This window comes from Dokdonia sp. R86516 (assembly GCF_044596715.1).
Classification (GTDB): domain Bacteria; phylum Bacteroidota; class Bacteroidia; order Flavobacteriales; family Flavobacteriaceae; genus Dokdonia.
Genome location: NZ_CP138998.1, coordinates 1,068,349 through 1,183,691, shown reverse-complemented (window position 1 = coordinate 1,183,691; position 115,343 = coordinate 1,068,349). Strand labels below are relative to the sequence as shown.

100 protein-coding genes and 2 tRNA genes (2 of these 102 only partly in view) are annotated in these 115,343 nt (G+C 37.4%); 60 read left to right on the top strand and 42 right to left on the bottom strand.

Annotated elements, in window-relative coordinates:
* Positions 1-370: the beginning of a DEAD/DEAH box helicase family protein gene (locus tag SJY23_RS05470; protein ID WP_396597751.1), read on the bottom strand. It extends 2,294 nt beyond the left edge of the window; only the first 370 of its 2,664 coding nucleotides appear in the window; its start codon is at positions 368-370; its stop codon lies off the left edge, out of view.
* 128 nt (positions 371-498) lie between these two features.
* On the opposite strand from SJY23_RS05470, the gene hemB reads away from it, so the two are divergent.
* Positions 499-1,482 carry a porphobilinogen synthase gene (gene hemB, locus SJY23_RS05465; RefSeq protein WP_396597750.1) on the top strand — a complete coding sequence of 328 codons (984 nt, stop codon included), beginning with the start codon at positions 499-501 and terminating at the stop codon, positions 1,480-1,482.
* Between the two features lie 23 nt (positions 1,483-1,505).
* On the top strand, positions 1,506-1,955 hold the full coding sequence (locus SJY23_RS05460) for a DUF3291 domain-containing protein (protein ID WP_396597749.1): 450 nt from the start codon (positions 1,506-1,508) through the stop codon (positions 1,953-1,955).
* A 29-nt stretch (positions 1,956-1,984) separates the two neighbouring features.
* On the opposite strand, the gene SJY23_RS05455 is transcribed toward SJY23_RS05460, so the two are convergent.
* A complete protein-coding gene (locus SJY23_RS05455; protein ID WP_396597748.1) occupies positions 1,985-2,656 on the bottom strand; it encodes an HAD family hydrolase in 672 nt (223 codons plus the stop codon).
* Positions 2,657-2,840: 184 nt separating this feature from the next.
* On the opposite strand from SJY23_RS05455, the gene SJY23_RS05450 reads away from it, so the two are divergent.
* Positions 2,841-3,956: a CNNM domain-containing protein gene (locus SJY23_RS05450; RefSeq protein ID WP_396597747.1), complete on the top strand. Its 1,116-nt coding sequence runs from the start codon at positions 2,841-2,843 to the stop codon at positions 3,954-3,956.
* Position 3,957: 1 nt separating this feature from the next.
* Here the strand turns inward: SJY23_RS05450 and SJY23_RS05445 are convergent, their stop codons facing one another.
* Positions 3,958-6,147: a response regulator gene (locus tag SJY23_RS05445; RefSeq protein WP_396597746.1), complete on the bottom strand. Its 2,190-nt coding sequence runs from the start codon at positions 6,145-6,147 to the stop codon at positions 3,958-3,960.
* Positions 6,148-6,279: 132 nt separating this feature from the next.
* On the opposite strand from SJY23_RS05445, the gene SJY23_RS05440 reads away from it, so the two are divergent.
* The 4 genes from SJY23_RS05440 (at position 6,280) to SJY23_RS05425 (ending at position 9,592) form a co-directional block, all read left to right on the top strand.
* Entirely contained in the window at positions 6,280-6,753 is a 474-nt protein-coding gene (locus SJY23_RS05440) for a methylated-DNA--[protein]-cysteine S-methyltransferase (protein WP_396597745.1), read from the top strand.
* A gap of 160 nt (positions 6,754-6,913) precedes the next feature.
* Positions 6,914-8,668: a DUF4153 domain-containing protein gene (locus tag SJY23_RS05435; protein ID WP_396597744.1), complete on the top strand. Its 1,755-nt coding sequence runs from the start codon at positions 6,914-6,916 to the stop codon at positions 8,666-8,668.
* Positions 8,665-9,381, top strand: coding sequence for a 3'-5' exonuclease (locus SJY23_RS05430; RefSeq protein ID WP_396597743.1), 717 nt, complete (start codon positions 8,665-8,667; stop codon positions 9,379-9,381). Before SJY23_RS05435 ends, SJY23_RS05430 begins: the two co-directional genes overlap by 4 nt.
* Positions 9,382-9,394: 13 nt before the next feature.
* Positions 9,395-9,592 carry a gliding motility protein GldL gene (locus tag SJY23_RS05425; protein ID WP_396597742.1) on the top strand — a complete coding sequence of 66 codons (198 nt, stop codon included), beginning with the start codon at positions 9,395-9,397 and terminating at the stop codon, positions 9,590-9,592.
* Positions 9,593-9,689: 97 nt separating this feature from the next.
* Here the strand turns inward: SJY23_RS05425 and SJY23_RS05420 are convergent, their stop codons facing one another.
* Positions 9,690-13,655, bottom strand: a complete 3,966-nt coding sequence (locus SJY23_RS05420; protein ID WP_396597741.1) for a M36 family metallopeptidase — start codon at positions 13,653-13,655, stop codon at positions 9,690-9,692.
* A 360-nt stretch (positions 13,656-14,015) separates the two neighbouring features.
* Here SJY23_RS05420 and SJY23_RS05415 point away from each other — a divergent pair, with 360 nt between their 5' ends.
* Positions 14,016-15,704, top strand: coding sequence for an ABC transporter ATP-binding protein (locus SJY23_RS05415; RefSeq protein WP_396597740.1), 1,689 nt, complete (start codon positions 14,016-14,018; stop codon positions 15,702-15,704).
* Between the two features lie 819 nt (positions 15,705-16,523).
* On the opposite strand, the gene SJY23_RS05410 is transcribed toward SJY23_RS05415, so the two are convergent.
* The 6 genes from SJY23_RS05410 to SJY23_RS05385 all read right to left on the bottom strand — a co-directional run bounded on the left by SJY23_RS05410 (position 16,524) and on the right by SJY23_RS05385 (position 23,493).
* On the bottom strand, positions 16,524-17,180 hold the full coding sequence (locus SJY23_RS05410; protein ID WP_035334990.1) for a CoA transferase subunit B: 657 nt from the start codon (positions 17,178-17,180) through the stop codon (positions 16,524-16,526).
* 2 nt (positions 17,181-17,182) lie between these two features.
* On the bottom strand, positions 17,183-17,884 hold the full coding sequence (locus SJY23_RS05405) for a CoA transferase subunit A (RefSeq protein WP_035334991.1): 702 nt from the start codon (positions 17,882-17,884) through the stop codon (positions 17,183-17,185).
* Between the two features lie 141 nt (positions 17,885-18,025).
* A complete protein-coding gene (locus SJY23_RS05400) occupies positions 18,026-20,356 on the bottom strand; it encodes a transglycosylase domain-containing protein (protein ID WP_396597739.1) in 2,331 nt (776 codons plus the stop codon).
* A gap of 10 nt (positions 20,357-20,366) precedes the next feature.
* Positions 20,367-20,843, bottom strand: coding sequence for a gliding motility lipoprotein GldH (locus SJY23_RS05395; RefSeq protein ID WP_396597738.1), 477 nt, complete (start codon positions 20,841-20,843; stop codon positions 20,367-20,369).
* Positions 20,836-22,302, bottom strand: a complete 1,467-nt coding sequence (gene ricT / locus SJY23_RS05390) for a regulatory iron-sulfur-containing complex subunit RicT (protein ID WP_396597737.1) — start codon at positions 22,300-22,302, stop codon at positions 20,836-20,838. The genes SJY23_RS05395 and ricT overlap by 8 nt, the downstream gene beginning before the upstream one ends.
* Positions 22,303-22,461: 159 nt before the next feature.
* Complete coding sequence (locus SJY23_RS05385) at positions 22,462-23,493, bottom strand: rhodanese-related sulfurtransferase (protein ID WP_396597736.1); 1,032 nt, start codon at positions 23,491-23,493, stop codon at positions 22,462-22,464.
* A 405-nt stretch (positions 23,494-23,898) separates the two neighbouring features.
* Between SJY23_RS05385 and recA the strand changes: the two genes are divergently transcribed.
* The 3 genes from recA to SJY23_RS05370 all read left to right on the top strand — a co-directional run bounded on the left by recA (position 23,899) and on the right by SJY23_RS05370 (position 27,136).
* Entirely contained in the window at positions 23,899-24,906 is a 1,008-nt protein-coding gene (gene recA, locus SJY23_RS05380) for a recombinase RecA (protein ID WP_396597735.1), read from the top strand.
* A 224-nt stretch (positions 24,907-25,130) separates the two neighbouring features.
* The gene (locus SJY23_RS05375) at positions 25,131-25,679 is read left to right on the top strand and encodes an RNA polymerase sigma factor (protein ID WP_035335000.1); all 549 of its coding nucleotides are present in this window, start codon (positions 25,131-25,133) and stop codon (positions 25,677-25,679) included.
* Positions 25,679-27,136 (top strand): hypothetical protein, encoded by a 1,458-nt coding sequence (locus SJY23_RS05370; protein WP_396597734.1) that lies wholly within the window; start codon positions 25,679-25,681, stop codon positions 27,134-27,136. The genes SJY23_RS05375 and SJY23_RS05370 overlap by 1 nt, the downstream gene beginning before the upstream one ends.
* A gap of 155 nt (positions 27,137-27,291) precedes the next feature.
* On the opposite strand, the gene SJY23_RS05365 is transcribed toward SJY23_RS05370, so the two are convergent.
* Positions 27,292-28,026, bottom strand: a complete 735-nt coding sequence (locus SJY23_RS05365) for a lysophospholipid acyltransferase family protein (protein WP_396597733.1) — start codon at positions 28,024-28,026, stop codon at positions 27,292-27,294.
* Positions 28,027-28,097: 71 nt separating this feature from the next.
* Here SJY23_RS05365 and trpS point away from each other — a divergent pair, with 71 nt between their 5' ends.
* The 5 genes from trpS to SJY23_RS05340 all read left to right on the top strand — a co-directional run bounded on the left by trpS (position 28,098) and on the right by SJY23_RS05340 (position 31,908).
* Positions 28,098-29,069, top strand: coding sequence for a tryptophan--tRNA ligase (gene trpS / locus SJY23_RS05360; RefSeq protein ID WP_396597732.1), 972 nt, complete (start codon positions 28,098-28,100; stop codon positions 29,067-29,069).
* A gap of 141 nt (positions 29,070-29,210) precedes the next feature.
* Positions 29,211-29,528 (top strand): hypothetical protein, encoded by a 318-nt coding sequence (locus SJY23_RS05355; RefSeq protein ID WP_396597731.1) that lies wholly within the window; start codon positions 29,211-29,213, stop codon positions 29,526-29,528.
* A gap of 173 nt (positions 29,529-29,701) precedes the next feature.
* Positions 29,702-30,154, top strand: coding sequence for a 6-carboxytetrahydropterin synthase (locus SJY23_RS05350; RefSeq protein WP_035326104.1), 453 nt, complete (start codon positions 29,702-29,704; stop codon positions 30,152-30,154).
* A 6-nt stretch (positions 30,155-30,160) separates the two neighbouring features.
* On the top strand, positions 30,161-30,922 hold the full coding sequence (locus tag SJY23_RS05345; RefSeq protein ID WP_035328878.1) for a UDP-2,3-diacylglucosamine diphosphatase: 762 nt from the start codon (positions 30,161-30,163) through the stop codon (positions 30,920-30,922).
* A 53-nt stretch (positions 30,923-30,975) separates the two neighbouring features.
* Complete coding sequence (locus SJY23_RS05340) at positions 30,976-31,908, top strand: alpha/beta fold hydrolase (protein ID WP_396597730.1); 933 nt, start codon at positions 30,976-30,978, stop codon at positions 31,906-31,908.
* A gap of 64 nt (positions 31,909-31,972) precedes the next feature.
* On the opposite strand, the gene SJY23_RS05335 is transcribed toward SJY23_RS05340, so the two are convergent.
* The 4 genes from SJY23_RS05335 to SJY23_RS05320 all read right to left on the bottom strand — a co-directional run bounded on the left by SJY23_RS05335 (position 31,973) and on the right by SJY23_RS05320 (position 36,057).
* Positions 31,973-32,167: a hypothetical protein gene (locus tag SJY23_RS05335; RefSeq protein WP_396597729.1), complete on the bottom strand. Its 195-nt coding sequence runs from the start codon at positions 32,165-32,167 to the stop codon at positions 31,973-31,975.
* Between the two features lie 197 nt (positions 32,168-32,364).
* Positions 32,365-34,059: a single-stranded-DNA-specific exonuclease RecJ gene (gene recJ / locus SJY23_RS05330; protein WP_396597728.1), complete on the bottom strand. Its 1,695-nt coding sequence runs from the start codon at positions 34,057-34,059 to the stop codon at positions 32,365-32,367.
* Positions 34,059-35,600 (bottom strand): SPOR domain-containing protein, encoded by a 1,542-nt coding sequence (locus SJY23_RS05325; protein WP_396597727.1) that lies wholly within the window; start codon positions 35,598-35,600, stop codon positions 34,059-34,061. Before SJY23_RS05325 ends, recJ begins: the two co-directional genes overlap by 1 nt.
* Before the next feature lie 4 nt (positions 35,601-35,604).
* A complete protein-coding gene (locus SJY23_RS05320) occupies positions 35,605-36,057 on the bottom strand; it encodes an OsmC family protein (protein ID WP_396598105.1) in 453 nt (150 codons plus the stop codon).
* Positions 36,058-36,165: 108 nt separating this feature from the next.
* On the opposite strand from SJY23_RS05320, the gene SJY23_RS05315 reads away from it, so the two are divergent.
* From SJY23_RS05315 to SJY23_RS05290, 6 genes are all read left to right on the top strand, one after another.
* Positions 36,166-36,756: a carboxymuconolactone decarboxylase family protein gene (locus SJY23_RS05315; RefSeq protein WP_396597726.1), complete on the top strand. Its 591-nt coding sequence runs from the start codon at positions 36,166-36,168 to the stop codon at positions 36,754-36,756.
* A 31-nt stretch (positions 36,757-36,787) separates the two neighbouring features.
* On the top strand, positions 36,788-37,426 hold the full coding sequence (locus SJY23_RS05310) for an outer membrane beta-barrel protein (RefSeq protein WP_339845977.1): 639 nt from the start codon (positions 36,788-36,790) through the stop codon (positions 37,424-37,426).
* 106 nt (positions 37,427-37,532) lie between these two features.
* A complete protein-coding gene (gene ileS, locus SJY23_RS05305; protein WP_396597725.1) occupies positions 37,533-40,940 on the top strand; it encodes an isoleucine--tRNA ligase in 3,408 nt (1,135 codons plus the stop codon).
* Between the two features lie 2 nt (positions 40,941-40,942).
* A complete protein-coding gene (locus SJY23_RS05300; protein WP_396597724.1) occupies positions 40,943-41,326 on the top strand; it encodes a TraR/DksA family transcriptional regulator in 384 nt (127 codons plus the stop codon).
* A 96-nt stretch (positions 41,327-41,422) separates the two neighbouring features.
* Positions 41,423-42,022, top strand: a complete 600-nt coding sequence (locus SJY23_RS05295) for a hypothetical protein (RefSeq protein ID WP_396597723.1) — start codon at positions 41,423-41,425, stop codon at positions 42,020-42,022.
* Between the two features lie 34 nt (positions 42,023-42,056).
* Positions 42,057-42,692 (top strand): lipoprotein signal peptidase, encoded by a 636-nt coding sequence (locus tag SJY23_RS05290; RefSeq protein WP_396597722.1) that lies wholly within the window; start codon positions 42,057-42,059, stop codon positions 42,690-42,692.
* Here the strand turns inward: SJY23_RS05290 and SJY23_RS05285 are convergent.
* The 6 genes from SJY23_RS05285 to SJY23_RS05260 are packed head-to-tail and all read right to left on the bottom strand — an operon-like array spanning position 42,689 to position 47,165.
* On the bottom strand, positions 42,689-43,105 hold the full coding sequence (locus SJY23_RS05285; RefSeq protein WP_396597721.1) for a response regulator: 417 nt from the start codon (positions 43,103-43,105) through the stop codon (positions 42,689-42,691). The two genes, SJY23_RS05290 and SJY23_RS05285, sit on opposite strands and share 4 nt — an antisense overlap.
* An 18-nt stretch (positions 43,106-43,123) precedes the next feature.
* Positions 43,124-44,275, bottom strand: a complete 1,152-nt coding sequence (locus SJY23_RS05280; protein WP_396597720.1) for an ATP-binding protein — start codon at positions 44,273-44,275, stop codon at positions 43,124-43,126.
* A 47-nt stretch (positions 44,276-44,322) separates the two neighbouring features.
* The gene (locus SJY23_RS05275) at positions 44,323-44,886 is read right to left on the bottom strand and encodes a 5-formyltetrahydrofolate cyclo-ligase (protein WP_396597719.1); all 564 of its coding nucleotides are present in this window, start codon (positions 44,884-44,886) and stop codon (positions 44,323-44,325) included.
* On the bottom strand, positions 44,867-45,865 hold the full coding sequence (locus SJY23_RS05270) for a succinylglutamate desuccinylase/aspartoacylase family protein (RefSeq protein WP_396597718.1): 999 nt from the start codon (positions 45,863-45,865) through the stop codon (positions 44,867-44,869). Before SJY23_RS05270 ends, SJY23_RS05275 begins: the two co-directional genes overlap by 20 nt.
* 6 nt (positions 45,866-45,871) lie before the next feature.
* Positions 45,872-46,744, bottom strand: coding sequence for a 30S ribosomal protein S6--L-glutamate ligase (gene rimK, locus SJY23_RS05265; RefSeq protein WP_035335038.1), 873 nt, complete (start codon positions 46,742-46,744; stop codon positions 45,872-45,874).
* Positions 46,719-47,165: a RimK/LysX family protein gene (locus tag SJY23_RS05260; protein ID WP_035335039.1), complete on the bottom strand. Its 447-nt coding sequence runs from the start codon at positions 47,163-47,165 to the stop codon at positions 46,719-46,721. The genes rimK and SJY23_RS05260 overlap by 26 nt, the downstream gene beginning before the upstream one ends.
* A 102-nt stretch (positions 47,166-47,267) precedes the next feature.
* Here SJY23_RS05260 and uvrC point away from each other — a divergent pair, with 102 nt between their 5' ends.
* From uvrC to SJY23_RS05245, 3 genes are all read left to right on the top strand, one after another.
* Entirely contained in the window at positions 47,268-49,064 is a 1,797-nt protein-coding gene (gene uvrC, locus SJY23_RS05255) for an excinuclease ABC subunit UvrC (protein WP_396597717.1), read from the top strand.
* Positions 49,061-51,292, top strand: a complete 2,232-nt coding sequence (locus SJY23_RS05250) for a patatin-like phospholipase family protein (RefSeq protein ID WP_396597716.1) — start codon at positions 49,061-49,063, stop codon at positions 51,290-51,292. Before uvrC ends, SJY23_RS05250 begins: the two co-directional genes overlap by 4 nt.
* A gap of 130 nt (positions 51,293-51,422) precedes the next feature.
* On the top strand, positions 51,423-52,193 hold the full coding sequence (locus SJY23_RS05245; protein ID WP_396597715.1) for a hypothetical protein: 771 nt from the start codon (positions 51,423-51,425) through the stop codon (positions 52,191-52,193).
* 63 nt (positions 52,194-52,256) lie between these two features.
* On the opposite strand, the gene pyk is transcribed toward SJY23_RS05245, so the two are convergent.
* The 6 genes from pyk to SJY23_RS05215 form a co-directional block, all read right to left on the bottom strand.
* A complete protein-coding gene (gene pyk, locus SJY23_RS05240; protein ID WP_035335043.1) occupies positions 52,257-53,684 on the bottom strand; it encodes a pyruvate kinase in 1,428 nt (475 codons plus the stop codon).
* A complete protein-coding gene (locus SJY23_RS05235; protein WP_035335044.1) occupies positions 53,684-54,166 on the bottom strand; it encodes an IPExxxVDY family protein in 483 nt (160 codons plus the stop codon). Before SJY23_RS05235 ends, pyk begins: the two co-directional genes overlap by 1 nt.
* 99 nt (positions 54,167-54,265) lie before the next feature.
* Positions 54,266-55,900, bottom strand: coding sequence for a sensor histidine kinase (locus SJY23_RS05230; protein WP_396597714.1), 1,635 nt, complete (start codon positions 55,898-55,900; stop codon positions 54,266-54,268).
* Between the two features lie 91 nt (positions 55,901-55,991).
* The gene (gene rnc / locus SJY23_RS05225) at positions 55,992-56,729 is read right to left on the bottom strand and encodes a ribonuclease III (protein WP_396597713.1); all 738 of its coding nucleotides are present in this window, start codon (positions 56,727-56,729) and stop codon (positions 55,992-55,994) included.
* Positions 56,730-56,737: 8 nt separating this feature from the next.
* Positions 56,738-57,991 carry a beta-ketoacyl-ACP synthase II gene (fabF, locus tag SJY23_RS05220; protein WP_035335047.1) on the bottom strand — a complete coding sequence of 418 codons (1,254 nt, stop codon included), beginning with the start codon at positions 57,989-57,991 and terminating at the stop codon, positions 56,738-56,740.
* 10 nt (positions 57,992-58,001) lie between these two features.
* Positions 58,002-58,235, bottom strand: coding sequence for an acyl carrier protein (locus SJY23_RS05215; protein WP_013750595.1), 234 nt, complete (start codon positions 58,233-58,235; stop codon positions 58,002-58,004).
* A 177-nt stretch (positions 58,236-58,412) separates the two neighbouring features.
* Here SJY23_RS05215 and SJY23_RS05210 point away from each other — a divergent pair, with 177 nt between their 5' ends.
* From SJY23_RS05210 to SJY23_RS05195, 4 genes are all read left to right on the top strand, one after another.
* Entirely contained in the window at positions 58,413-59,006 is a 594-nt protein-coding gene (locus tag SJY23_RS05210) for a phosphoribosylglycinamide formyltransferase (RefSeq protein ID WP_396597712.1), read from the top strand.
* A gap of 4 nt (positions 59,007-59,010) precedes the next feature.
* The gene (locus SJY23_RS05205; RefSeq protein WP_396597711.1) at positions 59,011-59,646 is read left to right on the top strand and encodes a viroplasmin family protein; all 636 of its coding nucleotides are present in this window, start codon (positions 59,011-59,013) and stop codon (positions 59,644-59,646) included.
* Positions 59,647-59,854: 208 nt separating this feature from the next.
* The gene (locus SJY23_RS05200) at positions 59,855-60,787 is read left to right on the top strand and encodes a PfkB family carbohydrate kinase (RefSeq protein WP_035335049.1); all 933 of its coding nucleotides are present in this window, start codon (positions 59,855-59,857) and stop codon (positions 60,785-60,787) included.
* Positions 60,788-60,829: 42 nt separating this feature from the next.
* Positions 60,830-62,728: an amidophosphoribosyltransferase gene (locus SJY23_RS05195; RefSeq protein WP_396597710.1), complete on the top strand. Its 1,899-nt coding sequence runs from the start codon at positions 60,830-60,832 to the stop codon at positions 62,726-62,728.
* A gap of 525 nt (positions 62,729-63,253) precedes the next feature.
* On the opposite strand, the gene SJY23_RS05190 is transcribed toward SJY23_RS05195, so the two are convergent.
* On the bottom strand, positions 63,254-63,862 hold the full coding sequence (locus tag SJY23_RS05190) for a superoxide dismutase (protein WP_035335051.1): 609 nt from the start codon (positions 63,860-63,862) through the stop codon (positions 63,254-63,256).
* Positions 63,863-64,061: 199 nt separating this feature from the next.
* Between SJY23_RS05190 and SJY23_RS05185 the strand changes: the two genes are divergently transcribed.
* From SJY23_RS05185 to SJY23_RS05160, 6 genes are all read left to right on the top strand, one after another.
* A complete protein-coding gene (locus SJY23_RS05185) occupies positions 64,062-65,579 on the top strand; it encodes a hypothetical protein (RefSeq protein WP_396597709.1) in 1,518 nt (505 codons plus the stop codon).
* Positions 65,580-65,652: 73 nt separating this feature from the next.
* On the top strand, positions 65,653-68,313 hold the full coding sequence (locus tag SJY23_RS05180) for a UvrD-helicase domain-containing protein (RefSeq protein ID WP_396597708.1): 2,661 nt from the start codon (positions 65,653-65,655) through the stop codon (positions 68,311-68,313).
* The gene (locus SJY23_RS05175; protein ID WP_396598104.1) at positions 68,286-68,792 is read left to right on the top strand and encodes a PD-(D/E)XK nuclease family protein; all 507 of its coding nucleotides are present in this window, start codon (positions 68,286-68,288) and stop codon (positions 68,790-68,792) included. Before SJY23_RS05180 ends, SJY23_RS05175 begins: the two co-directional genes overlap by 28 nt.
* A gap of 23 nt (positions 68,793-68,815) precedes the next feature.
* Positions 68,816-70,009 (top strand): glycine C-acetyltransferase, encoded by a 1,194-nt coding sequence (kbl, locus tag SJY23_RS05170; protein WP_396597707.1) that lies wholly within the window; start codon positions 68,816-68,818, stop codon positions 70,007-70,009.
* A gap of 119 nt (positions 70,010-70,128) precedes the next feature.
* Positions 70,129-71,541: an OmpA family protein gene (locus SJY23_RS05165; protein ID WP_396597706.1), complete on the top strand. Its 1,413-nt coding sequence runs from the start codon at positions 70,129-70,131 to the stop codon at positions 71,539-71,541.
* A 63-nt stretch (positions 71,542-71,604) separates the two neighbouring features.
* Positions 71,605-74,301 (top strand): PD-(D/E)XK nuclease family protein, encoded by a 2,697-nt coding sequence (locus tag SJY23_RS05160; protein ID WP_396597705.1) that lies wholly within the window; start codon positions 71,605-71,607, stop codon positions 74,299-74,301.
* A gap of 90 nt (positions 74,302-74,391) precedes the next feature.
* Here SJY23_RS05160 and SJY23_RS05155 read toward each other — a convergent pair.
* Positions 74,392-74,468 (bottom strand) — tRNA-Ala (locus SJY23_RS05155).
* Positions 74,469-74,481: 13 nt separating this feature from the next.
* Positions 74,482-75,273 carry a universal stress protein gene (locus SJY23_RS05150; RefSeq protein ID WP_035335057.1) on the bottom strand — a complete coding sequence of 264 codons (792 nt, stop codon included), beginning with the start codon at positions 75,271-75,273 and terminating at the stop codon, positions 74,482-74,484.
* Between the two features lie 48 nt (positions 75,274-75,321).
* Here SJY23_RS05150 and SJY23_RS05145 point away from each other — a divergent pair, with 48 nt between their 5' ends.
* Both SJY23_RS05145 and SJY23_RS05140 read left to right on the top strand, forming a co-directional pair.
* Entirely contained in the window at positions 75,322-75,822 is a 501-nt protein-coding gene (locus SJY23_RS05145; protein ID WP_396597704.1) for a GNAT family N-acetyltransferase, read from the top strand.
* Between the two features lie 69 nt (positions 75,823-75,891).
* Positions 75,892-77,235 carry an MATE family efflux transporter gene (locus tag SJY23_RS05140; RefSeq protein ID WP_396598103.1) on the top strand — a complete coding sequence of 448 codons (1,344 nt, stop codon included), beginning with the start codon at positions 75,892-75,894 and terminating at the stop codon, positions 77,233-77,235.
* An 8-nt stretch (positions 77,236-77,243) separates the two neighbouring features.
* On the opposite strand, the gene SJY23_RS05135 is transcribed toward SJY23_RS05140, so the two are convergent.
* Entirely contained in the window at positions 77,244-79,148 is a 1,905-nt protein-coding gene (locus SJY23_RS05135; protein ID WP_035335061.1) for a sodium:proton antiporter, read from the bottom strand.
* 218 nt (positions 79,149-79,366) lie between these two features.
* Here SJY23_RS05135 and SJY23_RS05130 point away from each other — a divergent pair, with 218 nt between their 5' ends.
* The 4 genes from SJY23_RS05130 (at position 79,367) to SJY23_RS05115 (ending at position 84,675) form a co-directional block, all read left to right on the top strand.
* On the top strand, positions 79,367-80,227 hold the full coding sequence (locus tag SJY23_RS05130; protein WP_396597703.1) for an MBL fold metallo-hydrolase: 861 nt from the start codon (positions 79,367-79,369) through the stop codon (positions 80,225-80,227).
* Between the two features lie 4 nt (positions 80,228-80,231).
* On the top strand, positions 80,232-81,905 hold the full coding sequence (locus SJY23_RS05125) for a S8 family peptidase (protein WP_396598102.1): 1,674 nt from the start codon (positions 80,232-80,234) through the stop codon (positions 81,903-81,905).
* 72 nt (positions 81,906-81,977) lie between these two features.
* On the top strand, positions 81,978-83,825 hold the full coding sequence (locus SJY23_RS05120) for a M1 family metallopeptidase (RefSeq protein ID WP_396597702.1): 1,848 nt from the start codon (positions 81,978-81,980) through the stop codon (positions 83,823-83,825).
* A gap of 337 nt (positions 83,826-84,162) precedes the next feature.
* Positions 84,163-84,675: a hypothetical protein gene (locus tag SJY23_RS05115; protein ID WP_339846086.1), complete on the top strand. Its 513-nt coding sequence runs from the start codon at positions 84,163-84,165 to the stop codon at positions 84,673-84,675.
* Positions 84,676-84,685: 10 nt separating this feature from the next.
* Here the strand turns inward: SJY23_RS05115 and SJY23_RS05110 are convergent, their stop codons facing one another.
* Both SJY23_RS05110 and SJY23_RS05105 read right to left on the bottom strand, forming a co-directional pair.
* Positions 84,686-85,996, bottom strand: a complete 1,311-nt coding sequence (locus SJY23_RS05110) for a Y-family DNA polymerase (RefSeq protein WP_396597701.1) — start codon at positions 85,994-85,996, stop codon at positions 84,686-84,688.
* Positions 85,993-86,352: a S24 family peptidase gene (locus tag SJY23_RS05105; protein ID WP_396597700.1), complete on the bottom strand. Its 360-nt coding sequence runs from the start codon at positions 86,350-86,352 to the stop codon at positions 85,993-85,995. Before SJY23_RS05105 ends, SJY23_RS05110 begins: the two co-directional genes overlap by 4 nt.
* Positions 86,353-86,476: 124 nt before the next feature.
* Between SJY23_RS05105 and rnpA the strand changes: the two genes are divergently transcribed.
* From rnpA to SJY23_RS05080, 5 genes are all read left to right on the top strand, one after another.
* Positions 86,477-86,860, top strand: coding sequence for a ribonuclease P protein component (gene rnpA / locus SJY23_RS05100; RefSeq protein WP_396597699.1), 384 nt, complete (start codon positions 86,477-86,479; stop codon positions 86,858-86,860).
* A complete protein-coding gene (locus SJY23_RS05095) occupies positions 86,832-87,656 on the top strand; it encodes a DUF4349 domain-containing protein (RefSeq protein WP_396597698.1) in 825 nt (274 codons plus the stop codon). Before rnpA ends, SJY23_RS05095 begins: the two co-directional genes overlap by 29 nt.
* A gap of 64 nt (positions 87,657-87,720) precedes the next feature.
* Positions 87,721-89,346, top strand: coding sequence for a S41 family peptidase (locus SJY23_RS05090; protein WP_396597697.1), 1,626 nt, complete (start codon positions 87,721-87,723; stop codon positions 89,344-89,346).
* On the top strand, positions 89,339-90,217 hold the full coding sequence (locus SJY23_RS05085; protein ID WP_396598101.1) for an OmpA family protein: 879 nt from the start codon (positions 89,339-89,341) through the stop codon (positions 90,215-90,217). The genes SJY23_RS05090 and SJY23_RS05085 overlap by 8 nt, the downstream gene beginning before the upstream one ends.
* Positions 90,218-90,227: 10 nt before the next feature.
* The gene (locus SJY23_RS05080; protein ID WP_396597696.1) at positions 90,228-90,659 is read left to right on the top strand and encodes a hypothetical protein; all 432 of its coding nucleotides are present in this window, start codon (positions 90,228-90,230) and stop codon (positions 90,657-90,659) included.
* 65 nt (positions 90,660-90,724) lie between these two features.
* On the opposite strand, the gene SJY23_RS05075 is transcribed toward SJY23_RS05080, so the two are convergent.
* The 3 genes from SJY23_RS05075 to SJY23_RS05065 form a co-directional block, all read right to left on the bottom strand.
* On the bottom strand, positions 90,725-91,180 hold the full coding sequence (locus SJY23_RS05075; RefSeq protein ID WP_396597695.1) for a GNAT family N-acetyltransferase: 456 nt from the start codon (positions 91,178-91,180) through the stop codon (positions 90,725-90,727).
* Positions 91,181-91,211: 31 nt separating this feature from the next.
* A complete protein-coding gene (gene rpiB / locus SJY23_RS05070; RefSeq protein WP_035335071.1) occupies positions 91,212-91,643 on the bottom strand; it encodes a ribose 5-phosphate isomerase B in 432 nt (143 codons plus the stop codon).
* Between the two features lie 905 nt (positions 91,644-92,548).
* The gene (locus tag SJY23_RS05065; RefSeq protein WP_396597694.1) at positions 92,549-92,716 is read right to left on the bottom strand and encodes a hypothetical protein; all 168 of its coding nucleotides are present in this window, start codon (positions 92,714-92,716) and stop codon (positions 92,549-92,551) included.
* Between the two features lie 305 nt (positions 92,717-93,021).
* On the opposite strand from SJY23_RS05065, the gene rnr reads away from it, so the two are divergent.
* From rnr to SJY23_RS05045, 4 genes are all read left to right on the top strand, one after another.
* Entirely contained in the window at positions 93,022-95,226 is a 2,205-nt protein-coding gene (gene rnr / locus SJY23_RS05060; RefSeq protein WP_396597693.1) for a ribonuclease R, read from the top strand.
* A 167-nt stretch (positions 95,227-95,393) separates the two neighbouring features.
* A complete protein-coding gene (locus SJY23_RS05055; protein ID WP_035335074.1) occupies positions 95,394-96,917 on the top strand; it encodes a carbon-nitrogen hydrolase family protein in 1,524 nt (507 codons plus the stop codon).
* A gap of 295 nt (positions 96,918-97,212) precedes the next feature.
* On the top strand, positions 97,213-97,884 hold the full coding sequence (locus SJY23_RS05050) for a head GIN domain-containing protein (protein WP_396597692.1): 672 nt from the start codon (positions 97,213-97,215) through the stop codon (positions 97,882-97,884).
* A 152-nt stretch (positions 97,885-98,036) separates the two neighbouring features.
* The gene (locus tag SJY23_RS05045) at positions 98,037-98,738 is read left to right on the top strand and encodes a LysE family translocator (protein WP_396597691.1); all 702 of its coding nucleotides are present in this window, start codon (positions 98,037-98,039) and stop codon (positions 98,736-98,738) included.
* Positions 98,739-98,790: 52 nt separating this feature from the next.
* On the opposite strand, the gene SJY23_RS05040 is transcribed toward SJY23_RS05045, so the two are convergent.
* The 3 genes from SJY23_RS05040 to SJY23_RS05030 all read right to left on the bottom strand — a co-directional run bounded on the left by SJY23_RS05040 (position 98,791) and on the right by SJY23_RS05030 (position 99,638).
* Positions 98,791-98,861, bottom strand: a tRNA-Cys gene (locus SJY23_RS05040).
* Between the two features lie 127 nt (positions 98,862-98,988).
* On the bottom strand, positions 98,989-99,345 hold the full coding sequence (folB, locus tag SJY23_RS05035) for a dihydroneopterin aldolase (RefSeq protein ID WP_396597690.1): 357 nt from the start codon (positions 99,343-99,345) through the stop codon (positions 98,989-98,991).
* 83 nt (positions 99,346-99,428) lie between these two features.
* Complete coding sequence (locus tag SJY23_RS05030) at positions 99,429-99,638, bottom strand: zinc ribbon domain-containing protein (RefSeq protein WP_035335079.1); 210 nt, start codon at positions 99,636-99,638, stop codon at positions 99,429-99,431.
* A gap of 253 nt (positions 99,639-99,891) precedes the next feature.
* Here SJY23_RS05030 and SJY23_RS05025 point away from each other — a divergent pair, with 253 nt between their 5' ends.
* The 4 genes from SJY23_RS05025 (at position 99,892) to SJY23_RS05010 (ending at position 103,171) form a co-directional block, all read left to right on the top strand.
* On the top strand, positions 99,892-101,928 hold the full coding sequence (locus SJY23_RS05025; protein WP_396597689.1) for a glutamine--tRNA ligase/YqeY domain fusion protein: 2,037 nt from the start codon (positions 99,892-99,894) through the stop codon (positions 101,926-101,928).
* A gap of 180 nt (positions 101,929-102,108) precedes the next feature.
* The gene (locus SJY23_RS05020) at positions 102,109-102,483 is read left to right on the top strand and encodes a YtxH domain-containing protein (protein ID WP_035335083.1); all 375 of its coding nucleotides are present in this window, start codon (positions 102,109-102,111) and stop codon (positions 102,481-102,483) included.
* A 21-nt stretch (positions 102,484-102,504) separates the two neighbouring features.
* The gene (locus SJY23_RS05015) at positions 102,505-102,924 is read left to right on the top strand and encodes a hypothetical protein (RefSeq protein ID WP_051583811.1); all 420 of its coding nucleotides are present in this window, start codon (positions 102,505-102,507) and stop codon (positions 102,922-102,924) included.
* Positions 102,911-103,171, top strand: coding sequence for a DUF6327 family protein (locus SJY23_RS05010; protein ID WP_396597688.1), 261 nt, complete (start codon positions 102,911-102,913; stop codon positions 103,169-103,171). The genes SJY23_RS05015 and SJY23_RS05010 overlap by 14 nt, the downstream gene beginning before the upstream one ends.
* Before the next feature lie 77 nt (positions 103,172-103,248).
* Here the strand turns inward: SJY23_RS05010 and SJY23_RS05005 are convergent, their stop codons facing one another.
* Entirely contained in the window at positions 103,249-104,208 is a 960-nt protein-coding gene (locus SJY23_RS05005) for an SPFH domain-containing protein (protein ID WP_035335086.1), read from the bottom strand.
* A 161-nt stretch (positions 104,209-104,369) separates the two neighbouring features.
* On the opposite strand from SJY23_RS05005, the gene SJY23_RS05000 reads away from it, so the two are divergent.
* Positions 104,370-105,041, top strand: coding sequence for a hypothetical protein (locus SJY23_RS05000; protein ID WP_396597687.1), 672 nt, complete (start codon positions 104,370-104,372; stop codon positions 105,039-105,041).
* 70 nt (positions 105,042-105,111) lie between these two features.
* On the opposite strand, the gene gltX is transcribed toward SJY23_RS05000, so the two are convergent.
* Positions 105,112-106,629: a glutamate--tRNA ligase gene (gltX, locus tag SJY23_RS04995; RefSeq protein ID WP_396597686.1), complete on the bottom strand. Its 1,518-nt coding sequence runs from the start codon at positions 106,627-106,629 to the stop codon at positions 105,112-105,114.
* A gap of 166 nt (positions 106,630-106,795) precedes the next feature.
* On the opposite strand from gltX, the gene SJY23_RS04990 reads away from it, so the two are divergent.
* The 5 genes from SJY23_RS04990 to SJY23_RS04970 all read left to right on the top strand — a co-directional run bounded on the left by SJY23_RS04990 (position 106,796) and on the right by SJY23_RS04970 (position 114,754).
* The gene (locus SJY23_RS04990; protein WP_396597685.1) at positions 106,796-110,317 is read left to right on the top strand and encodes a hypothetical protein; all 3,522 of its coding nucleotides are present in this window, start codon (positions 106,796-106,798) and stop codon (positions 110,315-110,317) included.
* On the top strand, positions 110,310-110,717 hold the full coding sequence (gene ybeY, locus SJY23_RS04985; protein WP_396597684.1) for an rRNA maturation RNase YbeY: 408 nt from the start codon (positions 110,310-110,312) through the stop codon (positions 110,715-110,717). Before SJY23_RS04990 ends, ybeY begins: the two co-directional genes overlap by 8 nt.
* 177 nt (positions 110,718-110,894) lie before the next feature.
* Positions 110,895-112,772 carry a tRNA uridine-5-carboxymethylaminomethyl(34) synthesis enzyme MnmG gene (gene mnmG, locus SJY23_RS04980; RefSeq protein ID WP_396597683.1) on the top strand — a complete coding sequence of 626 codons (1,878 nt, stop codon included), beginning with the start codon at positions 110,895-110,897 and terminating at the stop codon, positions 112,770-112,772.
* 38 nt (positions 112,773-112,810) lie between these two features.
* Entirely contained in the window at positions 112,811-113,644 is an 834-nt protein-coding gene (locus SJY23_RS04975; RefSeq protein ID WP_396597682.1) for a class I SAM-dependent methyltransferase, read from the top strand.
* A gap of 591 nt (positions 113,645-114,235) precedes the next feature.
* Positions 114,236-114,754 carry an OmpH family outer membrane protein gene (locus tag SJY23_RS04970; protein ID WP_396597681.1) on the top strand — a complete coding sequence of 173 codons (519 nt, stop codon included), beginning with the start codon at positions 114,236-114,238 and terminating at the stop codon, positions 114,752-114,754.
* Between the two features lie 336 nt (positions 114,755-115,090).
* Here the strand turns inward: SJY23_RS04970 and SJY23_RS04965 are convergent, their stop codons facing one another.
* On the bottom strand, positions 115,091-115,343 hold the 3' portion of the coding sequence (locus SJY23_RS04965; RefSeq protein WP_396598100.1) for an ATP-binding protein. The gene runs 896 nt beyond the window's last position; only the last 253 of its 1,149 coding nucleotides appear in the window; its start codon lies off the right edge, out of view; its stop codon occupies positions 115,091-115,093.

Sequence of the window (115,343 nt, the reverse complement as noted above, 5' to 3'; positions counted from 1 at the left end):
AAGCTACCAGCCGATCCATGTCGCCCTCCATTTCATTTTTTGAAAAAGCATGTAGTGATTGGTAAGTAGCAAAAGTGATGTGTGCAGGCTCTTTTATATTTCGCGAAAGCGGAATAGTACAATCTTCCTCGCTCACAAAACACTCAAACATACGTTGCTCCCACTGGTTTCTTATTGTAATTGTAGGTGCAAGTACAAGCGTCTTCTGGTTAACACGGCGCATCATCTCAAGGCCAAGCACCGTCTTTCCAGAGCCTGGAGGTGCGACTACGTGTAAATGATCATCTGAAGCATGGCTTTTAAAATCCTTTAAAAATCGCTCCTGATAGGTGCGCCACGGGTATATAAAATGAAAGGCTTCTTTAAGCAAAGGGAGTGGAAAATTAATTGGTAAATTTGTTTAAATATAAGGCACACAATTCGAAGTACGAACGACTATTTGTAAAAGAGTTGTGGTCACCTAACGAGACGATTATAAATCTATATACCTCTTTTTTTATGCTACGCAGAAATCGCAGACTACGCACCTCAGAAGCTATACGTTCTATCGTGCGTGAGACATACATCACTCCTAATGATTTTATTGTTCCACTCTTTGTGGTGGAAGGCAAGGGTGTGAAAGAAGAAATCAACTCTATGCCTGGATATTATAGATTCAGCTTAGAGCTCATAGCCAAAGAAGTAAAAGAGCTGTGGTCAATGGGATTAAAATCTGTACTGCTTTTTGTAAAAGTGCCAGATAACCTTAAAGACAACTCTGGAACAGAGGCTCTTAATAGTGACGGACTTATGCAGCGTGCAATTAAGACGGTTAAGGATGCATGTCCAGAAATGGTTGTGATGACAGATGTGGCATTAGATCCGTATTCTTCTTTTGGCCACGATGGGATTGTAGGAAGCGGAGAGATTGTAAATGATGATACCGCCGCTGTTCTTGCCGAAATGGGACTAAGCCACGCTCGTGCAGGTGCAGATATTCTTGCGCCAAGTGATATGATGGATGGTCGTATTTTTGAGATGCGCACATTGCTAGAAGATGAAGGTTTTTATAACACTGGTATTATGAGCTATAGCGCAAAGTATGCGAGCTCTTTTTATGGGCCTTTCCGCGATGCGCTAGACAGTGCTCCTGTAGATTTAAAAGACGTCCCAAGAGATAAGAAAACGTATCAGATGGATTTCGCAAATCGTGATGAGGCGATTAAAGAAACGCTCATGGATATAGAGGAAGGAGCAGATATAGTGATGGTAAAACCAGGCCTTTGCTACCTAGATATCGTGCGTGACCTACGAGAAGCAGTAAATGTACCTATTGCCGTATATCAAGTGAGTGGCGAGTATGCAATGCTCAAAGCCGCTGCCGAAAAAGGGTGGTTAGATCATGATAGCGTGATGATGGAGCAAGTAATTGCCATTAAACGTGCAGGAGCAACCATGATGGCGAGTTACTTTGCAAAGGATGTTGTGAAGCTTATTAGTTAATTTACCCAACTAGACGCAATTATATGAACTACCACCTCGCTCAAGTAAACGTCGCCCGCATGAAAGGGGTCTCTATAAACGATCCCGAGATGAAGGATTTTAGAGATCATACAGATGAGGTAAACGCGCTTGCAGAACAATCTAAAGGTTTTGTGTGGCGGGATGTTTTTGATGAGAATGCCGATCCTAAACCCAATGCGCTAGCAGATGAGCAGGTACTTATAAATTTCTCCGTGTGGGAAAATGTTGAGTCGCTTAGAGCGTATACTTATACGACGTTCCACACTGCCATCATGAAACGCCAGAAGGAATGGTTTCAAAAATATGGTGAGGCACATTATGCATTATGGTGGATAAAAGCTGGAACTACTCCCACAGAAAAAGAGGCGATTGAAAGACTCGGTTATCTCCAAGAAAATGGCGCTAGTGAACACGCATTTACTTTTAAAGAAGTTTTTGAAAAGCCTGAGTAAAGTTTCCACTTTCGCGAAAAAATGAGTTTCTAGAAAGAAAAACGAGCTTCAATATGTGCTCGTGCTTCTCTTAAATCTGTGTAGAGTGCATCTGCTCTTTTCAACCTCTTATGTTGTGTAATGTCATGTTGCACTATTAAACACTGTAATCCTGCATCTTTTGCAGAAGTCATACCGCTGTGTGTGTCTTCTATAGCGATACAATTTTCTGGCTGGAGACCTAGATCACTAAGCGCTTTGAGGTAAGATTCTGGATTAGGTTTTGTGTCCTTTACATCTGAGGAAGTCACTGTAATCTCAAAAAAGTGTGCGAGATCTTCCTTACCAAAAATAATGTCTACCATCTCACGATCACTCCCTGTGACAAGTGCTAGGGTAATCCCTTTGTCTTTATAATAATTGAGCGTCTCTATTGCATGAGGCATAAATGTAACTGGTGAGTTACGAAGATTTTTATAAGACAACGCTTCTTTTTTCTTAAGCGTTTCTTGAAAGGGAACATCAAGGTTATGTTCTTTGATAATTTGTTCTAATGCATAATACGCTGGTTTCCCAGCCATAGTAGCCGCATATTCTTCCCAAGTATATTTGATATTAAACGGCTCAAGAAGCTCATTAAATGCATCAAAATGAAGCGACTCTGAGTTTACTAAGGTTCCGTCAAAATCAAAAAGTACTGCCTTTAATTCTTGCTTTTTCATATCTAATTGTAAGAGATGCGAACCTACCCAAAAATCAAGGGTTTGGTCTTAAATTATTGTTATGATTTAGGACTGGTATGATTAATTACGCTTTCGCGAAAGCGTAACTACCTATAAAGTACGTCTCACACCACTAAAGTATCGTCGCTTTTTCCATACATTTACATAAAACAATTACATTATTATGGGTCAATTACTGTTGTGGGCAACTATCTCAATCTTTTTTTCATTCTTGTGTTCTATACTTGAAGCTGTTCTTCTAAGTGTGACACCTACATTTATAAACATCAAGAAAAACGAAGGAAAAGCCTATGCCGAAACTCTTGAAGAACTTAAAAAAGATGTAGATAAACCGCTTATCGCAATCCTTACCTTAAACACACTTGCGCACACAGTAGGTGCAATGATGGTAGGTACTGTAGCTGCAGATTTATACCCAGAGTTTGTTATCAACTTAGGCTTTACAGAGATTAATTTTCTTGGTTTTGTCTCTGCTATAATGACGTTACTTATCTTAATTGCTAGTGAGATTATACCTAAAACTATAGGTGCAAAATTTTGGAAGTCTCTTGCAAATTTCTCTGCAAAGACGCTTAAAATAATGGTCTTACTCTTGAAGTACACAGGTATTTTATGGTTACTACAGCTTTTTACGCGCATGGTAGGTGGTGGCGGTCATCACGAGAGTGTGTTGAGCCGTGAAGACTTTACTGCAATGGCACAAATGGCGGGTGAAGATGGTGTTTTTGAAGAAAGCGAATCAAAAATTCTTAACAACCTTCTCACTTTTAAAGAGGTACTTACTAAAGATATTATGACGCCACGTACGGTGATCAAAATGGCAGATGCATCAACCACCGTTGCAGATTTCTTTGCCGAAAATCAATCATTACGTTTTTCTCGTATTCCTATTTTTGAAGGAACGAGAGATCATATCACTGGCATTGTTTTAAAAAGTGAGGTATATCGCGAGATGGCTTTAGACAAGCACGCCACCACATTGAAGGAGATAGAACGTCCTATTCTTGTTACTAAACGCAATCTGCCTATTCCAGATCTTTTTGACCAGCTAGTTTCAACTAAAAATCATGTTGCACTAGTGGTAGATGAGTATGGAACTATGAGTGGTCTTGTTACTATGGAAGACGTGATTGAGACATTATTAGGTCTTGAAATTATGGACGAGAGCGACAGCGTGGCTGACTTACAAACCCTCGCTAGAAAGAACTGGCAAAAGCGTGCAAAAACATTAGGCCTTTATGATGATTCTGACTCAGAAAATAAGCCTTCTGATATTTAAATTAATTTAGAAACTCTTCACTTTCAGGCAATACTGTTTGTGCCTTCTTATTTTTAATATTACGGAGTATCACACTTAAAAATTGAGATACATCATAAGGTTTTACTAGGATATCATCCATGCCTGCTTTATAAATTTTATGACGTATCTCATCAATCTCCACAGCTGTAAGTGCTATTATCGGGATGTCTGTGTCAAACTTTCTAATGTCCTTAGTTGCTTCGACACCGTCTTTTTTAGGCATATGAATATCCATAAGGATTAAATCATATGCTTCCTTTTGAGCCATGGTTACTGCTTCTATACCGTCACTAGCGAGGTCACATGTAAATCCTTTGTTCTCAAGAAGTTTTTGGGTGATCTTTTGGTTAATGCGGTTATCATCTACTACTAGAAGATGCGCTCCTTGCAATGTATGAACACTTTCTATAGCGTCTAGTTGTTGTTGCTCTATAGCAGCAATTCCCGTAGCTTTCTCTAAGTTAATTACAAATGAAAATGTCGCCCCTTTACCTTCCTCGCTTACTAGTGTAATATCACTTCCATAAAGCGCTAGTAGTTTTTTTACGATAGGTAATCCTAATCCAGTACCCTGATAATTATAATTTTTATTTTCTACTTGAGAGAATTCTTCAAATACACTTTGCTGGCTGTTTTTAGGGATACCCATTCCGTCATCTTCTATAACAAAGGCTGTTCTATACAGTCCATCTGGGGTAATAGATTCCTTTTTAATACGAACCCATATATTTCCGTTTTCATTGAATTTGATAGCGTTTCCTATAAGATTCATTAAGATTTGTGAAAGCCTCACGGAGTCACCCACAAGTTGGTTAGGAAGGTCTTTATCTATCTCTAAGTGTAATTTATTATTATTTTGCTCTAGACTAAATTCAAATGAATGCGTGATACTGCGCAAGAGTGTATTAAGTTTAAAAGGAGTATGCTCAAGCTTAATGTTTTTTGCCTCCATTTTACTCATAAGAAGCACATCGTTAATGAGTGCCAGAAGATAATCGGCAGAGAATTTGAGTGATCTCAAATCGTGTCTATGTTTATTTACTTCTGTGTCTTCAAGTAAAATTGATGCAATTCCTATAACACCATAAAGTGGTGTGCGCAGCTCGTGGCTTATAGTTGAGAAGAATTGTGTTTTAAGCTTTGAAAGCTCTTCGGCGTCATTCTTTGCTTTTTCTAGTTGCTTATTTTTTTCGCGTAAGCGTAAAAGGTTTTGCTTACGAGCTCTATACAATGTAAAAATTATAAAAAGCGCTACAAGTAATATCGATGAAGCAAAAAGGAGTGCTGTGGTAGTTTTGAGCGAGCTCTCGGCTACTTGATCCAAGAGTTCCTTTTCCTTTGTTGCTATCTCAAGATCTCGTTCATTCTCTCGAGAGTAAAACTGAGCACTCGCTATCTGTAGTTCTTTCTGGCTTTCATTTTTAAAGACTTCATTTGCGAGCTGCAATTGTCTTTGTGAGTGATAATATGCAGCCTCAAAATTTTCATTGCTTTCATAGTATTTTGCGAGATGTTTTTGGGCCTCCTCCTCTTCGGCTACTAATCCTTCTGAGAAGCTTATGTCTATCGCTTCCATAAAAGCATCTTCGGCCAGCGTTTCTTGATTACTACTAGTGTAGTATCTCCCTAACAATGTAAGCACTCGTGCGCGGCTTTTACGATCTAAAGAGTCTCTTAAACTTGCAAATTTAGCTTGCATTAATGCTGGATAAGCCTCATCATAATTTTCCTGCTTTAAATAAAGTGTCGCGAGGTTGATGCGAGCTGCAAGTGACTTGTCTGAGCCATCTAACTTTTCTATGAGTGCGATGTTTCTTTGCAAGTATGCTATCGCTTTTTCTTGATATTCTTCTGATAAGGCGTATAACTTTCCTAAATCATTATAAGAAGATGCTAGTAGTGTATCATTTTTAAGCTCTTGTGCAATTACTAGTGCTTTTTCAAAAATATCACGCGACTTTATAGTGTCTTGCAATGATAAATAGACATTACCTAGTATTGAGTATCCACTATACTGCTTGTTTTTATCATTTTGATTTTGTGCTCTTTTTAAAACCTCATCGAGCGTTTGAATAGCGCTTTTGTATTCTTGATTCTGCAATTGGATAGCAGCAAGATCCAGAGTATTGCTTTGATAATTTTCTATGTTTTGAGATGGCGTTTGCGCCATTATTATGAAAGAAAATAAGCTGAAAATAAGATAAGTAAGGTGTTGCGCGAGCCGCATATGTAGATATTATAATCTATAAAAGTACTGATTGGTAGTAAGATAAACAACTTCTTAAATGGTATATTTGAGATAATGGAACACGCAGTTATAGCTACACCTATGGGATTATTACAGCTAGAAGGCACCAGCGATGGTCTGAGTTCTGTGCTATTTATCGAAACAGATGTAACGCCTTCTTCTACAATTCCAGATGTACTGGAGGATGCTGCCACCCAACTTCAAGAATACTTTTCGGGAGAGCGCACTACTTTTTCTCTAAAGCTTGATCCGTTAGGCACAGATTTCCAACGTCGTGTATGGAGAGCACTAGAGGCGATTCCTTTCGGGAAGACAACCTCTTATTTCGCTATGGCGAAACAACTGGGTGACCCAAAAGTAATACGTGCAGCAGCCAGTGCAAATGGTAAAAATCCTATTTCTATCATCATCCCTTGTCATCGCGTGATAGGTAGTGATGGGTCTCTCACGGGTTACGCTGGTGGATTGCATCGTAAAAAGTGGCTCTTAGAACACGAGAGTCCAGTGACGCAAGGTTCTTTATTTTAGATGATAAAAATTAGATATAATGCAGTAAATAGAGCAGATAACATTCCGTAATGTGTTTTTCAACTATATATAAACAGAGTTTAAAATACGACTCAAAACACTGATTAACATAGAGTTCTATTAATTTATTGTATTTTTCAATACATTCAATCATCAATCAATGCGATTATTTTCCCCTTCAGAATTCATCATCAAGGCGCTTGCTGCCTTTAAGAGATTTCCGGTTACACTCATCTGGGTTATATTATTTACACTACTGCTGGTAGTACTTGCCGAAAGAGATGTAGACGACATATTTGAAACCTATAACAACATTTCACTCACAGCAATATTAGGTGTGAGCTGGCTTATAGGGACTCAGTTTTACATCGAGCAGTTTAAAAGAAAAGGACTCTGGTGGATTAAAGTTATTATCATATTACTCCTTGTTGTATTCTATTTTACATTACCTGACTATGACTTTCAAAATAATAATGAGACCCCATATATAAGGTGGTTTGTACTACTTATAGTAGGTCATCTAGCGCTACTCTTTGCTCCTTTTATTACTGTATGGCACCCTAAAGCCTACTGGAATTATCTGGCAGATATGCTTATGGCAATCGCCAGGAGTGCCTTGTTTTCTGGAGTGTTTTATCTAGGTATTGTACTTGCGTTGCTAGCCATAGAGTATCTTTTTGATGTAAAAATAAATGGTAGGCGCTACTTCCAGTTATTCCTCCTGTGTTTAGGAATTATAAATACGTGGGTATACCTATCAGATTTTCCTAAAGAGATACAACATAACATACACCTGCACTTTCATAAAGCTATTGAAGTCTTTGTAAAGTTTATACTCATACCGCTTGCCGCACTCTATATCACGATACTGTATGCCTATGCGCTTAAAATCTGTATACAGTGGGAATTACCTAAGGGCTGGGTAAGCTACCTTATTATCGCACTTGCTGGGCTTCTATTTATCATTCAGTTTATTATTCATCCATTAAAAGCAACTCATACCTCTAGGGTTTTTAAGAAATTTCAGCCGCTAGCATACTGGTTGTTACTTCCACTGCTCATCTTGTTTTATGCTGCGATTTATAAAAGAGTATCAGATTATGGCATCACAGAGCCGCGATATTTTCTTATTGTAATTGCAATTTTTATAACAGGCGCTACGCTTTACTTACTCTTCAGTCGCAAGCAGCAGCTTCGGTTTTTACCTATGGCTCTTGCGGTTATGGGTTTATTGAGCACTTTTGGGTTTTGGGGAGCCTTTTCTGTGAGTAAGCGCAGCCAGATGGACGAATTTGAAAAGATGTATACCGCTTTCGCGAAAGCAGAAAATAAAGAAAACTCTAACCCCGAATCTAATAGAAGATTTTCATCTATCACAAGGTACCTCGTAGTAAACGATGCCGCAGAAGATCTAAAACCCATCATAGGTTACAACCCGGTAGAAAAACATATCGATGTAAACACCTGGAAGTTGTCTAACTATATTTTAAAAGACTTAGGGTATAAAATGACGGCTAGTGATATAGAGAAAAAACGCATACACTTTAACAACGCCTCTAGTACAGCATATGATATACGTGGTTATGACTGGAAGCAGGACTTTCACTTTAACCTAAACGGCCAGTCAGAATATATAGAAGAAGGCTTTTCTATGATGCTTAATGGGAAAGAAATTCTTATCACAACACAAGACAGTACAGCACTCACGATACCCACACAGGCATTTTTAAAACAACTAGAAGGTGAGGATATAAATAAACCCATTTACGACCGAGATAAACTTACACTCCGCAAAACAAATGATTTTGTGGATGTAAAAATAATATTCAACTCCATAAATTTAAAGGTTGATGGTGGTGGTCAACGTATTATAAATTATGCGAGTGGTAGTGTACTTTTAAAAGTAAAAAAATGATACAAAGGCTTCAACTAGAACATATCCTTTTTTTGGATATTGAGACGGTACCTCAACATCCAGATTTTTCTGATCTAGACGATGTAGAAAAGGCACTTTATGCAGATAAAACAAGATACCTGCGCAAAGATGAGTATACACCAGAAGACTATTACGAGCGTGCCGGCATTTGGGCAGAATTTGGAAAAATAGTGTGTATCTCGGTGGGCTATTTTAATACCAGTACAGATGGTAAACGCTTTAGAACCACCTCCTTTTTTGGTGATAATGAGACCAAGCTACTTAATGAGTTTAAAAATCTACTTGAAGATCATTTTAACCGCCGTGAGCACTTACTCTGTGCGCATAATGGTAAAGAGTTTGACTTCCCATATATCGCGCGACGTATGATTATAAATGGAGTTACGCTACCACAAAAGCTCAATCTTTTTGGCAAAAAACCTTGGGAGATACCTCATATAGACACCCTAGATTTATGGAAGTTTGGAGACTACAAGCACTACACATCTCTCAAGCTTATGACCAAAATTTTGGGAATCCCTTCTCCAAAAGATGATATAGACGGCAGCCAGGTGCGCCAGGTATATTATGAAGAAAATGACATTGATCGCATAGTCGTATATTGTGAGAAAGACACCGTTGCCGTGGCTCAAATTTTACTCAAGCTACGCAACGAGCGCTTGCTTGATGAAGATGAAATAATATCGGTTTAACAAATCCATAGTTATGAAAGTAAAACATATACTCGCTCTTTTTATTTTAGGGTTAATCTGTACTGTTCTGGGTGCATTATTTAAAATTATGCACTGGCCAGGAGCTCCAGAATTATTAACCGGTGGGACCTTCTTACAAGTTATCGCTGGCTTTTTGGGCATCTGGAAACTCTTTACTAATAAAGAGTTTAAGAACTTCTTAAATAAATAGTATTGCTTTATTTACGCTTTCGCGAAAGCGTAATAACAACAAAAAAATCCCGACCTCATCTGAAGTCGGGATTTCTTATGTTTATAAATGACTGAACTTACTTTTTGATAAAGCGTTTAATCATTTTTGAACCTTCAGTCTCTACTTGAATGACATAAACGCCAGCTTCAAGTCTCGACACATCAATTGTGTTTTCAAAATTACCTTTATGAACCGCTTGACCTAGAAGGTTAAATATAGTTACAGAGGTTGCTTCTGCTCCTTGTAAGCTTATATTTAATTCCCCACGAGTAACAGGGTTAGGGAAGATTGAGAATTCTCCACTTCCCGTGGCTTCCGTAAGGCTGCTCTGAGCATCATTTGCTCCAAATCCAGCACTACTCACCACATTTACAATATAATCCTCTACTTCTCCATACTGGAAGCTCTCACAAGCTGTGGGGATCCCGTTATACTTCATAGAAACTCTCATTCTCGTTGCTCCTTGAGATGCTCCAGAAGGCACGCTAAATGTTCCTGTTATTGGAGTAGCAGATGTTGCTGCTCTCGAGTATACGGTCTCTCCTGCATCTGTAAAATCTCCATCACGGTTCCAGTCTACAAATACTGCGTATCCCTCATTGTATATAGTTCCCGTCCATCTTGGAGTAATTGTGATTGTATTACTACTTCCTAATGTTGTAGAAAGGTTTGTAAAATCACCATAACCTCCAGCAGATGCTCCGGTTGCATTATTAATGCTTCCTATTTGCACTCGTTGTATATACTCATCATTTGTATTATTTCCATTTGATGCACAGTATCCAGATGGTGCTCCTGTATCACCTCCACCACTTCCGGCAGATAGCGTAATATCATCGATAGCAACGTCAGATTGCCATGTACCACCGGTGATACGGTTAAAACGTAATTGCACTGTCCCGCCAGTGTAACTATCAAGATTGATTGTGACAGCATTCCACTGGTTGCCTTGGTTTCCTGTCTGGTTCCATAGGCTTGTCCATGTCGTTCCACCATCTGCACTTGCTTCAAGATCTATGCGACCACCGTCTGTAGATCCAAACATATGATAATCAAATGTGAAGTTTGCCTCTGTTTCTCCTGTCAAATCAAAACAAGGAGAGTTTATAATCGCCCTTTTGTTAGGAAAACCTGTTCCATTACCTGATGCTTCTACATATAAATAGAAAGAACCATCTGCTCCAGAACTTGGACCCGTATTATTAGATGGTGTTCCAGATGTATCACGTGTCCAGTTTATATCATCTCCTGTAGCTTGTGACCACTGGCCTAGTCCTGATTCAAAACTCTCACTGTATGGAGCACTCGCTGTGCCCACACAGCCACTAGGAGGTGCAGTAACATCAGTTGTCGCACTCACCGTATTACTATTCCCTGAGGTATTACCTGCTTCATCCTTTGCACGAACCGTAAATTGATAGGTAGTTCCTTCTACCAATCCAGTAATATTTGCCGAAGTAGCTGTTACCTCTCCTAGGTTATTAGTTCCTTGGAAGACATCATATGCAGTTACTGCTACATTATCTGTAGCTGCTGTCCATGATAAAGCTACAGATGTTGTAGTAACATCTGTTACTGCAAGATTAGTAGGCGCAGTAGGCGCTTGTGTATCTGCTGGAGCAGTACCATCAATAGCAAAGCCATCAATAGCAATATCCCCCTGCCAAGAAGTTCCAGTAGTAGCACGGAAACGTAATTGTGTAGCGCTATCATAAGATGCAAGACTTACGGTTGCATCTAACCACGCCGCTCCTTTATCTCCCGATTGTACCCATAATTCATCCCATGTTTGCGTTGCATCATCTCTTGCTTCAAGGCGTACCGTTCCCACAGCATTACCCGTCATCTGGTAGCTAAATGTAACTTCGGCTGCGTTTACTCCTGTTAAATCAAAACAAGGAGAATTTAAAATTGCAGTTTTAGTTGGGAATCCTGCACCGTCACCAGATGCTTCTACATAGATGTAAAATGATCCTTCATTTGCTGCTGCTGGTCCTGTACCAGAAGATGGCGTACCAGACGAGTTTACTGTCCAGTCAATATTATCTGATGTGTCTTGTGACCAAGCTCCTAAAGTATTTTCAAAACCTTCAGAATATGGGAAAGAACTCACGGTAGAGTTACAAGATGCTGGCGCTGGTGGTCCAGAACATCCACTTGTAAATGATACTACCTGATCTGAGTTAGTATTTGTTCCTCCGTTGCTATTTTCTACTGCATCTACACCTACTCCACGTCTAGCAAAAGCATCCCAAATTAAACAGTTGTACTGCCCTCCATAAAGATCTTGGTCTGCTTGTAGGATTCCATTACGACCAGAAACGTACCCTGGATTATTTGCAGTATTTTTAAGTCCTTCTATTACTAGTGACATTGCGATATTATTACCACCATTACCACTGTATTGGTTAGAATCATATCCCTCTTGATCGATAAGATCCCAAGTCATATCCCAAAGAATAGTAGCAAATCCATATCCCACTCCGTGTGGTGCTACTAGACCTGGAACGTCGCTATATGTTGTACCATTTACCGCAAGGTCTGTAGCATATCTAGTAGGGCGTATTCCTGCACCTGTGGTAGGCTGTCCTATGGCATATGTTCCTACTCCTCTCGCAGTATCTCTGGTATCTCCTGGGCGTATAGTCATTACTAGACCTAACCAGTCTGACCATCCTTCACCCATTTGTTCTGAACCTCCTAATGCGTTTGTGCTAGGACCACCTACAAGACGTGTAGAAATACCATGACCATATTCATGTGCAATAATTACGTTGTCAAAATCACCATCACGGGTAGGGTTTGTGAATAAAAACATTTGCATTCTAGGGTTTTGACCATCTGGTGGTGTTGCAAAGTTTGCATTATTTGTACCACTTCCATCCTGTGCATCTGCATTTACAGAATCACTACCTGCTCCGCCTTTACCATAGTTATTTTCTTGAAAATTACCTGCGGCCTCTGTAAAACCGTACTGGTACCATACATCATGCATAATATTATTCCAGTAAAATAAATTTGTAGTAGCTGCTGGTAAGAAAGTAGATGGGCTATTATTTAAATTAAGGCCAAAATCAAAATTAAGAGCGCTCCCACCATTAGGGCTTGTACCTAATCCATTATTACCATTAGTATCATCTTGCGCGAGTACATTATTACCACGCGTTGTTGTAAACTCTGCACCAGCAGATCCGTTTGTGTCATGCCACCCATAAGGAGAAGCATTAGCATTTGCTGGATCTGTTACTACAACACGGCTACCGTGACTAGGACTTTCAATTCCTAGAGGAAATACGTTATAAGAACCACCTCCTACTGCAGCTGCTGTATAGCTCGCTTCAGTAGCGCTACGCGGTCCAAATACTTCTACTGGTTCATTTGTAGCCGCATGACCATGCTCTGTGTGATTAGGATCGTCAAAAGAGCAAGAAATCACCCAGTCTGTGGTTTTAAGAATTTCTCCAGTAGATGCATCCACATTTACATTCCACCAGTGCTGTGCATCCAGTTGATAAAGAGATACATTCCAAGTGAGATGCATTTTATCACCTATTGCTAGAAAAGTTTTTTCAACTTTAATAGGCTCAAGGCTTATCCCAGAATTTGCATATTCGAGAAGGTTTCCAGCAGATCTTGTAGCTCTTAGATTGCTAGGAGTCTTAAGACTATGAGCATTTACAACCTTGAGGATTGCGTTTTCTGGAGATACTGATAGTGATGTTTTGGCAGCTTTCTGAGCAACGTCTTTTGCAAATTGATTTATCTCATAGGTTACTTTACCATCTTTTACAGTCAGTTTATAAGTTCCGTTTTGAATTGGGATACCTTGATACATTTGTTTTACATAAACATGTTGTATCTCAGGATTTAAAGAGGGTACGACATCTGTAATCTTCCATTGTGCAACGTCTGTTGATTTTAAGCCAACTTCTTCTGCATTGCCACTTAGATATTTTTGGACGATTCCGTCCACACTGGTCTGTGCATAAACGGTGGTTCCTAATAGAAAGGTCATTAGGAGAAAGGAGTAGATTTTTTTCATACTGTAGTTTTAAATTATTTATAGGGAAATATTAATAAAACATATTTTTTATCATCTATTATGCTAAAATTATATGCTTACACAGTAAATGACGTCATTTCATTGAAGAAAACATAATTTATTCGACGAACTACACAAAAGTTTTTAAGATTTTTTTAAGAAGTACAATTTGTGTGAAGAACTAGACAAATCCCTAAACAAGAACTACTTATTTTTAATGCTAATTACATTTAATGATATTTAAAATATTATGACCACGCATCATTGCAAAAAAAAGACTCCAATCAAGCCCGCTTTTTACGTGAAAAATTGAAATGCCACCCTGTAAAAACCGACCGTAAGAAATCGTATTTTTGAAATATGCAGCCACAAAAAATCCTTTCTGTAAACCAACTATCTATATCCTTTAAACAGCAGGGAGAAGTACAAGAAGTTATACATGACATTTCATTTGATCTTTATAAAAATGAAATTCTTGCCATTGTGGGTGAGTCAGGCTCTGGGAAAAGTGTATCATCACTCGCCATTCTAGGGCTTTTACCAAAAAAAAATACGCTCATTAAAGGCTCCATCATTTTTGAAAATCAATCATTAATAGAATCGAGAGAAAAGGATTTTCAGAAAATACGAGGTAATGAAATCTCCATGATTTTTCAAGAACCTATGAGTAGTCTCAATCCGTCAATGCGCTGTGGTGAGCAAGTAGTCGAAATTCTTTTGCAACATACTTCGCTCAACCGAAAATCTGCAAAGGAAGAAACGTTACGCCTATTTGAAAAGGTAAAACTGCCTACGGTGGAGAAGATTTTTAGTTCCTATCCTCATGAGATTTCTGGAGGTCAAAAACAACGCGTAATGATTGCAATGGCTATCGCTTGTAAACCTAAAATTCTTATTGCAGATGAGCCTACTACTGCCCTAGATGTTACCGTTCAGCAGGAGATTATATTATTACTTAAGGAATTGCAGTTAGAAAATCAGATGAGTATTATTTTCATCTCTCATGACCTTTCTTTGGTAAGCGAGATAGCAGACAGGGTTGCTGTGATGTACAAAGGAGATATTGTTGAGTACGCTTTCGCGAAAGCGTTATTTTCAAACCCACAACATGAGTACACAAAAGCATTGTTAAGCGCAAGACCGTCTCTGGATGAACGCCTTAAAAAGTTACCAACGATAAAAGATTACCTAGATAAAAAGCCACTCTCTAAAGCCGAAACAAAATCTGAAAGAGCCGAACATCTAAGAAATCTGTATGCTCATCCACCTTTACTGGAGGTTATTAATGTAGAGAAAACATACTTTTCTAGTGCTGGTATCTTCGCCGAAGATATTGCCTTTAAGGCCGTAGATGATGTTTCATTCTCCATTTATGAGGGAGAAACTCTTGGGCTAGTAGGCGAGTCTGGTTGTGGTAAATCTACCTTGGGAAACGCCATCTTGCAATTAGATAAAGCGACTGCAGGAACCATTTTATATAAAGGAATGGCCATTAATAAGATGCGTGGAGCAGCGCTGAGAAGTTTAAGAAAGGAAATACAAATTATTTTTCAAGATCCTTTTGCCTCTCTTAATCCTAGGCTTACTGTAGGTCAAGCCATTATCGAGCCCATGGAAGTCCATAAACTTTATGATTCTAAATCTATGAGAAAACAGCGCGTGCTAAAGTTGCTAGAACGCGTAGGTCTAGAAGCATCGCATTATGATCGTTATCCTCACGAGTTCTCTGGAGGGCAGCGACAACGCATAGGGATTGCTCGTACTATCGCTGTAAATCCAAAATTAATTATTTGTGATGAGTCTGTAAGTGCCCTAGATATATCTGTACAAGCACAGGTGCTTAATTTACTTAATGAACTTAAAACAGATTTTGGCTTTACCTATATTTTCATCTCGCATGATCTTGCGGTGGTAAAATACATGTCTGACCAGCTAGTGGTTATGAATAAAGGGAAAATAGAAGAGATAGGTGATGCAGACCGTATTTATGAACAGCCAGAAAAGGAGTATACTCAAAAGCTTATTCATGCCATTCCAAAAGGAATGTAAGGCTAGATCATAAATAGAAACACTTTCTTTGCTAGTCTAGCACAGTTTGTAGTAAAATCTGCAGCATGTTTTACACCAGAGACAAATGATCTCGTGGAGTTTGTTATTTTTTCCATAGTAGGGATGAAAGACAAATGAGGTTTAAAACAAAATCCGCAGGGCTCCCCCCGCGGATTTCTAACAAATCATAACTTAAAACACTCCTATACGTTTAAGTCATACTATAAAACTAAATTACAACGTTAGTTAACGAACTTACTTAGCATTTAATCGAAATCAATTACTTGATTTGGGGGACTGCTAAAGTACTATAAAATTATACATCTGCAAGCATTTTGATTGGCAAATTTTGTGTAAATGTTAAAATTTAGTGTATTTCATCGAAATATTATGTTTTTAAACGTCGTTAATTGATGTTTTCGAATTTAAGCTAGAAAACCTCTCTTTTAATTTGTGTGGATAAAACACCGTGAAAAACGTAAGAATTTTCTTTATATGTACTAAATCGAAGAAGAAGTATCATCTTTTTATGACAACTAATAAATAGAAAAAGAAAAGCCCACTAAAACCTTTTTGAGAGAAGCGTTCTACAGGAGTATATTAATTATTAAAGCCTCTATATGTCCACCACAAGACAGAAGATGGTATATGAAGCGAAAAAAGAGCGTAAGAAGCATAAGACGCGTAAAACCTGTGTAATCTTAACCAGAGAATATCACCACATGGTATCTTAAAAATAAAAATCTCCAACTACCACAAAAACCATTGTTGATGGCTTGTGCGATAGTTGGAGACTATGTTTTACTCGATTAAAGTATATTAAAACTTCATTTCTGGGATATCCCCATCTACGATTAGTGTTCCTTCGGTGGCTGCTTGGATCTCTTCTACAGAAACTCCTGGAGCTCTCTCAAGTAGTTTAAAGCCATCATTAGTGACTTCTAATACCGCTAGGTTACTTACTATTTTTTTTACGCATCCTACACCAGTAAGCGGCAAGCTACATCTTTTTAAAAGTTTTGACGCACCAGCACGGTTGGTATGCATCATGGCTACAATAATGTTCTCAGCACTAGCCACGAGATCCATTGCTCCTCCCATACCTTTAACCATTTTACCTGGAATTTTCCAGTTTGCGATGTCACCATTTTCTGCAACTTCCATAGCACCTAGAATGGTAAGATCTACATGTTTACCACGTATCATACTAAAGCTAGTAGCACTATCAAAAAAGCTAGCGCCAGGTAACGTTGTGATGGTCTGCTTTCCAGCATTAATAATATCTGCATCTTCTTCTCCATCGTACGGAAAAGGTCCCATACCTAAAACTCCATTCTCACTTTGAAATTCTACGTCAATGTCTTCTCGTACATAGTTTGCAACAAGTGTAGGGATACCTATTCCTAGATTGACATAATATCCATCTTGTACTTCTCTTGCAATGCGTTGTGCAATTTGATTCTTATCTAAAGCCATAATTAATCTCTTGTTCTAACGGTGCGTTGTTCTATTCTCTTTTCATACGTTTCTCCTTGAAAGATACGTTGTACAAAAATCCCTGGGATGTGTATTTGGTTAGGATCTAGCGTTCCTACTGGCACAAGCTCTTCCACTTCTGCAACAGTAATGGTAGCTGCACCGCACATGTTAGGATTAAAATTTCTTGCAGTTCCTTTAAAGATTAAGTTACCAGCAGCGTCACCTTTCCAAGCTTTTACAAAAGCAAAATCTGCTTTAAAAGCATGTTCTAGCACATACATTTTCCCGTCAAATTCTCTAGTTTCTTTTCCTTCGGCTACTTCTGTTCCGTATCCTGCTGGTGTATATATTGCTGGAAATCCTGCTTGTGCAGCCCTGCATCGCTCTGCGAGAGTTCCTTGTGGTATAAGCTCTACTTCAAGCTCACCACTAAGCATCTGGCGTTCAAACTCGGCGTTTTCACCCACATAGCTAGACACCATTTTCTTTATTTGCTTTTTCTGTAATAACAGCCCTAGGCCAAAATCATCCACACCAGCATTATTAGAAATACAGGTAAGATTATTAACGTTAAGAGCTACTAGTTTAGCTATAGAATTTTCTGGAATACCACTGAGACCAAAACCTCCAAGCATCATTGTCATTCCACTTTCAACACCTTCTAGTGCGGCATCTACTCCAGTCACTTTCTTTGTTATCATATTCTTAGTTTATAAGTACTAAAAATACGGATTTTGTATTGAATTACGCTTTCGCGAAAGCGTAATTGAACATCTAAAAATGATTCCAAAAAAAAGAGTGCGATTGCTCGCACTCTTTTTAATTATATATGTATAATATTCTTAAAAATCTAACTCATCTGGTAGCTCATCACTTACACCAGAACTTTTATAATCATCACAATTAGTAGTTATCGTTAAGTTACTTGGCTTTGAAAATTCACTTTTTGAGATTTTTAGATCTTCATTTTTATATACTTCTTTCATATACATTCCCCAGATAGGAAGTGCCATGGTTGCTCCCTGACCATAACCAATGCCTGGGAAGTGTACAGCACGATCATCTCCTCCTACCCAAACTCCAGTAACAAGGTTAGGTACAATACCCATAAACCATCCATCACTTTGATTTTGTGTAGTACCCGTTTTACCAGCTATTGCATTATCAAATCCGTATGGATAACCCGTTACGGCATTGCGATATATTGCATCTTTACGCCATGTGTGACGTAATCTTGCCCCAGAACCTGAGCGCGTTACTCCTTCCATTAACTGCAAGGTCACATAAGCACTTTCTGCACTTAACACATCCCTAGTTTCTGGAACATGCTGGTATAAAATAGTTCCATTTTTATCTTGTATGGTACTTACAATCTGTGGTTTTACATACACCCCTTGGTTTGCAAAAGCTCCGTAAGCAGATACCATCTCGTACACACTTAAATCTGCCGTTCCAAGTGCGATAGAAGGTACTACTGGAATATCCTTTGTATCAACACCTAAATTACTTACAAGATCAATAACTGGTCGCGGTCCTACCTTATCCATAAGCCTTGCAGAAATTGTATTTACAGACTGAGCAAGTGCTTCCTTCATAGTTAACATACCCCCCATCTCTCCTCCAGAGTTTTCTGGAGTCCAGTTTTTTGTATTACCGTGAGCTCCCGCAGGTATTGTATAGAGCGTATTAGGCAAAGTATCACATGGAGACAAATGTAATTGATCTACTGCTGTTGCATATAAAAAAGGTTTGAAGGTAGATCCTACCTGGCGTTTCCCTAATTGTACATGGTCATATTGAAAGTGGTTCATATTAATACCACCTACCCATGCGCGCACTTCCCCAGTTTGAGGTACCATAGACATCATCCCTGTACGTAAAAATTTCTTGTAGTAACGTATAGAATCGCGCGGAGTCATTAATGTATCTACCTCTCCAGCCCATGTAAAAATAGTCATGTCTGTTTTTACATCAAATGATTTTCTGATTGCATCTTCTGTTTTTCCTTGCGCCTTAAGTTTGCGCCAGCGAGATGAGCTTTTTATAGCATTATTAAAAATGCGCTCCACATCCTCCTCTTCAATATCTCTAAAAGGAGCTGTTTTGTTTTTCTCATTTTGTCTATCAAACTCAGCTTGCAACCTTGGCATATGAGCAGCAACAGCATCTTCTGCCATTTTCTGCATGCGAGAATCTATAGTTGTCGTTATAGTAAGACCATCACGGTAGATATTATAATACGTGATATTACCCTCTGCATCTTCTCCTTTAGGATTTTCTTTAATCCATGAAGCCATGAATTTCTTGAGGTTTTCTCTAAAGTACGTTGCCGTACCATCTGCATGCCCTTCTGGAGTAAATTTTACTTCCATAGGTAATGCTGTGAGGGAATCTTTTTCGGCAGTAGTAATCATACCGTTTACTTCCATCTGTTTGAAAACTTGATTGCGTCTACTTAAAGATTTCTCCTTAGAAATCTCACGATGTGGATTATATTGCCTTGGATTCTTAAGCATAGCCACAAAGACTGCGCTCTCATGCAAATCAAGATCTTTTACATCTTTATTAAAGTAAATACGAGCAGCAGAGCTTATACCAATGGCGTTAAATAAAAAGTCAAATTTATTGAGATACATCGCAATGATTTCTTGCTTTGTATACTGGCGCTCTAACCTTGTTGCAATTACGTACTCTTTTGCCTTTTGAAGAAGACGCTCAAATGTAGAGCTAGGAGGGTTTGAAAATAACAATTTAGAAAGTTGTTGTGTTACCGTACTTGCTCCACCATTTTTACCCAAATATGCAATGGCTCTAGCCGTCCCTCTAAAGTCTATGCCAGAGTGCTCATAGTAACGCTCATCTTCTGTAGCGACAAGAGCGTCTACAAGGTTTTGTGGTAGTTGCTCATACTTGATAGGTGTTCTATTTTCGTTGTAATAAGTACCCAGCTGCTTTCCATCTACAGAGATAATTTTTGTAGCAAGATTGCTTTCTGGATTTTCAAGTTCTTCAAAGGTGGGGAGTGTTCCAAAAACATTCCAACTCGCAAGTAAGAATAATAGAACTACTAGTGTGACTCCTCCTGCAAATAGTCGCCAAAACCAAGAAATATATTTACTGTAGTCTCCTTCGCTTTTTTTTGTAGCTTTTTTTGGAGGTGTTTGTTTTGCCATTATGATGTGTTTATTCTTGCTTTTCAATACGTAATCCTACTTCGGTAATTCCTTCTAGATAAGCATCTCCAGCTATGTTTCCGTTTTTTCTAACTGCATGTTTTATAGTAAAGGTATAGGTTCCGCTTTCGCGAAAGCGTACTCCTTCTCTATACAACAATTTACTTTCTTTAATATCTCCAAAACCATTACCCATCCACGTTCCGTCTGGATTTGCCATTTCGTACTCGAGTGTATCTGTGTATGTACGCCCCTGCGGAAACTGCATCTCTGTAATCAAAAACAGATTACTGTAAGGATACTGATTATTATTACGAACGGTGATAAATGCGTCATACAAAGGCACACTATCAAGCTCGTTAACCTCTAAAACCACAGGTTCATTTATATCCCATGAGCTACCTAACGAAGTATATGAATGATACACTTGTTTTGAATCACATGAAATACATACTACAATGAGTATACCTAGTAATACGTTACGCATTAGGTTTTGGTTTTTGAGGACGCCTTTTATTTTTATTTGCTGGTTTTGATCCCCCACCTTTTTGACCTTCTTGAGCTGGTTTCTGACTAGCACTACCTTTTGTGTTATCACCCTTACCCTGCGGCCTTGGCCCTCTCTTTTTTGGTCTAGGCCCCTTACCTTCTGGTCTTGGCCCTTTACTTTCTGGTCTAGGTCCCTTGGCCTGTGGTTTTTGACCTTTCTTTGCTACGGGTCTTGGACCTTTTACACCATCTTGATTGGGTTTTCTAGGTGTGCGCCCTTTAGATTTTGGTCTATCTCCTTGAGGCTTGTTTCCGTTGCCAGAAGATTTTCTTTTACGGTTATTGCGACGCTTGTTTGTAGTTTTAGGCTTATCAAAACGAGTAAGACTATCCTGTCCTACTACATTCCCAAAGTCTATCACTGTTTCTTCTATGAGTTCGGCAGCAAATTCTTCTAGGCTGGCTACTGGTTCTTTCTTTTTATTTGCAGCAATAATCTCGTTTGCATGATCTGTAGTAAGCTTATGCCAGTTCATCCATTCTCCCTCGTAGGCATACCATAGATGTCCTTGAAAAATGTCAATTTTCTGGCAGACTGCAGTTCCTTTTTGAGTGTATAATTTTGTCTCACTTTTTGGAAAACTTTTGAGCGCATCCATGTAAGCATCTAGCTCATAATTAAGACAGCACTTCAATTTCCCACATTGTCCAGCAAGCTTTTGCGGATTAAGTGATAATTGCTGGTATCTAGCAGCACTCGTAGTTACAGACCTAAAATCTGTTAACCATGTAGAACAACAAAGTTCGCGACCACAAGAACCTATACCACCCAGACGTGCCGCTTCCTGACGCAGACCTATCTGTCTCATCTCAATACGAGTGCGAAAATCTTGAGCAAATTCTTTTATGAGTTGGCGAAAATCTACTCGATCTTCTGCCGTATAATAAAATGTCGCTTTAGAACCGTCACCTTGAAACTCAATATCTGAGATTTTCATTTGGAGATCTAGACGTATCGCTATCTGTCTAGCACGCACCTTCATACTTTCTTCCTTCTCACGCGCGGTGGTCCAGATATCAATATCTCTTTGTGTTGCTTTACGGTAAATTTTGAGCGTGTCTGGGGTGTCTGGTTTTACCTTCTTGCGTTTCATTTGTACACGCACAAGCTCACCAGTGAGTGTTACCATCCCGATATCGTGACCAGACTCTGCTTGAGTAGCTACAATATCACCTATGCTTAGCGTAACGTTTTCTGCGTTTTTATAGTAGTTCTTACGTCCGTTTTTAAAACGTACCTCTACGTAGTTAAAAGCTTCTTGTCCATCAGGAAGGGACATATTAGAAAGCCAGTCAAATACTGTAAGTTTATTACATCCGTCGGTTCCGCAGGTTCCATTGTTCTTACAACCTTTAGGAGATCCGTCTTCACCTGTGCCACAACTGCCACATGCCATATTTTGTATATTTAAATGTACATCGCTCTATATCAATCGTTAAGAGAGTAACAGCCGCGTGTACGCGTTATATTTATGTTCAAAATGAACTATCGATAAAGATAGGTAATCTATAGCGCCTTTTCCAAAATCAAAAATAACAGATTCTTTTTCTGCTGTTTACTTCTTAAAAGCCAGTTTTTCTGATCTACCTTTCTTAAAAATCTTATTACTATTTCCTTTACCAGAACGTAATTTCTTTTGCTCTTCGTATGGCAGTGCATTAATCTCTGCGCACTCTGTAGAGCAGCAGTTTTCATTTTCTTTTGCACATTCCTCACATTGTATAAAGAGTAAATGGCAAGCTTCATTTGCACAGTTTACATGCTCATCACAAGGAGTTCCACACTGGTGGCAGTTTGAGATAACATCGTCTGAGATACGCTCTCCACGACGGTGATCAAAAACAAAATTCTTTCCCTTAAACTTATTATCAAGCTTTTCTGCCTCCACCTGACGGGCGTACTCGATGATTCCTCCCTCTAACTGGAAAACATTTTTAAAGCCTTTATGTTTAAAATAAGCACTTGCCTTTTCACAACGTATTCCACCTGTACAGTACATCACAAGTTTTTTATCTTCCTTATGATCTTTTAAGTCTTCTTCTATAATATCAAGACTGTCTCTAAAGGTATCTACATCTGGAGTAACTGCGTTTTTAAAATGCCCTATCTCACTCTCATAATGATTACGCATATCAACAAGTACTGTATTCTCGTCTTCTATAAGTTCATTAAAAGTAGAAGCGTCTACGTGAACTCCTTTGTTTGTTACATCAAAAGTATCATCTACCAGTCCATCTGCCACAATCTTCTTACGCACTTTTACCTTGAGTTTTAAGAACGACTTATCGTCTTGCTCTCTCGCAATATTGAGGCGTACATTCTCTAGGAAGTTTATACCGTCCAGAAATTCCTTAAATGCTGTAAATTTCTTGGCTGGAACAGACATTTGGGCATTTATACCTTCATTTGCGACATAAATACGACCCAAGGCTTCCATTTCATCCCAAGCTACAAAAAGGTGGTTTCTAAAAAGTTCTGGATTTCCAATCTTGTGATACTGGTAAAAAGAGAGTGTAAGACGTTCTTCTCCCGCCTCTTCTATAAGTTGTGCCCTCTCTTTTGCGCTTAATTTGTTGTACAGTTGCATGCTATACTTTCGTTTTAAGTTAAAAGAATTATTTCTTCCGGCAAATATAAGTCTTTGAATTAAGGGCACAAAAAATGCCCGGAGGTCTATCCTGCGGGCATTTTTTTGTGAATTTTGGCTAATTCAGGTTTACATTTTATTTAATGTCGTCGTAATTTTTTTAATACTTTGTAGCTGTGGCCTTCCTAATTTTAGTAAAGATTCCAAATTTTAGTATCTTTGACAAAACGTCGGGAATAATGTGTTTGGTGTGCGTTAGACTTAATCTCGTTGCTAAGATGCAATAATAATTAATTGGTTGCGTCTACATCGATAAGAATTATGTTAAAATTTTTACGCTTTCGCGAAAGCACACCTTGTTTACCCATTATTTAACAATTAAATTTACAATACAAAACTGAAGATATGAGTAGTGAAAAAGATGCAAAATTAAAAGCCCTTAAACTCACCCTAGATAAGCTAGACAAGACTTACGGTAAGGGAGCCGTGATGAAGATGGGAGATCAAGCTATCGTGGATGTAGAGTCCATACCAACAGGTTCTCTAGGGCTAGATGTTGCTTTAGGTGTAGGAGGATATCCTAGAGGTCGTGTTATTGAAATTTATGGCCCAGAATCTTCTGGTAAAACAACCTTAACGCTACATGCCATAGCTCAAGCACAAAAAGCTGGAGGTATTGCTGCGTTTATTGACGCAGAGCACGCTTTTGACCGTTTTTATGCAGAAAAGCTAGGAGTAGATATTGACAACTTAATCATATCACAACCAGATAACGGTGAGCAAGCACTAGAAATTGCAGACAATCTTATACGCTCGGGAGCTATTGATATTGTTGTAGTCGATTCGGTTGCAGCACTTACTCCTAAAAGTGAGATAGAAGGCGAGATGGGAGACTCAAAAATGGGACTTCACGCTCGTTTAATGTCTCAAGCGCTTCGTAAACTTACTGGGTCTATAAGCAAGACTAACTGTACAGTGATCTTCATTAACCAACTCCGCGAGAAGATTGGAGTAATGTTTGGAAACCCAGAGACTACAACAGGTGGTAATGCTCTTAAGTTTTATGCTTCTGTACGTTTAGACATACGTCGTTCTACACAGATCAAGGATAGTAATGCAAACGTGATAGGTAACAAAACTCGAGTTAAAGTTGTAAAAAACAAAGTTGCACCACCGTTCCGCATGGCAGAATTTGATATTATGTATGGTGAAGGAGTATCAAAAGTAGGAGAGATTATAGATATAGGTGTCAACTATGAGATTGTAAAGAAAGCTGGATCATGGTTTAGCTATCAAGATACTAAGCTAGGGCAAGGAAGAGATGCTGTAAAGGCATTGTTACTAGATAACCCAGATCTTATGGACGAGCTAGAAACGAAAATTCATGAAGCAATCAAGTTATCTAACGAGTAAGCAATTATATCATATTGATAATAAAAACCTCCTTTATCGGAGGTTTTTGTATTTTAAACGCAACCTTTTTATTATTTAAGCATCTGTAAAGAGTTAACTAAATAAAAATTAAGGCATATAATATACGTAAACATCCATCTTAGATATCAAAAGCTTGCATAAGCAAATTTTATAGTTGATATCTGTTCTTATTTTAGAATAAGAATTTAAAAACGAACCAACGGTTGAGTCAAGACCAACTAATAAAGAACTGCAAGAAGAAGCTACCTAAAGCTCAAGCAGAATTATACAATCGCTACGCTAGCGTTTTGTTTTCTGTATGCTTAAAGTATGCTCCTAATTATGCAGAAGCAGAAGATATTCTGCAAGATGCCTTTATAACCATCTTTGACAAAGTAAATCAGTATAAGAATAAAGGTTCTTTTGAGGGATGGCTTAAAAGAATAGCTATAAATACGGCCTTACAGCGCTATCGAAAACCAGGTGTTTTTAATCTAGTTAACGAAGAGAACATAAAAGAAGTAGAAGTTGAGATAGAAGAAGAAAGTATTCCTCTTGATTTCTTACTTAAGATTATACAAGAGCTCCCAGATAGATACAGAATGGTTTTTAACCTATATGTGATGGATGGGCACTCACACAAAGAAATATCAACATTGCTTGCAATTTCTCAGGGCACCTCAAAATCAAACCTTGCACGCGCCCGAGGAATATTAAAAGAAAAAATTGAGATGAGCCAGTTTAACCCCAAAAGCAAATCTCACATACAATAATGAAGGAGAAGAAGAATATAGATAGATTATTTCAAGAGAAATTCAAAGATTTTGAATCGCACCCTAGTGATCGTGTGTGGAATAATATTCTTGCAGCACAAGAAGAAAAGGAAGATAAAAAGATAATCCCATTCTGGTGGAAGTTAGGTGGTCTTGCTGCGGCATTCCTATTACTTTTTGGTATAGGTAGCTTATTTTTTAATACTGACAATCAAGATAATATCCAGATTGTAGATGTACCAAGCATCGATAATAAAAACAACGTTTCACAAGAGGATAAAACCACAGGCTCTGGCGTTACTCAAGTAACAAAAAATAATGAAGAAGGTAATAAGCTTGTGACTCCTAACTACTCTCAGACTACTTCGAGTAAAAAAAGCAATACGAGGCCAAGAAATTCAAAAAATACTTCCCTGGCGTCTAGAGGAAACAAGAATGGACCTGAAAATGCACATCAAAGCAGTCCAAACAAATCAAAAGTTACAAAAGAACAAACAAATAGTGAGGAAATTGCTCATCAAGCACATTTACCTCAACCAAGCACAGCAAATTCAAATAGCCAGCTTTATATAGAAAAACCTGAAGTTGATAATAATGAATCCATACAAAAAAGCACTAATGCGATTGCTCAAACAAACACACTAGACGAGAATACTAATAACAACAAAAACCTCATCAACGAAGCTCAGAAAATAGAAACCTTGCAACAGGAAGAGCTTGCTCAAGTAGTTGATAACACTACCATGAAGCGCTGGGATATTGGTGCCGTAGCTGCTCCCGTCTATTACGGCGATTTTGGAGGTTCTGGATTAGACAAACAGTTTGCAGATAATGATAAATCTGGTGATGTGAATTTAAGTTACGGGGTTCAAGTAAGCTATGCCATAAGTCCAAAATTTAAAATACGTACTGGAGTAAGCAATGTGGACTTAAGTTATAATACTAATGAAGTATCATTTTCAACTAATGGATTAGGACGCAGTGTACGAGGAATTTCATTTAATGACAATGTAAAAGCACTAGCCATTTTAGACAATCCGGCTACTCAACATAGTTTTACTGCAGATAATGCTATATCAAGAATAGGTGCAACTTCTAACGGCTCCTTACAACAGCAACTAAGCTACGTAGAAGTACCGCTAGAAGCTATTTATGTAATTTCAGATAAACGCGTTGGGCTATCGCTCATAGGTGGGGTAAGCACACTCTTTCTCAATGACAATAATGTTATCTTAAAATCATCAGAACTCAACACAAGTTTGGGTACTGCAAATGGTGTAAATGATCTAAGCTTCACAACAAATCTAGGTGTAGGATTAGATTATAAATTCACAAAAAAAATCATATTTAATATAGAACCATCACTTAAATATCAACTCAATAGTTTTGATAATACAGTGGTAGACTTTCAGCCGTATTACATAGGTGTGTATACAGGTGTAAGTTATAAGTTCTAGTAAAGAAGCTATGCCAAGTGTAGTTTACTTGGTATTAGGTTAGTTTTTTAGTTGGTTAGGTAATCGTTGCGCTTGCAATGATAACAAGAAAGGCTCCGCTGGTTACGGAGCCTTTTATTTTTTATGGTGGTTATTACGCTTTCGCGAAAGCGTACTTAAACCCCTTTCAATTCTTCTAAAATTATAGCTCTTGTTTGCTCCCTAAGCGGCTTTTTATCGTCTTGAGTCATTCCTTCTGTAGGTATAAATGAATGTACTTTTGCACGCATCACACCTGGCTCACCTTCAAAGAATGAATAAGGAAATCTCTTCTTATTGTCATAAAACGTCATAGGAACAATAGGCAACTTATGATCTATAGCAAGTCTAAAAGCACCATCCTTAAAAGTGTCTAGCACGATAGAAGTATCATCTGGCACGCCACCTTCTGGAAAAATACAGATACTAAACCCCTGACTGAGCCTGCGCTGTGCTTGATCAAAAACCTGCTTGCGGCTACGCGCGTTACCTCTATCTACAAGAATACACGTACGTTTATAGAAAAACCCAAAAAGCGGGAGCTTTGCAAGTTCTGCCTTTCCTACAAACACAAAAGGACTTTTTGCAAGGTGCAACATAAGCAAGATATCCATCATAGAGGTGTGGTTACTCACCAGCATATATCCTTTGCCACGTACAAACTTTTCTTCACGAGTCACTTTTGGAAATAATCCCATAAGCATCATAATTGTGCGTGCCCATATTTGAGCAAGTCTAAAAAACATACCATACCAGGTCTCCTTGAGGATACTTATAATAAGTAATGGAGATAATATGAGAATGACCACAAGCATTAAAAAGTAAAACCATACTTTCCAAAGTGCGACCGCTATTTTTCTTAATATGTGCATTCTTCCAAAAATAGGTAATTCAGCCTATGCAATGAACAGAAAAAGTTAACTTTGCTTTTTACTCAAATTTTATGTCAAGAATACTTACCGGAGTGCAAAGTACAGGCACACCACACTTAGGAAATTTACTAGGAGCTATTATACCAGCAATTGAGATGGCAAATAACCCTGCAAATGAGTCTTTTCTCTTTATTGCAGATATGCACTCGCTCACGCAAATAAAAGATGGAGCACAGCTACGTCACAACACCTACAGTACAGCAGCTACATGGCTGGCCTTTGGTCTTGACATTAATAAAACGGTTTTTTACAGACAGAGTGACGTACCACAAACGGCAGAGCTTACTTGGTATTTGAGTTGTTTCTTCCCGTACCAGCGACTTACACTTGCTCACAGTTTTAAGGATAAAGCAGACCGTCTAGAAGATGTAAACGCAGGTTTATTTACCTACCCTATGCTTATGGCGGCAGATATCTTGCTGTATGATGCAGAGGTTGTACCCGTGGGTAAAGATCAAGCGCAGCATATTGAGATGACGCGCGACGTGGCAAGCCGTTTCCACGCAGCTACAAAAACAGAAGTTTTTGTACTACCAGAAGCAAGTCACAATGAGGAGACAATGTATATACCAGGTACAGACGGCGCAAAGATGTCTAAGTCTAAAGGTAATATTATTAATATCTTTTTACCAGACAAGAAGCTACGTAAGCAAATTATGGGGATAAAAACAGACAGTACTCCTATGGAGGAACCTATGGAAACTGAGGGCTGTAATGTGTTTAACCTTTATAAATTACTAGCAACTCCAGAACAAGTAGACCGCTTACGCGAAAATTATAAACGTACAGATTTTGGCTACGGTCACGCAAAGCAAGCTGTATATGAGGTAATCATAGAGAAGTATGCTGCGCAACGTGAGAAGTATGCGTACTATATGGATAACCTCAACGAGATAGATGCTGCATTAAAAGTAGGAGCAGAAAAAGCCACCAAGGTCGCAAATGGAGTGATAGAAAGAGTTAGAAAGGTTGTGGGATACTAAATTGAAATAATAATGATAACTTCAAAAATCACAAGACGAACTCTACTGTTCATTATAACAATAGTTTTTTTTTCCTGTAAATCCTATACAATACCCATTGATAGTTTTAAGGAACAATTGATGGAATCAAATTCGTCTTCTATGAAAGATGTTCGTGTAAACAATCCTCTTTCACTAGGAACAATATCTTATGCTGCAAATAATGTAGAAGGTCTTATAGTTAAAGATAAAAATGGTAGCACTTCTTATTTAAGAAATTCTCCATCTATTGAAATGAGAGTAACTCATGTAAACGGCAAAAAATATCACATGTACTTTGACACTGTGATTATTGAAAATAACATTCTCAAAGGTGCGCGTTCTAGGTTCATTCAAGGTCTCAATAGAGAAATTTCAATGGACAGTATTGCCAAAATTGAAGTGCAAGATGGAGGCAAAAAATTCAAGTATCAAAATTAAAATTAGTATCAAAAACAGCTAACTATGGACATTATGAGCTTTTTAAGCGGTAACGGTTTGTTCCTCATCTTGGGACTTGTATTGATTATCGTAGTTTTGTACAACAAATTTAGAAACAGACGTTAAGTCGTATAGGTTTCAATTTTCGCGAAAGCGAAAACCAATAATACAGTATGTCAAAAATTAGAATTACAAAACAGTTTACCTTTGAGACAGGTCACGCGCTTTATGGCTATGATGGCAAGTGCAAGAATGTACACGGGCACAGTTACAAACTTAGCGTTACCGTAATAGGAGAACCTATTACAGATATGGGCAACGCAAAGCTGGGAATGGTTATCGACTTTGGTGACTTAAAGAAAATTGTAAATAGAGAGATTGTAAACGTTTTTGATCACGCTACCGTTTTTAATAAAAACACACCACACGTAGAGCTTGCAAAAGAACTATCTGATCGTGGTCACGATGTACTACTTGTAGATTACCAGCCTACGAGTGAGATGATGGTGATAGACTTTGCTGCAAAAATTCAATCATTTTTACCAGATACAATAAAATTACACTCACTACGCCTTTCTGAAACAGCAACAAGCTATGCAGAGTGGCACGCGGCAGATCAACTCTAGATGACTATTAACCTCCCAAAAGGAAAGAAAATATACTTCTCAAGTGATAACCACTTGGGTGCTCCCACTATGGAGGAAAGTAGACCGAGAGAGCGCATATTCTTGCAGTGGCTAGAGATGGCTCGCAAGGATGCACAGGCTATTTTCTTAATGGGTGATCTTTTTGACTTTTGGTTTGAGTATAAAACTGTAGTTCCTAAAGGTTTTGTGCGCACACTAGGCAAACTTGCCGAGATGCGTGATGAGGGCATCGAGATTTATTTTTTTGTAGGGAATCACGACCTATGGATGAACGGCTATTTTGAAGAAGAGCTGGGCATTCCCGTATATCACGACCCTAAAGTGTTTACTATAGATGATAAGAAGTTCTTTTTAGGTCACGGAGACGGCTTAGGTCCTGGAGATAATGGCTATAAGCGTATGAAGAAAGTCTTCCGTGGTAAGTTTTTTCAGTGGTTATTTCGCTGGGGACATCCAGATATTGGTATGAAAATTGCTCAGTATATGTCTGTAAAAAACAAGCTCATCTCTGGTGATGATGATCACGTGTTTCTTGGAGAAGAAAATGAGTGGCTTGCAGCTTATGCAAAGCGCAAACTTGAGACTGCTCACTATGATTATTTTGTTTTTGGGCACCGTCACTTACCTATGACCATACAAGTGGGAGAAAACAGCACCTATTACAATATAGGTGACTGGATTGCGCACTACACCTATGGAGTGTATGATGAGAATGGCTTTAAACTCGAGGAGTTTCTCAAGAAATAAAGCCTCAAAATCGATTTCATAGTAGACTTCGCTATCTTTAGAAAAACTTTTTGATGCGATTTCTAGTTCTTACTCTCTGTGCGATTGCACTTTTTTCTTGCAAACCATACCAATCTACCACTGCTCGTAAAGGGCAAATAACGTATGATGGCTTTCGCCAAAATCAGAAAACTTTCAACACTAGTGATGGCGCTATCGCTTATATAGACAAGGGTAAAAGCGATAAAGTGATTGTGCTCTTACACGGCGTACCTACATCTGGCTGGCTTTATCGAAAAATGATAGACCCACTTGTAAATAACGGCTACCGAGTGATTGTTCCAGATATGCTGGGTTACGGAAGCAGTGACAACCCAAAAGGCTACGACATCTATTCTGAAGAAAATCACGCACAACGATTACTAGAGTTGCTAGATAGTCTCAATATCACAACCTGGTCTCACGTGATGCACGACGCCGGCGGACTATGGACGTGGGAGTTGCTAAAAAAACAACCACAGCGCATCAATAACCTCATACTTCTCAATACCATTATTTATGAAGAAGGTTTTGATCCTCCCGTACGATTTAAGGAAGGGTTTATGGCTCGCACGGCTATGTGGGGTTACCGTAATGGCATTACCACAAATGTGATGCTCAAAAATTTATTTAAATCTGGAATGTTACAAAACAACCTCAACGAGATAGACGTATCAGGTTATAAAACCCCATTGCGAGAAGGGAAAACAAGAGGGATGTATTACTTCTTTACACAAACTTGCAACACCTTACCAGATTACACCTCACTCACTAAAGGTCTTGATATACCAACCGCAGTGATTTGGGGAAAAGAAGACACCTTTTTACTCATAGAACCTCAAAAAAATCAACTACAATCGTCTCTAAATATAAAAGAAGAAAATATACACCTACTAGAAGCCAAGCACTTTATTCAAGAAGAAAAACCAGAGGAGGTTGTCAAGTTAATCTTGGATTTTTTGAAATAAAACTTAAAAAGTAAAAATCCCTTCAATTGAAGGGATTTTTACTTTTTAAAAGATATGGAGCCTTTTAATTATTTATTGTACTCGTTATTTGCTTATCCCAAGTATCCATAGAAATTGCAAAAGATGAGTGAGCATCTTCAATAGCATTTGAATCATTGTATTGATAAAATACAATCATTACTATGGCCAAACAAAAGGTCACTAATGCTACTTCAATGATTTCGTATATCTCATTGTTTGATTTTTTTGTGGTTGCCATAGAGGTGTATTTATGTTAAGTGTTAACATAAATTTAAGAAAACACAATCCATATCACAAATTTTTAACATATTTGTCGAATAATAGTCTAAATGAAGCAAGAAAATCTCCTAAACTGGACAAGGCATAGACAAGCTCTTTTATTTTAACAATTATGCGCGCAGATTAATTATTCCTTATCAAATGAAAAACTTGAACTCAAGCTTTGATATCTTTTAATCGCAACTGCAAACTCACATTACCATTCCACTCATTTTCATCTATAGCGTAGGCTGCCATAAATGGCTTTTTATTTGTAATTAAATCATACTTATCGCCTAGATTAAAACCTATACACCCTATCTGTGAACCTCTGCTGTTTTGAACAACAGCCGCTTTAAGATGTGTTTGATCTGCTCCTACTTTTTTACCATAACCCGTATCTGTCAAGTTTTTAGTCATAAACGTAGGTGACATATTACGTGGCCCAAACGGTGCAAACTGCTTTATAATACGGTGAAACTTAGGCGTAATATCTACGAGGTTTATCTCACTGTCTATAGAAATTTCTGGCACTAGCAAGCGCTCATCGCAACTAGCGGCAACCACCTCCTCAAACTTTGCTTTAAAAGCCTCATATTGCTCTGGTAACAAAGTAAGTCCTGCAGCATACTTATGTCCACCAAACTGCTCTATATGCTCCGCACACTCGTGTAGGGCATTATATACATCAAAACCTTTTACAGATCTAGCAGAGGCTGCATACTTATCACCACTTCTTGTAAAAACAAGCGTAGGTCTGTAATATGTCTCAATAAGTCTAGAAGCCACAATCCCTATCACCCCTTTATGCCAGTCTTCTTGAAAAACAACGGTGGTTTTATTTCCCTCCTCTTGATTCTCTATAATTTGATCTAGAGCTTGCTGAGTAATACTCTTATCTGCTTCCTTTCGGTCGGAGTTATATTGCTCTATCTCTGATGCAAACTTGGTTGCTGTCTCTAGGTCTGTCTCTCGTAATAAGGTCACCGCGTGGTTACCGTGTACCATTCTTCCCGCAGCATTTATACGTGGGCCTATGATAAAAACAACATCTGTGATGGTAAGGGTTTCCTTTTTGACTTGCTTTATAATGGCTTCAAAACCTGCTCGAGGTGCTTGGTTTATCACATTAAGTCCGTGATAGGCAAGTATTCTGTTTTCTCCTGTGATAGGTACAATATCTGCGCCTATTGCGGTGGCAACAAGATCTAGGTAAGGAAGAAGCTCTTCAAAGTTTTGCTTTCGCGAAAGCGCAATTGCACTTATTAATTTAAAACCTACACCACAACCGCATAACTCATCATAAGGATACGAGCAATCTTCTCTTTTTGGGTCTAAAATAGCAACCGCATCTGGCAGCTGATCACCGGGTCTGTGGTGATCACAAATAATAAAGTCGATTCCTTTTTCTTTTGCATAAGCCACTTTCTCAATCGCTTTCACACCACAATCTAGTGCGATAATGAGTGTCATATCATTATCTGCAGCAAAGTCTATTCCCATATAAGAAACACCATAACCCTCTGCATAGCGATCTGGAATATAGGTTGCCACCTGCGGATGAATGGTATCGAGATAAGAACTCATTAAGGCAACACTCGTGGTACCATCTACATCATAATCACCAAAGACTAGGATGTTTTCGCCTTGAGCTATTGCCTGCTCGATACGAGCTACAGCTTTATCCATATCTTTCATCAGGAATGGATCGTGCAAAGCATCTAGCGAGGGTCTAAAAAAGTTTTTTGCTTTCTCAAACGTGTCAATATCTCGCTGTATAAGGAGTGTTGCAATAGGAGCTTCTACTCCCAGCTCTTGTGCTAGTTTTGCTACTTTTTGTGCTTCTGGTTTTGGTTTTAAAGTCCAGCGCATTAATCAAGGTTAATTTTGAGCATCCATGCTTCTTTTAAGTCGGGCATTGTTCTTACTTCTTCTAATTTTTCATAAAGAGCAGAAGCATTCATTCCAGCATCTACAAACACATAAAAGTAGTTGTTATCTGGACGAAAAAACATTTGAGGTTCGAGACCTTTATCAGTAAGAACACTCATCCAGTTTTCTGCATTTGTAGCATTTGAAAATACGTTAGTTACTATATAGTATCCCGCTCCAATATTTTCAACCTTAAGCGATGGCTTTTCCAGTAGCGAAGCAAGCTCTTTATTTACAACTTCTGGGGCAACATATATTGGCTTAGGATCCTCTGGAGCTGGTGGCGCTGCAATAGCAACTTGCTGATTTGTAATCACCTTCTTGGGTGGTTGCGCTGTTACCAATTGCTCACTAGAAGTAACATTGGCAACAATGTTATTTTTTTCTTTGTAAAAACGTTCACTTATAGTTGTTTGAAATGCAGTAAAGAATAAGAAAAACCGATCTGATCTTGTCTTAAATCTCATTTTTACTCCCCCTGTACTATTGGCTATAATTGTGTTCTGAGCTGTAGGGATTTTAATTTTCGCAAGGTCAAAACCTAGTGTGTTTAAACTATTAGGAATTCTATTTGTGGCTCTCTTGTCATTAATAGTTATCGTGCTATTAAAGAAATTACTTGATGCTCTCACACTATTGTCTAACGTTACAAAAACCTTCGTCTTAGGGTCAAAAATGCCAATCTCATCACGACCTAAAGTCCCATCACCTTCTAAAGCGCCTATGGTAATCGCTGTTGCTAACTCTCCCTTTTCTGAAGATTGAAAGTTACCAAAGTCGACTTCGACGGCTTTTTTATTTACAAATTCAAATCCGTGAAAGGTAGTCACATATTGTAATGGTTCTGTCTCATCTTCATAAACGACATAGAGTAACCACCCAGCAGAACTTCCTCCTATTATCTCCCCTTGGGTTGCACTTACATTTGCTACAGTCACTTGACCATTAATAGCACCTTGTACTAATGACGTAACGTCTGCCATACAAGCATAAGGCGCTCGAGAGCTTACAGAATTATGTGTCGCATCCTCGCCATCATAAATGAGTGAGCCTTGGATATTCTCATACGTTCCACCCGGTAATTTTAATTTTACGGCTCTTATATCGTGAGCACGATCGTCTAGTTTTTTATGGTAAACCTGGCCATCTTTGAGACGTTTACCACTACGCTCACCATGATAAGTTCCCGACCAATACAATCCAGCATACACAACCTTTACTCCTTCTTTCAACGATAAGTGGGCGCTGCTTGAACTCCATGTGCTTTGATCATTATCAATGTCCACATAGCGCATTTTGAACTCATCATTTATTTTTTCGAGATCATTAAATGGTTTTTCTGAGTCTTTGCTAAGTATATTATTACCCACCACGGCAGTGTTGCCGCGTATGTAAAATTCCTTATCTCTAGTAAAAGTTTTTGAATCCTGAGCAGTTGCTAGTAAAGGAAGTATACAAAGGAAACTCAATAGTTTTTTCATTGTTCTAGTTTTCGCTCCCTTCATTTAATTCAGAAAGTGCGTGATAGTGTACGCCTATTTTCAAATCGGCAAATTTTCTAAACATTTCCATAACCCCACAGTATTGCTCTTCAGAGAGTGTTACTGCTTTTTGGATTTTTTCTTCATTTAAGTCATCACCATAAAAGTGATAATCTAGCCATACGGTGTGATATGTTTTAGGGTGCTCTTCTGTGAGTTCTCCTTTTACGACCATTTTAAATTTAGGTACATCTACCCTCATCTTGTTGAGTACAAATACCACATCAAGACCAGTACATCCCGCAAGACCAGAAAGCATCATTGCCTTAGGACCCATCCCGTCGTTATTACCTCCATTTTCTGGAGAAGTATCTATGAGTACTTTATAACCCGTAGGGCTATCTGTCTCAAATTGCATTCCTTGTTTATAGATTGTAGTTACTGTATGTCCAGCCATTTTATGTGTTTGTTTTGCTTGAAATATGAAGGTACAAAATTGGTAGATAAAATGCCTATATTGCTTTCGCGAAAGCGTAAATAAGAACATTAATTTAAAATATATACGATGCCATTAGTAACACCACTCTCTGCCGAACACGACGAAACAACCAAAGAACTTGCCCTATTTTTTAATGAGACACTAGGCTTTTGTCCCAACTCGGTACTTACAATGCAGCGTCGTCCTGATATCTCACGCGCATTTATAAATCTTAACAAAGCTGTGATGGCAAACCAAGGCCGAGTGACTTCTGCCTTAAAACGTATGATTGCTTGGGTATCTAGTAATGCTACTGGATGTCGTTATTGCCAGGCGCACGCTATACGTGCAGCAGAGCGTTATGGAGCAGAGCAAGAGCAACTAGATAACATCTGGGAGTATCGCACACACGATGCCTTTTCTGATGCTGAGCGTGCTGCGCTTGATTTCTCACTAGCAGCAAGCCAAGTACCAAATGCCGTAGATGCAAAAATCAAGGAAGAATTATACAAATACTGGGATGAAGGTGAGATTGTAGAAATGCTGGGAGTGATTTCACTATTTGGATACCTCAACCGCTGGAACGACTCGATGGGAACTACCCTAGAGGAAGATGCCATAGATTCTGGAAATCAATACCTCGGAAAGCACGGTTTTGAAGTTGGGAAACACATGTAAGTTTATATTTAAAAGAATGAAAAATATATTTATGACAAAGAATATTGTAATGTTTTTTATAGGTTGCTCTATTACTGCGTTATCCTACGGTCAAAAAATAATTAGCTATAAATTAAAAGCTGGAGCAAACTACTCTAAGTATTCATCTAGTAAACTCCAATCTGTAAAGAGTGATTTTTTAGTATTTGATTATGTACTTGGAGGTTATTTTGGAGGAGGAGTTAGTGTGCCTCTTTCTAATAAGGTTGAACTCTCCTCAGGTTTGCTGTTATCATTCTGGGGAACTAAAGTGGATATAAATTATAGTAACCAAAATATTTTTGACTCTAACGACAACAATTTTAGAGAGGATGTTAATGGTTCTGTTTTAGGTGAAACTAGTATACTTATACCCTTTTTCATAGAGTATAACATCTGGCATAAACTAAGTTTAGGTTTTGGACCTCAGGTTAATTACCTCCTATCTACAAAAGATGATAATGATGGAGACACTAATGAAGGCCCTATAGTTTTTATAGACGAAGAACCATTTGGCGTTGATTTAATAATACAAAGTAGTTATGATTTGTCTTCCAAAATAGAAATTGAAGGAGGCTATTACTTTGGTTTAAATCATCGAGATGGAATCAAGGCTTCAGTGTTTCAACTGGGGCTTGCTTATAAACTTTAGTTATTAATAAATTTCAAAGAAGCGCCTCAAGATGTTATCATCTTGAGGCGCTTCTTTATTGCCTAAAAATCTCGTAAATTCGCGCACAACATTTAAAGACTACAAAATGAGCGCTAAGTTCACTGAATATAAAGGATTAGACCTTCCTAACATCGCTAGCGAGGTACTTGCCTACTGGAAAGAAAATGACGTTTTTGAGAAGTCGGTTACTTCTCGAGAAGGAGCAAAACCGTATGTGTTTTTTGAAGGACCACCTTCGGCAAATGGACTACCGGGTGTACACCACGTACTAGCACGTGCGATTAAAGATATTTTTCCTCGTTACAAAACGATGAAAGGCTTTCAAGTTAAGCGTAAAGCGGGATGGGATACGCACGGACTTCCTGTAGAACTTGGTGTTGAAAAAGAACTTGGTATTACCAAAGAAGATATCGGCACAAAAATCACTGTAGAAGAGTATAACGAAGCTTGTAAAAAAGCCGTGATGCGCTACACAGATATCTGGAACGACCTTACCGAAAAAATGGGCTACTGGGTAGATATGGAAGATCCATACATCACCTACAAGGCTAAGTATATGGAAACCGTATGGTGGCTACTTAAGCAAATCTATAACAAAGATTTACTGTACAAAGGGTACACCATCCAGCCGTATTCTCCTAAGGCGGGAACGGGATTAAGCTCTCACGAACTTAACCAGCCTGGCTGTTACCGCGATGTCACAGATACTACGGTGGTTGCACAATTTAAAATCACAGATCAAGGTGAAAACCCACTTGCAAAAGAACTTGCAGACGGGAATACTTACTTTATCGCCTGGACGACGACTCCTTGGACACTACCTTCAAACACGGCACTTACCGTAGGGAAGAAGATAGATTATGTACTCGTTGAGACATTTAACCAGTACACATTTGAGCCAGTAAAAGTTATCCTTGCTAAGAATTTAATCTCTAAGCAGTTTGATAAGAAATTTGTTTCCGCTTCCGCGAAAGAAGAACTGGACGCATATAATGCTGGAGATAAAAAAATACCATACTACGTAGCTAGAGAATTTAAAGGAGCAGACCTTCTTGAACTTCGCTACGAGCAACTATTTGACTTTGTACAGCCTAATGATAATCCTCAAGATGCTTTCCGCGTAATTGCGGGAGACTTTGTAACTACAGAAGATGGAACAGGTATCGTACACACAGCACCTACTTTTGGTGCAGATGATGCTTTGGTTGCAAAACTAGCTTCACCAGAAATTCCGCCACTTCTTATTAAAAATGAAGATGGTAATCTTGTGCCGCTTGTGGATCTTCAGGGTAAATTTCGCCCTGAGCTCAAAGAGTTTGGAAACAAGTACATCAAGAATGAATATTATGCAGATGGTGAGGCTCCAGAACGTTCTATGGACGTGGAACTTGCGATACGCTTAAAAGAAGAAAACAAAGCCTTTAAGGTTGAGAAGTACGTGCACAGTTACCCACATTGCTGGCGTACAGATAAGCCGGTACTTTACTACCCGCTCGATTCTTGGTTTATAAAAGTGACCGATTTTAAAGATCGTATGCACGAGCTTAACCTTGGCGTAAACTGGAAACCTAAGTCTACAGGTGAAGGACGTTTTGGAAACTGGCTTGCAAATGCAAACGACTGGAATTTATCACGTAGCCGTTTCTGGGGAATACCGCTTCCTATATGGCGTACCGAAGATGGAAAAGAAGAAATACTCATAGGATCTATAGCCGAACTTAAAGCCGAAATCCAAAAAGCACTTGATAAAGGTGTGATGGATGCAGATCCTTTTGAAGGATTTAAAGTGGGCGATATGAGTGAGGAAAATTACGAGCTTGTAGATCTCCATAAAAACATTGTAGATAAAATTACGCTAGTCTCAGACAGCGGGCAGCCTATGACACGTGAGGCAGACCTTATAGATGTATGGTTTGACTCTGGATCTATGCCGTATGCACAATGGCACTACCCTTTTGAAAATAAAGAACTCGTAGAAGACACTTGGCGTAAAGCAGATTTTATAGCCGAAGGTGTAGACCAAACTCGTGGATGGTTTTACACACTACACGCGATTGCAACGATGATCTTTGACGATGTAGCATATAAAAATGTAGTTTCTAACGGACTTGTACTTGACAAGAATGGGCAGAAGATGTCTAAGCGTCTTGGTAATGCAACAGATCCTTTTGAGACCCTAGAAAAATACGGGCCAGATGCAACGCGCTGGTATATGATTTCTAACGCAAACCCTTGGGATAACCTCAAGTTTGATTTGGAAGGAATAGAAGAAGTAAAACGTAAGTTCTTTGGAACACTTTACAACACGTATAACTTCTTTGCGCTGTATGCAAATCTTGATAATTTCGCTTTCGCGGAAGCGGAAATAGAGCTTTCTCAACGTCCAGAAATAGACAGATGGATACTATCAGAACTACACAGTCTTATAGCAGAAGTAGATAAGTTTTATGCCGAATATGAGCCTACCAAAGCAACAAGGGCGATAGACACTTTTGTACAAGAAAACCTGTCTAACTGGTTTGTACGATTAAGTAGAAGACGTTTCTGGAAAGGTGAATATGCTACCGATAAAATATCTGCATACCAAACATTATACACTTGTCTTGAGACGGTAGCAAAGCTTAGTGCTCCCGTAGCACCATTCTTTATGGAAAAACTCTATAAAGACCTCAACGCTGCTACTGGAAAAGAAGATTTTGAGAGCATACACCTCGCAGAATTCCCTGTGAGCGATGCCGCTTATATAGACACTGCGCTTGAGCACAAAATGCAAAAGGCACAGATAGTAAGTTCACTAACACTCTCATTAAGAGCAAAAGAGAAGATAAAAGTACGCCAACCTTTACAGCGTATTATGATCCCTGTGCTTAATGAAAATGACAAAAATGAGATCCTAGCCGTAGCAGATTTGATTAAATCTGAGGTAAACGTCAAGGAGATTGAGCTCATTTCTGACGATTCTGGGATCTTAGTGAAGCAAATCAAGCCTAATTTTAAGGTATTAGGACCTCGTTTTGGAAAAGATATGAAGCTGGTTGCCAGCAAGATAAATTCTTTACAAGCTGAGGATATCGCAAAAATTGAGCAAGATGGAGAATTAACCGTTGAAATTAATGGGGAAAATACTATTTTGCAAGCCGGCGACGTTGAGATAACATCGCAAGATATTGAAGGCTGGCTAGTTGCGAGTAATTCTGGAGTGACCGTGGCGTTAGACGTTACTATAAGTGATGAGCTTAAAAAAGAAGGTGTGGCACGAGAATTGGTTAACCGTATACAGAACCTGCGTAAGGACTCTGGATTTGAAGTGACAGATCGCATACACATACAGTTACAAGATGAGCCGGCAATTGCTCAAACGGTAGCTGCAAATGCAGACTATATTAAAGCAGAAACACTAGCAGATACTCTAGAAATTGTACCTACACTAAGTGAAGGGCTAGAGATTGCTTTTGATGACATAACAACATTTTTAACCATTTCAAAACACTAGTAATGGCAAACGACACACAAGAAAGATTTGGCGATGCACAGCTCGCTGAGTTTAGAGAATTAATAGAAAAGAAGATTGAGAAAGCACAACACGATCTCGAGCTTATCAAAAGTGCCTATCTCAATGATGGAGATAATGGTACAGATGACACCTCTCCACAATTTAAATCTTTTGAAGAAGGTAGCGCCACGATGAGTAAAGAGGCAAACAGTGCGCTTGCCATACGTCAAGAGAAGTTTATACGCGATCTTAAAAATGCGATTACTCGTATTAATAACAAAACGTACGGTATATGCCGTGTGACTGGAAAACTTATCAATCCAGAACGTTTAAAGTTAGTACCACACGCGACATTAAGTATTGAGGCTAAGAATATGCAGTCATAATCGTTGTTATATATCAAATAAATAAAAGCGTTCTTATGAGCGCTTTTTTTATAACCCCTCTTTAGTTTTTTGAGTTTACGTTTATCCATATTGTTTATGCTAGTCACGATGAGTTTATATGCTCAAAAACGACTTACGCAAACCTATGATGCAACGGTCGTAAAAGAGTTATATATAAACAGTAATGAGATTTTTGAGATTAAAATTTCTACAGCAGAGACTAGCGCTATCTCTGTTGCTACTATTATAGATGGGGAGACTTTTGCAAGTACATTACTTAATACTACTATAAACGATGGCGTACTTAAAATCACTACAGGAAAGACTCCAGATTACATTCCTTTTAATGATAAGCTCGCTGCCCATAAGGTGCTAGCTATTGAGCTTGAGATTATAATTCCAAAAGGGTTAGATGTTTCTATTTACTCAACTTTGGCAAGTGTAGATACTTATGGTAAGCTTGGCCAAGTACGCATAGATCTAGGTCGAGGACATTTTAAGGGGGAAGAATTCCGCTTTCGCGAAAGCGCAAAAATAAACACCATATCTGGAAGTATCCATCTAGATATTGATAAAGCAAATGTTACTGCACAATCCCGCAACGGTAATGTCGTTATATCGCCAGAAGTCACCCTAGGATCACCTCTTTCATTAGAAAGTATACATGGTGATATCACGATAGTAAAATCGTTGTGAATACCCTATTTTTGTCACGTTTTAAAACTATATTATGTCTTTAAAAAAAGTTGCTCTTATTGTGTTCTTGATACTCCTAGTAGATCAAGTACTCAAGGTATATATTAAAACTAATTTTTACCTACGTGAGAGTATACAGGTTTTTGGTCTAGACTGGTTTCAGATTTTCTTTGTAGAAAATCAAGGAGCTGCTTGGGGCGTAGAACTACCAGGTAAATATGGTAAAATCACGCTCTCACTCTTTAGACTTATTATAGCCCCAGTGATAGGGTATTACTTATATAAGTCTGTAAAAAACAATGCGCCAAAACTGCTGGTTATCGCACTATCACTAGTCTTTGCTGGTGCAGTAGGTAATATTATAGATTCTCTTATTTACGGATCTATTTTTAGCGCGAGCTATCCTGATCAGATTGCGACATTTATGCCAGAAGGTGGTGGGTATGCAGACCCTCTCTTTGGAAAAGTGGTAGATATGCTCTACTTCCCTTTTATACAAGATGCAATGTGGCCAGAATGGGTTCCTTTTTTAGGAGGTAAAACGTTTACATTTTTTAATGCCATATTTAATATAGCCGATATGGCGATAAGCACTGGAGTAGGAATACTGCTTGTATTTAATAAAAGAGTATTTCCTCAGGACGAGAAAGATGATAAGGTTGTAGCTTAAGCAACTTTCTTTTTAAAGACTGCTGCTAGGTCGTCCAGACCAATGGGCTTTACTAGGAAGTCTTTTACGAGATTAAATTCTTGTGACCTTTTTATATCAACAGGATTTATAGAGGAGCTTACAATATATAGCGTGCTATTTTTAAGTGCTGGAAAATTGTACTTACTAAGCTCTTCTAGAAACTTCCAGCCATCCATTACTGGCATGTTGAGATCCAGCAGGATAATTTGCGGGATTGCCTGTGCCTTTTTGTGTAAAAATGTTTTGACAAAGTAGTCAAGAGCTTCTTCACCATTTCTAAAAATTATCAGGTTTTTGGCAAGCTTACGTATGTCTATCACCTTTGTGATTAAACTTACGTACATCTCATCATCGTCAATTATACATGCTATTTCTATTGGATATTCATTCATTATCTAAGGTGAGCTCGTTTATTCTAATGTTACTATAAATTTTGAGCCTTTATCTACTTTACTTTCCACTTTTATTTCTCCACCCATTGCCTCAACTTCATTGCGAGTCAGAAACAAGCCTAGACCTAAGGCATCATCATTACCGTGAAAAGTTTTATAGATTTTAAAAAGCTCTTCTCCATGCTTCTTTAAATCTATTCCTAATCCATTATCTTTTACCATAAGGTGTACTTTTCCTTTTTCTTCATAGGTATATAAAGAGATTTCTGGATCACGATCTGGATGCTTATAACGTATTGCGTTTGTAATTAGATTTTGTAAAATACTTTCTAGATATGCTTCGATGTATGAGATTTCCTCTATTTCTGAAAAATCTGTGTACATCATAACCTTGTTTTCTCTAATTGTTTGCGATAACCCAGCAACGACGCGATTATAAACATCTTGAATTACCACCGTCTCTCGTGATGTACTTGCAACATTATGCACACTTACTATCTTATTGAGATGTCTTAAGGTTACATCTAAACTCTTTCCAATTTTAGTAAAATTATCAAGTAGCTCATTTTGGTCTGCACTTAGATTTGAGCTATCAAATAGCGCTGCAGACATTTGTAAATTTCCAACTTGAGACCTTAAATTATGAGAAATAATATGGGCAAAGTCGTACAACCTCGAGTTGTGACCTTGTATTAATCTAAAAGACTGTTCTAACTGTTCTTCACGGATCTTCTCCTCATGAATATTTTGAAAAACTCCTCGTATACCTATAATCTCCCGTTCATTATCCCTAAGAGGGCGTCCGATCGCTTTTGCCCAAAATATTTCTCCATCATAGGTTCTCATCTTTATATGAGTAGAAAAAGGTTTGCCTTGTGCACAATCAAAAAAGAGTGCTGTGGCTTTGTCCATATGCTCCTCTGCATAAAAATTGAAACCAGTATTTAACGTAGGCTTGAAGTCTATAGGTACATTGAGTATCTTTCTTGCTTGTTCATCAAAGAAGCTCTTTTTATTCTCAAAATCGACACTCCAGCCTCCTGCTCCTGTAAGCTCGGAGATTTGTTTGTAGTAGAAATTATCCATCGAGAAATAATCATAACTGCTTGTAGCATTTTTTTCTACGGCACCGTTACTTTTCTTCTTTAAATATAATCTAGATAAATTCATCACTATGAGTTATATAGTGTTGAATATACCATAATATTCATAATTTTTTAAAAACTAAATATTTTTTTCGGTGAAATACAGTGATTTATGCCGACATCTTGTGAGTTTTTATCGATTAAGTGCTCTTCCGGCTCAAAATAGCTAAGACCTATTTTTATAACATCTGGTTTGCATTGAGCGAGAAAACGGTCATAAAAACCCTTACCATAGCCTATACGATTGCCCTGCTTATCATAAGCAAGAAGTGGGATAAATACAACATCAAGTTTAGATGCAGGTATCTCAATCCCGTCTTCGGGTTCTGGTATTCCATACTCGTTAACTACTATTTTAGTACTGTCTGTGAGCAAATAGTGAGACAAGGTATTTTCCTCAAAATTTGACTTTGAGATTATAATATTCTTGTCTTTTCCTCCTAAAATGGAGAGTACGTACTGAGTGTCTATTTCGCGTAAGCGGTCTATTGGTAGGAAAATATGATAGTAATTATGGTTCCAGATGTCCATAGAGAGCGCTTGATTTGCGATTTCTAAGCTCTTCTCATCGCGCTCATCTTGTGTGAGCGCCGCTCTTAAGTCTTTATATTTTTTTCTAAGCTCCTGTTTGGTCATCGTTAGGCGTGCGGTCTATAGATATATTAAAAATTGCATCTCCTTGATAGACTAGTGATGCCTCGTTTACATTAATCACATAGCCATCGTTTTTTGCCTTTACTACATGACGAAACTTACCGTAAGGATCTGTGATGGTGGCTATATGCTGCCCTACAGATACGTGCTCACCACAACTCACCTTAATGTGTAATAATCCAGAAAATTGCGCTCTAAGCCATTTTCTAGTATCTATAGATATAGATTTTTCTGGAGACTCCGGCACTTCAAAATTAGCACCCAGCATTTCTAAGTACTTTAATATTCTCATGGTTCCTAAAACACCTAATCGTGCGATTTCTTTGTCGCTTACTTTAGACTTCCCGCCTTCAAAAAGTATAACTGGTTTTCCCATTCTTGCACAGGTGGCTCTGTATGATTTTGGTATCATTTTAGAATGAAGTGTAAAAGGTGCATCAAAAATAGCTGCATACTTTAATGATAACTCATCTGAGGGTTCTATACGCACTTGAGCGACATTAAATCTAGATGCTCCACCAGTGTGAAAATCTAAACAAATGTCTGCTACGGGCAATATCTTTTTTACAAACTGATATGCAAATCTGCTCGCTAGTGATCCTCTGGGATTTCCTGGAAATACTCGGTTAAGATCTCTTCCATCTGGAAAAGTGCGTTTCATATCTAAAAACCCAAAGATATTTACCACCGGCACACAGATGATGGTTCCTTTCTTAGGTTTATTTATTTTTCTTGCAATAAGCTGCCGTACAATTTCCACTCCATTAATTTCATCTCCATGAATTCCCGAAGTAATTAAAATTACTGGTCCAGGTTTTTTTGCTCGCTCTATGATGATAGGAACCTCTACAGAATTTGCCGTGTAAAGCTTTGCAATATTAAAGTTTATGGTAGTACTCTCACCAGGCAATACTTGTTTACCTAGTAATGTGAGGATATTGTTTTCGTCTATTTCTGGCACAACTTCTTATATATTACGTTCAATATAGCGAATGATAGTTTTGGCAATATCTTTTCCAGTAGCCTTTTCGATCCCCTCTAATCCTGGTGATGAGTTTACTTCTAGTATAAGTGGACCGCGCTCACTTTGTAACATATCTACACCTGCTACACCTAGGCCCATGGCTTTTGCCGCTTTTATAGCCGCGTTTTCCTCTTCGTCTGTAAGTGTTATAATCTCTGCGGTACCGCCTCTATGTAAGTTAGAACGGAACTCTCCTTCTTTACCTTGACGCTTCATAGCCCCTACAATCTGACCATCTACTACAAAGGCTCTAATGTCTGCCCCCTTAGCTTCTTTGATATATTCTTGTACAATTACACGAGCTTCTAGTCCATTAAAAGCCTCGATGACAGACTCGGCTGCATTTTTAGTTTCGGCTAGTACTACTCCAAGACCCTGCGTACCTTCAAGGAGTTTTATAATAAGTGGCGCGCCACCCACATGAGCAATCATCTCCTCCACATCTCGAGAGTAATTTGTAAATATAGTCTTAGGCAGGCCTAGTTTTGACCTAGATAAAATCTGTAGACTACGCAGTTTATCTCTACTTCTCACAAGTGCTTGAGAGGTAGTTGTGGTAAAAGCATCCATCATCTCAAACTGTCTTACTACAGCTGTACCATAAAAAGTAATAGAAGCGCCTATACGCGGTATAATCGCATCTGCTGTTTCTAGCGTACGGCCTTTATAAAAAACAGTAGGCTTTTTCTTTTCTATGATAAGATCACATTTAAGAGGATCAATCACCTCAACGCTATGCCCTCGCTTTAAACCTACTTCTACAAGTCTGGCTGTGCTGTATAACTGTGGATTACGAGATAATATCTTTAGATTCATTGTTTTTTAGATTGTAGGATACGTTTGTAAACTCAGTATCCACGATGAATTTTTTTGTTAGAAACTTCCTTCCTATCAGAACAGGAAATCTCATGTCTTCTCTTGATGAGAGGGTTAATGATATCTTATATGTTTTATTAAAGATAGTAATACTACTTTGAACTTGATATCTGTATTGCGTTTCTCCATTACTACTACGCACAACAGCAATATCATAATCCTCAAAAATCATTTCCTGACCGTTATAGAGTGGGTGCTGTTTATCAAAAAATGTGCAGACTAGTATATTGTCCTTTTCAACGATACTGTGACAATGTATTGAAGAGGTGTAAGCACCCGTATCGATTTTGATGTCGATATCATAAAATCCTAAAGCAGGAAAATCTGCTTTGTCGGTGCGGCCTATAGTGCGTTTGGGCATAGGATAGCAAGGTATAAAATATGTACTTCCATTATTAAGATTTTAACGCGATTTTTTATGCTTTCGCGAAAGCGTAATAGGCCTCATATATTATCTTTGAGTATGCCTGCTGCTCCAATAGAACTTCAACTCAAAACACTTCCTACAAGTCCGGGAATATATCAATACTACGATAAAAACGGAAAGTTGCTTTATGTAGGAAAGGCAAAGAACTTAAAAAAACGAGTACTTTCCTATTTTAATAAAACGCTAGATAACGGTCGCATAAGGACGATGGTCAAAAAGATTTACGAGATGAAGCATATCGTGGTCGAGACCGAGACAGACGCGCTTCTCCTTGAAAATAGCCTTATAAAAGAATACCAGCCACGCTATAACGTACTACTTAAGGATGATAAAAGTTACCCGTGGATTTGTATAAAAAATGAACGCTTCCCTCGGATTTTCCCTACTCGAAGACTCATTAAAGATGGTAGTGAGTACTACGGTCCATACACGAGTATGAAAACCGTGCGCACGCTACTAGACTTAATCAAAAGTTTATACAAGCTGCGCACTTGCAATTATGATCTCTCTAAAGATAAAATAGATGCAGGGAAGTATAAAGTATGCCTTGAATATCATCTAGGTAATTGCGAAGGCCCATGTGAAGACAAACAATCAGAAAAAGAATACCACGAGCACATAGAACACATACGGCAGATTGTAAAAGGAGACTTTAAAGACTCTCTAGCTCGCTTTCGCGAAAAAATGAAGGAGCATGCCGCTGCCATGGAGTTTGAAGAGGCACAACTCATTAAAGAAAAACTTGACATACTCGAGGGATATCAATCTAAAAGTACCGTAGTAAACCCTAAGATAAGCGATGTAGATGTGTTCTCTATAATAAGTGACGAGGGATATGGATATGTAAACTTCTTACAGATATCGCACGGAGCTATTATTAAATCACACACACTAGAGCTCAAAAAACAACTGGACGAAACAGATAAAGAATTACTAGAGCTTGGTATAATTGAGATCCAGCAACGTTTTGACCATAACTCAAAGGAGATTTACGTTCCCTTTGATGTGGAACTAGGTAATCAATATAAAATCACGGTGCCTAAACTGGGTGACAAAAAGCGCATACTAGAACTCTCTGAACGTAATGCTAAGTATTACAGGATGGAGCGTTTTAAACAAACTAAAATTGTAGATCCAGATCGCCACACTAACCGTATAATGGCACAAATGAAGGTAGATTTACGACTAAGTGAGGAGCCTAGACATATAGAATGTTTTGACAATTCAAACATTCAAGGCTCAAATCCCGTAGCTGCTTGTGTTGTTTTTAAAAATGGTAAGGCTAGTAAAAGTGATTATCGTAAATTTAATATCAAGACAGTAGAAGGTCCAGATGATTTTGCGAGTATGGAAGAGGTTGTTTACAGACGCTATAAGCGACTCCTAGCCGAAGACCAGCCACTGCCACAACTTATAATTGTAGATGGAGGTAAAGGACAATTATCTAGTGGTGTAAAAGCACTAGATGATCTAGGCTTACGTGGTAAAATAGCAATCATAGGGATTGCAAAACGTCTAGAAGAATTATTTTATCCCGGTGATAGTATTCCATTATATCTCGACAAAAAGAGCGAGACTCTCAAAATCATACAGCAGTTACGTAACGAGGCGCACCGCTTTGGTATTACCTTTCACCGTAATCAACGTAGTAATGCCGCTCTAGGAACAGAACTTGACGCTATACGTGGTATAGGTGAAAAAACAATTGTAGATTTATTAAAGCATTACCGCTCAGTCTCAAAAGTTAAAGTAGCAAGTAAAAAAAGTCTCACAGAGATAATAGGACCCTCAAAAGCAGCTATCATATATAATCATTACCACGTAAAAGAATGAAATACCTCCTACTAATTACAACTTTCATGTTAAGCCTCTCTGTGTTTGCGCAAGAAGCACAACAGGAGGATATAAAAGTAGGTCTGGTTTTAAGTGGTGGAGGTGCAAAAGGTTTTGCACACATAGGTGCACTCAAAGTTATTGAGGAAGCTGGTGTACGCATAGATTATATAGCTGGTACAAGCATGGGAGCCATTGTGGGAGGGTTATATGCCTCTGGATACACCGCAACAGAGCTTGATTCTATTTTTACCTCTGTAAATTTTGACAATATTATTCAAGATAATTTACCTCGTAAGGCAAAGACCTCTTATGAGCGTGAAGACGCAGAGCGTTATGTGATTTCATTACCGTTTGACCACCTTAAATTATCACTACCTAGCTCTTTAAGTAAAGGGCAAAACACCTATAACCTACTCGCCAAAAATCTCGATCATATTTCGAATATTAGTGATTTTAGTAAGCTACCCATTCCTTTTTTCTGCATTGCAACAGACGTAGAAAAGGGAGAGCAAGTTATTCTAGACAAAGGATATTTACCAGAAGCACTAGGAGCCAGTGGTGCGCTACCATCACTTTTTAGTCCCGTGCTCATAAACGGAAAGCTTCTTATAGACGGAGGCGTTACAAACAACTACCCTGTAGAAGAATTACGCGCAAAAGGGATGGATATCATTATTGGTGTAGATGTACAAGATACACTACGTGGTAGATCTAACCTTAAAACAGCATCTGAGGTACTACTGCAGATCAACAATTATCGCACTGCCAAAGCGATGGAGGAAAAACGTAAACAGACAGACATTTACATTAGACCTTCTATTGATGCCTATTCTGTTGTTTCTTTTAATGAAGGTAAAATCATTATGGGAACAGGAAATACCAAAGCAAGGGAACAGTATGATGTTCTTAAGAAAGTTGCGATGAGGCAAAAACCGCTTTCGCGAAAGCGTATAAAACCCACACCACAAGATTCATTACAAATTGCCGCTGTGAGTATTACGGGTAATGAGCAATATACTAGAGCTTACATTCTAGGAAAATTAAAGCTCACTCCTCCAGTTACAGTATCTTATGAAGATTTTTACAATGGTATTAACAACCTCACAGCAACCGAAAACTTTAATAGAATAGGGCATAGACTCCAGAAAGTAAATGATGAATTTGTACTTCACGTTGAGCTAAAAGAATCAAGCAGCACACAGTCACTACGCCTTGCCCTGCATTATGACGACCTTTTCCGTACGGCAGCTCTTATTAATTTTACAAAAAAAAGAGTGCTTTTTAAAAATGATATTGCCTCTCTAGATTTTATTGTAGGAGATAATATAAGATATGACTTTGATTATTATATAGACAAAGGTTTTTACTGGAGTGTAGGTGTAAACTCTTCTTACACCTCTTTTGAGCAAGGTGTGAGCGCTCGTCTTATTGAAGATTTACGTGACATACCTCTTGATGGAATTAATAGAGTAAGTCTTAAATATCAAGATTTAACTAATAGAATTTACATACAGACATTACTAGCAAAGCAATTTACATTTGACATAGGTATACAGCACAAGTTTTTAGATATCGAAACAGAAACTGTCGTGTCTACTAATGAGGAAGAAACAGCGGTTATTTTTGAAAGAAGCAACCTTGGGGGATTGTACTCTCAATTAAAATATGATTCTTTAGATAATAAATACTTCCCTAACTCAGGAGTTCTTTTTGACGCAGATTTTGATTTATTTCTAGCCTCATCAGATTACAATAATGATTTTACAGAATTTGGGGTTGCAAATGCACGCATAAAGTATGCTGGAAGCATAGGTAATATATTTACAGCTACCGTTGAGGCCTCAGGTGGGTTTAAAGTAGGTGGGGCAGATAATAATTCTCTCGACTTTTTCTTAGGAGGTTATGGTGCAAAAAAGGTAAATAACCTTGTTCCTTTCTTAGGGCATGACTACTTAAGTATAGCTGGAGATGGTTATGTAAAAGCGCTTTTTGAGATTGACTTTGAAATTTTTCCAAAAAATCACCTTAACCTCTCGGCAAATTTTGCAAACGTAGGCTATGACATTTTTGACAATCCAGATAACTGGTTACCACCAGCTACATTTTCTGGTTATGCGCTTGGTTATGGTTCTGAAACGTTGCTTGGCCCTTTACGACTTAAATACACCTACAGTCCAGAAGTTAAACGTAGTGAGTGGTTTATAAGTCTTGGTTACGAGTTTTAAATTATTCTCAGACAATAATTGGATAGCGTGTACGTTGTTGCATTTTTATTGTTTTTTTAACTATTTCATTCTAATATTTGGCACATATCGTGGTTTCTACTGATAAATGTTTAATCTAAAATCATTCATCATGAAAATCAACACCATCATCCTCGCCGTAACTTGTGTAGCTGTCTCTTTGAGCTGTGACACTTCAAATGAAAATAAAAGTGACCAATCTACTCAAGAAACACTTGCAATTGCAACTCCAAATGTTCTCGCAACTCCAACTCACTTTTATGTGAATACGTCTTCTGGTTTATCATTAAGATCTGGAACAAATCTAACTTCAAAAAAAATTCTCACGCTTCCATATGGTGCACAAGTCACTCTTGTAAGTAAGCCAGAACACACAGTAATGACCGTAGATGGGATTACAGGTGAGATGGTTGAAATCAATTATCAAGGTGCAACAGGTTTTGCTTTTAATGGCTATTTAACATCGCTTGCTCCACCACAGTCCAATGAAGACCTACAAGCATACATAAACCGCATAAGCACTCCAGAACGTCCTATTAAAGTAATAAAGAAAGCCAATAAAAAGGGGAAAGACTATGGAATGACTACAACACTAGAACTTCCTGCTAAAAACTGGAGTGAAGCATATCAAATTTCTCAGCGTCTTTTTAATCTTCCTAAAGGATTACATCCTGACCTTTCAAATACAAAAGAAACAATCACTATCACAAATGGTAATAAAAGAGCTCGTACACAAACAGATGAGCTTACTATTAAGGTAACCCCAAAAGGTGAAGTAGAAAATATCACCTACTCTTACTCATTAAGAGATTATAAGCGCACTGTCGTGATCAAACAGTCTGATAATGCCTACTTGATTAGAGAAGAGGAAATATCCTCGTAAATCTCATTAAATATTAAAAAAGGGGAGCCAATGGCTCCCCTTTTTTAATATTTAGTACAGAAATTATACCTCAGAGACACGTAGTGTATTTACCATTCCTTTTTCAAGAAGTGGCATGGCAACTAAGTTGATAAGCATATCACCTTTAGCTACTAGCTCAGTATTTAAAGCCAGTTGTCTTATATCTTCTACCGTCTCATCTGTACTTACAAATTTGTCATAAAACAATGCTTTTACACCCCACAATAGATTAAGCTGTGTGAGTATACGCTTGTTTGATGTAAATACGAGAATATGGGATGATGGTCTCCAGGCAGAGATTTGGAATGCTGTATAACCACTATTTGTTAGAGTAGTAATTGCTTTTGCATCTATCTCATCTGCCATGTGGGCTGCGTGATAACATATCGCTTTAGTGATATATCGCTTAGTCTTAATATGTGGTGGAGCTTGCGGTACCTTTATAAGATCTGAGTCTTCTACATTGCGACATATAGAAGCCATTTTCTCAATCACCTGCACTGGGTATTGCCCCACAGAAGTTTCTCCAGATAGCATCACTGCATCTGCTCCATCCATAACAGAATTTGCGACATCATTTACCTCAGCACGAGTAGGTGTAAGGCTTGATATCATAGTCTCCATCATTTGTGTAGCAATGATTACTGGTATTCTTGCTCTTTTGGCGCGTAGTACTAATTGCTTTTGAACTAGTGGCACCTCATGTGCAGGAATTTCTACACCTAGATCTCCACGGGCCACCATTAAAGCGTCACAATAAGCTACAATCTTATCTATATTTTCTACAGCTTCTGGCTTCTCAATTTTTGCAATAATTGGTACTTTATGATCAGAATGCTTTTTAATTAACTCTTGTAATTGTTGCAAGTCTTCTGCATGTCTTACAAATGAAAGTGCCATCCAGTCTACCTTAAGCCCCAGTGCAAAAATGGCGTCTTTTACATCTTTTTTAGTAAGTGCAGGTAGTGAAATATCTGTATTAGGTAAGTTTACTCCTTTTTTAGAACGTAATGGTCCTCCTTGAATAACTTTTGCTTCTACCTCAGTTTTACCATCTGTCTTGAGAACCTCAAACATAAGTTTTCCATCATCAAGTAATATGCGCTCACCAGGCTTAACATCTTTAGGAAACTGCTTATAGTTCATATAAACACGCTCCTTTGTTCCTTCAAATTCACTTTCTGTAGAAAAGGTTATAATATCTCCAGGATTTACGATTACCTCTTCTTTCATTTTACCTACTCTAAGCTTTGGGCCCTGTAAATCTGCTAGTATAGACGTGTTGTACCCCGTCTCTTCGCTCAATTCACGTATCATGGCTACACGCTCCTTAACATCTTCATAGTCTGCATGTGAAAAGTTAATGCGGAATACATCTACTCCTGCATTCATCATGTCTAGCAATACTTGTCGCTTACTAGTTGCTGGCCCTAGGGTTGCAACTATCTTGGTTTTTTTTCTTTTCTGCATTATTCAAAAATTAAGTGTTCTTTATTTTTTAACGAGCTTACGTCTACTTCATAAGCGGTGACTATATGTGATATTTGATTGAGGATTTTAAGTGCTTTAGCTTTCGCGAAAGCGTTACCATCCTCAACAACTTTTATAAAATAATCTACTTGAGGCATCTCAGGAATAAAGTAGGTAGTCTTGAGTGTCTTTTCTGATTCAAAAAGACCTGCAACAGCTTTTGCTTCTACCTCTATCTTTGTTTTATTTGATAATACATAGTAATCTACGTACTGACGTTCGTCATTAAACTCAAAAAAAGGATAGCTTGCCTCTTCTTCTCGATTACCAATGATTAGATCTTCACGAGAACGAAATAGTCTTAGCCCAAGATTCTTATTGAGTAAATATGCCAAATAATATGGCTCCAATGAACCGTGAATAGCTATGAGCGTAAAGTCATAACCAATGGAGTCTTCCAAAAGAATTTTATACATTCCCATAACGTCTAAGCAAGTTAGAAAGATACAAAGAAGCATCCGAAGGAATACGTAAGAGGTATTAAAGTTACGTAAACGTTTTCGCTAGAAATTGTAAAATATTTATTTTAAAGGTAATGTGAAAGTCGCGAGTGTTCCCTTGCCGTCTTCACTTTCCACATGTAATTCTCCTTTATGAGCCTTGAGATACTCACTAGCAAGAACAAGGCCTAAACCTGATCCTTTCTCATTTCTAGTACCCACCCGACTTATGATTTGAGTGATATCAAAGAGACGTTGCTTATCAAATTCTGGAATCCCTATTCCATTATCCTCAATGCTAAAGACAAATTTATTTTCTAGCCTTGTAAGCTCAATGACTATGATGTCGTTATCATGAGAAAATTTAATCGCATTAGAGAGTAAATTTCTAATAATAGTTGCCACCATATTCTTATCCCCCACAACTTCTCCTTTAAAGCTAGATTCTAAACGTATGTTAAGACCTTTTGCTTCAAGAGCATGCTTTTGTATTTTAATTTGATCTTTTGTTAAAGACATAATATCTAATGCAACAGGAACAAATACAACTTGATCTGTTTGAAGTTTTGACCATTTCAGAAGGTTATCAAGTAGTGTAATGCTATTTCGGCTGGAATCCTCTAGGGAGTTTATTATAGCTGTGGTTTGATTATTGTTTTTATGTTCACCTTTTAAAACGTCTAAAAAATTTATAACAGAAGATAACGGTCCTCGAAGGTCGTGAGCTATGATTGAAAAAAACTTATTTTTTGTGCCTACTAATTCTGATAGTTGAACTTTTTGCGAAGCAATAATTTTGTTTTTACGCTCGTATAAGTAATACTGGCTTATTAGAAAAAACATAAATCCTAAGATGGCTAGATACCACAAACACGAAGTAACTCCGAGTGCTAGAAAGCCTTGCGATGGCTTCTTATAAGCAGTACTTAGTATAAATTCCTTATTGTAAAAAGGCACAACACTGGAGATATACTCTTTTTCATCTATATCAAAGTTCTTGAAATATTCTGGATCCTCATTTACGGAGTATATTTTTTGACCATTATGGGCTCTACTACGATCAAAATAATTGCCGTTGCTACTCTTAAACTTAAAGACAAAATCATCTTTGTTACTATGAACATATGCTTTATCTAATATAGGTGCAAACTCTGCAATACTCGTAATGTATCCTATAGAGTTCCCAAAGCTGTCCAAAACACCAAAACCTAATGGAAGTCCTACCCTACCTTCTAATAAGTTTGTAGGATCTGATGCATAAAAATCTGTCTTAAGCATTAAAGAATCCATTCTTAACATTCCTTCTTTTCCAATAATTTTACCAATAGAAGTACCCACTAATTGAGCGTTAGGCACTGGTTGCATAGTAAAATCAAAAATAAATATGTGGCTTGTATCAATATATGAAACACTAAAAGGGCGCTCCATGGTAAGTCCACCTAATTGCCGCTCTATAAATGAAGAAATGTCATCCTCAGTAAAGCTACCATTAGATATTTCAATATAGCTTTTAACTCCAGAAATTAGAGTTGCATAATTTTTAAGAGCTTCTTTAAATTCCTTTGCTGCTTCTGTATTTGCTCTTTCTAGATTAAGTGTGCGTGCAACTTCCTCTTGTTCTATAATGCGAGATGCTCCCCAATAGACAGCGATGGCCGTAATGAGTGCGAGAAATGTAAAAACGAGATAGTATCTCTTTGGAAATTTGACTGACATAAAGGTGGAGCCCTAAGACTCTAATCTTTAATCTTCTAGGGGAAAAAGATGATTAAAAAGCTAATGTAGTAAAATCAATTAAAAATCTCAGCTATTGAGTTTCAATTTCTCGTTGAAAAGCATAGAAAGTGCGTTTTGAAGCTATCTCTTCTGCCTTTTTCTTACTTGTGGCACGCGCTTTTGCAACAACGTTACCATCTATAAAAAGCTTTACTCCAAAATGCTTTACAGTGTCTTGACCAGTATCTTCAAAAGTTTCAAACTTAAAGGTGCGTTTTTCCTTTTGGCACCATTCTATCAATACACTCTTGTAACTAATAATACGCCCCTCAAGCTTCTCTATATCTACATAGGGCTCTATAACACGCTTAGCTATAAACTTCTCGCAATATTTATAACCCCGATCAAGATATATAGCTCCTACTAAAGCTTCAAAAAGATTACCGTGAATATTAACCCCAAAATTATCTAAGGGTATACTTGCTCTCACATACCTCACAAGATTGAGCTCTCTACCTAACTCGTTAAGATGCTTTCGGCTTACTACCTTAGATCTCATCTTTGTTAAATATCCTTCATTACCGCCTTGAACCGCATCAAAGAGGTGCGCTGCTATTACAGATCCCAGCATTGCGTCTCCTAGAAACTCTAATCGCTCATAATTGAGTGGATTACCATCTGCTTTTTTAAGACCTAGTGAGCGGTGTGTAAATGCTTTCTCATAGTACTTTATCTCCTTAGGTTTAAAGCCTATGATGGCATGCATTCGCATAAAAAAACTCCCGTTCTTTTCAGCACGAGAGTTAAATATTTTTTTAAATGCGCTCATCTATTAATTTAAGCGTCAAGTTTTTTAAATAGTACGCATGCATTGTGACCTCCAAAACCGAAAGTGTTACTCATTGCCACGTTTACTTCTCTCTTTTGCGCTTTATTAAGCGTTAAGTTAAAAGAGGGATCTATATTTTCATCTACTGTAGTATGATTGATTGTAGGAGGGACAAGGCTATGTTGCATCGCAAGGATAGCAGCAATAGACTCTACAGCTCCCGCAGCACCAAGAAGGTGTCCAGTCATAGACTTAGTAGAATTAATATTTATTTCTTTTGCGTGTTCACCAAAAACTTTTTTGATAGCCTTTAGCTCTGCTACATCTCCTAGAGGAGTTGACGTTCCATGCGTGTTGATGTGATCTACATCTTCTGGATTAAGTCCTGCATCACGTAAACAGTTAAGCATTACACGTTCTACACCTATACCGTCTGGGTGCGGTGCTGTCATGTGATGAGCATCACTAGACATTCCTCCACCTAGAACTTCTGCATAAATTTTGGCACCACGTGCCTTAGCGTGTTCATACTCTTCTAAGATAAGTGCACCACTTCCTTCTCCTAATACAAAACCATCTCTGGTTGCATCAAAGGGTCTTGAAGCAGTCTCTAGATCTTCATTTCTAGTAGATAATGCGTGCATCGCATTAAATCCACCCATACCAGCCTGCGTTACCGCAGCTTCACTTCCACCAGTAACGATAATATCACAATGGCCTAAACGTATATAGTTTAGAGCATCTATCATCGCATTTGCCGAAGAAGCACAAGCAGAAACCGTCGTATAGTTAGGTCCCATAAAGCCATGCTTGATAGAGATATTACCAGGAGCAATATCTGCAATCATCTTAGGTATAAAGAAAGGATTAAATCTAGGCGTGCCATCTCCAGCACCAAAGTTGAGGACTTCATTCTGGAATGTTTCCAGACCACCTATACCGGCTCCCCATATAACCCCAACCCTAAATTTATCAACAGAGTCAAGATCAATGCCCGCATCACTGATAGCTTCATCTGAAGCTACCAGTGCATACTGAGCAAATCTATCGAGCTTTCGAGCTTCTTTCCTATCAAAGAAGTCGAGAGCGTCAAAGTTTTTAAGTTCACAAGCAAACTTCGTTTTAAACTTTTCTGCATCAAAATAGGTGATGGGCGCGCACCCGCTTTTCCCTGTAGAAAGTCCTTCCCAGTAATCCTGAATATTATTTCCTATCGGGGTAAGTGCACCAAGTCCGGTAACTACTACTCGCTTTAACTCCATAAATAAAGACTTATTTTGCCTCTTCTATATAAGATACTGCTTGACCTACTGTCGCAATATTTTCTGCTTGATCGTCTGGAATCTGGATATCAAATTCTTTTTCAAACTCCATAATGAGTTCCACTGTGTCTAGTGAATCAGCGCCTAGGTCGTTTGTGAAGCTCGCTTCCGTTACAACTTCGTTTTCGTCTACTCCTAATTTGTCTACGATAATCGCTTTTACTCTTGATGCAATGTCTGACATAATTTTCTAATTTAAATTTTTATTTAAGTCGCAAAAATAACAAACTTTACCGTTAAACAAGTTTGCAACTCAAAAATGTGAAGGTAATTTACGGAAATATAAAATAAGTTCCTTTCCATAACCTTCAAATAGTTACTAATATTTCTTTATTTCGCACCCACAACAGCAACAAGAAAAATGAAACGAATTGTGATTTTTGCCTCGGGTAACGGTACAAATGCCCAGCGTATTATAGAGTTTTTCCAGGATCGTACGGATGCACAAGTTGTGCAAGTACTTAGTAACAACCCTCGTGCCAAAGTACTTCAAAGAGCTTCAGCCCTTGATGTTGCTGCGTTTAGTTTTAACAGAAAAGCGTTCTATAAAGGTGATGATATACTCCACCTTCTTAAGGCTACACAACCAGATGTCATCATTTTGGCAGGTTTTTTATGGCTATTTCCAGAAAAAATAATTTCGGCGTTTCCAGATAAGGTTATAAATATTCACCCAGCGTTGCTCCCAGATTTTGGAGGAAAAGGCATGTATGGCATGAATGTGCATGAGGCTGTTTACGCTTTCGCGAAAGCGCAACACGATAAAAATCCTTCTCAAAAAATATATACAGGCATTACCATACACAAAGTAACGCCAGAATATGACAAAGGAGATTTCTTATTTCAAGCCAAAGTTGAAGTAAGCCAAGAAGACACTCCAGAAGGAATTGCCGAAAAAATACACCAACTAGAATACACGCATTTTCCAGAGGTGATTGCAGAATTCTTATCTTAGAGAGATGGCAAAAACAAAAAAATTCTATGTAGTCTGGGAAGGTAAAAAACCTGGAATCTATGAGTCTTGGAAGGAATGCAAGAAGATGATAGATGGTTATGCCGGCGCAAAATACAAGAGTTTTGAAACCTTTGCCAAAGCAAAAAACGCATATAACGGAGACTATAACGACTTTAAAAGCTCTTCAAAAAAGAAAAAAGTACTCACCGCCGAAGAAAAAGCCAAATATGGCTTCCCCAACCTCTACTCTATTGCTGTAGATGCAGCAAGTTCTGGTAATCCAGGTATCATGGAATATCGCGGGGTAGATACTCAAACGGTAAAACAACTCTTTCACCAAGGGCCTTTTAAGCAAGGAACTAACAATATAGGAGAGTTTCTCGCACTCGTGCACGGTCTAGCTTATTTAAAAAAGATAGGTAGTGATCGTCTTATATATAGTGACTCCCGTATAGCAATAGGCTGGGTAAAGAAGAAACATTGCAAGACCAATCTCAAGCAAAGCCCAAAAAACAAAGATGTATTTGAACTGATAGCGCGCGCAGAGCAGTGGCTTAAAACAAACACCTACATCACTACGATTGTGAAGTGGGAAACCAAAGCCTGGGGCGAAATCCCAGCAGATTTTGGGAGGAAATAAGTATCAGTATGAAAACCGAAATCAAGAGAATTTACACAATAGCAATTTCGGCTATCCTTACAATGCTAGTTATCAAAAACTGGTGTGCTACAAAAAGTTTTATTGCTAATTTATTTACGTAGTTGAAATTACATTTTTTCGCGAAAGCGGTCTCTTTAAAGTTGAGTTGTCAAACATTCAAAACCGTATATTTGCACAAAAATTATAGATGAGTAAATTGGTTATTGTTGGTTCTTGTGCATTTGATGCAATAGAGACACCTTTTGGAAAAACAGATAAAATTATAGGAGGAGCCTCTCCTTATATAGGACTGGCTGCGGCACAGTTTGACAATGTTGATCCAGCCATTGTTGCCGTTGTAGGTGACGACTTCCCTCAAGAATACCTTGATTTTCTTGCAGAAAGAGGAATTAACACAGACGGAATAGAAGTTGTAAAAGGTGGTAAAACATTTTTCTGGAGTGGTAAGTATCACAATGATATGAACTCTAGAGATACACTAGCTACAGAACTTAATGTACTAGCAGATTTTTCTCCTAAGGTTCCTGCTTCACATAAGGAAGCACCTATTGTAATGCTAGGTAACTTACAGCCGCAAGTACAGCTTAGTGTTATCGAGCAAATGGAAGTAAAACCTAAGCTTGTCATACTAGACACAATGAACTTCTGGATGGATATCGCACTTGATGAGCTTAAAACTACGCTCAAAAAAGTAGATGTTATCACGATAAATGATGAGGAAGCTCGCCAGTTAAGTGGAGAGTACTCACTTGTAACTGCTGCTAAGAAAATCCACGAGATGGGACCTAAGTATGTAGTTATAAAGAAAGGAGAACATGGTGCTCTTATTTTTGAAGGAGACAATATGTTTTTTGCCCCTGCATTACCACTTGCAGATGTTTTTGACCCTACGGGAGCTGGAGACACCTTTGCTGGAGGATTTGCTGGCTATATAGCTCAAGCAGGAGACACTTCTTTTGAAACTATGAAGACGGCTCTTATTTATGGCTCATGCCTAGCCTCCTTTACCGTAGAAAAATTTGGAACAGAGCGTTTACAATCTGTGACGCCAGAAGAAATAAAAGAGAGACTGCATCAGTTTAAAAACCTTGTGCAATTTGACATAAACATAAACAACTAATTCCTGCGCTCCATTTTTGGAGCGCTTTTGTTTTTACAAACTATGAGTGACGCTATCAAGCATGAATGTGGTATTGCAGTAATAAGACTAAAAAAACCACTTGAATTTTACAAAGAGAAATACGGTACTGCTTTTTACGGAGTAAATAAGATGTACTTAATGATGGAAAAGCAGCACAATCGTGGTCAGGATGGTGCTGGTTTTGCTAGTATAAAACTAGATGTCGCTCCAGGGCAACGCTATATATCTAGACAGCGATCTACAGCACAACAGCCTATACAAGATATTTTTGCAGAGATTAATGGTCGTATAAACGAGCTTATGACGGCAAATCCTGACAAAAAGGATGATGTAGCCTGGCAAAAGAGTAATGTTCCTTACATAGGAGAGTTGTTACTAGGTCACGTACGCTATGGAACCTTTGGAAAAAACAGCGTTGAGAGCGTTCACCCATTTTTACGCCAGAATAACTGGATGCACCGTAACCTTATCGTTGCAGGTAACTTTAATATGACTAATGTAAATCAGCTTTTTGATAAGTTAGTTTCTTTAGGACAACACCCAAAAGAGCAGGCAGACACCATTACAGTGATGGAAAAAATAGGCCATTTTCTGGATGATGAAGTTGGAAAACTTTACAAGAAACTAAAAAAGGAAGGATTTAATAAACAACAAGCCTCTCCTCAAATAGCAGAAAGACTTAAAGTAGGCAAAATACTTAGAAGAGCTTCAAAAGATTGGGATGGTGGTTATGCAATGGCTGGACTTTTAGGTCATGGTGATGCTTTTGTTTTAAGAGATCCTGCAGGAATAAGACCTGCATATTATTTTGAAAACGACGAAGTAGCGGTGGTTGCTAGTGAGCGTCCCGTGATTCAAACAGCGTTTAATGTGCCTTTTGATGAAGTAAAGGAATTAGATCCAGGGGCTGCTGTAATCATTAAAAAGAATGGCACACTGACTATACAGCAAATTATAGAACCATTAGAACGTAAGGCTTGTTCCTTTGAACGTATTTACTTCTCTAGAGGTTCTGATGCAGAAATTTACAAAGAGCGCAAAATGCTTGGGCGTTTATTAATGCCTCGAGTACTTGAAAGCATAAATCATGACACAAGGAACTCTGTGTTCTCATTTATTCCCAATACGGCTGAGACTTCTTTTTACGGTCTTGTAGAGGCTGCTCAAGACGAACTTAATAAGCAAAAAGGAGAAAAGATACTTGCTGCCAAGGGTAATCTCAATGAGAGCGAACTTACAGAAATTCTCTCACAGCGCTTGCGCACAGAGAAGATTGCCATAAAAGATGCTAAGCTCCGTACATTTATCACAGAAGATAGTAGTCGTGATGATCTAGTAGCACACGTTTATGATGTAACCTACGGTGTTATAAAACCAGAAGACAAGCTCGTCATTATAGATGATAGTATCGTGCGTGGCACAACGCTCAAAAAGAGTATCATCAAGATGATGGCACGTTTAAATCCAGCCAAGATTATTGTTGTATCTAGTGCCCCTCAGATACGATATCCAGATTGCTACGGTATTGACATGGCTCGCCTTGAAGATTTTATTGCTTTTAGAGCTGCAATAGCATTACTAAAAGAAAATGATAACGAGAGTGTCATACAAGAGGTTTATGAAAAATGTAAGGCGCAAGTAGATCTAGATGATAAAGATGTAACAAATCACGTTAAAGATATTTATGCTCCTTTTGAACAGAAGGAAATCTCTAAAAAGATAGCAGAGCTACTAACAGATAGCTCAGTTCAAACAGAAGTAGATATCATCTATCAAACTGTAGAAAACTTACATAAAGCCTGCCCAGAAAATCTTGGAGATTGGTACTTTACTGGAGACTATCCTACAGCTGGAGGTAACCGCGTAGTAAACAAAGCATTCATCAATTACGTAGAAGGAAACAAAGAGAGAGCCTACTAAAAGACAGGTTTTTTTCTTAATGATATCACAATTTACGAATTAATTGTGTATTTCATCTAAAATTTACGCCTTTGGTCTAAAACATACTGCTAGTTACTAAAACCCTCTTATATTAGCATTGCCATAGCATAAGTAGGTTAAGTTCATGGTAGATTTGGGGCAAAAAAAGGTGGATCTTTCCACCTTTTTTTATGCCCGATTTTTAGCGTTTTATGACCTAACCATTAAGCTTCAATTATAATCTTTAAGGTAATTAAGTTTTGATTGAAAAATTACTCATTCAATTCAATTTATTCTATGTTATTGTTAATGAGTTATTAGCATCAAATAAGCTCTACTAAAACCCACTTTACTTCATATCATATTGAATGGTTAATTATTGATTTTAGCACTATAATTCCATGTCATTAAAAACATGTGTAAAAAATAGATACAAAAATTAGAGAGAGAATTTACTTACAATTTCTTGCATAAAAAAAGCCCACTATAAAAGTGGGCTTTGAGAATTAAAACAAGAGTTATTTCTTATTTGTTCTGAGCATATAGTGCAGACACTTTTTCCCAGTTAATCACATTAAAAAATGCGTTTACATAATCTGGACGTCTGTTTTGATAGTTTAAGTAATATGCATGCTCCCATACATCAAGTCCTAGGATAGGGAAACCTCCACATCCTACTTTAGGCATTAGTGGGTTATCTTGATTAGGAGTTGAGCATACTTCAACTTTTCCGCCTTCGTGTACACAAAGCCAAGCCCATCCTGAACCAAACTGTCCTCCTGCTGCAGATGAGAATTTATCTTTAAAAGATTCAAAGTTTCCGTAAGCAGCATTTATTGCCTCAGCAAGTTCTCCCGTAGGTTCTCCTCCACCGTCTGGTGACATTACTTCCCAAAAAAGTCTGTGGTTGTAAAAACCTCCACCGTTGTTACGCACAGCAGTGTTAGACATATCTAGGTTTATAAGTATATTTTCTATTGTCTTTCCGCTAAGGTCAGTTCCTTCGATAGCAGCGTTAAGCTTTGAAGTGTAACCAGCGTGATGCTTCCCGTGGTGTATCTCCATTGTTTTTGCGTCTATATTAGGCTCTAGTGCATCCTTAGCATATGGTAATTCTGGTAACGTAAATGACATTTCTTTTTCGTTTTTGGTTAAACTTCTTTTCAGATTTTAACAAAGTTACATAAAGTATGCTACTCTTTATGTTATAGATTTCTTATAAAAGTTAGGTTTTGCTTTCGCGAAAGCAAAAAAATATAATAGTGGTGTGACTCCTACGCAGAATTATTTTCCTATATTTCCGAACGTATAACCATCTAAAAACCAAATTGCTATGTTTAACTTTAGGACAAATATATTATTATGCTTATTAAGCTTTACATTTATTATAGCTTGTAGTAATGATGAGCAGGAACCACCTGTATTAACAGATGACACAGATCAAGCCGACCCTACAGATGACAGTGAAGCGACATTGCAAGAAGAACAAGAAGAGACGATTATTACATTAACCAATGGATCTGAGCAAGTATGGCGCATTGCAGAGGCTTCGATTGATAATGCCTCTGGAACAATCGAAGTGTCATCTAACTTTAATGTTGTCGATGATGAATTTATCTTTTCTGGAAACACTTCTAATGGAAATTTAGAATGGAGACAAGGAAATGCTATTGAACTAACTGGAACTACATCACAAGAAACTCTATTAGACTTTTATAAAGCCCCTGTAAATACCCAGTTTACATTTGATGAAGGTAGTAGTGTAAATATTACGGCATTAGATGGGGAACTTGTTTTTGAGGTAGTTGATCAAAACACTATAAAAGGGACTCTTTCTTCAAGTGGAATGAGAAACACTTCGGAAACCTTGACATTCATACTGAAAATTAAAACATCAAGTGATTATATCGCGCCTCCCGCAGATGGCCTAACATTTACACCTGCATTTACTTACAACTCTAATAGTGTAGTTTGTTGTGCACCTGGGATGATAGGATCTTATAGCGATAATAGTTTTTTTATAGCTACTAGGGAAAATATAGATTTTGGTACAACCGAAAGCATTGTAAAGTTTGATGTTGACACAGGTCTAAGCACACAATCTACTTTTGATCAATCTGACTTTGTTTCAAAACAACTGCACATTATTAACAACACCTTAGTTGTTATGGGTGGGCAATATGTAAATTACTATCCTTTAGATTTATCTGACACACCAACATCCATTGCCCATGGCAAACGTCTTACTCGTTTTGGTCTTGCCGTTCAAGAGAATAATGCTTATTTCATAGGCGGTGATCTTAATGTTGATGAGAATGGTAATCCCGTAGATGCAGATAAGGTTTTCAAATTTGATATAGAAGATGGGACAACTACAGAAGTGGCAACATTACCAGAAAATCGATTTGGCGCTCGTGGGACTATTGTTAATAATAAACTTTATGTATTTGGAGGCCTTACAAGTTTTCCAGATGGCAATGGAACTAATTCTATATATACAATCGATCTTGAAAGTGGTGTCATTGAAACTTCAAACCTACCTGTATCGATAGACTATAGTTTTGTAAGTAAATATCAAAACCTCATATATATCGCAGGTAAAAGTGATATTAGAGATGATACTGGAAATATCACAGGAAGAGATCACTTTCTAGCCTATTACGATACGGAAACAGGTGTGCTAGAAGAAATATCAACCAATCTACAAGGAACTCCAGAAGACTTAGAAACAATACATGGAATGACTGTATTCAACAATAAAATCTATATTTTATACGGAGATAATTTAGATAACGATAATGATACCACCACTCCTACTCCTAATAGTATTCTAGTTGCTAATCTCAACTAATACAAAAACAAAAAACAGTACTTAAAATATCTAAAGCTACCTCATTCGAGGTAGCTTTTCCTATCTTAGTATTATGACCGAAACAAATACGTTTATCGTACTTAATGCTTCTGCGGGATCTGGAAAAACATACAGTCTAGTAAAGCAATATATTACTACTCTTCTCAAGAGTAATGATGCCAATAAGTTTAGACATCTTCTTGCTATTACTTTTACAAATAAGGCAGTGGCAGAAATGAAAAATCGTGTGCTAGACACGCTCAAGAATATAGGTCATTATGAGCCTGGCACTAAAAAACCAGACATGCTAGACGACCTAGTTTCATCTAGTGGGTTGCCTGAGGATGCTGTAATAAAAAAGTCTAAAGAAATACTCAATCGCATACTACACAATTACGCTGCCTTTGATATTGTAACGATAGATACTCTTACTCATAGAATCATACGCACTTTTGCCAAAGATCTAAATATCTCTGGTAGCTTTGAGGTCTCTTTAGATCAAAAAACACTCAATGCCCAAGCAGTAGATGCACTCATTGCAAAGGTGGGTATAGACGATGAGGTTACTAAAGTTCTAATAAATTTTGCTTTAGAAAAAGCAGATGATGATAAGAGCTGGGATATTGCTCGAGATTTACTAGAAATAGCAAACTTACTGCATAATGAAAACGACCTCAAAGCGCTGGAGCTCATTAAAGATAAGTCTCTTGCAGATTTTGACACATTAACCAGCTATTTGCACACTCAAATTAAGTCACTTGCATCAGCACAAAAACAGCTAGGAGAAGATCTCATAGCATTGATTCATGAACTCGGGCTAGATCAAAAAAGTTTTGCGAGAGGCTATTTTTATAAATTCATGCTCCAAGTTGCAAATGGTGTACAAGGGCTTTCATATACAGGATCTGCATATAAAGATAACATTACGTCTTACACCTTTTACACAAAGACTCAAAAAGACCATATCAAAGCTACTATTGATGGGCATAGAGATCATTTTATAGCCACCTTCCTAAAACTTAAGGAACTTGCTTCTAAGCAAAGTATGTTACAATCTTTTAGATCTAAGATTATTCCACTCTCTGTATTACACTTAATAAAGAAAGAGCTGGAACTTATAAAGGAAGATGAAAATGTATTACTCATCTCAGATTTTAATGCACTCATTGCTCAGTCACTCAAAGATCAGCCAGCCGCTTTTTTATATGAAAGACTTGGCGAGCGGTATACAAACTACTTTATAGACGAGTTTCAAGATACTTCGGTAATGCAATGGGACAATTTAATCCCGCTTATAGATAACACCATAAGTAGTGAGGCAGAAGATACTGTTGCAAATTCCCTATTACTTGTAGGAGACCCTAAACAAGCGATCTATAGATGGAGAGGAGGAGAAGCAGAGCAATTTATAGCGTTGAGTAATCAAATAAACCCCTTTTCAACCCCAGCAACCATAGACCGTCTAGAGACTAACTATAGAAGTAGCGCCGAAATTATAAACTTTAATAATCAGTTTTTTACACATCTCTCGAATCATTTTAACAACGAGTTATATCGCGAAATTTATTATAAAGACAACTCACAACAAACTAATAGCAACACAGGCGGCTTTGTCTCTCTTGAGTTTTTAGAGTATGATAATAAAGAAGATGCAAATGAAATATATCCTGCCCGCATTATTGAAATAATAAATGAAGCTACTAGCCAAGGCTACTTGCATAGTGATATCTGTATACTTACAAGAAATAATATAGATGGCTCATTAATTGCAACTGCCCTTCAAGAGGCAAATGTAGAAGTTGTTTCTTCTGAGAGCTTGCTTATCTCAAACTCTAGCACAGTACAGTTTATTCATGCATTTGCAACAATGCTCTCCTACCCTAGTCAAATAGAAAATAGACTACCTGTACTCTACTTTTTGGCAACTTATTATAATATAGAAGACACACACACATTTTATAGTACCAATACCTCTTGTACGTTTTTAGAGTTCATTGAACATTTGCAACAATTTGATGTCTATGTACACATTGACTATCTTCAAACGTTACCACTTTATGAATATCTAGAGTCAATAATTAGATCCTTTAATCTCACAGCAATCTCTGATGCATATGTGGTTGCTTACCTAGATCTAGCTTATAGTTATTCACAAAGTAAAACTGGCGGGATACTTGGATTTTTAGAATTTTGGGAGGAAAAGAAAGAGAAGTCGAGTATTGTTGCTCCAGAGCAGGATAGCGCTGTACAGACCATGACCATTCATAAATCTAAAGGATTAGAGTTTCCTATTGTTATCTACCCTTATGCAAGTTCAGATTTATATAGAGTACGAGGAGAACATCAATGGTACCCTATTGATGATCCAGCATTTGAAGGTTTTAAAACGTTGATGATTCCACATAATAGTGCTCTTAAAGATTTTGGCGAAGCTGGTGAAACGCTATATGAAACGAGAAATAATGAACAGCAATTTGACACTATTAATGTCTTATACGTTGCACTCACAAGAGCCGCAGAACGATTGTATGTGTTATCACGCTTTCGCGAAAGCAAAGAAAAAATAAATAACTACAGTGACTTGTTTATAGATTATCTCAAACAGAATAACTTATGGAATGAAGATCAACGGGCCTACACTTTTGGGCAGATTACACCTGCAAAGAAAGAAAAAAAAAGACGGATTACACATCATTTGTCCCTTCAATTATCTCTACCTCAAAAGAAGAGCTAGGTATCCAAATAATCACTCAGGCCACTTTTTTATGGGATGAGCAAAAACAAAATGCCATTACATATGGTAACCTCATCCATGAGCTAATGGCTCAGATTAATAGTTATACAGATATCCAGCATGTACTAGAAGATGCGGTAAAGCAAGGTGTTGTTCCTGAGGAAGGTTATGAAACTATAAGTAATGTCATCCAGAATATAACCACTCACTCCCAACTAATAGATTATTATCAAGATCAAAATACAGTTTATAACGAGCGTATGATTTTATCTAGCGATGGTGCATTTTACATACCAGATAGAGTTGTTGTATTGCCTAATGGTGATACCACCATTATAGATTACAAAACAGGAATGCACAATCCATCACACAGTAAACAAATCGCTATGTATGGAGCACTATATGAAGAAATGGGTTTTAAAGTGGCTAATAAGTTTCTAGTATATATAGACGCCACTGTAGATGTAATATCTGTTTAATACCTTTGTAAAAAATCAAACACATGTACGGTAATATTCAACAATATTTACAGAAAGAACTTGCTGAAATTAAAGAGGCAGGACTATATAAAAAAGAACGTATCATCACATCTGCACAGGATGCGGTGATCACTATTTCTACAGGAGAAAAGGTAATTAACTTTTGTGCAAATAATTACTTAGGCCTTTCTTCACATCCAGAGGTAATACAAGCTGCCAAAGATACTATGGATACACATGGCTTTGGTATGAGCTCTGTGCGATTTATATGTGGTACTCAAGATATTCACAAAGAACTAGAACAACGCATTGCTAAATTTTACGGGACAGAGGATACAATTCTGTATGCAGCGGCCTTTGACGCAAATGGTGGAGTTTTTGAACCACTACTAGGTGCAGAAGATGCTATAATCTCTGACTCACTTAACCACGCTTCTATTATAGACGGTGTTAGACTTTGTAAAGCTGCAAGATATCGTTATGCAAATAATGACATGGCAGATCTTGAAGAGCAGCTTAAAAAAGCAAATGATAATGGCGCTCGTCATAAAATCATTGTAACAGATGGTGTGTTCTCCATGGACGGACTTGTTGCACCATTAGACCAGATTTGTGATCTAGCTGATAAGTATGATGCACTAGTAATGATAGATGAATGTCACGCCACTGGATTTATAGGTGATCGTGGTATAGGTACTCTTGAAGAAAAAGGTGTGTTAGGGAGAGTAGATATTATCACTGGAACATTAGGAAAAGCACTAGGAGGTGCTATGGGTGGATATACTACAGCAAAGAAAGAAGTTATAGAGATACTGCGCCAGCGTAGTCGTCCTTATTTATTTTCAAACTCCCTTGCCCCGGCAATTGTAGGTGCTTCTATCAAGGTCTTTGACATGCTAGAAAAAGACACCTCGCTCAGAGATAAGCTTGCTCACAATACTGCATATTTCAAAAAAGGAATGAAAGATGCTGGTTTTGATATTATAGATGGAGATTCGGCTATTGTGCCTGTTATGCTTTATGATGCCCAGCTATCTCAAAACATGGCTGATGCATTATTAGAAGAAGGAATTTATGTAATAGGGTTTTTCTTCCCAGTAGTGCCTAAGGGAAAAGCTAGAATAAGAGTACAACTAAGTGCTGCACATACAATCGAACATCTAGATACCGCTATCAAAGCATTTACTAAGGTTGGTAAAGCATTAAAAGTGGTTTAATATGGCCGCAGCCCTTGTAAACAAGGGCTATTAGGAAAAATTTAGTACATTTACCTTTGTTGATTAATTTTAACAACTTACTTTTGACGATAATTAACACTTAAATTTAAGACTAAACAATGAAACATCTTAGCAGATTTTTAGTTGCAGCACTTATGATTCTTGCTATAGGATCATCAGTAAATGCACAAGACGCAAACAACCCTTGGGCTTTCTCTATCGGAGTTAACGCTGTTGACACATTTCCAGTTGGAGATGCCGCAGACACGCCAGGTCCAGGAGGGTTACGAGGAAACCTTTTTGAAGAATTTTATAATGTAGAAGATCACTGGAGCATTATCCCTTCTGTTTCTTACATTAATGTATCTCGTTACTTAGGAGATGGATTCGTATTTGGAGTTTCTGGTTCTATTAACAGAATTGAAAAACTAGGTGATGCAAGACCTAGAAATGAACTACAGTATTACGGTGCTGATGGAGATTTTTCTTATAGTTTAAGAGATCTTATCAACGGTGAAGGTGGATGGTTTGATCCTAGCATTTCAGTTGGTGCTGGTTATACTTGGGTAGAAAGTACCCTTGATGGCGATCTTGATGGTTTCGGTACAGCAAATGCTGCAGCAGGTGTAAAAATCTGGTTAGGAGAAAACATCAATGTTGGATTACAATCTAAATATAAGCATGCTTTTGAAGATGACGGTATTAAGCACTTCCAACACGTTGCTGCTGTAGGTATTGTTTTCGGAGGAAAAGATACTGATGGTGATGGTATATATGACAAAGATGACGCTTGTCCAGAAGTAAAAGGTTTACCTGAATTTAACGGTTGTCCTGATTCTGACGGTGATGGTATCGAAGATTCTAAAGATGCTTGTCCTACTGTTGCTGGTTTAGCTGAATTTGACGGTTGTCCTGATACTGATGGTGACGGAATCCCTGATCCTAAGGATGCTTGTCCTACTGTTGCTGGAATCGCTGCTTTAGGTGGTTGTCCTGATGCTGATGGTGACGGAATCAAAGATGCTGATGATGCTTGTCCTAATGAAGCTGGACCACGTTCAAACAACGGATGTCCTTTTGAAGATAAAGATGGTGACGGTGTACTTGACAAAGATGACGAATGTCCAGATGTTGCAGGAACTGTAGCAAATAATGGATGTCCTGAAGTATCTGTTGAAGTTCTTAACGAGCTAAACGTAGAAACTAAAAAAGTACTTTTTGATTACAACAAAGCATCAATCAGAACTGAATCTTATGCAACTCTTGATAAAGTAGCATCAGTAATGATGGAATACCCAACAACTCGTTTCCTTATCGAAGGTCACACTGATGATAGAGGACGTGATGCTTATAACTTAAACCTTTCTGATCAGAGAGCAGCTTCAGTAAGAAGCTACTTAACAGGAAAAGGAATCCCAGCGTCTCGTTTAGAGTCTAAAGGGTTTGGTGAAGCTAGACCAGTTGCTTCAAATAAAACTGCTGCAGGACGTCAAGAAAACAGACGTGTTGAGCTTTCTATTCTTGAGCAATAGAAAATAAGATTTTTATAATCTTAAAAATGCCTCGCAATTGCGAGGCATTTTTTATTTTAGACTATGCAAACTTTTATTGACGTAGTACTTGATAAAGAACAAGGTTCTAAAAACGAGAATATCATTTATATTCTTCCTAGCCGGCGTGCAGGGAACACCCTAACTAAAAAAATAGCTTCTCGAGCGATTACCACTTCGTTTGCTCCTAAAGTTTTTTCAATAGAGGAATTTATTGGTCATGTTACTGGTTTAAAATCTGCTAGTAATATTGACTTAATTTTCATCCTCTTTGAAAGTTATAAAGAAGTTGTGGCTAAGGAAAAGCTTGCCGATTTCCAGACGTTCTGTGGATGGGCTCAGTCCATTTTAAGTGACTTCAACGAGATAGACAGATTTCTCTTAAATCAGTCAGAAGTATTTAATCATCTTAAAGATATTAAAGAACTATCTGATCACTGGTCTTCCTCAAAAAATGAATTAGTACTCAACTATATTGATTTTTGGAATAGCTTATTTGATATCTATACGGTCTTTTGTTCAAAATCATTAGATAAAGGCTCCGTACATCAAGGTTATGTTTATAGACAAGCGGTAGAGACTATAGAGCACTATATTCATTCATCAACCAATGTTAGACATGTGTTTATAGGATTCAACGCTTTAAATACTGCTGAACAACAACTTATTCAAGCTTTGCTTTCAGAAGGCAACGCAGAAATTTATTGGGATACTGAAAAAACTTTTTTAAACAATCCTTTTCATGAGACTAACTCGTTTGTAAAAAACTATAAATCTAAGTGGACTTACTATAGCTCAAATCCTTTTAACTGGACCTTTGATAATTATAGTGCTCAAAAAAATATTACTACATACGCATGCTCACAAGATATTTTACAAGCCAAAACATTAGGAACAATTCTTGCAAAAATATCAGATCAAGAACTATCTAACACGGCCATTGTACTGGGCGAAGAATCTCTTCTATTACCAATACTCAATGCCTTGCCGCGTACTGTACAAAAGGTGAATATTACTATGGGGTTACCTTTGAGTAAAACACCTACAGCTTCCTTTTTTGACCAGCTTATTACCTTAAAAAAGAATCCTCATATAAATGGTTATTATTTTAAGGATGTTTTAAATATTCTTCGCAATCCATTATCTGCTGCATTACTAGGGTCGCAAACAGAGCATTTAGAACAAGAGATTATTACAAATAATCTTATATTTATTAGTGTTGCACAACTTGCTCAGCTTAGCAGTGATAGCGCAGATCCTGTTTTTAATTTGCTATTTAAAACTTGGAGTGAAAATCCTAAAGATGCAGTAACAAACTGCATACGTATCATAGAAGCACTGAGGGCATTATTTGATACTGGCAACAACTCTTTACAACTAGAATACATTTATGGTTTTTACGTGGCATTTAATAAGCTCAAGCAGCTCATGGATACACAAGACCACATTAAAGATATACCAACGTTTATACACTTCTACAGAGAAATATTATCTTCAGAAACCATAGACTTGCGTGGTGATCCTGAGCAAGGTCTTCAGATTATGGGTGTATTAGAGTCAAGAGTATTAGATTATAAGCATGTAATTATAACCTCTGTTAATGAGGGGATATTACCTTCTGGAAAAAGTCAAAATTCATATATCCCGTATGACTTAAAAAAACTCTATAATTTACCTACCTACTCAGAGAAGGATGCGGTTTATGCGTATCACTTCTATCATTTATTACACAGGGCTAGCGCTGTAGATTTATTATATACCACACATAGTACTGGGCTAGGAAGCAGTGAGAAAAGTAGATTTATTAGACAAATAGAAGAGGAAGGTATACACAGTATAAAAAAACACGTCGTTACTCCAACTACCGTTAAGATTGAAGAACGATTGCCTCATATTCCTAAGGACACAGCAATTATTGATTCGCTCAAGAACTTATTTAAAAAAGGTATTTCACCCTCTGCTCTCACGACCTACTTGAGAGATCCTATCGTGTTTTATGAACGATATGTTCTTGGTATCAATTCAAGTAATGAAGTTGAAGAAACTGTGGCGGCAAATACTATGGGTACCATCGTTCATAATACACTTGAAGAATTATACAAACCACACGTAGGGCAACAATTAACTGTTACCATCATTGAAGAATTACTTACAATGATAGAGGGAGAAGTTCGCAATCAATTTAAATTGGTATATGGACTTAATCATATCACTGAGGGTAAAAATAAGATTGTCTACGCGATAGTTACCCGCTATGTAGAGAATTACCTCAAAAGAGAAAAAGGACTCCTCAAAAACGGCGATACGGTGATTATTAAATCTGTAGAAGATGATTTAAGAAACATACAGCTTGCAGAAGATATATTTTTGAGAGGAAAAGTAGACTTAGTAGAACAACGCAATAACAATCTCAACATCGTAGATTATAAAACCGGAAAAGTAGTACAGAAGGATTTAAACCTGTCTACCTTTGACGATTTACTATTGCCAGAAGGTAAGTTTGAAAAAGCCTTTCAGGTCTTGATGTATGCCTATATGCTTAACAAGAAAAAACCGCTTGATTTTCCAGTAAGCGTTGGTATCATATCTTTCAAAAATTTACAGTCGGGATATCTTCCATTTAGGTATAATAAAAATGAGCAGGTCACAGAAGATACACTTCTGGAGTTTGAAGGAGTTTTAAAATCACTCATAGCAGAGATACTTAATCCAGAAATTCCGTTTACACAACGGGAGGTATAAGGGGTGTTATGCTTTCGCGAAAGCATAAAAATCAACAATATCGCAAATAAAAAAGGCATTTACAGAAATCCTGTAAATGCCTTTATACCTTGGTGGAGAATACCAGATTCGAACTGGTCGCCTCTTGCCTGCCAGGCAAGCGCTCTAGCCAAATGAGCTAATCCCCCATCCTCATCTATATTATTGTACTCTTAAAATAAGAAGTGGTTTTGTTGTAAAAAACTCCTTTTTTAAGACCACATTTTTCTCCCAAAGTTTTTTAAAGAAACCACGTTTTCTACGCACAACACATAACATATCTGGCTCTACAGACTGGAAGTGCTCTAGCACTCCTTGATAAGTAGTTGCATTTGTTGTGTTTTTATAAGACGCACTCATTTTTTTAAGATCATCAGATACTTCTTTCATAGCTTCGTCAGATTCTGGAGTTTCTACGTGCAACAAGTGAAGCTCTGTCCCAAAATGCTTTTGAAGCTTTCTCAATGGTTCTAAATGACGTTTTTTATCAAACTTTCCATTTTTAAAAGCCATTAAAATATTAGAAGGCTCCTTAAATTTTTCATTTTCTGGTACTACCAGTACCGCAATATCAGTTCCTTTTACAAGCTTCCCTGTCATGTTACCTAGATAGACCTCATCACGCACAGAGTTACTGCGTGGCGATAACACCATAAGATCTACCGGTACGTGTTTATTAAAGCGCTCTACACCCTCTATCACACCTCCCTTAATAGGATGAGCAACTACAGATACTCCTTTATGGTCTACTCCATTTACAACCTTCTCGAGCCTGCTTTCTGACTCTTCTTTAATAACAGTATTTAGCTTTGAAGCACTACCTGCTTTAGAAAACTCTTGAAAGACTGATATCGCATACACATTTGCATCAATCTCTTGTGCAAGATCTATTGCATATTGAAGCGTATTAAAAGCGCTATCTGAAGAACCTATTGGAACGAGAATATTTTTCATACTGTAACTTGTATTTTTACCTATTAACACAAAAATACTTTTTAATCTGTGATTGTACCTGCAAAAAATTCAGAAATCCCTGAAATCCTTTCACTTACTCGTGCCTGTGTACAAGAAATGATCTCAAGAAATATCTTTCAATGGAATGAGCACTACCCTACTGCCACTGCTTTTGAGCAAGATATTGCTCGTGATGAGCTCTTTCTTCTCAAAGAGAATGATAGCATTATAGGTACCATTGTATTGTCCACATTAATGGATGATGAGTATCTAGACATTGACTGGCTCACACCATCTAAAAACAATTTGTACATCCATAGACTCGCAGTACATCCAGACCATCAAGGTCAAGGGAACGCTCGCAAACTAATGGATTATGCATACGCTTTCGCGAAAGCGCACTCGGCACCCTCAATACGTCTCGATACTTTTTCTCAAAATAAACGCAATCAAAAGTTCTATGAGGCTCGAGGTTATAAGAAACTAGGGAGCATCTATTTTCCAAAACAAAGTGAGCACCCATTTTATTGCTACGAAAGAGTTCTGTAGAGGTGGGTTATCATTTTTTTAGTCTGTAGTTTTACACTTTATTGATCTTTCTATTTAAAAACTATCCTAATCAGTACCTCTACAAGTAATATAGATATTTCATTCAAGCGCATACAACAGCTTGCCATTCCAGCACTTATTGCTGGTATTGCAGAGCCTATACTCTCTAGTACAGATGCTGCGGTAGTGGGAAATATGGCAGAAAATAGCGTTGAGTCACTTGCTGCGGTAGGTATTGTGGGTTCATTTTTATCTATGCTTATATGGATTTTAGGTCAAACACGTAGTGCGATATCTACCATTATATCTCAAAACCTAGGTGCAGGAAAACTAGACGATATTAAGGTTCTCCCTGCCCAAGCAATTTACTTCAATATCATCTTAAGTATTGTGGCACTTGCCAGTACCTATTTCTTTGTTGCCGAAATTTTTACGCTACTCAATGCAAAAGGCTTAGTGCTCTCTTTAAGTATAGATTATTATAATATTAGAGTATGGGGCTTTCCGCTCACCTTATTTACGTTTGCTGTTTTTGGAATTTTCAGAGGATTACAAAACACTTTTTGGCCTATGATTGTTGCCATCATTGGTGCTTCTTTAAACATAGGTTTAGACATTGCATTAGTGTACGGTGTAGAGGGAATTATTGAACCGCTTGGTGTAAAAGGGGCTGCGTGGGCTAGTTTAATTGCTCAGGCTTTTATGGCTGTTATGGCTCTCATACTTTTACTAGTAAAAACAGAGGTTTCTCTTAAACTTACATTGCCCTTACATCCAGAAATAAAAAGGCTTATCTCCATGAGTCTTAACTTATTTGTGCGCTCATTTTCTCTTAACGTAGCACTTGTGCTGGCTGTGAGAGAAGCAACTGCAATAAGTGATGAAACTGTAGCGGCACATACTATTGCTGCAAATATCTGGCTATTTACAGCCTTTTTTATTGATGGTTATGGTGCTGCAGGAAACCTGCTAAGTGGTCGTCTACTTGGAGCAAAAGACTATCCTAATCTATGGGAATTAACCAAGAAGGTTGTTCGTTACAATCTTGTTGTTTCGGCTGTATTAATTATTGTTTGTACCTTTTTATACAAACCTCTAGGTCTTCTTTTTAGTAATGAAGAAACGGTACTCTCTGTCTTTTACGGAGTGTTTTTTATGGTAATTATCATGCAGCCCATCAATGCTGTGGCATTTACACTAGACGCCATTTTCAAAGGGCTTGGTGAGATGGCGTGGCTACGCAACACCCTACTACTAGCTACTTTTGTAGGTTTTGTACCTGTTCTATATTTAAGCAAGTATTTAGGATGGGGCGTGATAGGCATCTGGCTTGCCTTTATAGTATGGATGCTTTTTAGAGCAGGCATGCTTATCATCTTTTACAAGAAAAAGTATTATAACAGACTATCTTAAGGTAATTTCTAATCACCTATTGGGACAACAATATCCTCATCATTATTAGATGGTGTCTCGCTAGCTTCGGTTACTTTGGCTAGATCTTCATCAGTAATAGGTTTACCTAAGTAGATTAAGTGGCTTCCCTGAAAAGATTTTACATCTACATCTTGCATAAATGAACTTATGATTTCTAGAGTATTATCCTTCTTCTTAACAAACAGCGGAATCATATTTTTATCATCTGCTACAAGTTTTCCTATAGCCATGTACTCCTCTTTTGAAGATACAGCGACCTCATTGATTGTAGGATACTGTCTCGTAACATCTGTCATATTAAAAAAGTCATCTGTTGCTGAAAATAATCCTTCCTTAGGTAGTTGTGCTATGTTGTCCATCTCTCTCTTGGAGATAAGGCGGTAAGCTCCATTTTCTCCAAACTGCTTTCTAAAACGATTAATCGCATACTTATTTATATCGCTATTTCCTGTTAAAGACATTAGATAACCTATATCACTAAGCTCAACATCAGCTGTAAGATCATCTGCATAGACATTTGCTTCTAGCGCCATGAGCCCAGCTTCTTTTGCTGTGCGTATGTGATTTGTATTACTATCAAGAAGTACTACGTGGCGACCATTTTTTTGGAGATATTTGGCTATCAATCGTGGCATTTCTGATGCTCCTACAATTAATATCCCTTCAGATTTAGTAAGAAACACACCCACCATCTTTGCAAATAGTCGCGCAGTGGTCGCATTAAGTAATACCGTACCTAGTACAATCATAAATACCAGTGGGGTTATGTACTCTGCTCCTGGCTCTCCTTTAATTAATAACTTAGAGCCAAAAAGTGAAGCAATACCTGCTGCTACAATTCCTCGTGGTCCTACCCAAGAAATAAACAGCTTGGCATTGGTCTGTAAATCTGATCCCCAAGTGCTTAAGAATACACCTATAGGTCGTACTACAAATACTACTACTAGAAAAAGTGCTAGTGTCTCCCAGCGATATAATAACTCAAGGTCCACAAGATTCATATTTGCCGAAAGCAAGATGAATAGCACAGAGATAAGTAATACACTTAATGATTCTTTAAAGTATAGTAGTTCCTTAATGTTAGGAAGATTTATATTTCCTAGTACCATTCCCATCACTACCACTGCAAGTAGTCCAGACTCGTGAGCAAACTGGTCTGACATTACAAACACACCAAGTACTGCGGCTAGTGTAAATACATTCATTAAGTAATGTGGTACAAGCTTCTTTTTGATAATAAAAGCCAGCGCATGAGCAAACGTAAACCCAAACGTACTTCCAAAAAGTACAATCTTTCCAAACTCCACTAAGGCCGTCTTAGTAAAAGCTGCCCCTTCTCCTACAGAGATAAATTCATACATTAATACTGCCACAAGTGCTCCTATAGGGTCTATAAGAATCCCTTCCCATTTAAGTACTGTAGAGATATCTCGCTTTACGGGCACGTTTCTTAAAATAGGCGATATCACGGTAGGTCCTGTTACAATGATAAGTCCTGAGAATAATAAAGAGATCTGAAGGCTGAGTCCAAATATCCAGTAGGCGGCAAATCCTGCTCCTAAAAATGTTACAAGGCTGCCTAAAGAGATAAGCTTTGTAATTACTGGACCTACATTCTTAATTTCATCACGTTTAAGTGTAAGTCCGCCCTCAAAGAGTATAATAGATATCGCTAGCGAGACAAAGTAGTATAGACTCTCTCCCGGAAATAATCCTTCTTCTCCATTCCAGATAGGTTCTATCCACTTTGTACCATCTTCAGATATGAGTGTAGATACAGGTCCCACAAAAAGCCCTATGAGTAGTAGTGGTAAAATGGCAGGTAATTTTAAACGCCAAGCAGCCCATTGTGCAATGATCCCTAAAATTATGATTCCGGCTAGTTCTAACATATGAATTCAGTTTTGATGCGATATTAATGTTTTAAAGCTTTTGGCTCTCGTTGTGAAGTTACAATTCTTTGTTAAAAACTAGTGTGTATAAGGGTTTAAAAACTCTCTTTTTGGTATTTTGCAGAGATTTATGCGGTGGTTAACACGCTTTTTTTGAGGTGTATTACGCTTTCGCGAAAGCGTAAAAAAACCATTATCATTCTTATTGACACGTTTTTATGAAAATATACCCTATTGAGGCAGGAAATTTTAAACTGGATGGTGGTGCCATGTTTGGCGTGGTACCTAAGTCTATCTGGAGCCGAACAAACCCTGCAGATGCTAATAATCTTATAGATATCGCCGCAAGATGTATGCTTATAGAGGATGGCAAAAGACTTATCCTCATTGATAACGGGATGGGAGATAAGCAGTCAGAAAAGTTTTTTGGCTATTATCACCAGTGGGGAGACCACTCTATAGATGCATCACTTGCTCAATATGGTTTTCACCGTGATGACATTACAGATGTATTTATGACGCACCTACATTTTGATCACGTAGGTGGAGCCATCCAGTGGAATAAAGACCACACAGGTTATGAACCTGCATTTAAAAATGCAAAATTCTGGACCAATGAAAATCACTGGCAATGGGCTGTGGAGCCTAACAATAGAGAGAAAGCTAGTTTTTTAAAGGAAAACCTCATCCCTATGCAAGAAAGTGGCCAGCTTCACTTTATAGAACGAGGAGAACAATCTTTTCAAAAAAACAGCGAGCTCAACTTTGGTATTCTCTTTGCAGATGGTCATACAGAAAAACAAATGCTTCCACATATTGAGTATCAAGGTAAGACCATTGTTTTTATGGCAGACCTACTTCCTACGCTAGGGCATTTACCTATTCCTTATGTGACAGGTTATGATACAAGACCGCTTCTTTCTATTACAGAGAAAGAACAATTCTTAAATATCGCTGCAGATAATAATTACTATCTCTGGCTAGAGCACGATGCTCACAATGAAATTATTACCGTACAGCATACCGAGAAAGGCGTGCGTGCAAATGAAATTTATACCTTTAAAGACTTATTTAACTAATATGATGAATTTACAACACACAAAATCTCTTGTGATTGCAGCAATGGCTGCCACTTTTTTAGCCTCTTGTGAGACTCCATCTGCACTGGTAACTGTACCCGTAGAAAATGTAGATAGCAATCCTCTCAAAGTTTCTGCGCTTACAGAAAGTGAGAAACAAGCATGGAGCTCAAGAGATCTTAGAACTGATACCATCCCAGGCATGAGCGTAGATCGTACGTATGCAGAAATTCTTCCTGGTAAGTCTGGACAGCAAGTAATTGTTGCTGTAATAGATTCTGGTATTGATATTAACCATGAAGATCTTAAAGGTCGTATCTGGACGAACCCTAAAGAGATTGCTGGTAACGGTAAGGATGACGATAACAATGGATATATAGATGACATACATGGCTGGAATTTTCTAGGCGATGTAGGTGCAGAGCAACTTGAATTTGTACGTATCATCAAACGTTTTGAAAGTGAATTTGCTGGTAAAACACTAGCAACTATTCCTGCTTCTCAAAAAGATATCTTCTTACAATATCAAAAAGCAAAAGCTGAGTATGACGAGAAAGTTGCAGGTGCACAGCGCCAAAAAACACAATACGAGCAAATCGCTAGCCAGCTTAAATCTTCTCATCCTGCGATAGTAAAAGCATTAGGAAAAGAAGATTACACGCAAGCAGATCTTGCAAGTATTAAAAACCCTTCTGCCGAGATGCAGAACCACCTTGGGTTTATTACTCAAATGTTTCAGTACACAGATAACATTCCTGACTTTATGAAAAACATAGATGAAGGTGTTGAGTACTTTACAGGACAGCTAGAAGCAAACTATAATAAAACAGCCGATTTTAGAAAAGTGCTAGGTGATGATCCTTACGACATTACAGACACAAAATACGGTAATAACAACGTGTATGGACCTGAGCCAGACCGTGCAAAGCACGGTACGCACGTAGCAGGAATCATTGCTGCAACACGTAACAACGGTAAAGGAATGAATGGTGTTGCAAATAGCAACATTAAGATCATGGCAGTACGCGCAGTGCCAGACGGAGATGAGTATGATAAAGATATCGCACTTGCTATACGCTACGCAGTAGATAATGGTGCAAAGGTGATTAATACCTCTTTTGGAAAGTATTATGCACAAAACCCGGAGTGGGTTTATGATGCAATAAAGTATGCTGCCAAAAATGATGTGCTTATCGTAAATGCTGCAGGTAATGAAGGGCTTTCTCTTGATGACCCAGCAAACCGCGTGTATCCTAATGATCAGTTAGATAACGTAACAGAAATGGCAGATACTTTCTTAACGATAGGCGCACTAGCACCTAAATATGGAAGCCAGTTGCTTGCAAACTTCTCAAACTATGGGAAATCTAATGTAGATATATTTGCTCCTGGAGTAGATATTTACTCTACTACACCAGAAGATACGTATGAGTATCTGGGCGGTACGTCTATGGCTGCGCCTAACACAGCTGGGGTTGCTGCAATGTTACGTAGCTACTACCCTAAACTTTCTGCAAACGAGGTTAAAAATATTATCATGAAGAGTGGTCTTACTACTAATACTTCGGTAATTCTAGGTGGAGATACAGAGAAGCAAGCACGCTTCAATGAAGTATCAAAATCTGGCGAAATGGTAAATATGTACAACGCTTTTAAACTAGCAGAACTACAAAAATAATTTTAGTAATTTCTCAAAATCCCAAATTCCTCAATAACGGAGTTTGGGATTTTAACTTTAAATCAATCTATAATGAAAAACGCTTACAAATTACTGGTGATGGTATCGTTGTTCGCTTTCGCGAAAGCGTATGCACAAAACAACACCTCTTACTGGCAACAGCACGTCGATTACGAAATGGAAATCGACATGAATGTAAAAAACTATCAATATGACGGTACACAAAAGCTTGAGTATACAAACAACTCTCCAGAGACGCTAGACCGTGTATTTTATCACCTATACTTTAACGCATTCCAACCTGGAAGTGAGATGGATGTGCGCTCACGCAACATTGCAGATCCAGATGGTCGTGTCAAAGACCGTATCAGTAAGCTAGCTCCAGATGAGATTGGGTTTATTAAAGTAAATAGCCTTACTCAAGATGGTAAGAAATTAACTTACGAAGTAGCAGGAACGGTACTTGAAGTACAACTTGCAACTCCTATTGCACCCGGAGCAAAGACTACTTTTGAAATGGATTTCAAAGGTCAAGTACCTGTACAGATACGCCGTAGTGGTCGTAACAACAAGGAAGGTGTTGCACTATCTATGACACAGTGGTACCCAAAAATGGCCGAATATGATTTTGAAGGATGGCACGCAGATCCTTATATCGCCCGTGAGTTTCATGGAGTTTGGGGAGATTTTGATGTAAAAATCAATATTGATGAAAACTACACAGTAGGTGGTACAGGATATTTACAAGATCCAGAAGATATGGGTCATGGGTATGCAGGAACTTCTATGAAGCCAGGTAAAAATGCAAAGCGTGGTAAATTACAATGGCACTTTAAAGCACCTAACGTACATGACTTTACATGGGCTGCAGATCCTGATTATGTGCACGACATGATCATGGGAGAAAATGATACAGAGCTTCACTTTTTCTATAAAAACAAAGAGTCTATCAAAGCAAACTGGAAGAAACTACAGCCTATGACGGCCGACTTACTTGCCTTTTACAACAAGCACGTAGGTACATATCCATACAAGCAGTACTCTGTGATACAAGGTGGTGATGGTGGTATGGAGTATGCGATGAGCACACTTATTACTGGTGAGCGCAAGTTTGGAAGCCTTTTTGGTGTGACTGCACACGAGATGGCACACACTTGGTTCCAGTTCTTACTAGCAAGTAACGAAGCAAAGCACGAGTGGATGGATGAAGGATTTACGTCATATATCTCTTCTCTTGCCGAAAATGAACTTACAGGAGGTGATAATCCTAATCCGCTTTCTGGGTCGTACAGAGGCTACTATTACCTTGTTAAAAGCGGTAAAGAGCAACCACAAACAACGCACGCAGATCGTTATAACGAGAATATGCCATACAGCATCGCTGCATATAGCAAAGGAGCAGTATTTCTTGCACAGTTAGGATACGTTATTGGTGAAGACAATCTTAAGAAAACGCTTAAAAAGTATTTTGATGATTTTGCTTTCAAGCACCCTACACCTAACGACATTAAACGTACTGCAGAAAAAGTTTCTGGAATGGAACTAGACTGGTACTTAATGGACTGGGCACAGACTACAAACACTATTGATTATGGTATCACAAGTGTAGAAGCAGATGGTAATAAAACAAAGGTTACGCTTACGCGAAAAGGACTTATGCCTATGCCTATAGACCTTTATGTTGATATGGCAGATGGTTCTCAAAAATCATACTACATGCCTTTACGTATGATGCGTGCCGAAAAGCCAAACCCAACACCGAACATTGCCCGTGAGCAACTAGCAGACTGGCCTTGGACAAACCCTACCTATACATTCACCATTGATGCACCACTAAGTGAGGTAAAAATGATGAAAATTGATCCTACATCAATGATGGCAGATATTGATCAAACAGATAACCTTTGGGAGAAAGAGTAAGGAATCTCTTTTAAATATATAATACTATAAACCAACCCATTACGGGTTGGTTTTTTTATTCCCCTATCACCAGTAAATTATCCTATTGCTTTGTATGTCCCGGGCTGCGGTCTTCTTAAGAAAATCAATATTATGTAACGAATGACTTTATCGCGTTAATATCAAAGTAATAATCACAAGTCCGATTAACACCAAGAAGGCAGTGATTATAGAAGATATTATCTGAAGAACTAACTAGAATAAAAAATAAAATATTGACGCACAGCATTTCACAAAAAATATCTAAGTTTACTGGAAACAAAAATTAGCAACAAAGCTGATTTAAAAATTTTTATTTATGAAATTAAATTTTTTGGCACTCTTATTTGTTACAACCATTTTTATGAGTTGTGATAGTGATGATGACAACACTAACTTTACAGCATCTGCCGAAAGTTTTGTAGGTGTTTATAACACAACCTCTTTAACTAGTGAAGGAGAAGATTCCTTCACCTCAAATGGAGAGCCAATGACAGCTTCATTTAGTGAGGTAGGAAGCGACTTTGATCTAGTATGGACTTTTACTGCAAATAATACATATAGCATTATTGGATCATACACTTCTACATATACAGAAACAGAAAATGGAGTAACTGAAACAGATGTCGATGTAGAAAGTGTTAATCAAACCGGTAACTATGTTTTAGATCTAGCAAATGACGAGCTTATTATAATAAGCGAGGAAGAACCTGCTTCATTTGATATTATCTCTTTTACAGAAAATAATTTAGAATTTGGATTTACCGAAAGTGGAACTGAAGGCAACTTCAGCTTTACTTCTAATTTTAACATTCGCTTAGAAAGACAATAATATCTTTATACTATACTTTTTTAAACCCAGCTCTGCGAGCTGGGTTTTTTATTCCTCCAATCTCCAGTAAACTATCCCACTGCGTGGTATATCTAGGGCTACGCTCTTCTTTTATGAGTTCCCATTCCTTGTTACTTTTTGTGGTTCCAGATAATCCTGCGGACACTGTAGACTTCCCATAACGGTTATTAATCGCATCAAAGGCTTTTATGAGCCGTTTATCTCCTGTTGCTTCGGGCGTAAATAGATTACCTTGTACTTGCTCCTCTGGGATGAGACCTAGGAGGTCTACTCCTACTTTTTTATACTTAAAACCTGGCTTATAGATTCGCTTCAATGCCTTTTTTGCTTCTACTATGAGTATGAATGTATCATTTGTGGGTACAGATAAAGTGACAATGGTCTTATCTGCATGTTGCACGTCATTTGTGCTGTGGTAGTTTGTAGTAAGATATATGCGCAGCTGTGTACAACAACATTTCTGGAACCGTAGCACCTCACTTACTTCGCTTATATAGTAGGCACAAGCCTCCTCAATTTGAGGCAGATTATCCAGTTTTTTGCCAAAGGACTTTGCGGTACCTATTGCTTTCTTCTTTCGCGGAAGCGTATCAAAAGGAATACATGATTCTCCATTGAGTTCGCGCCAGAGCCGCTCCCCTATTACCGTCATCTCCTTGCGTACCCACGCTAGCGGCAATTGTGTAAAATCATAAGCTGTGAAAACACCCACATTTGCCAGGCGTTCTACATGCTTTTTACCAAGTCCCCAGACATCTTTTGTTTCGGCCCATTTGAGACATTCTATACGGCGTTCTTCGGTGTCCATGACAAAGACATAATTAAAGCGTGCTATCTTCTTTGAGATTCTATTGGCAAGTTTTGCAAGGACTTTAGTGGGTGCAATTCCTACGCCTACAGGAACTCCTGTGCGTCGCACAACGGTATCTTTTATTTTATGTCCATATGTTTCGAGGTTTACGTGGGTAATACCAGATAGGTCTACAAATGACTCGTCTATACTATAAACCTCAACGGCTGGTGAGAAGTCTCTGAGGACGTTCATCACACGATCAGACATATCGCCATACAGCGTATAATTAGATGAAAATAGAGTTACATCATTTTGAGCCAGCAACCCTTTTATCTTAAATAGCGGATCGCGATAAGGAATATGCGTGAGCGCTTTTGCTTCTTTATTTTTGGCGATAATACAACCATCATTATTGCTGAGTACCGCCACTGGTCTTCCTCGCAAATCTGGACGAAATACTTGCTCGCACGAGGCGTAGAAGCTATTACAATCTACCATTGCAATCATACCGCTTTGTGAATTATGTAGCTTATCATTCCCCAGAGTTCCACCGTTTTATTGGTGTCTATCCTCTGTACATCAAAACCATCTGAGGTCACTACTAATGCAAGTTTGCCCTGACTAGGATGCAAAGCTCTGTCTATAATTAGAACATCTTGATCTAGAATATTGTACTCCTTCCATGTATCCCCTTTTACGCGTACAAAGAAAGTTGCATCTCGAGAAGAACTGAGCTCTTTATTGAGGTCAATCATAGGCTCGCGATAGTGCGTTGCAGGACTAGGAAAACCCGTTTGCACAGACCGATTACCTGCATAATCTTCTTTGGCTCTTTTTACTTTATGAGGTTGTAGTTCGTTCACACTACAAATTTATGGATATATTCCTATTAAACGTATTTTATCCATAATTTTATGTGCTTTTTTGCTTTCGCGAAAGCGTAATACTACCACACAACCTATTTCAATTCTACTATCTTTGCTCGCAATGCCACACACATACCCAAAAGCCGAAAAATTAAAGTCTAAAAAACTGATAGACACCCTTTTTATTGAGGGAAAGTCTGTAAAGTCTTTTCCGCTTAGGATGGTTTATATAGAGACCCCACTATCAACTGATGCTTATATAGTACAAGCTGGAGTCTCTGTATCCAAGCGTAATTTTAAGCTGGCCGTTTCTCGCAATCGCATAAAACGTTTAATGCGAGAATCATATCGTTTACATAAAGACCTAATAGATACAAAAGGCACGACATTTGCGATGCTTATTTTATATACAGGCCAAGAGGAAGTCCCGCAAGCAGTTCTTCATAAAGCAATGGTCAAACTTATAAAACGTTTTAATGATGCGACAGCTCCTACTACTTCTTAGTTTTTTACTCATTCTTTCATGTGAGAATGCTAATAACGGTACTTCTAGCACTAGCGAACCAGGACTAGCATACGAGTCTTTTGACGATATGGAGATTGATGAAATAGTACTTGAAGAAACTGCTCCAGATACTCAAGCCACTGCACAAAAAATTATCAAAACAGGAAATCTACGTTTTGAAACTCAAGATATGGCGGCAACGCACGCACATATTCTTACAGTTATAAAAAAGACTGAAGGATATATACAGAATGATAATTCTGGTAAAGAAAGCTATGGTGGCGTTTTTCAAAATCTTACTGTACGCGTTCCTACTCGTAATTTCCAGATAGCACTTGATGAGATTTCAAAAGGTGTAGCATATTTTGATGAGAAAACCATCTCTCAAAAAGACGTTACAGAAGAATTTGTAGACCTCAACGCCCGCCTAAAAGCAAAGCGAGCGCTAGAAGATCGTTACATCAACTTACTTTCTAAGGCAAAAAATGTCAAAGAAATGCTAGAGATAGAACGCGAACTCGCAGAGATACGAGAAGAAATAGAAGCAAAGCAGGGAAGACTTAAATATCTACAAAGCCAGGTCTCACTAAGCACTCTACATATACATTTTTATAAGAACGAGGTGGCAACTAAGGTCACAAACTCCTATGGCTCAAAAATGATTAATGCCCTTAAAAGTGGCTGGAACGGTGTTTCGGTATTCTTTTTAGGTTTGTTGCATCTTTGGCCATTTCTTATCTTGTTAAGTGTAAGCACGTTTTTTGTGCGTCGCTGGATAAAAAAGAAAGATAAATAATATACGTACGCTTTCGCGAAAGCGTTATACTCACAACTACGGTCTACTACAGATATAAAAGATTATGAAAAAGAAAATATTCATCCCCATCATTGCGGTTGCGATTGGTATAGGAACGGTAAGTTTTAAAAGTGACTTTTTTGAAATTGCAAAGCAAATCGAAATTTTTACAGAGCTTTTTAAGGAGCTTAACATGAATTATGTAGATGAGACTAACCCTGCAGAATTGATGGATAGCGCAATAGAAGGGATGCTTGCAGATCTTGATCCTTATACTAAATACTGGACTGAGCAAGAGGTTGAGGACGCAAAAATTAATCGCTCTGGAGATTACTCTGGTATAGGAGCAACGGTAAGAAACGTAGCTAATAAAATGACCATAATTGAACCTCGTAAAGGATATCCAGCAGATAAAGCAGGATTAAAAGCGGGTGACAATATCCTTAAAATAGGAGATATCACCGTTGCAGATATGGACGGAGATGCAGGAGATTTATTAAAAGGAGCGCCTAACAGTGAGGTCGTTATCACTTATGAACGTCAAGGAAAAACGAATACCACTACGATAAAACGCTCTTCTGTTGAGATTGATGCGGTTCCGTTTTCAAAATTAATTGATGGAGATACTGGGTACATCGTACTTACTACTTTTAGTAAAAAAGCATCAAGCCAAGTGAAGGATGCACTCGTAAGTTTAAAGACGGATGGGGCAAAAAAAATCATTCTAGATTTACGTGGTAATGGTGGTGGATTACTAAGTGAAGCTATCAATATCTGCAATCTATTTTTACCTAAAGGATCTCTTATTACTACGACAAAGTCTGTTGTAAAAAAGTATAATAAAACCTATGTAACCCAGCAAGAACCGGTGGATATTGAAATACCACTCGTAGTGCTCGTAAACGGTAGATCTGCATCTGCATCTGAGATTGTATCTGGTGGTTTACAAGATTATGATAGGGCAGTGGTAGTGGGAGCAAGAACCTTTGGGAAAGGTCTTGTACAGCGTCCTAAGCCTCTTACTTATGGGACTTCTGTAAAGATTACGATATCGCGATATTACACGCCTTCTGGACGTTGTATCCAAGCGTTAGATTACTGGAATCGTGATAATGATGGTAATGCCGTGCGTACGAATTCTGAAGATTATAACGAGTTTAAAACTAAGAACGGCCGTAAGGTTTTTGATGGTGGTGGTGTACTACCAGACATTCAAGTATCATCTGCAAAGCTGAGTCCCGTGACTACTGCGCTACTTAAGGATAATGCTATTTTTGAATACGCTACAGATTATTATTATAAGCATCAGTACAGCGATATGAGCGAATTCTCATGGTCTCAAGCAGATTTTAATGACTTTAAAAACTTCTTGACACGTACAGGTTTCAACTATGAGACTGAGACTGAAAAAGCATTTGCAAAAGCGCTTCTTCAAGCAGAAAAGGATGATCTTAAAAAAGAAGTACAGACTGCATACTCACAACTAGACAATGCTATTGCACAAGCTAAGGAGAAAGCGATAGATGAACGTCAAGAGGAGATTCAAAATTTACTGATTGATGAGATTGTAAAACGATACTTCTATCGTGATGGTCTGTATGAATACCAGCTTATTAACAATACAGAAATTAAAGAAGCGATTACTGTGCTCAATGATAGTAAACGCTATAGTAAGATTTTAAATTATTAAGTTCCTTGCGTTACATATTGTATGTTACCTCTGTGTACTTTCTGCAAGTGCGCAAGTAGATCGCACTCATGAAACCTTTTTTGACACCGATAAATCGGCGCTTATTAAAACGGAGTTAGCGTCTTTAAATCGCTTTATCGTATCGCTGCCTAAGGATAAAATAGAAGATATATCAATCTACGGTTATTGTGATGATCGTGGCACAGATGCCTATAACAAACGTCTCTCGCAAGATCGCGCAAATACCATTAAGGACATTTTTATGTTGCAAGGTATTGCAGACACGATTATCAAAAATTCTGATGGAAAGGGAGAGCTTTTACTCACCAGGTTAGATGATGCGGGGAGCGAGATACAACGTAAACTTAATCGTAAAGTAGAGATTATTGTTTCTCTAAAACAAGCCCGCAAGACTACTCCAGAAGAAGTAGAAGTGGCTGAAGAAGTCACGACCAAAGTAGATCGCTATAAAAACTACGAGGAAGACACGATAGCCAAAGGAGATCGTATTTTGCTTAAAAACATCCTGTTTAAAACCAACTATAGCTACATACACGGGAAGTCATACAATGATTTAAAAAAACTAGCCAAATACTTAAAAGGACATCCAGAAATCATATTTAAGATTCAAGGTCATGTGTGTTGTGTAGATCATGGTCGCGATGGTATCAATCTTAAAACAGGCAAGCGCAATCTCTCTGAAGCAAGAGCAAAGTTCATTTATGATTATCTAGCAGATCAAGGAGTTGCAAAAAAACGCATGCGTTATCAAGGTTTTGGAAGCAGATTTCCACTAGGTGGTGATCCCTCTGAGGATAAGCGCGTGGAAATTTATGTGACTTATATCAAGAAGGTGAAGGCTAAGAAATAATAAAATTGACGTGAGAATACTACTGCTTTTATTACTACTCTGGAACTTTACACTTGTAATAGCACAAAGTGAAAATTCTTCTTTTCGGCAAATAACTGGGGTACTCGTTGATGAAAATAAAAGACCATTTCCTGGACAAAACGTAATTATATTAGGTACGACCATAGGAACTCAAACAGATCTTGAAGGAAAATTTTGCCTTACCATACCTACTAATTTTGACGTTTTTATTTCTTTACCATTTTGCTTTGATCAAATTACTCGTCGTATATCTACATATGATTCTTATTTGTTCTTAAAAATTGGCAAAGGAAAAAGAAAGTCAAGAAAAGCAATAAATCAGTGGAATTTGATGAGTGCTAAAGAAAAAAATAAATTGACATCATTTTTTAATAGTAATGTTTACATCACTGCCCAAAAATCATATTGTCAGTCAAACTAGTATAAATACGCTTTCGCGAAAGCGTAACTCAACCATATAATTATCTCAATAAGTATATGTTGTTTTTATGTTCTGATCATCACAATGTGAGGAATCCCATCTTCTAGATATTCTGCTCCTTGTTCTTTAAAACCTAGGTTGTTGTAAAAGCTTTTTAAATACTTCTGCGCAGATATTTTTATAATGCGCTCATCATAGTATTTCTGTACGGCTTCTATAGATGCGTTCATAAGATCATAACCGTACTTGAAGTTTCGCTGGTTTTCTTTTACAAGTACGCGACCTATACTTGCCTCATCAAAATATGCACCTGGTTTGAAAATACGCGTGTAAGCAATGAGTTCATCACCTTTATAACCCAGAACGTGTACTGCCTTGTCATCCTTACCATCTATATCTTGGTAAACACAGTCTTGCTCAACTACAAAAACCTCAGATCTGAGCTGTAATATTGCGTATAGCTCGTCTCTACTTATAAACTCGTACTTCTTTATAATAAAACTAATGCCAGCTTCTTCCATATCTATATCGCGCAGCGAATTTTTTTTTGAGTTATTTACAAGCAATCTTATCTACGCGTCTTTGGTGGCGTCCGCCTTCAAAATCTGTTGCGAGAAACGCTTTAACCATGTCTAGTGCTTGATTTTCTGAGGTGTATCTAGCAGGAATCGCTATTACATTTGCATTGTTATGCTCGCGTGCAAGCACAGCAATTTCTTTAATCCAGCAGAGTGCTGCTCTTACACCTTGATGTTTATTAACAGTCATGGCAATACCGTTACCACTTCCACAAATTACAATCCCAAAATCTGCCTCACCCTTCTCTACATCGCTAGCGACTGGGTGTCCAAAGTCTGGATAGTCTACACTTCCATCATCGTTTGTACCGTAGTTATTAACGGTATGTCCAGCTTCTTTTAAAAATTTTACAATAAGATTCTTATAACTGGTTCCTGCGTGATCGTTACCTATAGAGATTTTCATAGTACGTTTGTTTTACACATCAAAGTTAAGGAATAGCATTCTCGTTTTATAAATAAGTGGTAACGTGATATCCTTCTTATATGAACAATAAGGTAAATGATAGCTCTTAACTACATTATGGTATAAAGCACGACAATTGTTAATAACGTTAAGTGATTGAAATAATGACACTTAACTTAATATTAATTGTGTTTATTATCCTAATTAGCTATAAAATGTTCCAATTCTAGTCCATTGTTAATAACCCTTGAATAGCTGTTAATAGCGTTTGTCAATAACTTTTGACGGTAAATGATAAGTCTACTTGCAGATTAAGATTAAAAAAACAATACTAGACTTAAGGTACACGAACCAAATTTTTCTTTGCTTAATAGTGATCAATTTTATGAGCATAAAAAGAGTCGATTTTTAATAAGTTAATAACTCGACTTATGAGCAATTTGTAATAATCCATGGTTATCAACATTTGTTAACAGCGCTTCATAAATCTCATGTTTTCAGCGGAAAAAGAATCTAATAAGTGCATGATAAGCTGTGAACAAGTATCAAAAAGTGATATTTACAATATTCTCTCTTAAAAGTTATACCGCTATTCACAGTATATAATAAGCATCATTATTTTTTAAAATTTTAAAAGAAAACAAATGATATATATATATATGTGAATAACATCAAAAATTTAAAAAATTGAATTCTGTAAAATGAAACCTTTCTTTAGTCAATTGAATGAAAAAAGAGATTGACTACTTTATATTATTCTGAAGTGATTTGTTTTTTAAATCGATTACCTGACTTTCGGTATACTTAAAAAGGAAAATGCTAGGAAGATGAAGGAAAGAGTATATGCTTCAATTTCTTATAAAAAAGGAAGGGTCACTCAAAAAAAGAAAAGTTTTAATAGAAAACTACGAGTTGTAAGAAACAACTTTGGATGTAGAAGGTGTTGCTGTCTGACGACCATTTGATTCCTCTTCAAAAGTTGCATTAATATATATCACAGCGACTACAATCCCTATCAAGAAAATAGCGAGTAGTAAAATCGTGTTTTTATGTATTAATTTAGAAGAGTTCATAGATGTCATCTACTTAAAGACGCAATAAAATTTAAAACGTTACAGCAAAATTAAGATTTAATTAAGATAATCCTAATTTTTTGTTAAAATTAGAGTGTTAAACTTTAGAACTGATTGCGTTAAGATGGTAAGACTATCTAAAAACGGTATAAGAGTTGCTTTACATATTATATCTTTAAAGTACGCTTTCGCGAAAGCGTAAAAAACCAATTTAAAGTATACAAAACGTTACTAAACCTTAAATTTTTAACATAAAAGCTATAGTTGAGCTTTTTAAGGCTAATTTTGTGACAGAAATAAAATAGATGAATAAGAAGAAGAGAAGGAGAGGACCGGGAAAAATATCAAACCTCTCAGAAAGAATCGTAAGAATATTAAAAGACGATCACCAAAAGACCTACAATTACAAACAAATAGCGGCAAAACTTGATGTAGACGATCCATCGAGCCGTAATCAAATTATCAAAAACTTACAGCAACTTAAGGCCAAAGAACAAATCGTAGAAGAGGGACGTGGCCAGTTTAAGATTGCAGCAAATAAAAATTACCACACTGGGATACTCGATGTTTCTGGTAAAGGTGGTGGTTATGTGATGGTAGATGATCTAGAACAAGATATCTATGTACCACCACATCACTTAAACAAAGCACTTAATGGTGACGAGGTTGAGGTTTACATATATCGCCAGCGACGCAGCAAGAAGCACGAAGGTGAGATTACAAAAATCCTAAAGCGCAAGACAGAAGAATTTGTTGGTGTTGTAAAACTTCAAAAAAAGTTTGCCTTTGTACTTACCTCTGAGTCTAACAAAATGTATACAGACATCTTTGTACCACTTAAAAAAATAGGTGATGCAGAAGATGGTGATAAAGTAGTAGTTACCATAGAAGACTGGCCAGAAAAAGCAGACTCTCCTTATGGTAAAATCACAAAAGTACTAGGTAAACCAGGTGAGCATAACACAGAGATACATTCTATCCTTGCTCAATATGGTCTTCCATATGAATTTCCAGTAGAGGTAGAAGAGTATGCAAATAAGATAGATACCTCTATTAAAGCTGAGGAAATTGCAAAACGTCGCGACATGCGTGATGTACTCACTTATACCATAGATCCTAAGGATGCAAAAGATTTTGATGATGCATTAAGTTTTCAAAAACTTGAGAATGGTAATTATGAAATAGGAATTCACATTGCAGATGTAAGTCATTATCTCGTACCAGGAACGATACTAGATGATGAAGCTTATGAGCGTGCAACATCTGTATATCTAGTAGATAGGGTAGTACCTATGTTACCAGAAATATTAAGTAATGGTGCTTGTTCCTTAAGACCTCATGAAGAGAAGTATACCTTCTCTGCAGTGTTTGAAATGAAAGCAGACTCTGGAAAAATAGTAGATTCTTGGTATGGACGTACTGTAACTTATAGTGATGCCCGATTTGCATATGAAGAAGCGCAAGCAATTATAGAAAGCAGATCAAACCTCATCCCAGCCGAAGTTTCTCTTACTGGAGAAGCTTATAAAGTATCTGATGAGCTTGTAGAAGCAACATTAGAAATGGATAGAATTGCTAAGATTATGCGTCGCCAGCGTATGAAGGATGGAGCTATTTCTTTTGATAAAGTAGAAGTAAAATTCAAGCTTGACGATGAGATGAATCCAGAAGGCGTTTATTTTAAAACCTCTAAGGATGCAAATAAACTCATAGAAGAGTTTATGTTGCTGGCAAATAGAAAAGTGTCTGAGTTCATTGGTAAACAAACACCTAAAAAGACATTTGTATACAGAATACACGATGAGCCTAATGATGAAAAACTAGCATCTCTTGAAAAAGTGATAGGCAAGTTTGGTTATAAATTAGACTTAAAAGATCGCAAGACTACCACCTCTTCTTTAAACCAACTTCTTACAGATGTACAAGGGAAGAAAGAGCAAAATATGGTAGATACGCTAGCTATACGCACCATGAGTAAAGCAGTATATTCTACAGAAAATATAGGTCATTACGGTCTTGCTTTTGATTATTATAGTCACTTTACTTCGCCTATACGTCGCTATCCTGATGTAATGGTACACCGTTTACTACAACATTATCTAGATGGTGGTAAATCAGTAAGTGAAGAAGAGTATGAGCAAAAATGTAAGCACTCTTCACAAATGGAGCAGCTAGCTACAAGTTCAGAACGAGACAGCATAAAGTATATGCAAGTTAAGTTTATGCAAGATCATCAAGATGAAGAGTTTGTAGGTGTTATTTCTGGAGTTACAGAATGGGGAATCTATGTAGAGATTATCTCAAACAAGTGTGAAGGAATGGTGCGCTTAAGAGATATTAAAGGTGATCACTATGAATTTGATCAAGATAGCTACTCTGTAATAGGGCAGAAGTCTGGTAATCAGATTACCCTAGGAGATGAAGTTATTGTAAAAGTAAAAGAAGCAGATCTAGTGAAGAAGCATCTAGATTTTACACTTGTAGGTGTAAAGGAAGGGTTGCATCAGTAGGTAACTTATTACTTAAATTAAAGTTTAAACCATCACACTATCATAAGTGTGATGGTTTTTTTTATGCTATTGATTATTCTTAAAAGTTTAGCAAATTATTAAGAAAAAGCGCACTAATTTTGTCATTCTGTAGAAGAATTAAAAATCACTCTTCTTACCCATGATACATGTCAACACCTATAGAAAATATCGAGCTTAAATATCTTACGCTCAACGATTACGAAGAACTTAAAAGTGCAATGATACAGGCGTATTCTAATATGCCAGACATGTACTGGAATGAGAAGCAAATCACTGCACTTATTAATAAGTTTCCAGAAGGTCAAGTTGTTATTAAAATTGATGGAAAACTTGCAGGTTGTGCGCTCTCTATAAAACTCAATGAGTCTACTTTTGACAGTGTTCATACCTACGAAGAAATTACAGGCAATTATACGTTCAACACGCATAAGCCAGATGGAGATATTCTATACGGTATAGACGTGTTTATTAAGACAGAATATAGAGGTTTACGTCTAGGAAGAAGATTATACGATTACCGTAAAGAGCTTTGTGAGGAGCAAAATTTAAAAGGAATCCTCTTTGGTGGGCGTATTCCTAACTACCACAAACACGCAGATTCTGTAACTCCTAAGGAATATATTGAGAAGGTAAAACGCAAAGAAATCCACGATCCGGTATTAAACTTCCAGATCAATAATGATTTTCACCCTGCTAAGATTTTAAAAGGATATCTACCTGGTGATGAAGACTCAGGTGAGTTTGCCGTACTTCTAGAGTGGAATAACATCTACTATGAGAAAAAATCTGTTGTTGCAGCTACACAAAAGAAGGTAGTAAGACTTGGCTTAATACAGTGGCAAATGCGTTTGTATAAAGATCTTGAAGAGCTCATGCAGCAAGCAGAGTACTTTGTAGATGCAGTATCTGGTTATCGATCAGATTTTGCACTCTTTCCAGAGTTTTTTAACGCTCCGCTTATGGCAGAAAATAACCATTTACCAGTTTCAGAAGCTATACGTGAGCTTGCAAAACATACAGAGGAGATTAAAAATCGTTTTTCACAGTTAGCAATATCTTATAACATCAATATCATTACAGGTAGTATGCCAGAAGTGGTAGATGATTTACTATACAACGTGGGGTATTTATGTCGTAGAGATGGAAGTACAGAGCGTTATGAAAAACTACATGTAACTCCAGACGAGGCAAAAGTATGGGGAATGCAAGGAGGCAATAAACTACACTCTTTTGATACAGACTGTGGTAAAATAGGAATCCTTATTTGTTATGATTCTGAGTTTCCAGAACTAAGCAGGATTCTTGCAGATGATGGTATGGATATTCTTTTTGTTCCTTTCCTTACAGACACTCAAAACGGATATTCTCGAGTACGTAATTGCGCACAAGCAAGAGCTATTGAAAATGAATGTTACGTTGCCATTGCAGGTAGTGTGGGTAACTTACCTAAGGTGCATAACATGGATATCCAGTATGCACAGTCTATGGTATTTACTCCTTGTGACTTTTCATTTCCAGCAAACGGGATTAAGGCAGAGGCTACACCTAACACAGAGATGATTCTTATTGCAGATTGTGATATAGACTTACTACGTAACCTCAACCAGTTTGGAGCAGTGAAGAACCTTAGAGATCGTCGTAAAGATTTATTTGAATTGAGAAGAAGATAGTTTTTTAAATACGCTTTCGCGAAAGCGTAACACATCTCACAAAGAGCTGTCACATAAAGAATTTGATATTAAAACAAAGACCTGTCATACTTGCAAGAAGGAAATAACCGTAGCTTTTAGAGCACGGTTAAATCACGCCAAAAAGTGGGTTTTTATATGTGAAACATGTTGCGATAAACATCGTTATAAAGAAGGTTACACCTATGGTGGAACATGGAAAGGAAAGAGGCATTAACATGTAAACTGTAACAATCTAGTAATAGCTAGGTCTCTATATCAAACAAAAACAATGAATATGAAATTTATATATACCATAGTAGCGCTAGTAATTACAGCAACAGCATTTGCTCAAAATCCAGTTACAAAAGACGTAGGAGATTTTACAGAAGTAAAAGTGTATGATCGCATTGTAGTAAATCTTGTAAAGTCTACCGAGAATAAAGTGATTATTACGGGAGAAGATGTAAGCCAAGTCAATGTGGTAAACAAAGACGGAACGTTAAAGATTAAAATGGATCTTGATCTTATTTTTGACGGAAACAAAACTTTTGTACATGTGCATTACAACAAGCTGCAAGTAATAGATGGAAATGAAGGAGCTGTTATTACCTCAAATGAGCTTATAGAGCAAGACAAAATTGAAATCAAAATGCAAGAAGGAGCTCGCGTTAAAGTAGGTTTACAAGTACGAGAAGCTCTTTTAAGAGCAGTTACAGGTGGTGTAATAGAAGCAAGCGGTCAAGCAAGCCTGCAGAAGGTAAAAGTAAACACAGGAGGCATTTATGAAGGTAGAGATCTTGAGACAGAAACAGCAGAGATATTTGTACAAGCAGGAGGAGAGGTAGAAGCTTATGCTAGTAAACTAGCAGATCTAACAATAAGAGCAGGTGGAGATATTGTGATTTATGGTAACCCAGCAGAGGTAAAACGTCGTCGTACTTTTGGAGGACGTATTAAAATAATGTAAGTTCTTAAGACTGTAGTGCAATCAATCAAAATGATTTGAAATACACTTTAATCTTTAATTGATTAGATATATACAAAGGATGTTTACATACGTAGGCATCCTTTTCTTTTTACTGTATGCTTTTGTCTAACTTTGTGTAAAGCACTTTCTATATGTTTCAAGATTTACACACGGCTATACCTCTAGGATTTTTCTTAGCGTTCTTGATAGGCCCTGTATTTTTTGTGTTATTAGAAACGGCAGCTACCAAAGGTTTTAGAGCTGCACTTACCTTTGACATAGGTGTTATTATTGCAGATATTGTTTTTATAGTAGTTGCGTATTTAAGTAGTTATCAATTACTAGAAAATTTAAGCAATCAGCCGGGTCTTTATGTTTTTGGAGGAGCGATTTTAATCGTATACGGACTTACTATTTACCTCAAAAAACCAACAAGAGATGCACTTGACCCTAATAGGGCAAAAGTGAAGAAAGGTGGTTACTTACAGCTTTTTATAAAAGGATTTTTACTCAATTTTATAAATATAGGTGTACTTGTTTTCTGGCTAGGTATCTTAATAATTGTAGGTCCTACGGTAGAGAATGATGGTGAACGCCTATTGGGTTTCTTTATTGGGATGATAGGTGCTTATCTTATTACAGACATAGGTAAAATAGTGCTTGCAAAACAACTCAAGCGCTACCTTACACCACGTAGAATTTTTAAAGTAAAGAAATCATTAGGTCTTATTCTTATCTTTTGTGGTCTTGTACTAGTAACAAAAGGTTTTGTTCCTTCAGATGAGTTTAATATCCAGCAAGAGATGGAGCGTTTTCAAGAGATTCCAGAAATCAAGCCAGACACCATACATTAATTTATTAGGGTTTAAGACAAAAAAAAAGGAACTCCGTGAGAAGTTCCTTTTGAGGTATCGAGCGGATTCGAACCGCTGTAGATGGTGTTGCAGACCACTGCCTAGCCACTCGGCCACGATACCAGTTTGTGGGTGCAAATATATGAATAGTCCCGACAAATATCGAAATGAGATATTCTTTTTTTATTTTAAAAATATCCTTTTTGTTAAGTGATTGTTTTACCCACAATTGTAAGTGGTTAATATGGTTTTATCGCACTCGCGTGCGCTCTACGGTAACCATCTCAACATCTCCACCTATAGGAGGATTTATTTTTGATACTGCAACTGTAGCTAGCTGTATAAGAGCCTCTTCCTTTAAAAATCTACTTAAAATACGCTCGCATACTACTTCTAGTAATGCAGATGGAATTGCCATTTCTTCTTTTACAATACGATTAAGTAATACGTAGTCTACTGTGTCTGCAAGTTTATCTGTTTGCGCACTTTTTGATAAATCTGCTTCAATCTCAACATCTACTCTGTAGTCTGATCCTATGGCAGTTTCCTCAGAAAGACAACCGTGGTAGGCGTATGCACGTATATTTGTTACTCTTATTTTTCCCATGATATGGTATTGTTTATAAGTGTTCAAAGTTACAACTCAAAACATGATGTTGCATTTTTAAATCCCAAGGTTTAACCTTTGGTTTATCCTCCAAACAAATCAAAAATATTGCTAAGTGCTCCAGTTTTTGCCTTGTAAAACTCGGTGTAGGAACAATTGCGGCAAGTGACTGTGCTGTACTTTTCTGTTTGCATATTGAGCAATTTTGTTAGAAAACTACCAGTAGCGCGCATTTCACCTATTTTGTAAGTATGGTTTTGGCATTTTACGCAAGTATAATTAAGTGGTTTCATAATGTATTGTTGTTGTAATAGATGAGTGTCTATTTTTTTAAAATGTTACACAATGACCGTTTAAACCTCATAAGTCAGTTATAAACAACAGCTTTTGATACTATGCTTGGTAAGAGAGTTACCTAGCACAATGATTTGTATGAATGCTTTTGTATAATGATTTCAAGTTTTCGCGCAAGCAATAAAACATCAGTTAAAACACTTATTAAATCCAACTACAAATTGATTAATTTTACCCCTACAATCATACATCATGACAGAGGATAATAAATCATTGAATTTTCTAGAACAAATCGTTGAAGAAGACCTTAAAGGTGGCTATAGTAAGGAGGATTTGCGTTTTCGCTTTCCACCAGAACCTAATGGGTATCTACACATAGGTCACTGTAAGGCAATCTGTATAAGCTTTGGGCTAGGGGAGAAGTACGGGGCACCCGTAAACTTACGTTTTGACGATACTAATCCTGCAAAGGAAGAGCAAGAATATGTAGATGCTATCAAGGAAGATGTTTCTTGGTTAGGGTATCAATGGGATAAGGAATGTTTTTCTAGTGATTATTTCCAGCAGTTATATGATTGGACTGTCCAGCTTATTAAAGATGGAAAAGCTTATGTAGATTCTCAATCTAGTGAGGCCATGGCAGAGCAGAAGGGAACACCTACACAACCTGGTGTGCCTGGTCCTTATCGTGATCGTACGGTAGAAGAAAACTTAGACCTTTTTGCTAGAATGAAAGCTGGTGAGTTTAAGGAAGGAGAGCATATTTTACGTGCAAAAATTGATATGGCGCATGTAAACATGTTAATGCGTGATCCCATTATTTATCGTGTGTTGCACAAAGATCACCACCGTACAGGTAGTGACTGGTGTATCTACCCTATGTATGATTGGACACATGGAGAGAGTGATTATATAGAGCAAATAAGCCATAGTTTATGTTCGCTTGAGTTTAAGCCTCACAGAGAACTTTATGATTGGTTTTTAGACCAAGTATACTCTGGTGAGGATTTACGTCCTAAGCAGCGCGAGTTTGCACGTCTCAACCTCAACTATACGATTATGAGTAAACGCAAGTTACTCAGACTGGTAGAAGAAGGAGTGGTATCTGGATGGGATGACCCACGTATGCCTACTATTTCTGGACTGAGACGTCGTGGTTATACAGCTGCAGCAATACGTAATTTTATAGATGCAGTAGGAGTTGCAAAGCGTGAGAATGTGATTGATGTTGCATTATTAGAATTCCATATTCGTCAGGATTTAAATAACATTGCTCCAAGAGTAATGGCAGTATTAGATCCAGTAAAGCTGGTAATAACTAACTATCCAGAAGGGCAAGAGGAGTGGCTAGATGCAGAGAATAATCCAGAGGATGAGGCTGCAGGAGAGCGTAAAGTCCCTTTTAGCCGAGAGTTGTATATAGAGCGTGAAGATTTTAAAGAAAATGCTGGAAACAAGTATTTCCGCCTTACTACAGATAAAGAAGTACGTTTAAAGAACTCATACATCATTAAAGGTGGTGAGGTTATCAAAGATGAGAACGGCGTTATCACAGAGATACACTGTACCTATGATCCAGAGAGTAGATCTGGAAGCGGTACAGAAGCTTCAAAGCGCAATGTAAAAGGAACACTACACTGGGTTTCTATTGCTCATGCGATTAAAGCAGAGGTACGTTTATTTGATAGACTATTTAGTGATGAAAATCCTGATGGTCATGAGGATAAAGACTTCATGGAGTTTATAAATCCTAACAGTCTCACTACCATTACTGGATATCTTGAGCCTAGCCTTAAAGATGTTGAGGTAGGTGATATATTCCAGTTCCAGCGTAAAGGATATTTTAATGTAGATAAGGAATCTACGGCAGAGCATCTTATTTTTAATAGAACAGTAGGTTTACGTGATTCATGGGCAAAAGTGAAGCCTAAGCAAAAACAAGCTAATACTCAAGGTCAATCAAAACCACAGCAGCAGCAAAAGGCTTCAGCTCTTAGTACTATTAACAAACTAGGTAAGAAACTTGCAAACCTTCCAGAAGACAAGCGTGTTGCAACTATTACAGATATACAGAAGCTAGCAGCGAGTTTAACAGAAGATGAGGTAAAAGGATTCTTTAATACTTCGGCAAAGAAGGTGGGTACTCGTATTGCGGGTATTGAGAGTTTGTACGCTTTCGCGAAAGCGCAAAATAAAAACATTAAAGACATTGAAGGAGCCGAAGCATTTGTTGAAAAGGCAAAAGATGATAGCAACGAAATATTAAAAGAAGCAGCGTCTAAATTTTAATATCTAGGTTCTATATTTTAACAATTATTGGCATAAACGTCTCATTTAAGGGTCATAAGAGACTTGTTTTAACAAACATTGTGAGTTGGTTAAAGAGATATTAACCGGTTATTAACGGAGTAAAGAAACATATCAAAATATCTTTACACTCAACCAATTATTAATATAAAATAGAATCATATGAGTAAGTCAAGTAATACATTGTTAGCGTTAGTTTTAGGTGGTGCAATAGGTGCAGCAGCAGGAATATTATATGCTCCAGATAAAGGAACTAAAACAAGAAAGGATCTTTCTAAAAAAGCTAAGAAAGAGCAAGAAAAGCTTGTGAAGCAACTTAAGGAAACTAGAGAGTCACTTTCAGATAATGCGCAAAAGGCAAAGCTAACTTTTGAAGAAAAGTTAAATGATAGTATTTCAACTGCAAGTCATAAAGCAGATGATGTAATCTCAACATTAGAATCAAAACTAGCTGAGTTACGTGTACAAAATGCAAAACTTCAAAAAGATGCAGTGGTAGATAAAAATGCAGCCAAAGTGGAGAAAGCATTATCATAAGCCAAAAGAAACCAATCGGATATGGCTTTTGAAAAGTTAACAAATAACTTAAAAGGACTCACAGATAACGGGCAGGAATATGCCAAAGTCACTGCAGAATACTACAAACTAAGCTTGTTCAAAAATGGAATGAGAGGATTAGTAAGTAGTGCAAACTTAGCTTTAAGAGCCACTTTTGGTCTTATAGCATTGATGTTCTTTTCTATAGGCCTTTCAATTGTGATAGGGGAGTCTCTAGATAGCTTGAGTGCAGGATTCTTTATCGTAGGAGGAATTTACTTAGTTATATTCTTTCTAGTGTTTCTTTTTGCTGGAAAGCCTTTAGAAACTATGTTACTTAAGAAATATAGTAAGCTCGCCTTTAGCGAAGATTCACTTCCAGATGTTTCACCAGTTGCTCCTGTAGCTTCTAAAAATATAAACATTGATGAGAGAGTATAGTAGTTTTGAACAAATAGAGCACGATCTTAAAATTCTCAAACTTAAAAGACAAATAAGCGAGGAAGAAGTAAGGCTTAATGTAAACGGTGCAAAAAATGGTATGAGCTCTGGATTTTCTCCAGTATCCTCATTAGGAACTGTCTTAGGATCTTTAATTCAAAAAGCAGTAGTTACAAAGTTACTAGGTACAATTTTCGGCTATAAGCGTGTTAAGGAAGTCAATAAGAAAGGTGACTACAAAGTGTAAAGACTTATTTTATAAATAAATAAAAACCCCAAGAACAAATTGTTCTTGGGGTTTTCTTATGAGGTCAATGATTATTATTAATCTTCTTGAGCGTCTCTATTTTTCTTATTAATGATACCTTTTGCTTCGTTATCCTTTTTCATTTGCTCTCCTATTTGATTAGAAGCTACAAAGGAGGTGATCATATCATTAAGCATATTACTTCCAGCTTGTGGAGAGTTAGGCATTAAAATTAAGTTAGAATTAGTTTGTTCACCCATAGATTGTAAAGTGTCATAATGTTGTGTTACAACTATAAGCGCAGATGCTTCTTGAGAATTGATTCCCACATTATTTAATACATCTACAGACTCTTCAAGACCACGAGCAATCTCTCTACGCTGGTCTGCAATACCTTGTCCTTGTAAACGCTTAGATTCTGCCTCTGCACGAGCTTTTGCTACTATCTTGATACGATCTGCTTCTGCTTCAAACTCTGCAGCCACTTTCTCGCGTTCTGCTGCATTAATTCTGTTCATTGCTGCCTTTACCTGTAAATCTGGATCAATGTCTGTTACAAGTGTTTTAATGATGTCAAAACCGTAGTTAGACATTGCTTCGTTAAGCTCACGCTTTACTGCAATGGCAATATCATCCTTACGCTCAAAAACATCATCTAGTTTCATTTTAGGTACCTCTGCACGTACTACGTCAAAAACGTATGATGTAATTTGATCTCCAGGGTTTTCTAGTTTGTAAAAAGCATCATATACTTGATCTTTTACTACTTGAAACTGTACAGAGATTTTAAGTCTGACAAAAACGTCATCTTTTGTTTTTGTTTCTACTACAACATCTAGTTGTTGAATTTTTAGGTTGATACGTCCCGCAATTTTATCAAAAACAGGGATTTTAAATTGAAGTCCTGAGTTACGCACTCCTATAAATCTTCCAAAACGCTCCACAACGGCAGCGGTTTGCTGTTTAACCATAAATATCCCTGAGAGGATAATAAGTATGGCTAGTACTACTAATACTGGTAAAAGAATCTGTCCCATAATGGATATTTTAAAAATTATTGATGGTGATTATTGTAATCTTAAAGATAAGTAGCCATAATCGATTAAATGTAACACATAAACTAAAAGTTTCTTGATTGCCTTAAAGTTATTATACCTTACAACAATAATTAAGCATAATCCTCTTTACATAATCCCCTATGAAATATCTATCACTTCTCGTTTTACTAATTGTTACATCTACAGCTATGCATGCTCAATCTTACAGAGGTAGTGGTAACTACAATCGGATAGGACTTCAAGGTAAAGTAGCATTGATAGATTTAGACACAAAGAATTTTGATGTACAAGGAGAAACCGGTTTCCTAGCAGGTTTTACTACTAGAGGAAATGTGTATAATAATTGGGGTATGGTTTACGGAATTGATTTTTTAAGCACTGCGGTTACAGTTCAAACAACTTCCTTAGATCAACTAACTAGTGAGGATACTCAATATAATATTATAGGTGCTCAACTTAATCTATTACTCAGTTATAATTTAATAGCAAACCATCTAGCAGTAGATATTGGACCTGCACTACTTATCAACAGTAAGATGAAGCTAGATAATTCTAGTCAAAGCACAAATATAGTAAGTGGTTATACTACTCTTACTGCAAGTGACATACAAGAAATATCTCGAGTAAATGGTTTTGGCGTCATAGGACTCACAGGAGGTTTTGAACACGTAAGGCTTAGTCTACAATATCAATATGGATTTACAAACATCCTCAATAATCTCAACAATCAAAACCTTGTAAATGATAATAATGTGAGAGATTTTAAGGGCAATGCATCTATAATCGCTGCGGGAGTTGTTTTTTATTTATAATCTTATCGCAAAAAACTAAGGCTACAAATCAACAATTTGTAGCCTTAATTAATAATGATATGTATATCAATTACCCTAGTGTGGTAATTGCATAGTCTATACGTCGCAATGTTTCTTCTTTACCAATGGTGGTAGCAATATCAAAAACATCAGGTCCTTGCATAGCGCCCACAAGTGATAATCTAAAAGGTTGCATTACTTTTCCAAAACCTAATTCCTTTGCTACAATCCACTCTTTAAGAGCTGTTTGAGCCTCTATTGTTGTAAAGTTTGATACACTAGATAATATAATTTTCACCTCTTCCATGATGGCCGCGGTATCTTCTTTCCAAGCTTTTTTAGAAGCTTTGGCATCAAATTCTGTTGGTGCAGTAAAGAAGTAACTTCCTAGTGTCCATAAATCTTCTACAAAGATGGCGCGTTCTTTAATTAAATCAACTACGTGTGTTGTATACTCCTCTGTAGTGGTAACATTCTTATCCTTTAAGAATGACATAAATTGATCTGCTATAAGTGCTACAGGAGATTCTTGCATATACTGCTGCTGGAACCACTTAGTTTTTTCTGGATCAAATTTTGCTCCAGCTTTATTAACACGTTTTAAATCAAAAGCTGCTACAAGCTCTTCTAGACTAAAAATTTCTTGCTCTGTTCCAGGATTCCATCCTAAAAAGGCAAGCATGTTTACCATGGCTTCTGCAAAGTAACCATCTTCTCGATATCCAGATGATATTTCATTTGATTTTGGATCTTCCCATTGTAGCGGAAATACTGGAAATCCTAGTTTATCACCATCACGCTTACTTAATTTTCCTTTTCCTACAGGTTTATGAATAAGTGGTAAGTGAGCAAATACTGGTGCATCCCATCCAAAGGCTCTATACAATAACACGTGTAACGCTAGAGATGGTAACCACTCTTCACCACGTATTACATGAGTAATTTCCATTAAATGGTCATCTACTATGTTTGCTAGGTGATAGGTAGGCATCCCGTCAGATTTAAATAACACCTTATCATCTAGAATGTTAGTATCAATCTCCATAGCACCACGTATTTCATCACGTAGTTGCAACATTTCGTCTTGTGGAGACTTAAAACGGATTACATAGTTTTCACCAGCAGCAATACGTTTCTCTGTTTCTTCTTGTGATAGAACGAGAGAGTTATCTAGTTTAAGGCGATTGTGCCAGTTATAGATAAAGGTTTTACCGTTTGCCTCGTGATCTTTTCTGTGTGCATCAAGGCTTTCGGCAGTATCAAATGCATAGTAAGCATTATTGGTGTCTACTAACGCTTTCGCGAAAGCGTGATACTTATCCTTACGTTCACTTTGTCTATAAGGTCCAAAACCACCATCTTTTGTAGGCCCCTCGTCATACGAAATGCCGCACCAGTCTAGACTTTCACGTATATAATCTTCTGCACCAGGTACATAGCGATTTTGATCTGTATCTTCTATACGGAGGATAAAAGTACCTCCATGTTTTTTGGCAAATAAATAATTAAAAAGCGCCGTACGCACACCACCGATGTGCAATGGCCCAGTAGGTGAAGGTGCAAATCGCACCCGAACGTTTTGAGACATAGTCTTAGATTTTGTGCAAAGATACTTTTAAGCCTTTAAAAAGGCTTAACGATTACCGTTTAAAGTTTTTTATGAAGTTCACAGTGATATCTTTGTAAATGTTGACATCCTCTTAAAACATAATAAAATAGTACTTTAGAGGTTGCTATAAAGAGAATTAGGATAGATGACGAATAGATTTGAAAAAATAGAGAGGAAGCTCGAGGGATTTATTAGAAAATATTACACTAATGAATTGCTGCGCGGTGCGATATTATTTTTTGCACTAGGCCTATTTTATTTCTTAATCACACTGCTCATTGAGTACTTTTTCTGGCTTAGTCCAGCGGGAAGAACGGTTCTTTTCTGGGCGTTTATAGTAGTAGAGGTTGCTTTACTCATCAAGTTTATAGCAGTACCACTAGCCAGATTATTTAAATTATCAAAAGGTATCAATTATAAGGATGCTGCTAGTTTGATAGGAAATTATTTTCCAGAAGTAAGCGACAAGCTTATAAACACCTTACAATTACATAGTGAAGTTACAGACTCAGAGCTAATGCTCGCAAGTATTGAGCAGAAGATTGAAGAGCTTGAGCCTATCCCTTTTAGACTAGCTATAGATTTTACAAAAAATAAGAAGTACCTCAAATATGCTGCAATACCTGTAGTTATATTTCTCATTGCAAACTATGCAGGGAAGGAAAAGGTTTTCTCAACAAGCTATGAACGTGTTGTAAATTACAACGAGGCGTATGAGCCACCAGCACCGTTTAGTTTTTATGTAGTCAATGAGAATTTACAGGCGATAGAAAATAAAGATTTTGAATTGCGCGTGCGCACACTGGGAGATATAATTCCTGAGGAGGCATCTGTGAGATTTAATGATGAGGTGTATTTTTTACAGCAAATTGCTCCGGGAGAGTATAGCTATATATTTGAACAGCCTACAGAAAATATCACCTTTAACCTTAAGGGTAATAAAGTCGTATCCCAGCCTTATACCATTGAGGTACTCAAGGTTCCTGTTCTTATGGGTTTTGATATGGAGCTCAACTATCCTGCACATACTCGCAAAGGAAAAGAGACTGTAAAAAATACTGGGAATGCAATCATCCCAGAAGGAACTACCGTTACTTGGAATATAAGTACGAGGCAGACGGAAGGTGTAGATCTTGTGCTTAAGGATACTATTATTCCTTTCGCTTTAAGCGAAAATGTGACAACCTCAAAAGTTTTTAAAGCAGTAAAACGTATCTATAATAACACGAGTTATGAAGTAAGTACGAGTAATAGTCAACTAAAAAACTATGAAAATCTGGCTTATAACTTACAGGTGATAAAAGATCAGTATCCTGAAATATCCTTAGAAGCAAAAAAAGATACTGTAAACGAGCAGCAGAATTATTTCTACGGAAAAGTGAGCGACGATTACGGGCTTAAAAAATTACAAATTGTTTACTACCCGTCAGAGAGTGATAATAAACAGTATGAGGAAATCAGTATTTCAAAGGGTAATGTAGATCAGTTTATTTATGCATTCCCTAATAATCTTGATTTACAAGAAGGAGTAAATTATGAGTATTATTTTGAGGTTTTTGATAACGATGCCATCCATCGCTTCAAGAGTACGAAGAGCACGATTTATAGTTTTGTGAAACTCACCGATGATGAGCTTAAAAATAAACAGCTTGAACAACAACAAAAATCTATAGGTAATCTTGACAAGTCCTTACAGAAGATGAAGGATAGTGAGAAAGAATTACAAGAAATCTCACGCACTCAGAAAGAGAAAAAGCAACTGAGTTTTAACGATCAAAAGAAACTTGATAGTTTTCTGAAACGCCAGAAACAGCAAGAGGAAATGATGAAAGATTTTTCTAAACAATTAAAGGAGAATCTTGATGAGTTTCAAAAGGAAGAAGAGCTTACAGATGAGGATAAGGAAAGACTCAAGGAACGCCTAGAACGTCAAGAAAAGAAAGCAAAGGAAAATGAAAAGCTTCTAAAAGAATTACAAGAGCTACGAGAGAAAATGCCAAAAGAAGAACTCTCTGAAAAGCTTGAGGAACTTGAAAAACAAAATAAAAATAATAAGCGCAACCTAGAGCAAATGGTTGAGCTTACAAAGCGTTATTATGTTCAGAAAAAGACTGAGCAAATTGCTCGTGACTTAGAAGAACTTGCAAAAAAACAAGAGGATTTAAGTAAGAAGGAAGGCAAAGAAAATACTAAGGAAAAGCAAGATGAACTCAATGAAGAGTTCAAAAAACTTGAGGAAGCATTAAAAGATCTTGAGAAAGAAAATCAAGAACTTAAAAAGCCTATGGACCTTCCTGGTGACGAAAAGAAACAAGAAGAAATTAAAGAAGAGCAGGAGGGAGCTAGCGAAGAATTAGAAAAACAAGCAGATCAAGAACAACAAGACGGAACACCTCAGGATAAATCTAGTGCTCAGGCAAAGCAGAAAAAGGCTGCAGAAAAGATGAAACAAATGAGTAAGTCTATGCAGTCTCAAATGCAAATGGGTGGTGAAGAAAGTCTGGAAGAAGATGCAGTGATGTTACGCCAGATACTAGATAATCTTCTTGTTTTTAGTTTTGAAGAAGAGACTATAATGATGGAATTTCGTAAGATGGATGGGAAGAATCCTAACTACGCACGTAAATTAAGAAGGCAAAATGTACTCAAACAAAATTTCAAACATATAGATGATAGTTTATATGCGTTGTCACTGCGTCAGCCTAAATTGGATGAAGTTATCAATGAAACTTTAGTAGATATTGATTACAGCATAGACCAAGCATTATCAAGACTTGCTCAGAATCAAATCATGCAAGGAGTAAGTAGCCAACAATATGTAATTACTGGAACTAATAAACTAGCAGACTTCCTTAGTCAGACACTAGATAATATGCAAAATGCAATGATGTCTGGTAGCGGCTCCGGTAAAGGAAAAGGTATGGGCATGGGTTCTGGCAGTGGTGGCGGAGGACAACTCCCCGATATTATACAGAGTCAAGAAGAACTCAATAAGAAAATGGGTGAGGGTAAGAAACCCGGGGAAGGAAAAGAAGGTGAAGGCAAGGAAGGAGAATCTGGTGAAGGTTCTGATGGAAAAGAAGGAGAAGGAAAAGGAGGCGGTGATCAACCTGGGTCTGAAGGCGAGGAAGGAAAAGAAGGCGATGGTGAAGGTGGTCAAGGTGGAGGAAAAGGCTCGAGTAATAGTGATTTAAAAGGTGATGGAAATGGCGAGAATGGAGATGGAGAAAATGGAGAAGGACAAAGTGACGAGTATGAGCAGGGACTTCTTTATGAAATTTATAAAGAGCAGTCTAAGTTAAGACAACAACTAGAAGATGCTATTCAAAGGGAAGGTCTTGGGGACAATGCAGAGAAGCTTGTTAAAGATATGAAGGATGTCGAGCAGCAACTATTAGACAAGGGTTTTAATAATGAAACCTTACAACGTATGACTAACCTTAAGCACGAACTACTTAAACTTAAAGAAGCAACGCTACAACAAGGAGAGGAGAATAAGCGTGAAGCAAATACCAACTTAAAGGAGTTTTCAAATCCTGTAAATAGTGCTCTTGAGAAAGCAAAAAAGTATTTTAATACAACAGAAATATTAAACAGAAATGCACTTCCGCTTAAGGAAGAATACAAGCGTAAAGTGCAGGATTACTTCCAGAAAAACAATGATTGAATTTAATAGTACAAATGATTTTGAATTATCAAATCCTGGAGAGTTACTTCAGTGGTTAACGTCCGTTATAGAAGCCGAGCAAAAACAAATGGGTGAAATCAATTACATTTTTTGTGATGATTCTTACTTGCATAAACTCAATGTTGAATATTTGAATCATGATACCCTTACAGATGTAATTAGTTTTGATTATACAAGTGGAGATGTGATTAGTGGAGATGTTTATATTTCTGTAGAGCGTGTCGAGGATAACGCTGCAGATTTTAAAACTTCATTTAAAGACGAATTAAGCCGTGTTATGGTTCACGGACTACTGCACTATTGCGGTTATAAAGATAAGAGTGAGGATGAGGCTAAGGAGATGAGAGCTAAGGAAAACTTATATTTAGCAGTTAGATAAGTAGTAAATTTCTTACAACTCTCGAGTTCAAGGTTTAACATCTGTCCCAGTGGGAAGTTGTGTTAGAGAGAACTAAAGGCTGTATCTTTGCACGCCTTTAAAAGAATGTATATAATGCTTTCGCGAAAGCGTAACTTCTCTTAGAGATATTAATATTTTAATGTTCCACGTGAAACAATGAGTCTATTTCAAGATACATACGATGTTATAGTAGTAGGTGCGGGCCATGCAGGTTGTGAAGCTGCCGCTGCCGCTGCAAATATGGGAAGTTCTACACTTCTTATAACTATGAACCTACAAACCATTGCCCAAATGAGTTGTAATCCTGCTATGGGAGGAATTGCAAAAGGGCAAATAGTAAGAGAGATTGACGCGCTAGGAGGATACAGTGGTATCGTGTCTGATAAGACAGCGATACAATTCAAGATGCTCAACAAATCTAAAGGTCCTGCCATGTGGTCTCCACGTGTGCAATCTGATAGAATGAGATTTGCAGAGGAGTGGAGAATGAAGCTTGAGCAAACTAAGAATCTTGATTTTTATCAAGAGATGGTGAGCGGTCTTATTGTAGAAAATGATAAAGTAGTTGGTGTAAAAACCTCACTTGGAATTGAAGTGCGAGGAAGATCTGTAGTGCTAACTAATGGTACTTTTTTAAATGGATTAATCCACATAGGAGATAAACAATTTGGTGGAGGTAGAGCAGGTGAAAGAGCAGCCACCGGAATTACAGAACAGCTAGTTGGATTTGGATTTGAATCTGGTAGAATGAAAACAGGAACACCTCCACGAGTGGATGGTAGATCGTTAGATTTCTCTAAGATGATTATTCAACCAGGTGATGAAGTTCCAGAGAAGTTTAGTTATAGTAAAGAAACAAGTCCGCTTACACATCAGCGTCCTTGTCATATGAGTTATACTTCGCTAGAAGTGCATGATATTTTGAGAGAAGGTTTTGATCGCTCGCCTATGTTTAATGGTCGAATTAAATCTCTTGGGCCAAGATATTGTCCATCTATCGAAGACAAGATTAACCGCTTTGCAGATAAGGATAGGCATCAATTATTTATTGAGCCAGAGGGTTGGAATACTTGCGAGATCTATGTAAATGGATTCTCAACATCACTCCCAGAAGATGTCCAGTTTAAGGCACTAAAGTCTGTAGCAGGTTTTGAAAATGTAAAGTTCTTCCGTCCAGGATATGCTATCGAATATGATTATTTTCCGCCTACACAGTTAAAGCATACTTTAGAAACTAAGCTTGTGAGCGGACTGTATTTTGCGGGACAAATTAATGGAACCACAGGATATGAAGAGGCAGCTTCTCAAGGATTAATGGCAGGTATGAATGCACACCTTAAAGTGCATGAGAAAGATCCTTTCATGCTCAAAAGAGATGAAGCGTATATAGGGGTTCTTATTGATGATTTAATTACAAAAGGTACAGAAGAGCCGTACAGGATGTTTACATCTCGTGCAGAGTATAGAACACTGTTGCGTCAAGATAATGCAGATGAGCGTCTCACGCCTATGTCAAATGCTGTAGGTTTAGCCTCTGAGGAACGTCTCATTACTATGGAAAAGAAACAGGGAGAATCTAATGATCTCGTAAAGTTCTTTGAAGAGACAAGTATTCTCCCTGAGGAAGTAAATGATATACTAGAGGAGAGAGGATCTTCTCCTATGAGACAATCTGATAAAATGTTTAAAGTGTTTTCTAGACCTCAAATCACGCTTGATGATATGAAAGGCTTTGAGAAAGTAGCTGCATATATTGAGGAGAAAGATCTTGATCGTGATGTATTAGAACAGGCAGAAATTAAAGTTAAGTATGCTGGTTATATTGCAAAGGAAAAAGCAAATGCAGACAAGCTACAGCGTTTAGAAAATATTAAAATCCCAGAAGGTTTCGATTACACAAAATTGAAGTCGCTCTCTTTTGAGGCTAGGGAAAAATTATCTAAAATTAGGCCAACTACAATTTCTCAAGCATCAAGAGTGAGCGGAGTTTCTCCTTCAGACATAAGTGTAATGTTAGTTTATATGGGACGATAATTATTTAAGTAGTATACGTTCCACGTGAAACAAAATTGATGAAAGAAGATTTTAAAGTAAAAGATTATTCGGTAAGTGGGGAAGAATTTACACTAAAGTATGATGAGAAGTACCACATGTATTTCACAAATCCTAAGCCGGATATTTCTAAGCTTCCTTCATATTATGAAAGTGAAGATTATATATCTCACACAGATGGAAAACGATCTTTATTTGAAATCGCATATCAAACTATAAAAGGAATCACGCTTTCGCGAAAGCAAAAACTCCTGAAAAGTTTTCATCCTGACCAAGGTTCTGTTTTAGACATAGGAGCTGGAACTGGAGATTTTTTGGAATTTCTATCTAAAAGAAAATGGAACGTAAAAGGAGTAGAGCCAAATGATAAAGCTAAAAAGCTTGCTCAACATAAAGGACTCGATATTTATAACACCATCGATGAAGTAGGAGGGGAGTTATACGATGTGATAACGATGTGGCATGTGTTAGAACATGTTTACGATTTACAAGAGCAAATAGCATGGTTGAAAAAGCAACTAGCAAAAAATGGAACTTTATTTATTGCCGTTCCTAATTTTGAATCGTTTGATGCTAGTTATTATAAATCACATTGGGCAGCTTTTGATGTTCCAAGACACTTATACCATTTTTCAGAAACTTCTATAAAAAGACTTTTTGCAGAACAAGATTTACAACTAGTAAAAACACTGCCTATGAAATTTGATTCCTATTATGTGAGTCTTCTTTCGGAAAAGTATAAAAATGGTAAAATGAATTTCTTTACTGCATTTCTCATTGGATTCAAGTCAAATCGTCAAGCAAAGGAGTCTGGAGGTTATTCATCTCATATTTATGTCCTAAAACACGCTTAAATTAAAAATAAGCCCTTTTAAGGGATTTTAAGGGCACATGTCTTAAATGTATATAGCTAAATGCTGAAACCGCTTAAAAACAGTGTTTATACGCCCCGTTTTTAATAAGATTTTGTTATTAATTCCTTTTTTGACGATTAATTTTTCTTATGACGGCTTGTTTCGACATTTTTTCATTTTTTATTTATTCTGGAATTGACAATTTAGTTTTCAATGTTTCTGTTCAAAATGTAATTTGATATGAAATGTTCCACGTGGAATATTTTCAATTAACAATGTCATTTTTATATAACACAATTACTATCGCCTGTAATATGTGTATCAATCTTCCAGATTTTTTCATTTCTGTTTTCAATGTTAATTCTTTCAGTATATCGTATTGATTAATCACGAATTAATTCTCTTTTTGAAATTGTAGCCTTCTTAATAAATTCTCTAAGTGTAGGTTTCAAAAGATTCAAGTTTTAGTGAATAATCGGTGATTTTAAGTCTATTTACATTTATTTGAGGATCAAAATGGAAATAGAATTAATTTTAATTCAGTTTTAATGGATTCTACCTATTTTCGCATCAAATAATCAAAACAATAAAATGAAAAAAATAGGAATGCTACTTGTTACCGCTATGATGGCTGTAGCTTGTCAAACAGAAAAAACAGGTTTTGTAGATACTGAAGAGCTACTTACAGAATATGCAGAGCTTAAAAGCGCAAAGGATCGCTTTACAAAGCAAAATGATGAAATCATGGGCGAGCTAGAGGTGAAAATCAAAGCTTATCAAATCAAAGAAGACTTGTTTAGAAAAAACGGGCCATCTATGTCTCGTAAAAAGCAAGAAGCAACTTATAATGAACTTGGAGCAGAGGCACAACAATTACAACAAGAACGCCAGGCAAGAATAGGTCAACTACAAGTAGAAAGCCAGAAAGTAATAGACTCACTTATTACAAAAGTGAAGGATAAGGTAAAGGCTTACGGAAAGACAAATGGTTACTCTTATATCTATGGATCTAACGATGCTGGAAGTGTTCTTTATGGTAAAGATGAGTTAAATCTTACAGAAGCAATTCTTACAGAAATGAATGGAGAATATGCTCCAAAAAAAGACTAAATTCTAGTCTTCAAAATAGCTTAAAAAGCGATGAGAAATCATCGCTTTTTTTATGCCTAATTTTGATGGATTATCTCGTCCCGAAATGACTAGAGAGCGCCGTAAAATCTCCGTACTTTTTATCAAGATAATCAAGCTTATTTAAATAAGATTTCACCAACCAAATGGTACTGCTTAAAGGGATAGAAACCGTGCCGGTAGATTATAGAGCCTTTAAGTGTTCTCGTTTAGTAAAAGATCTGAGATCATCTAGTATATTGATAGCGTATACTATTGATTATTTATCTAAAAATATATTTAGTCGAGGCTAAATATAGATGTAACTATTTGATATGATCAGCTCTTACGATGTAAAAATCGAGTTAATTTAATTGAGAGATCTGTCAAGATTATTTTTGCATTTCCATTACGTTCTATATGATATGAAGCGTCTTGTATGGCCTCTACAATAGGAAATATGTTATTATTGTGAACAAATGGAGCAAATTTTGAGAGATCAAAACCGGTCTCTGGTTCCATAAAAACAAGATCATTTGCCTTGTAATTTTTAAGCAAAGCTTGACGGAAAAATTGTACGCAATAAGCCAGG

Excerpts from the sequence above, each read along its gene's own strand:
- rnpA (WP_396597699.1), top strand. The coding sequence starts at position 86,477 with ATGCCACACACATACCCAAAAGCCGAAAAATTAAAGTCTAAAAAACTG.
- SJY23_RS05025 (WP_396597689.1), top strand. The coding sequence starts at position 99,892 with ATGACAGAGGATAATAAATCATTGAATTTTCTAGAACAAATCGTTGAA.
- SJY23_RS05185 (WP_396597709.1), top strand. The coding sequence starts at position 64,062 with ATGTTTAACTTTAGGACAAATATATTATTATGCTTATTAAGCTTTACA.
- SJY23_RS05455 (WP_396597748.1), bottom strand. The coding sequence starts at position 2,656 with ATGAAAAAGCAAGAATTAAAGGCAGTACTTTTTGATTTTGACGGAACC.
- SJY23_RS05110 (WP_396597701.1), bottom strand. The coding sequence starts at position 85,996 with ATGATTGCAATGGTAGATTGTAATAGCTTCTACGCCTCGTGCGAGCAA.
- SJY23_RS05415 (WP_396597740.1), top strand. The coding sequence starts at position 14,016 with ATGCAGCCACAAAAAATCCTTTCTGTAAACCAACTATCTATATCCTTT.
- SJY23_RS05300 (WP_396597724.1), top strand. The coding sequence starts at position 40,943 with ATGGCAAACGACACACAAGAAAGATTTGGCGATGCACAGCTCGCTGAG.
- SJY23_RS04970 (WP_396597681.1), top strand. The coding sequence starts at position 114,236 with ATGAAAAAAATAGGAATGCTACTTGTTACCGCTATGATGGCTGTAGCT.
- SJY23_RS05260 (WP_035335039.1), bottom strand. The coding sequence starts at position 47,165 with ATGCCCAAACGCACTATAGGCCGCACCGACAAAGCAGATTTTCCTGCT.
- SJY23_RS05235 (WP_035335044.1), bottom strand. The coding sequence starts at position 54,166 with ATGGGAATGTATAAAATTCTTTTGGAAGACTCCATTGGTTATGACTTT.
- SJY23_RS05340 (WP_396597730.1), top strand. The coding sequence starts at position 30,976 with ATGCGATTTCTAGTTCTTACTCTCTGTGCGATTGCACTTTTTTCTTGC.
- SJY23_RS05395 (WP_396597738.1), bottom strand. The coding sequence starts at position 20,843 with ATGCGTAACGTATTACTAGGTATACTCATTGTAGTATGTATTTCATGT.
- SJY23_RS05190 (WP_035335051.1), bottom strand. The coding sequence starts at position 63,862 with ATGTCATTTACGTTACCAGAATTACCATATGCTAAGGATGCACTAGAG.
- SJY23_RS05020 (WP_035335083.1), top strand. The coding sequence starts at position 102,109 with ATGAGTAAGTCAAGTAATACATTGTTAGCGTTAGTTTTAGGTGGTGCA.
- SJY23_RS05325 (WP_396597727.1), bottom strand. The coding sequence starts at position 35,600 with ATGAAAAAACTATTGAGTTTCCTTTGTATACTTCCTTTACTAGCAACT.
- SJY23_RS05115 (WP_339846086.1), top strand. The coding sequence starts at position 84,163 with ATGAAATTAAATTTTTTGGCACTCTTATTTGTTACAACCATTTTTATG.
- SJY23_RS05250 (WP_396597716.1), top strand. The coding sequence starts at position 49,061 with ATGAAATACCTCCTACTAATTACAACTTTCATGTTAAGCCTCTCTGTG.
- SJY23_RS05295 (WP_396597723.1), top strand. The coding sequence starts at position 41,423 with ATGCTAGTCACGATGAGTTTATATGCTCAAAAACGACTTACGCAAACC.
- SJY23_RS05055 (WP_035335074.1), top strand. The coding sequence starts at position 95,394 with ATGTCAACACCTATAGAAAATATCGAGCTTAAATATCTTACGCTCAAC.
- SJY23_RS05075 (WP_396597695.1), bottom strand. The coding sequence starts at position 91,180 with ATGGAAGAAGCTGGCATTAGTTTTATTATAAAGAAGTACGAGTTTATA.
- SJY23_RS05440 (WP_396597745.1), top strand. The coding sequence starts at position 6,280 with ATGGAACACGCAGTTATAGCTACACCTATGGGATTATTACAGCTAGAA.
- mnmG (WP_396597683.1), top strand. The coding sequence starts at position 110,895 with ATGAGTCTATTTCAAGATACATACGATGTTATAGTAGTAGGTGCGGGC.
- SJY23_RS05335 (WP_396597729.1), bottom strand. The coding sequence starts at position 32,167 with ATGGCAACCACAAAAAAATCAAACAATGAGATATACGAAATCATTGAA.
- kbl (WP_396597707.1), top strand. The coding sequence starts at position 68,816 with ATGTACGGTAATATTCAACAATATTTACAGAAAGAACTTGCTGAAATT.
- SJY23_RS05410 (WP_035334990.1), bottom strand. The coding sequence starts at position 17,180 with ATGGCTTTAGATAAGAATCAAATTGCACAACGCATTGCAAGAGAAGTA.
- SJY23_RS05230 (WP_396597714.1), bottom strand. The coding sequence starts at position 55,900 with ATGTCAGTCAAATTTCCAAAGAGATACTATCTCGTTTTTACATTTCTC.
- SJY23_RS05005 (WP_035335086.1), bottom strand. The coding sequence starts at position 104,208 with ATGGGACAGATTCTTTTACCAGTATTAGTAGTACTAGCCATACTTATT.
- SJY23_RS05200 (WP_035335049.1), top strand. The coding sequence starts at position 59,855 with ATGAGTAAATTGGTTATTGTTGGTTCTTGTGCATTTGATGCAATAGAG.
- SJY23_RS05355 (WP_396597731.1), top strand. The coding sequence starts at position 29,211 with ATGAAAGATGTTCGTGTAAACAATCCTCTTTCACTAGGAACAATATCT.
- SJY23_RS05045 (WP_396597691.1), top strand. The coding sequence starts at position 98,037 with ATGTTTCAAGATTTACACACGGCTATACCTCTAGGATTTTTCTTAGCG.
- SJY23_RS05400 (WP_396597739.1), bottom strand. The coding sequence starts at position 20,356 with ATGGCAAAACAAACACCTCCAAAAAAAGCTACAAAAAAAAGCGAAGGA.
- ybeY (WP_396597684.1), top strand. The coding sequence starts at position 110,310 with ATGATTGAATTTAATAGTACAAATGATTTTGAATTATCAAATCCTGGA.
- SJY23_RS05275 (WP_396597719.1), bottom strand. The coding sequence starts at position 44,886 with ATGACCAAACAGGAGCTTAGAAAAAAATATAAAGACTTAAGAGCGGCG.
- SJY23_RS05130 (WP_396597703.1), top strand. The coding sequence starts at position 79,367 with ATGAAAATATACCCTATTGAGGCAGGAAATTTTAAACTGGATGGTGGT.
- rnc (WP_396597713.1), bottom strand. The coding sequence starts at position 56,729 with ATGAGCGCATTTAAAAAAATATTTAACTCTCGTGCTGAAAAGAACGGG.
- rimK (WP_035335038.1), bottom strand. The coding sequence starts at position 46,744 with ATGAATCTAAAGATATTATCTCGTAATCCACAGTTATACAGCACAGCC.
- gltX (WP_396597686.1), bottom strand. The coding sequence starts at position 106,629 with ATGTCTCAAAACGTTCGGGTGCGATTTGCACCTTCACCTACTGGGCCA.
- rpiB (WP_035335071.1), bottom strand. The coding sequence starts at position 91,643 with ATGAAAATCTCTATAGGTAACGATCACGCAGGAACCAGTTATAAGAAT.
- SJY23_RS05050 (WP_396597692.1), top strand. The coding sequence starts at position 97,213 with ATGAAATTTATATATACCATAGTAGCGCTAGTAATTACAGCAACAGCA.
- ricT (WP_396597737.1), bottom strand. The coding sequence starts at position 22,302 with ATGGCATGTGGCAGTTGTGGCACAGGTGAAGACGGATCTCCTAAAGGT.
- SJY23_RS05405 (WP_035334991.1), bottom strand. The coding sequence starts at position 17,884 with ATGATAACAAAGAAAGTGACTGGAGTAGATGCCGCACTAGAAGGTGTT.
- recJ (WP_396597728.1), bottom strand. The coding sequence starts at position 34,059 with ATGCGCTGGACTTTAAAACCAAAACCAGAAGCACAAAAAGTAGCAAAA.
- SJY23_RS05150 (WP_035335057.1), bottom strand. The coding sequence starts at position 75,273 with ATGAAAAATATTCTCGTTCCAATAGGTTCTTCAGATAGCGCTTTTAAT.
- ileS (WP_396597725.1), top strand. The coding sequence starts at position 37,533 with ATGAGCGCTAAGTTCACTGAATATAAAGGATTAGACCTTCCTAACATC.
- SJY23_RS05310 (WP_339845977.1), top strand. The coding sequence starts at position 36,788 with ATGACAAAGAATATTGTAATGTTTTTTATAGGTTGCTCTATTACTGCG.
- SJY23_RS05365 (WP_396597733.1), bottom strand. The coding sequence starts at position 28,026 with ATGCACATATTAAGAAAAATAGCGGTCGCACTTTGGAAAGTATGGTTT.
- SJY23_RS05095 (WP_396597698.1), top strand. The coding sequence starts at position 86,832 with ATGATGCGACAGCTCCTACTACTTCTTAGTTTTTTACTCATTCTTTCA.
- SJY23_RS05445 (WP_396597746.1), bottom strand. The coding sequence starts at position 6,147 with ATGGCGCAAACGCCATCTCAAAACATAGAAAATTATCAAAGCAATACT.
- trpS (WP_396597732.1), top strand. The coding sequence starts at position 28,098 with ATGTCAAGAATACTTACCGGAGTGCAAAGTACAGGCACACCACACTTA.
- SJY23_RS05315 (WP_396597726.1), top strand. The coding sequence starts at position 36,166 with ATGCCATTAGTAACACCACTCTCTGCCGAACACGACGAAACAACCAAA.
- SJY23_RS05420 (WP_396597741.1), bottom strand. The coding sequence starts at position 13,655 with ATGAAAAAAATCTACTCCTTTCTCCTAATGACCTTTCTATTAGGAACC.
- SJY23_RS05090 (WP_396597697.1), top strand. The coding sequence starts at position 87,721 with ATGAAAAAGAAAATATTCATCCCCATCATTGCGGTTGCGATTGGTATA.
- SJY23_RS05205 (WP_396597711.1), top strand. The coding sequence starts at position 59,011 with ATGGCAAAAACAAAAAAATTCTATGTAGTCTGGGAAGGTAAAAAACCT.
- SJY23_RS05000 (WP_396597687.1), top strand. The coding sequence starts at position 104,370 with ATGAAATATCTATCACTTCTCGTTTTACTAATTGTTACATCTACAGCT.
- SJY23_RS05430 (WP_396597743.1), top strand. The coding sequence starts at position 8,665 with ATGATACAAAGGCTTCAACTAGAACATATCCTTTTTTTGGATATTGAG.
- SJY23_RS05180 (WP_396597708.1), top strand. The coding sequence starts at position 65,653 with ATGACCGAAACAAATACGTTTATCGTACTTAATGCTTCTGCGGGATCT.
- SJY23_RS05165 (WP_396597706.1), top strand. The coding sequence starts at position 70,129 with ATGAAACATCTTAGCAGATTTTTAGTTGCAGCACTTATGATTCTTGCT.
- SJY23_RS05030 (WP_035335079.1), bottom strand. The coding sequence starts at position 99,638 with ATGAAACCACTTAATTATACTTGCGTAAAATGCCAAAACCATACTTAC.
- SJY23_RS05280 (WP_396597720.1), bottom strand. The coding sequence starts at position 44,275 with ATGAATTTATCTAGATTATATTTAAAGAAGAAAAGTAACGGTGCCGTA.
- pyk (WP_035335043.1), bottom strand. The coding sequence starts at position 53,684 with ATGCAGAAAAGAAAAAAAACCAAGATAGTTGCAACCCTAGGGCCAGCA.
- hemB (WP_396597750.1), top strand. The coding sequence starts at position 499 with ATGCTACGCAGAAATCGCAGACTACGCACCTCAGAAGCTATACGTTCT.
- SJY23_RS04990 (WP_396597685.1), top strand. The coding sequence starts at position 106,796 with ATGACGAATAGATTTGAAAAAATAGAGAGGAAGCTCGAGGGATTTATT.
- SJY23_RS05450 (WP_396597747.1), top strand. The coding sequence starts at position 2,841 with ATGGGTCAATTACTGTTGTGGGCAACTATCTCAATCTTTTTTTCATTC.
- SJY23_RS05135 (WP_035335061.1), bottom strand. The coding sequence starts at position 79,148 with ATGTTAGAACTAGCCGGAATCATAATTTTAGGGATCATTGCACAATGG.
- SJY23_RS05125 (WP_396598102.1), top strand. The coding sequence starts at position 80,232 with ATGAATTTACAACACACAAAATCTCTTGTGATTGCAGCAATGGCTGCC.
- SJY23_RS05460 (WP_396597749.1), top strand. The coding sequence starts at position 1,506 with ATGAACTACCACCTCGCTCAAGTAAACGTCGCCCGCATGAAAGGGGTC.
- SJY23_RS05290 (WP_396597722.1), top strand. The coding sequence starts at position 42,057 with ATGTCTTTAAAAAAAGTTGCTCTTATTGTGTTCTTGATACTCCTAGTA.
- rnr (WP_396597693.1), top strand. The coding sequence starts at position 93,022 with ATGAATAAGAAGAAGAGAAGGAGAGGACCGGGAAAAATATCAAACCTC.
- SJY23_RS05215 (WP_013750595.1), bottom strand. The coding sequence starts at position 58,235 with ATGTCAGACATTGCATCAAGAGTAAAAGCGATTATCGTAGACAAATTA.
- SJY23_RS05370 (WP_396597734.1), top strand. The coding sequence starts at position 25,679 with ATGAAGGAGAAGAAGAATATAGATAGATTATTTCAAGAGAAATTCAAA.
- SJY23_RS05245 (WP_396597715.1), top strand. The coding sequence starts at position 51,423 with ATGAAAATCAACACCATCATCCTCGCCGTAACTTGTGTAGCTGTCTCT.
- SJY23_RS05350 (WP_035326104.1), top strand. The coding sequence starts at position 29,702 with ATGTCAAAAATTAGAATTACAAAACAGTTTACCTTTGAGACAGGTCAC.
- SJY23_RS05010 (WP_396597688.1), top strand. The coding sequence starts at position 102,911 with ATGAGAGAGTATAGTAGTTTTGAACAAATAGAGCACGATCTTAAAATT.
- SJY23_RS05425 (WP_396597742.1), top strand. The coding sequence starts at position 9,395 with ATGAAAGTAAAACATATACTCGCTCTTTTTATTTTAGGGTTAATCTGT.
- SJY23_RS05320 (WP_396598105.1), bottom strand. The coding sequence starts at position 36,057 with ATGGCTGGACATACAGTAACTACAATCTATAAACAAGGAATGCAATTT.
- folB (WP_396597690.1), bottom strand. The coding sequence starts at position 99,345 with ATGGGAAAAATAAGAGTAACAAATATACGTGCATACGCCTACCACGGT.
- SJY23_RS05210 (WP_396597712.1), top strand. The coding sequence starts at position 58,413 with ATGAAACGAATTGTGATTTTTGCCTCGGGTAACGGTACAAATGCCCAG.
- recA (WP_396597735.1), top strand. The coding sequence starts at position 23,899 with ATGAGTAGTGAAAAAGATGCAAAATTAAAAGCCCTTAAACTCACCCTA.
- SJY23_RS05435 (WP_396597744.1), top strand. The coding sequence starts at position 6,914 with ATGCGATTATTTTCCCCTTCAGAATTCATCATCAAGGCGCTTGCTGCC.
- fabF (WP_035335047.1), bottom strand. The coding sequence starts at position 57,991 with ATGGAGTTAAAGCGAGTAGTAGTTACCGGACTTGGTGCACTTACCCCG.
- SJY23_RS05385 (WP_396597736.1), bottom strand. The coding sequence starts at position 23,493 with ATGCAACTGTACAACAAATTAAGCGCAAAAGAGAGGGCACAACTTATA.
- SJY23_RS05285 (WP_396597721.1), bottom strand. The coding sequence starts at position 43,105 with ATGAATGAATATCCAATAGAAATAGCATGTATAATTGACGATGATGAG.
- SJY23_RS04975 (WP_396597682.1), top strand. The coding sequence starts at position 112,811 with ATGAAAGAAGATTTTAAAGTAAAAGATTATTCGGTAAGTGGGGAAGAA.
- SJY23_RS05120 (WP_396597702.1), top strand. The coding sequence starts at position 81,978 with ATGAAAAACGCTTACAAATTACTGGTGATGGTATCGTTGTTCGCTTTC.
- uvrC (WP_396597717.1), top strand. The coding sequence starts at position 47,268 with ATGCCTGCTGCTCCAATAGAACTTCAACTCAAAACACTTCCTACAAGT.
- SJY23_RS05015 (WP_051583811.1), top strand. The coding sequence starts at position 102,505 with ATGGCTTTTGAAAAGTTAACAAATAACTTAAAAGGACTCACAGATAAC.
- SJY23_RS05065 (WP_396597694.1), bottom strand. The coding sequence starts at position 92,716 with ATGAACTCTTCTAAATTAATACATAAAAACACGATTTTACTACTCGCT.
- SJY23_RS05195 (WP_396597710.1), top strand. The coding sequence starts at position 60,830 with ATGAGTGACGCTATCAAGCATGAATGTGGTATTGCAGTAATAAGACTA.
- SJY23_RS05160 (WP_396597705.1), top strand. The coding sequence starts at position 71,605 with ATGCAAACTTTTATTGACGTAGTACTTGATAAAGAACAAGGTTCTAAA.